102 protein-coding genes and 1 tRNA gene (2 of these 103 running past the window's edge) are annotated in these 113272 nt (G+C 66.0%); 44 read left to right on the top strand and 59 right to left on the bottom strand.

Going from position 1 to position 113272, the window contains the following annotated elements; translation table 11 throughout:
- The 3 genes from AC1DR6_RS04620 to AC1DR6_RS04610 form a co-directional block, all read right to left on the bottom strand.
- Positions 1 to 1258, bottom strand: the 5' portion of a protein-coding gene (locus tag AC1DR6_RS04620) for a cytochrome b (protein ID WP_476828015.1). Its footprint begins 26 nt before the window's first position; only the first 1258 of its 1284 coding nucleotides appear in the window; its start codon is at positions 1256 to 1258; its stop codon lies beyond the left edge, outside the window.
- A gap of 71 nt (positions 1259 to 1329) precedes the next feature.
- A complete protein-coding gene (gene petA, locus AC1DR6_RS04615) occupies positions 1330 to 1875 on the bottom strand; it encodes a ubiquinol-cytochrome c reductase iron-sulfur subunit (protein WP_476828014.1) in 546 nt (181 codons plus the stop codon).
- Between the two features lie 191 nt (positions 1876 to 2066).
- Positions 2067 to 3932 (bottom strand): ABC transporter ATP-binding protein, encoded by a 1866-nt coding sequence (locus tag AC1DR6_RS04610; protein ID WP_476828013.1) that lies wholly within the window; start codon positions 3930 to 3932, stop codon positions 2067 to 2069.
- A 113-nt stretch (positions 3933 to 4045) separates the two neighbouring features.
- On the opposite strand from AC1DR6_RS04610, the gene AC1DR6_RS04605 reads away from it, so the two are divergent.
- Both AC1DR6_RS04605 and hemF read left to right on the top strand, forming a co-directional pair.
- Positions 4046 to 4528 (top strand): tRNA (cytidine(34)-2'-O)-methyltransferase, encoded by a 483-nt coding sequence (locus AC1DR6_RS04605; RefSeq protein ID WP_476828012.1) that lies wholly within the window; start codon positions 4046 to 4048, stop codon positions 4526 to 4528.
- Positions 4529 to 4533: 5 nt separating this feature from the next.
- Complete coding sequence (gene hemF, locus AC1DR6_RS04600) at positions 4534 to 5463, top strand: oxygen-dependent coproporphyrinogen oxidase (RefSeq protein ID WP_476828011.1); 930 nt, start codon at positions 4534 to 4536, stop codon at positions 5461 to 5463.
- Here the strand turns inward: hemF and AC1DR6_RS04595 are convergent.
- The 4 genes from AC1DR6_RS04595 to AC1DR6_RS04580 are packed head-to-tail and all read right to left on the bottom strand — an operon-like array spanning position 5373 to position 8251.
- Positions 5373 to 6719 carry a CCA tRNA nucleotidyltransferase gene (locus AC1DR6_RS04595; protein ID WP_476828010.1) on the bottom strand — a complete coding sequence of 449 codons (1347 nt, stop codon included), beginning with the start codon at positions 6717 to 6719 and terminating at the stop codon, positions 5373 to 5375. The genes hemF and AC1DR6_RS04595 overlap by 91 nt on opposite strands.
- Positions 6716 to 6973 (bottom strand): DUF6111 family protein, encoded by a 258-nt coding sequence (locus AC1DR6_RS04590; protein WP_476828009.1) that lies wholly within the window; start codon positions 6971 to 6973, stop codon positions 6716 to 6718. The genes AC1DR6_RS04595 and AC1DR6_RS04590 overlap by 4 nt, the downstream gene beginning before the upstream one ends.
- A gap of 10 nt (positions 6974 to 6983) precedes the next feature.
- On the bottom strand, positions 6984 to 7637 hold the full coding sequence (locus AC1DR6_RS04585) for a CoA pyrophosphatase (protein ID WP_476828008.1): 654 nt from the start codon (positions 7635 to 7637) through the stop codon (positions 6984 to 6986).
- The gene (locus AC1DR6_RS04580; RefSeq protein ID WP_476828007.1) at positions 7637 to 8251 is read right to left on the bottom strand and encodes a DUF1285 domain-containing protein; all 615 of its coding nucleotides are present in this window, start codon (positions 8249 to 8251) and stop codon (positions 7637 to 7639) included. The genes AC1DR6_RS04585 and AC1DR6_RS04580 overlap by 1 nt, the downstream gene beginning before the upstream one ends.
- Positions 8252 to 8445: 194 nt before the next feature.
- Here AC1DR6_RS04580 and AC1DR6_RS04575 point away from each other — a divergent pair, with 194 nt between their 5' ends.
- From AC1DR6_RS04575 to AC1DR6_RS04560, 4 genes are all read left to right on the top strand, one after another.
- Entirely contained in the window at positions 8446 to 9468 is a 1023-nt protein-coding gene (locus tag AC1DR6_RS04575; protein WP_476828006.1) for an AAA family ATPase, read from the top strand.
- A 4-nt stretch (positions 9469 to 9472) separates the two neighbouring features.
- Positions 9473 to 10381 (top strand): DUF58 domain-containing protein, encoded by a 909-nt coding sequence (locus AC1DR6_RS04570; protein ID WP_476828005.1) that lies wholly within the window; start codon positions 9473 to 9475, stop codon positions 10379 to 10381.
- Between the two features lie 31 nt (positions 10382 to 10412).
- Positions 10413 to 13235: a DUF4159 domain-containing protein gene (locus AC1DR6_RS04565; RefSeq protein ID WP_476828433.1), complete on the top strand. Its 2823-nt coding sequence runs from the start codon at positions 10413 to 10415 to the stop codon at positions 13233 to 13235.
- 169 nt (positions 13236 to 13404) lie between these two features.
- Positions 13405 to 15495, top strand: coding sequence for a hypothetical protein (locus tag AC1DR6_RS04560; protein ID WP_476828004.1), 2091 nt, complete (start codon positions 13405 to 13407; stop codon positions 15493 to 15495).
- Positions 15496 to 15628: 133 nt separating this feature from the next.
- Here the strand turns inward: AC1DR6_RS04560 and AC1DR6_RS04555 are convergent, their stop codons facing one another.
- Positions 15629 to 16129, bottom strand: coding sequence for a GNAT family N-acetyltransferase (locus AC1DR6_RS04555; RefSeq protein ID WP_476828003.1), 501 nt, complete (start codon positions 16127 to 16129; stop codon positions 15629 to 15631).
- 289 nt (positions 16130 to 16418) lie between these two features.
- Between AC1DR6_RS04555 and AC1DR6_RS04550 the strand changes: the two genes are divergently transcribed.
- A complete protein-coding gene (locus tag AC1DR6_RS04550; RefSeq protein ID WP_476828002.1) occupies positions 16419 to 17960 on the top strand; it encodes a lyase family protein in 1542 nt (513 codons plus the stop codon).
- 27 nt (positions 17961 to 17987) lie between these two features.
- Here the strand turns inward: AC1DR6_RS04550 and AC1DR6_RS04545 are convergent, their stop codons facing one another.
- Positions 17988 to 18476: an NUDIX domain-containing protein gene (locus AC1DR6_RS04545; RefSeq protein WP_476828001.1), complete on the bottom strand. Its 489-nt coding sequence runs from the start codon at positions 18474 to 18476 to the stop codon at positions 17988 to 17990.
- Between the two features lie 342 nt (positions 18477 to 18818).
- On the opposite strand from AC1DR6_RS04545, the gene AC1DR6_RS04540 reads away from it, so the two are divergent.
- On the top strand, positions 18819 to 19715 hold the full coding sequence (locus AC1DR6_RS04540) for a metallophosphoesterase family protein (protein ID WP_476828432.1): 897 nt from the start codon (positions 18819 to 18821) through the stop codon (positions 19713 to 19715).
- A gap of 185 nt (positions 19716 to 19900) precedes the next feature.
- On the opposite strand, the gene AC1DR6_RS04535 is transcribed toward AC1DR6_RS04540, so the two are convergent.
- Positions 19901 to 20647, bottom strand: a complete 747-nt coding sequence (locus tag AC1DR6_RS04535; protein WP_476828000.1) for a glucose 1-dehydrogenase — start codon at positions 20645 to 20647, stop codon at positions 19901 to 19903.
- A 167-nt stretch (positions 20648 to 20814) separates the two neighbouring features.
- A complete protein-coding gene (locus AC1DR6_RS04530) occupies positions 20815 to 22623 on the bottom strand; it encodes an ABC-F family ATP-binding cassette domain-containing protein (protein WP_476827999.1) in 1809 nt (602 codons plus the stop codon).
- A 130-nt stretch (positions 22624 to 22753) separates the two neighbouring features.
- Here AC1DR6_RS04530 and AC1DR6_RS04525 point away from each other — a divergent pair, with 130 nt between their 5' ends.
- The gene (locus AC1DR6_RS04525; protein ID WP_476827998.1) at positions 22754 to 23098 is read left to right on the top strand and encodes a hypothetical protein; all 345 of its coding nucleotides are present in this window, start codon (positions 22754 to 22756) and stop codon (positions 23096 to 23098) included.
- Here AC1DR6_RS04525 and AC1DR6_RS04520 read toward each other — a convergent pair.
- The 5 genes from AC1DR6_RS04520 to mdoH all read right to left on the bottom strand — a co-directional run bounded on the left by AC1DR6_RS04520 (position 23095) and on the right by mdoH (position 29146).
- On the bottom strand, positions 23095 to 24141 hold the full coding sequence (locus AC1DR6_RS04520; protein ID WP_476827997.1) for an acyltransferase family protein: 1047 nt from the start codon (positions 24139 to 24141) through the stop codon (positions 23095 to 23097). The two genes, AC1DR6_RS04525 and AC1DR6_RS04520, sit on opposite strands and share 4 nt — an antisense overlap.
- 38 nt (positions 24142 to 24179) lie before the next feature.
- A complete protein-coding gene (locus AC1DR6_RS04515; protein ID WP_476827996.1) occupies positions 24180 to 25184 on the bottom strand; it encodes a glucokinase in 1005 nt (334 codons plus the stop codon).
- On the bottom strand, positions 25184 to 25963 hold the full coding sequence (otnI, locus tag AC1DR6_RS04510) for a 2-oxo-tetronate isomerase (protein ID WP_476827995.1): 780 nt from the start codon (positions 25961 to 25963) through the stop codon (positions 25184 to 25186). The genes AC1DR6_RS04515 and otnI overlap by 1 nt, the downstream gene beginning before the upstream one ends.
- Before the next feature lie 226 nt (positions 25964 to 26189).
- The gene (locus AC1DR6_RS04505; protein ID WP_476827994.1) at positions 26190 to 27164 is read right to left on the bottom strand and encodes a hypothetical protein; all 975 of its coding nucleotides are present in this window, start codon (positions 27162 to 27164) and stop codon (positions 26190 to 26192) included.
- A 122-nt stretch (positions 27165 to 27286) separates the two neighbouring features.
- The gene (gene mdoH, locus AC1DR6_RS04500; protein ID WP_476827993.1) at positions 27287 to 29146 is read right to left on the bottom strand and encodes a glucans biosynthesis glucosyltransferase MdoH; all 1860 of its coding nucleotides are present in this window, start codon (positions 29144 to 29146) and stop codon (positions 27287 to 27289) included.
- 141 nt (positions 29147 to 29287) lie between these two features.
- Here mdoH and AC1DR6_RS04495 point away from each other — a divergent pair, with 141 nt between their 5' ends.
- Genes AC1DR6_RS04495 through AC1DR6_RS04480 form a run of 4 tightly spaced genes read left to right on the top strand, consistent with a single transcriptional unit; the run spans position 29288 to position 32521 of the window.
- Positions 29288 to 30208, top strand: coding sequence for a zinc-dependent alcohol dehydrogenase (locus AC1DR6_RS04495; protein WP_476827992.1), 921 nt, complete (start codon positions 29288 to 29290; stop codon positions 30206 to 30208).
- Positions 30209 to 30222: 14 nt separating this feature from the next.
- Positions 30223 to 30624, top strand: a complete 402-nt coding sequence (locus tag AC1DR6_RS04490; RefSeq protein ID WP_476827991.1) for a 6-pyruvoyl trahydropterin synthase family protein — start codon at positions 30223 to 30225, stop codon at positions 30622 to 30624.
- A complete protein-coding gene (locus AC1DR6_RS04485) occupies positions 30621 to 31682 on the top strand; it encodes a glycosyltransferase family 4 protein (protein ID WP_476827990.1) in 1062 nt (353 codons plus the stop codon). The genes AC1DR6_RS04490 and AC1DR6_RS04485 overlap by 4 nt, the downstream gene beginning before the upstream one ends.
- Positions 31682 to 32521, top strand: a complete 840-nt coding sequence (locus AC1DR6_RS04480) for a class I SAM-dependent methyltransferase (protein WP_476827989.1) — start codon at positions 31682 to 31684, stop codon at positions 32519 to 32521. Before AC1DR6_RS04485 ends, AC1DR6_RS04480 begins: the two co-directional genes overlap by 1 nt.
- Here AC1DR6_RS04480 and AC1DR6_RS04475 read toward each other — a convergent pair.
- Positions 32518 to 33102 (bottom strand): cytochrome b, encoded by a 585-nt coding sequence (locus AC1DR6_RS04475; protein WP_476827988.1) that lies wholly within the window; start codon positions 33100 to 33102, stop codon positions 32518 to 32520. The two genes, AC1DR6_RS04480 and AC1DR6_RS04475, sit on opposite strands and share 4 nt — an antisense overlap.
- Positions 33103 to 33343: 241 nt before the next feature.
- Here AC1DR6_RS04475 and ribA point away from each other — a divergent pair, with 241 nt between their 5' ends.
- Positions 33344 to 34471 carry a GTP cyclohydrolase II RibA gene (gene ribA / locus AC1DR6_RS04470; protein WP_476827987.1) on the top strand — a complete coding sequence of 376 codons (1128 nt, stop codon included), beginning with the start codon at positions 33344 to 33346 and terminating at the stop codon, positions 34469 to 34471.
- Positions 34472 to 34514: 43 nt separating this feature from the next.
- Positions 34515 to 36887 carry a hypothetical protein gene (locus AC1DR6_RS04465; RefSeq protein WP_476827986.1) on the top strand — a complete coding sequence of 791 codons (2373 nt, stop codon included), beginning with the start codon at positions 34515 to 34517 and terminating at the stop codon, positions 36885 to 36887.
- Here the strand turns inward: AC1DR6_RS04465 and AC1DR6_RS04460 are convergent, their stop codons facing one another.
- The 4 genes from AC1DR6_RS04460 to AC1DR6_RS04445 all read right to left on the bottom strand — a co-directional run bounded on the left by AC1DR6_RS04460 (position 36888) and on the right by AC1DR6_RS04445 (position 40586).
- Positions 36888 to 37748, bottom strand: coding sequence for a TIGR01459 family HAD-type hydrolase (locus AC1DR6_RS04460; RefSeq protein WP_476827985.1), 861 nt, complete (start codon positions 37746 to 37748; stop codon positions 36888 to 36890).
- Positions 37748 to 38686, bottom strand: a complete 939-nt coding sequence (locus AC1DR6_RS04455) for a sugar kinase (protein ID WP_476827984.1) — start codon at positions 38684 to 38686, stop codon at positions 37748 to 37750. The genes AC1DR6_RS04460 and AC1DR6_RS04455 overlap by 1 nt, the downstream gene beginning before the upstream one ends.
- A gap of 89 nt (positions 38687 to 38775) precedes the next feature.
- Positions 38776 to 39915 (bottom strand): hypothetical protein, encoded by a 1140-nt coding sequence (locus AC1DR6_RS04450; RefSeq protein ID WP_476827983.1) that lies wholly within the window; start codon positions 39913 to 39915, stop codon positions 38776 to 38778.
- Positions 39916 to 39992: 77 nt separating this feature from the next.
- Positions 39993 to 40586 (bottom strand): DUF1134 domain-containing protein, encoded by a 594-nt coding sequence (locus AC1DR6_RS04445; RefSeq protein WP_476827982.1) that lies wholly within the window; start codon positions 40584 to 40586, stop codon positions 39993 to 39995.
- A gap of 80 nt (positions 40587 to 40666) precedes the next feature.
- Between AC1DR6_RS04445 and AC1DR6_RS04440 the strand changes: the two genes are divergently transcribed.
- Entirely contained in the window at positions 40667 to 41452 is a 786-nt protein-coding gene (locus tag AC1DR6_RS04440) for a YHS domain-containing (seleno)protein (protein ID WP_476827981.1), read from the top strand.
- 4 nt (positions 41453 to 41456) lie between these two features.
- On the opposite strand, the gene AC1DR6_RS04435 is transcribed toward AC1DR6_RS04440, so the two are convergent.
- Entirely contained in the window at positions 41457 to 42299 is an 843-nt protein-coding gene (locus AC1DR6_RS04435) for a 3'(2'),5'-bisphosphate nucleotidase CysQ family protein (RefSeq protein WP_476827980.1), read from the bottom strand.
- A gap of 127 nt (positions 42300 to 42426) precedes the next feature.
- Between AC1DR6_RS04435 and chpT the strand changes: the two genes are divergently transcribed.
- From chpT to AC1DR6_RS04405, 6 genes are all read left to right on the top strand, one after another.
- Positions 42427 to 43068 carry a histidine phosphotransferase ChpT gene (gene chpT, locus AC1DR6_RS04430; protein ID WP_476827979.1) on the top strand — a complete coding sequence of 214 codons (642 nt, stop codon included), beginning with the start codon at positions 42427 to 42429 and terminating at the stop codon, positions 43066 to 43068.
- 92 nt (positions 43069 to 43160) lie between these two features.
- Entirely contained in the window at positions 43161 to 45779 is a 2619-nt protein-coding gene (locus tag AC1DR6_RS04425; protein WP_476827978.1) for a hybrid sensor histidine kinase/response regulator, read from the top strand.
- Positions 45776 to 46264, top strand: a complete 489-nt coding sequence (locus AC1DR6_RS04420; RefSeq protein WP_476827977.1) for a chemotaxis protein CheW — start codon at positions 45776 to 45778, stop codon at positions 46262 to 46264. The genes AC1DR6_RS04425 and AC1DR6_RS04420 overlap by 4 nt, the downstream gene beginning before the upstream one ends.
- Positions 46265 to 46295: 31 nt before the next feature.
- Positions 46296 to 46661, top strand: coding sequence for a response regulator (locus AC1DR6_RS04415; protein ID WP_038359309.1), 366 nt, complete (start codon positions 46296 to 46298; stop codon positions 46659 to 46661).
- A 52-nt stretch (positions 46662 to 46713) separates the two neighbouring features.
- A complete protein-coding gene (gene cheB, locus AC1DR6_RS04410) occupies positions 46714 to 47820 on the top strand; it encodes a chemotaxis-specific protein-glutamate methyltransferase CheB (protein WP_476827976.1) in 1107 nt (368 codons plus the stop codon).
- Complete coding sequence (locus AC1DR6_RS04405; RefSeq protein ID WP_476827975.1) at positions 47820 to 48698, top strand: CheR family methyltransferase; 879 nt, start codon at positions 47820 to 47822, stop codon at positions 48696 to 48698. Before cheB ends, AC1DR6_RS04405 begins: the two co-directional genes overlap by 1 nt.
- Before the next feature lie 163 nt (positions 48699 to 48861).
- Here AC1DR6_RS04405 and ctrA read toward each other — a convergent pair whose 3' ends face one another.
- Positions 48862 to 49563: a response regulator transcription factor CtrA gene (ctrA, locus tag AC1DR6_RS04400; RefSeq protein ID WP_103873732.1), complete on the bottom strand. Its 702-nt coding sequence runs from the start codon at positions 49561 to 49563 to the stop codon at positions 48862 to 48864.
- A gap of 477 nt (positions 49564 to 50040) precedes the next feature.
- Here ctrA and fliI point away from each other — a divergent pair, with 477 nt between their 5' ends.
- Positions 50041 to 51378, top strand: a complete 1338-nt coding sequence (gene fliI, locus AC1DR6_RS04395; protein WP_476827974.1) for a flagellar protein export ATPase FliI — start codon at positions 50041 to 50043, stop codon at positions 51376 to 51378.
- A gap of 30 nt (positions 51379 to 51408) precedes the next feature.
- On the top strand, positions 51409 to 51762 hold the full coding sequence (locus AC1DR6_RS04390; RefSeq protein WP_476827973.1) for a DUF1304 domain-containing protein: 354 nt from the start codon (positions 51409 to 51411) through the stop codon (positions 51760 to 51762).
- Here AC1DR6_RS04390 and AC1DR6_RS04385 read toward each other — a convergent pair.
- Positions 51756 to 52940, bottom strand: a complete 1185-nt coding sequence (locus tag AC1DR6_RS04385) for an MFS transporter (protein WP_476827972.1) — start codon at positions 52938 to 52940, stop codon at positions 51756 to 51758. The genes AC1DR6_RS04390 and AC1DR6_RS04385 overlap by 7 nt on opposite strands.
- Before the next feature lie 319 nt (positions 52941 to 53259).
- Between AC1DR6_RS04385 and fliJ the strand changes: the two genes are divergently transcribed.
- Together fliJ and AC1DR6_RS04375 are read left to right on the top strand one after the other, a co-directional pair.
- Entirely contained in the window at positions 53260 to 53664 is a 405-nt protein-coding gene (gene fliJ, locus AC1DR6_RS04380; protein WP_476827971.1) for a flagellar export protein FliJ, read from the top strand.
- A gap of 217 nt (positions 53665 to 53881) precedes the next feature.
- The gene (locus AC1DR6_RS04375; protein WP_476827970.1) at positions 53882 to 55228 is read left to right on the top strand and encodes a hypothetical protein; all 1347 of its coding nucleotides are present in this window, start codon (positions 53882 to 53884) and stop codon (positions 55226 to 55228) included.
- Positions 55229 to 55296: 68 nt separating this feature from the next.
- On the opposite strand, the gene AC1DR6_RS04370 is transcribed toward AC1DR6_RS04375, so the two are convergent.
- A complete protein-coding gene (locus tag AC1DR6_RS04370) occupies positions 55297 to 55911 on the bottom strand; it encodes a GNAT family N-acetyltransferase (RefSeq protein WP_476827969.1) in 615 nt (204 codons plus the stop codon).
- Between the two features lie 71 nt (positions 55912 to 55982).
- Between AC1DR6_RS04370 and AC1DR6_RS04365 the strand changes: the two genes are divergently transcribed.
- The 3 genes from AC1DR6_RS04365 to AC1DR6_RS04355 all read left to right on the top strand — a co-directional run bounded on the left by AC1DR6_RS04365 (position 55983) and on the right by AC1DR6_RS04355 (position 58028).
- Positions 55983 to 56390 carry a hypothetical protein gene (locus AC1DR6_RS04365; RefSeq protein WP_476827968.1) on the top strand — a complete coding sequence of 136 codons (408 nt, stop codon included), beginning with the start codon at positions 55983 to 55985 and terminating at the stop codon, positions 56388 to 56390.
- Between the two features lie 79 nt (positions 56391 to 56469).
- Entirely contained in the window at positions 56470 to 56838 is a 369-nt protein-coding gene (copM, locus tag AC1DR6_RS04360; protein ID WP_476828431.1) for a CopM family metallochaperone, read from the top strand.
- Between the two features lie 152 nt (positions 56839 to 56990).
- Positions 56991 to 58028 carry a lysylphosphatidylglycerol synthase transmembrane domain-containing protein gene (locus tag AC1DR6_RS04355; RefSeq protein ID WP_476827967.1) on the top strand — a complete coding sequence of 346 codons (1038 nt, stop codon included), beginning with the start codon at positions 56991 to 56993 and terminating at the stop codon, positions 58026 to 58028.
- Here AC1DR6_RS04355 and AC1DR6_RS04350 read toward each other — a convergent pair whose 3' ends face one another.
- Positions 58029 to 58940, bottom strand: a complete 912-nt coding sequence (locus AC1DR6_RS04350; RefSeq protein ID WP_476827966.1) for a DMT family transporter — start codon at positions 58938 to 58940, stop codon at positions 58029 to 58031.
- Between the two features lie 67 nt (positions 58941 to 59007).
- Positions 59008 to 61101 (bottom strand): flagellar biosynthesis protein FlhA, encoded by a 2094-nt coding sequence (gene flhA, locus AC1DR6_RS04345; protein WP_476828430.1) that lies wholly within the window; start codon positions 61099 to 61101, stop codon positions 59008 to 59010.
- Positions 61102 to 61358: 257 nt separating this feature from the next.
- Between flhA and AC1DR6_RS04340 the strand changes: the two genes are divergently transcribed.
- Both AC1DR6_RS04340 and AC1DR6_RS04335 read left to right on the top strand, forming a co-directional pair.
- A complete protein-coding gene (locus AC1DR6_RS04340) occupies positions 61359 to 62780 on the top strand; it encodes an MFS transporter (protein WP_476828429.1) in 1422 nt (473 codons plus the stop codon).
- 121 nt (positions 62781 to 62901) lie between these two features.
- On the top strand, positions 62902 to 63222 hold the full coding sequence (locus AC1DR6_RS04335; RefSeq protein ID WP_476827965.1) for a hypothetical protein: 321 nt from the start codon (positions 62902 to 62904) through the stop codon (positions 63220 to 63222).
- Positions 63223 to 63246: 24 nt separating this feature from the next.
- Here the strand turns inward: AC1DR6_RS04335 and flbD are convergent, their stop codons facing one another.
- The 8 genes from flbD to AC1DR6_RS04295 form a co-directional block, all read right to left on the bottom strand.
- Positions 63247 to 64611, bottom strand: coding sequence for a sigma-54-dependent transcriptional regulator FlbD (gene flbD / locus AC1DR6_RS04330; RefSeq protein WP_476827964.1), 1365 nt, complete (start codon positions 64609 to 64611; stop codon positions 63247 to 63249).
- A 191-nt stretch (positions 64612 to 64802) separates the two neighbouring features.
- The gene (gene fliN / locus AC1DR6_RS04325) at positions 64803 to 65153 is read right to left on the bottom strand and encodes a flagellar motor switch protein FliN (RefSeq protein WP_476827963.1); all 351 of its coding nucleotides are present in this window, start codon (positions 65151 to 65153) and stop codon (positions 64803 to 64805) included.
- Positions 65154 to 65164: 11 nt separating this feature from the next.
- Positions 65165 to 65752 (bottom strand): FliH/SctL family protein, encoded by a 588-nt coding sequence (locus AC1DR6_RS04320; protein WP_476827962.1) that lies wholly within the window; start codon positions 65750 to 65752, stop codon positions 65165 to 65167.
- Positions 65752 to 66831 carry a flagellar motor switch protein FliG gene (fliG, locus tag AC1DR6_RS04315; protein ID WP_476827961.1) on the bottom strand — a complete coding sequence of 360 codons (1080 nt, stop codon included), beginning with the start codon at positions 66829 to 66831 and terminating at the stop codon, positions 65752 to 65754. The genes AC1DR6_RS04320 and fliG overlap by 1 nt, the downstream gene beginning before the upstream one ends.
- Before the next feature lie 14 nt (positions 66832 to 66845).
- On the bottom strand, positions 66846 to 68516 hold the full coding sequence (fliF, locus tag AC1DR6_RS04310; RefSeq protein WP_476827960.1) for a flagellar basal-body MS-ring/collar protein FliF: 1671 nt from the start codon (positions 68514 to 68516) through the stop codon (positions 66846 to 66848).
- Positions 68517 to 68715: 199 nt separating this feature from the next.
- Complete coding sequence (sciP, locus tag AC1DR6_RS04305) at positions 68716 to 68991, bottom strand: CtrA inhibitor SciP (RefSeq protein WP_076437672.1); 276 nt, start codon at positions 68989 to 68991, stop codon at positions 68716 to 68718.
- Between the two features lie 107 nt (positions 68992 to 69098).
- Positions 69099 to 69779, bottom strand: coding sequence for a flagellar hook assembly protein FlgD (locus AC1DR6_RS04300; protein ID WP_476827959.1), 681 nt, complete (start codon positions 69777 to 69779; stop codon positions 69099 to 69101).
- Between the two features lie 14 nt (positions 69780 to 69793).
- Positions 69794 to 71287: a flagellar hook-length control protein FliK gene (locus tag AC1DR6_RS04295; RefSeq protein ID WP_476827958.1), complete on the bottom strand. Its 1494-nt coding sequence runs from the start codon at positions 71285 to 71287 to the stop codon at positions 69794 to 69796.
- Positions 71288 to 71548: 261 nt separating this feature from the next.
- Here AC1DR6_RS04295 and mnmA point away from each other — a divergent pair, with 261 nt between their 5' ends.
- From mnmA to AC1DR6_RS04275, 4 genes are all read left to right on the top strand, one after another.
- Positions 71549 to 72733 (top strand): tRNA 2-thiouridine(34) synthase MnmA, encoded by a 1185-nt coding sequence (mnmA, locus tag AC1DR6_RS04290; protein WP_476827957.1) that lies wholly within the window; start codon positions 71549 to 71551, stop codon positions 72731 to 72733.
- A 37-nt stretch (positions 72734 to 72770) separates the two neighbouring features.
- Entirely contained in the window at positions 72771 to 73412 is a 642-nt protein-coding gene (locus tag AC1DR6_RS04285; RefSeq protein WP_476827956.1) for a class I SAM-dependent methyltransferase, read from the top strand.
- 97 nt (positions 73413 to 73509) lie between these two features.
- Positions 73510 to 73586 (top strand) — tRNA-Met (locus tag AC1DR6_RS04280).
- Between the two features lie 112 nt (positions 73587 to 73698).
- Entirely contained in the window at positions 73699 to 74106 is a 408-nt protein-coding gene (locus AC1DR6_RS04275) for a DUF2177 family protein (RefSeq protein ID WP_476827955.1), read from the top strand.
- A gap of 18 nt (positions 74107 to 74124) precedes the next feature.
- On the opposite strand, the gene AC1DR6_RS04270 is transcribed toward AC1DR6_RS04275, so the two are convergent.
- The 6 genes from AC1DR6_RS04270 to AC1DR6_RS04245 form a co-directional block, all read right to left on the bottom strand.
- On the bottom strand, positions 74125 to 75147 hold the full coding sequence (locus AC1DR6_RS04270; protein ID WP_476827954.1) for an SAM-dependent methyltransferase: 1023 nt from the start codon (positions 75145 to 75147) through the stop codon (positions 74125 to 74127).
- Positions 75144 to 75947 (bottom strand): DUF1295 domain-containing protein, encoded by an 804-nt coding sequence (locus AC1DR6_RS04265; RefSeq protein ID WP_476827953.1) that lies wholly within the window; start codon positions 75945 to 75947, stop codon positions 75144 to 75146. Before AC1DR6_RS04265 ends, AC1DR6_RS04270 begins: the two co-directional genes overlap by 4 nt.
- Positions 75944 to 76591 (bottom strand): ChrR family anti-sigma-E factor, encoded by a 648-nt coding sequence (locus tag AC1DR6_RS04260; RefSeq protein WP_476827952.1) that lies wholly within the window; start codon positions 76589 to 76591, stop codon positions 75944 to 75946. The genes AC1DR6_RS04265 and AC1DR6_RS04260 overlap by 4 nt, the downstream gene beginning before the upstream one ends.
- Positions 76588 to 77208: a sigma-70 family RNA polymerase sigma factor gene (locus AC1DR6_RS04255; protein ID WP_476827951.1), complete on the bottom strand. Its 621-nt coding sequence runs from the start codon at positions 77206 to 77208 to the stop codon at positions 76588 to 76590. The genes AC1DR6_RS04260 and AC1DR6_RS04255 overlap by 4 nt, the downstream gene beginning before the upstream one ends.
- A gap of 66 nt (positions 77209 to 77274) precedes the next feature.
- The gene (locus tag AC1DR6_RS04250; protein WP_476827950.1) at positions 77275 to 77640 is read right to left on the bottom strand and encodes a DUF2147 domain-containing protein; all 366 of its coding nucleotides are present in this window, start codon (positions 77638 to 77640) and stop codon (positions 77275 to 77277) included.
- 54 nt (positions 77641 to 77694) lie between these two features.
- Positions 77695 to 78261: a hypothetical protein gene (locus AC1DR6_RS04245; RefSeq protein ID WP_476827949.1), complete on the bottom strand. Its 567-nt coding sequence runs from the start codon at positions 78259 to 78261 to the stop codon at positions 77695 to 77697.
- Between the two features lie 152 nt (positions 78262 to 78413).
- On the opposite strand from AC1DR6_RS04245, the gene AC1DR6_RS04240 reads away from it, so the two are divergent.
- The 4 genes from AC1DR6_RS04240 (at position 78414) to AC1DR6_RS04225 (ending at position 83118) form a co-directional block, all read left to right on the top strand.
- Positions 78414 to 79754, top strand: coding sequence for an NAD(P)/FAD-dependent oxidoreductase (locus AC1DR6_RS04240; RefSeq protein WP_476827948.1), 1341 nt, complete (start codon positions 78414 to 78416; stop codon positions 79752 to 79754).
- The gene (locus tag AC1DR6_RS04235) at positions 79751 to 80554 is read left to right on the top strand and encodes a DUF1365 domain-containing protein (protein WP_476827947.1); all 804 of its coding nucleotides are present in this window, start codon (positions 79751 to 79753) and stop codon (positions 80552 to 80554) included. Before AC1DR6_RS04240 ends, AC1DR6_RS04235 begins: the two co-directional genes overlap by 4 nt.
- Positions 80551 to 81813, top strand: coding sequence for a class I SAM-dependent methyltransferase (locus tag AC1DR6_RS04230; protein ID WP_476827946.1), 1263 nt, complete (start codon positions 80551 to 80553; stop codon positions 81811 to 81813). The genes AC1DR6_RS04235 and AC1DR6_RS04230 overlap by 4 nt, the downstream gene beginning before the upstream one ends.
- A 489-nt stretch (positions 81814 to 82302) precedes the next feature.
- Entirely contained in the window at positions 82303 to 83118 is an 816-nt protein-coding gene (locus AC1DR6_RS04225) for a class I SAM-dependent methyltransferase (RefSeq protein WP_476827945.1), read from the top strand.
- Between the two features lie 33 nt (positions 83119 to 83151).
- Here AC1DR6_RS04225 and pgm read toward each other — a convergent pair whose 3' ends face one another.
- Entirely contained in the window at positions 83152 to 84801 is a 1650-nt protein-coding gene (pgm, locus tag AC1DR6_RS04220) for a phosphoglucomutase (alpha-D-glucose-1,6-bisphosphate-dependent) (protein ID WP_476827944.1), read from the bottom strand.
- 338 nt (positions 84802 to 85139) lie between these two features.
- A complete protein-coding gene (locus tag AC1DR6_RS04215; RefSeq protein WP_476827943.1) occupies positions 85140 to 85847 on the bottom strand; it encodes a thermonuclease family protein in 708 nt (235 codons plus the stop codon).
- A gap of 188 nt (positions 85848 to 86035) precedes the next feature.
- On the opposite strand from AC1DR6_RS04215, the gene AC1DR6_RS04210 reads away from it, so the two are divergent.
- Together AC1DR6_RS04210 and AC1DR6_RS04205 are read left to right on the top strand one after the other, a co-directional pair.
- The gene (locus AC1DR6_RS04210) at positions 86036 to 87382 is read left to right on the top strand and encodes a UDP-glucose dehydrogenase family protein (protein ID WP_476827942.1); all 1347 of its coding nucleotides are present in this window, start codon (positions 86036 to 86038) and stop codon (positions 87380 to 87382) included.
- 105 nt (positions 87383 to 87487) lie between these two features.
- Entirely contained in the window at positions 87488 to 88906 is a 1419-nt protein-coding gene (locus tag AC1DR6_RS04205; RefSeq protein ID WP_476827941.1) for a mannose-1-phosphate guanylyltransferase/mannose-6-phosphate isomerase, read from the top strand.
- Positions 88907 to 89162: 256 nt separating this feature from the next.
- Here AC1DR6_RS04205 and AC1DR6_RS04200 read toward each other — a convergent pair whose 3' ends face one another.
- The 10 genes from AC1DR6_RS04200 to AC1DR6_RS04155 form a co-directional block, all read right to left on the bottom strand.
- The gene (locus AC1DR6_RS04200; RefSeq protein ID WP_476827940.1) at positions 89163 to 90623 is read right to left on the bottom strand and encodes an undecaprenyl-phosphate glucose phosphotransferase; all 1461 of its coding nucleotides are present in this window, start codon (positions 90621 to 90623) and stop codon (positions 89163 to 89165) included.
- Positions 90624 to 90820: 197 nt separating this feature from the next.
- Positions 90821 to 91786, bottom strand: coding sequence for a polysaccharide deacetylase family protein (locus tag AC1DR6_RS04195; protein WP_476827939.1), 966 nt, complete (start codon positions 91784 to 91786; stop codon positions 90821 to 90823).
- A complete protein-coding gene (locus AC1DR6_RS04190; protein ID WP_476827938.1) occupies positions 91783 to 92919 on the bottom strand; it encodes a glycosyltransferase in 1137 nt (378 codons plus the stop codon). Before AC1DR6_RS04190 ends, AC1DR6_RS04195 begins: the two co-directional genes overlap by 4 nt.
- On the bottom strand, positions 92919 to 94067 hold the full coding sequence (locus tag AC1DR6_RS04185) for a glycosyltransferase (RefSeq protein ID WP_476827937.1): 1149 nt from the start codon (positions 94065 to 94067) through the stop codon (positions 92919 to 92921). The genes AC1DR6_RS04190 and AC1DR6_RS04185 overlap by 1 nt, the downstream gene beginning before the upstream one ends.
- Positions 94030 to 95529, bottom strand: coding sequence for an oligosaccharide flippase family protein (locus AC1DR6_RS04180; protein ID WP_476827936.1), 1500 nt, complete (start codon positions 95527 to 95529; stop codon positions 94030 to 94032). Before AC1DR6_RS04180 ends, AC1DR6_RS04185 begins: the two co-directional genes overlap by 38 nt.
- Before the next feature lie 175 nt (positions 95530 to 95704).
- Positions 95705 to 96220, bottom strand: coding sequence for a hypothetical protein (locus AC1DR6_RS04175; protein ID WP_476827935.1), 516 nt, complete (start codon positions 96218 to 96220; stop codon positions 95705 to 95707).
- Positions 96221 to 96410: 190 nt separating this feature from the next.
- Positions 96411 to 97241: a class I SAM-dependent methyltransferase gene (locus AC1DR6_RS04170; protein ID WP_476827934.1), complete on the bottom strand. Its 831-nt coding sequence runs from the start codon at positions 97239 to 97241 to the stop codon at positions 96411 to 96413.
- An 86-nt stretch (positions 97242 to 97327) separates the two neighbouring features.
- Entirely contained in the window at positions 97328 to 98641 is a 1314-nt protein-coding gene (locus AC1DR6_RS04165) for an HlyD family type I secretion periplasmic adaptor subunit (protein WP_476827933.1), read from the bottom strand.
- A 14-nt stretch (positions 98642 to 98655) separates the two neighbouring features.
- Positions 98656 to 100362 (bottom strand): type I secretion system permease/ATPase, encoded by a 1707-nt coding sequence (locus AC1DR6_RS04160; RefSeq protein WP_476827932.1) that lies wholly within the window; start codon positions 100360 to 100362, stop codon positions 98656 to 98658.
- Between the two features lie 105 nt (positions 100363 to 100467).
- The gene (locus AC1DR6_RS04155) at positions 100468 to 101610 is read right to left on the bottom strand and encodes a glycosyltransferase family 4 protein (RefSeq protein ID WP_476827931.1); all 1143 of its coding nucleotides are present in this window, start codon (positions 101608 to 101610) and stop codon (positions 100468 to 100470) included.
- Between the two features lie 155 nt (positions 101611 to 101765).
- On the opposite strand from AC1DR6_RS04155, the gene AC1DR6_RS04150 reads away from it, so the two are divergent.
- Positions 101766 to 102914: an acyltransferase family protein gene (locus AC1DR6_RS04150; protein WP_476827930.1), complete on the top strand. Its 1149-nt coding sequence runs from the start codon at positions 101766 to 101768 to the stop codon at positions 102912 to 102914.
- 177 nt (positions 102915 to 103091) lie between these two features.
- A complete protein-coding gene (locus AC1DR6_RS04145; RefSeq protein ID WP_476827929.1) occupies positions 103092 to 104195 on the top strand; it encodes a glycoside hydrolase family 5 protein in 1104 nt (367 codons plus the stop codon).
- Positions 104196 to 104213: 18 nt separating this feature from the next.
- On the opposite strand, the gene AC1DR6_RS04140 is transcribed toward AC1DR6_RS04145, so the two are convergent.
- From AC1DR6_RS04140 to AC1DR6_RS04115, 6 genes are all read right to left on the bottom strand, one after another.
- Complete coding sequence (locus tag AC1DR6_RS04140; RefSeq protein ID WP_476827928.1) at positions 104214 to 105623, bottom strand: O-antigen ligase family protein; 1410 nt, start codon at positions 105621 to 105623, stop codon at positions 104214 to 104216.
- Positions 105624 to 105625: 2 nt separating this feature from the next.
- Positions 105626 to 106402, bottom strand: coding sequence for a hypothetical protein (locus tag AC1DR6_RS04135; protein ID WP_476827927.1), 777 nt, complete (start codon positions 106400 to 106402; stop codon positions 105626 to 105628).
- Complete coding sequence (locus tag AC1DR6_RS04130; protein WP_476827926.1) at positions 106392 to 108647, bottom strand: GNVR domain-containing protein; 2256 nt, start codon at positions 108645 to 108647, stop codon at positions 106392 to 106394. Before AC1DR6_RS04130 ends, AC1DR6_RS04135 begins: the two co-directional genes overlap by 11 nt.
- A 109-nt stretch (positions 108648 to 108756) precedes the next feature.
- The gene (locus AC1DR6_RS04125; protein WP_476827925.1) at positions 108757 to 109314 is read right to left on the bottom strand and encodes a hypothetical protein; all 558 of its coding nucleotides are present in this window, start codon (positions 109312 to 109314) and stop codon (positions 108757 to 108759) included.
- Positions 109315 to 109340: 26 nt separating this feature from the next.
- A complete protein-coding gene (locus tag AC1DR6_RS04120) occupies positions 109341 to 110558 on the bottom strand; it encodes a polysaccharide biosynthesis/export family protein (protein ID WP_476827924.1) in 1218 nt (405 codons plus the stop codon).
- A gap of 106 nt (positions 110559 to 110664) precedes the next feature.
- Positions 110665 to 112137, bottom strand: a complete 1473-nt coding sequence (locus tag AC1DR6_RS04115; RefSeq protein WP_476827923.1) for an O-antigen ligase family protein — start codon at positions 112135 to 112137, stop codon at positions 110665 to 110667.
- A 147-nt stretch (positions 112138 to 112284) separates the two neighbouring features.
- Here AC1DR6_RS04115 and AC1DR6_RS04110 point away from each other — a divergent pair, with 147 nt between their 5' ends.
- Positions 112285 to 113272 carry the start of a heparin lyase I family protein gene (locus AC1DR6_RS04110; RefSeq protein ID WP_476827922.1) on the top strand. It continues 1664 nt past the right edge of the window, so only the first 988 of its 2652 coding nucleotides appear in the window; it begins with the start codon at positions 112285 to 112287; its stop codon lies off the right edge, out of view.

Below are 113272 nucleotides of genomic sequence, written 5' to 3'. Positions count from 1 at the left end.
CGGCGGCGCCGGCCATGCGGACCGCCGACCTACCCCGGGTCGAGGCCAGCACCGCATCGGCGATCGAGGTCGGTAGCGCCTTGGGACGCTCGAAGAGGCCGACGACGAACAGCGCCACGAAGAAGCCGAAATACAGCACCGTGAAGATCTGCGAGGCGATGACATAGCCGCCTTCGGGGGGCATCGCCCCGAGATAGCCCAGGCCGACGCAGACGATGACCCAGGCCCAGAACAGCTGACGCGCGATCGGGCGGTAGCTCATCGACTTGACTTTGGAAGTGTCGAGCCACGGCAGGAAGGCCAGCACGACGATGGCGCCGCCCATCGCGAGAACGCCGCCCAGCTTGTCGGGGATGGCGCGCAGGATCGCGTAGAACGGCAGGAAATACCATTCCGGAACGATGTGGGCAGGCGTCGAGGCCGGGTTCGCCGGGATGTAATTGTCGGCATGGCCCATGAAGTTCGGCTGATAGAACACGAACCAGCCAAAGATGATCATGAACACGACCATGCCGAACACGTCCTTGATGGTCGCGTAGGGCGTGAACGGAACCGTGTCCTTCTCGACGTTCTTCACCTCGACCCCGGTCGGATTGTTCTGCCCGACATGATGCAGCGCCCAGACGTGGAGCACCACGACGCCGAAGATCATGAACGGCAGCAGGTAGTGCAGCGAGAAGAACCGGTTCAGCGTCGGGTTGTCGACCGAATAGCCGCCCCAGAGATAGCTGACGATCGTTTCGCCGATCACGGGCAGCGCCGAGAACAGGTTGGTGATGACGGTCGCGCCCCAGAAGGACATCTGCCCCCAGGGTAGCACGTACCCCATGAACGCCGTCGCCATCATCAGCAGGAAGATGATCACGCCGAGGATCCAGAGCACCTCGCGGGGCTCCTTGTACGAGCCGTAATAGATGCCGCGGAAGATATGCATGTAGACGGCGACGAAGAACATCGAGGCGCCGTTGGAGTGCAGATAGCGCAGCATCCAGCCATAGTTCACGTCGCGCATGATGTGCTCGACGGAGTTGAACGCCATCATCGAATTGGCGGTGTAGTGCATCGCCAGGATCACGCCTGTGATGATCTGCGCCACCAGCATGAATACGAGGATGCCGCCGAAGGTCCACATGTAGTTCAGGTTGCGGGGCACCGGATAGGAAACCGCTGAGTCGTGGGCCAGCCGGATGATCGGCAGGCGCGCGTCGAGCCAGCGCTCGATGCCGCTCTTCGGGACGTAGGAGCTGTGACCACTCATGAAGAATGCCTCAAGGCTGTCTCATCTTGGCAGGAAGGCATCGAGCGCCAGAAAAGCGATACACACATGGCTCAACCGATCTTGATCTTGGTGTCCGCCGTGAACGCATAGGGCGGAACCGGCAGGTTGAGCGGTGCCGGGCCCTTGCGGATGCGGCCGGAGGAATCGTAGTGCGAGCCGTGGCAGGGGCAGAACCAGCCATCGAAATCGCCCTTGGGTTCGCCGGGCGCGGTGCCCAGCGGAATGCAGCCGAGATGGGTGCAATTGCCGAACACGACGAGGATCGGCTCATGGCCGGCCTTGGTGCGCTGCTGATCGGTCTGCGGATCGCGCAGGGTCGTGATGTCGACAGCAAGCGCCTCGTCGATCTCCTTCTTCGTGCGATGACGAACGAAGATCGGCTTGCCGCGCCAGAAAATCTTGATGGCCTGGCCTTCGGCGATCGGAGCCAGATCGACGTCGACCGGGGCGCCGGCCGCAATCGTCTGCTGGTCGGGCGCGAGCTGGCTGATCAGCGGAACGACGATGGAGCCGACCGCGACAGCACCGGCCGCGCCCGTCGCCAGCAGCAGGAAGTCGCGGCGGGTTCCGCTTTTCGTATCGGTCGCGTGCGCCACGATCCAATCCTTCTCAACACGTCTTGCGAGCTGGAACAGCTCGAATTCATCGCCACTCGCCCTCATAGGGGCGCGCCGGCACAGCCGCAATGCGGCCGCGCGTCGCTCGGCTCTTTGACATGCAGATTGGACGAAGTCTACTCTCGCGAAAGCGTGATCCGCGCATGGCGCACAGGCGCCTGCCGAGGGCCTCAGGCGGGGAGCTTTTCCGGGTCCGCTGCAGCCAGGAAACCGCCGGACTGGCGCGACCATAGCCGTGCATAAAGCCCTTCGCGCGCAATCAGCTCCGCATGAGTTCCGACATCGACGATCCGGCCCTTGTCGAGAACCACGAGCCGGTCCAGCTCGGCGATGGTGGAGAGCCGATGCGCGATGGCGATCACCGTCTTGCCTTGCATCAGCGTCGAGAGCTGCTGCTGGATCACCGCCTCGACCTCCGAATCGAGCGCAGAGGTGGCCTCGTCCAGCACCAGGATCGGCGCATCCTTGAGCAGGACGCGGGCGATGGCGATGCGCTGGCGCTGCCCGCCGGAGAGCTTCACGCCACGTTCGCCGACGCGCGAATCGAAACCCTTTCGCCCGTCCTGATCGCCAAGCCCGAGAATGAAGTCGTGCGCCGCGGCCTGCTGGGCCGCGCGCGCGATCTCGCTCTCGCCGGCGCCGATCCGGCCATAGGAGATGTTGTCGCCGATCGAGCGGTGCAGCAGCGAATTGTCCTGCGTCACCATGCCGATCTGCGCCCGCAAGCTGTCCTGCGTGACATGGGCGATGTCCTGCCCGTCGATCAAAATGCGCCCCCCCTCCAGCGGGTAAAGCCGCAGCAGCAGGTTCACCAGCGTCGATTTGCCAGCGCCCGACGGGCCGACCAGCCCGATCCGCTCGCCCGGCGCGATCGTGAGGTCGAGCCCCTCGAACAAGCCGGCGCTGCGCCCGTAATTGAAGCGGATGCCGTCGAAGCGAATCTCGCCCCTCGCCACCGCGAGCGGCACGGCCCCCGCCGTATCCGGGAGATCGTGCGGCTTGGCGATCGTCTCCATGCTCTCCTGCACGGAGCCGAGATTCTCGAAGATGCCGCGCACCAGATGAATCAGCCAGCTCGACATCTGCACCAGCCGCAGCACGAGGCCGACGGCGGCCGCGACAGCGCCCGGCGTCATCTCGCCATGGCTCCAGAGCCAGAACGCGAGCCAGGCCGTGGCGACCACCAGCAGCGAATTCATCGTCTGCAGGATCACGCTGACGCCGGTAATCAAGCGCGACAGGTTGAGGAAGGACTGGTTCCACCATCCCAGCGATTCGCGCACGGCCGAGCGCTCGGCGTCGGCCCGCGCGAACAGCTTGACGGTCAGGATGTTGGTATAGGCATCGACGATCCGCCCCGTCGTGCTGGAGCGCCCGAGCGAGTTCGCCTCCGAGCGCTTCTTGGCGCGCGGCACGAAATAGATCAGCAGCGCGACGTAAGCCCCGAGCCAGACGACGACCGGCAGCGCGAGCCAGAGACTGGTCTTGCCGAAAAAGCCGATCGCCACGGTCGCGAAGACGAGCGCGTACCAGAGGTCGTCGATGACCTCGATCGTCGCGCCGCGAATCGATTGGCCGGCCTGGATCACCCGCGCCGAAAGCCGGCCGGCGAAGTCGTTCTGGAAATAGGAGAGCGCGTGGCCGAGCGTGTAGACGTGGTTGCGCCAGCGGATCTGGTTGGTGATCTGCGGCACCACCACCTGGTCCACGATGGCGTGATTGGCGAAATAGATCAGCGGCCTCACAACGACGAGCAGGAACGCAGCGCCCATCAGCAGCCAACCCTGATCGCGCCAGATCGCTTCCGGCGTGCTGTGGCTCAACAGGTCCACGAACCAGCCGACCATGAGATACATCAAGGCCTCGATGCCGCTGAAGCCGAGGCCCGTCAGCATGATCAGGCCCATCCAGCCCTTCACGCCCTTGATGTGGTGCCACATGAAGGGCCAGACGCCGCGCGGCGGCACCTCGCGCTCGTCAAAGGGCGCGAAGACATCGATGCGGCTTTCCAGCCAACGGAAGAGCGGGGCGAACATGAACCGCCCTCCTAGGCCGGCATCGTGGCAATACAGCGCTCATATGGGCCCGGCACACCCCGCGCGCCAGATTGCTTGACGCATGCCGGACTGCCCCTTCATGACAGCAGCCGATGTCCGCAGCCACCATTCGCCTCGCTTTGTTCCAGCCGGATATTCCGCAGAACACCGGCACGCTGATCCGCATGGCGGCCTGCCTCGGCTTCGCGGTCGATATCGTCGAACCCGCCGCCTTCGATGTCTCGGACCGGCATTTCCGCCGCTCGGGCATGGATTATCTCGAACGCGCCACTGTTACCCGCCATGATTCGTTCAGGGCATTCGAGGAGTGGCGCCGTGCAAGCGGCCATCGCCTCGTTCTGGCCGAGACCGATGGCGAGACGCCCTTGCCGGAGTTCGGCTTCCGGCCCGGCGACATCGTCATGGTCGGGCGTGAATCGGCGGGCGTGACGACGGACGTCCGCGCGGCGGCCGAAGTCAGCCTGCATATCCCGATGCGCGCCGGTTTGCGCTCGATCAATGTCGCGCTCGCCGCGGCGATGGTAATGACTGAGGCGCTGCGACAGACAGGCGGCTTCCCGGGCCGCGAAGGATGAAGCCGATGACGACACGCCGCCCCGCCGAGCCCGCCATCCCTGCCGATCCGGCCCTGGTGGAGGCGTTGAAGCCCCGCGCCGCTGCGTGGTTCGCCGAACTGCGCGACCGAATTTGCACCGCGTTCGAGCAGATCGAGACGGAGGCGGCCGGCCCGTTTCCGCCGGAATGCGACGCCCCCGGCAGCTTCGTTCGCACGCCCTGGCAGCGCACCAACCATGACGGTACGCCGGGCGGCGGCGGGGTCATGTCGATCATGAAGGGGCGCGTCTTCGAGAAGGTCGGGGTGCACGTCTCGACCGTGCATGGCAGCTTCCATCCTGATTTCGCCGGCCAGATCCCGGGCGCGGCGCAGGATCCGCGCTTCCACGCCACCGGCATCTCGCTGATCGCCCACCCCTGGAATCCGCATGCGCCGACCGTGCATATGAACACCCGTTTCGTGGTGACGACGCGGCCCTGGTTCGGCGGTGGCGCCGACCTCACGCCCGTGCTCGACGTCCGCCGCCGTCAGGATGACCCCGACGCCCAGGATTTCCACGCAGCCTTGCGCGCGCCCTGCGAGAATTTTCCCGCCATCGCCGACTACGAGGACTTCAAGGCCTGGTGCGACGAATACTTCTTCCTGAAGCACCGCAACGAGCCGCGCGGCATCGGCGGCATCTTCTACGACTACATCTGGACCGGTGATGCCGAAGCCGACCTCGCCTTTACCCGCGCGGTCGGCGAGGCTTTCCTCAGTGCCTATCCCGACATTCTGAGGCGCAATCTCGCGAAACCGTGGACGGACGCCGAGCGCTACGAGCAGCAGGTCCGGCGTGGCCGCTATGTCGAGTTCAACCTGCTCTACGACCGGGGCACGATCTTCGGGCTGAAGACCGGCGGCAACGTCGATTCGATCCTGTCCTCGATGCCGCCGACCGTGCGCTGGCCCTGAGCCGACGACGCTTCAGCCGCTGGTCCCGCCGAGCGCGCAGCAGCCGTCACCAACGCCATCTGTTCGCTGAATCCGGCCGGGCAGCCCGCGTCGATCCAGCGCTCCCGGCTGACCTGCAGGATGCGCCCGACCTTCGGTCCAGGCGGTATCCCGAGCGCCAGCACGTCCTTGCCACTTGGCCGGAACGCCGGAGTCTGGCCAAGCGCGGCGATGAGTTGCCGCACGCTGTCTCGCCGTTGCGGCTCGGCCGACGCGGCCGAGAGAACGAGCGCGTCGGCCGCCGCATGATCGCCCTCGGCTAAGGCCACGTGGCGCAGGGCGGCGACGTTCGGCAGGTCTGCTCGCCCGCCCAACCGCTCTAGAGCCAACGCGATCCGTTCGATCCGGTCAAATTCTTCGTTGGAGAGCCGCAAGCCTTCGCGGAGCCGCGCCGCATCCTCCTTCACCGACACCGCCAGCGCGGACAGCCTGAAGGTGGGGGAGAGCTCGTTCCCATCATCCGTCGCGACCGCGCGGAATCGCGCCAGATGCGGCACGCCCCCGATGACCGGCATCAGCAGCCCCGCGCCGGCCATCGTCTCGAGGGTGCCGGCAGCCCCTGGCGCGACCAGCAGCTTCATCAATTCGGCGCGCACCCGCTCCCGCGACAGCCCGGCCAACCCGCCTCGGCCGGCGATGCAGGCGGCGAGCCCCGGTGCATCCGGTTTGCCTGCGCCATACTGCGCCTGAAACCGGAAGAAACGCAGGATGCGGAGGTAATCCTCCCGGATTCGCGTCGCCGCGTCCCCGATGAAGCGGACCCGGCGCGCGTCCAGATCGGCAAGTCCGCCGCAATGATCGTGAACCGCGCCCGCCCGGTCCAGAGCCAGCGCATTGATGGTGAAGTCACGACGCATCGCGTCGGCCTCGAAGTCCCGCCCGAAAACGACCTTGGCGTGGCGCCCATCGGTCTCGACATCGCGCCGCAGCGTCGTGACCTCGAAGCTTTCGCCGTCGCCGACCAGCGTCACCGTGCCGTGCTCGATGCCGGTCGGAATCGCCTTGAAGCCCGCAGCACGACCACGCCGGATCGTCTCGGCCGGCAGTGCCGTCGTGGCGAGATCGATATCGCTCGCCACCTCCCCGAGCAGGAGATTGCGCACGGCACCACCGACGATCCGGGTCTCCTCGCCTGCGCCGTTCAGCGCCTGCAGCAGCCCCGCCAGCGTCGGCCGCGCGAGAAAGGCCGCGATCGGTGTCGCGACATCGCGCGTCACCGGAAGCGGCCCGGCACAAGCACGCCATTCTCCATATGCGGCGGCTCATAAGCGCCGCGATCGCGCTTGGCCGAGAAACCGTCGACCAACAGGATGCCGATCGCCAGTAGCAGGCCGGCGACCGCCAGCGCAAAGGCGTGGCGGCTCCAGTGCTCGACATCGAACGGATTGCGCCGCTTCACCACCAGATACCCGGCGAAGAGGCAGAAAGGCACGACGAAGAGCAGGAACTCTTCGATGATGGCGCGCAGCATGGCTTCTCTTTCAGTCCACCAGCCGCTCATAGAGGTTGCGGATGATACCGGCGGTCGCGCCCCAGATATAGCGATCACCGAACGGCATCGCATAATATGTGCGGAAATGCCCCTTCCACTCCCGGCCTTCGCGCTTGTGGTTTGCGGGATCGAGTAGAAAAGACAGCGGCGTCTCGAAAGCCGCGTCCACCTCGCCGGGATTGAGCGTCAGCGTGAACGGCGGCTCGACCAACGCCACCACCGGCACGATGCGATAGCCCGTCCCGGTCAGATAGGCGTCGAGAAATCCCAGCGTCTGGATGCGCTGGCGGGACAGCCCGATCTCCTCCTCGGTCTCGCGCAGCGCCGTCACCGCCGGCGAGCCGTCGACCGCGTCGACGCGCCCGCCCGGAAAGGCGATTTGCGCCGAATGGCTGCGCAGGGCTGCGGCGCGCTGGGTCAACAGTACGGTCGGCCCCTCCTCGCGCGCCACGACGCCGATCAGAACGGCTGCGGGAATCGCCCGCTTCTCGTCCGGGATCGGGACCGCCTGATCTTGCCCCTCATGGTCGCCCCGTGGGCGCGCGATAACATCGCCGAGCTGCGGCGGATCGGGACGCAAGCGCTCGCGGGCCAGGGCCGCGAACGCCTCAGTGCTGAGATTCAAGGTCTTATCGCGATTCATCAGACGTCGAGGTCCTCGATCTCGCTGGCCGGCACAGCGGCATGAAAAGCGCCGCCGGCAGCGATGCCGAACTGCTCTTGCCCGTCGATCTCGCGAACCTCCCCCAGCGCCAGAAGATCATAGGTCAAAGCCCGCGTCAGCCGCGCCCAGAGCCCCCGCCTGACATGCACATAGGGCGTCAGCCCGTCCTTGGCGGCCCGCTCGAAGCGCAGCGCGTGCTCCGGCCCGACACCGACGAGGTCATCGACTTGCGTGCGGAAAGCGATCTCGCGGCGATCATCCGCACCATCGACCTGCATCTCGACCGCCTGAAAGGCCGCATCCTCGACCTGGATGCGCACCTTCTCGACGGGGGTCACGAGAAAGTGCTCGTCGCCCTCGCGCTTTAGCACAGAGGCGAACAGCTTCACCAGCGCCGGTCGGCCGATCGGCGTACCCAGGTAAAACCAGGTGCCGTCCGCCGCGACGCGCATGTCCAGGTCGCCGCAGAAAGGCGGGTCCCAGCGCTCCACTGGCGGGGGACCCCGCCGCTTCTCACCGCCGAGCGCGGCCGTCAGCCGCTCCATCGCATTACCGGATATCATCGCAGGACCGTGCGCCGCCGCATGCGGCATAGGGGTTGCATCGCGTTTCCGCCTTGAACTCCACATAATCGTGAAGCGGAGTTTATGTGTACCGCAGCAATCGGTGCTTGAGCCAGCAAACCGGCCCGTCCACACTCAACGGTGGAAAGCCGCGATGGGTCCGAGCCTGGGATTGTCGCATGCGACAGCGGCACACCAGAGCCCGGAGAGTGAGGGAGATCGATATGGTGGCGCAAGCCCGCACGAACGAGAGCAGCGCGCCGATCGATCTCGACAGCGGTGTCGTCGAGGCGGCCGAGGCCGCGCTCGGTGCCATCGGCGCCGCCCGCAAGGAAATCGGCCAGGTCATTTTCGGCCAGCAGAAGGTCGTCGACCTCTCGTTGATCACGCTTCTGGCCGGCGGCCATGGCCTCCTCGTCGGCGTGCCCGGCCTCGCCAAGACCAAGCTCGTCGAGGCGATGGGCACCGTGCTCGGCCTCTCCGCACGTCGCGTGCAGTTCACGCCGGACCTGATGCCCTCCGACATTCTCGGCTCCGAGGTGCTCGACGAGAGCCCCGACGGCAAACGCCATTTCCGCTTCATCAAGGGCCCCGTCTTCGCGCAGCTGCTGATGGCAGACGAGATCAACCGCGCCAGCCCGCGCACCCAGTCGGCGCTGCTTCAGGCGATGCAGGAACACCATGTCACGATCGCTGGCGAACGCTATGATCTTCCCGCCCCGTTCCATGTGCTGGCGACGCAGAACCCGATCGAGCAGGAGGGCACCTATCCGCTGCCCGAAGCGCAGCTCGACCGTTTCCTGCTGGAAATCGATGTCGGCTACCCCGATCGCGAGGCCGAGCGCCGCATCCTGCTGGAGACGACCGGCGCGGCCGAATACAAGCCGACCCAGGCGCTGACCGCCGAGACGCTGATGTCGGTGCAGCGGCTCGTGCGCCGGCTGCCGGTCGGCGAGGCCGTGGTCGATGCTATCCTCGATCTCGTTCGCTCCGCCCGCCCCGGCGAGGGCGACGCCGCCATCACCGACAAGCTCTCCTGGGGCCCCGGTCCCCGCGCCAGCCAGTCCCTGACGCTGGCCGCGCGCGCTCGTGCCCTGGTCGAAGGGCGCCTGGCGCCGTCGATCGACGATGTCGCCGCTTTGGCCGTGCCTGTCCTGAAGCACCGCGTCGCGCTGACGTTCGCCGCGCGCGCCGATGGCGAGACCATCGAGGGCGTGATCGGCCGGCTGGTCGAGCGGCTGGGATAGCGGCATGCTGCGCACGCGCGTCCTCAGTCAGACCGAGCGCAAACCGGCGAGGCCCGTCCTCACCGCCTCGCTCGATCTCGCGGCGCGCCTGCCCCGCCTCATCCTCGAAGCGCGCCGCGTCTCGGCCAGCGTCCACGGCATCCATGGGCGCAGGCGAGCCGGTCCGGGCGAGAGCTTCTGGCAATATCGCCCTTTGGTGGCAGGCGAATCCGCCTCGCGCATCGATTGGCGCCGTTCGGCACGAGACGGACATCTGTTCGTGCGCGAGCGCGAATGGGAGGCCTCCCACACCGTCTGGCTCTGGATCGACCGCTCGGCCTCGATGGGCTTTGCCTCCTCGCTCGCGCAGGCCCCGAAGATCGACCGCGCGCTTGTAGCCGGCTTTGCCCTTGCGGAGACGATGGTCGAAGGCGGCGAGCGCGTCGGTCATCTCGGCCTGACGAGGCCCCTCGCCTCACGCAACATCATCGAATTGCTGGCACAGGCGATCGTCGCCGATCGCGACGGCGCGGAGGAGGATCTGCCACCGGCCGTGCCGCTGCAGCGCCTGTCGGACGCGATCATCGTCACCGATGGGCTCTCGCCGGCCGACGCGCTGGCAAAGCGCATCGCAGCCCTGTCGGCAAGCGGCGCGCGCGGCCATGTGCTGCTGATCGCCGACCCCATCGAGGAGACCTTTCCCTTCACCGGCCAGGCCGAACTGTTCGACCTGGAGGATGGCCTGGCGCTGCGCGTCGGCGATGCCGGCTCGTGGGGCGAGGAGTATCGCCAGCGCCTCGCCGCCCATCGCGACGCGATCCGCGAGGCCTGCCGCAAGGCCGGCTGGACGCTGACGCTCCACCGGACGGATCGTCCGGCAAGCGAAGCCGTTCTGCGCGTCGCCAGCCTCGTTTCGACGCGAGGAGCGAACTGATGCGGTGGCTCGCGACGGACGCGTTCCCATGCTGAGCGCCCTGCCCTTCACCTTCTCCGCACCGCTGGCCCTGGCTGCCCTCGCGATCCTGCCGGCGCTCTGGCTGATCCTGCGTGTGACGCCACCACGCCCGCGCCGCATCGATTTCCCCCCGCTGAAAATCATGGCGGACCTCGTCGCCAAGCGAGAACTGCCGGCGCATACGCCCTGGTGGCTGCTCGCCTTGCGCATGGCGGTGGCGGCGCTCGCTATCCTCGCCGTTGCCGGCCCGATCTGGAATCCGCCTCGCGAAGCGGCCCCGACAGGCGGCCCGATGCTGCTGCTGGTGGATAACGGATTCGGTGCGGCCGGCGACTGGCCGGAGCGCATTGCCGTGGCCGAATCCCGCATCGCCGCCGCAACGCGCGAGGGCCGCACCATCGCGGTTGTCGGTCTTGCCGAGAACCCGACCGAGATCGCCCTCTCCGATCCGCGCGCCGCGCTGGAAAAGCTGCGCGCGCTCATCCTGGAGCCGCATGCGCCCGACCGGGCCGCCCATCTGCCTCGCATAGAGAGTTTTCTGCGGGCCCAACCGCAGGCCGAGATCGTCTGGGTGTCGGATGGATTGGCCGTGGGCAATGAGGCCCCCTTCCTGGCTCGGCTGAAGCAGGTCGCCGATGCGCGCCGTCTCGCCGTTCATTCCGGCCCGGCGGGTCAGATCGCGCTGGCCTCGGCTGAAAACCAGGCCGGTGCGCTGACCGTCAAGGTGCTGCGTCCGGACCCCGCCGCTCCTGCGACGGGGCAGGTTCGCGCGCTCGATCTCAAGGGGCTCTCGCTCGGCGAGGCGCCCTTCATTTTCGAGGGTTCGGCGCTGGAGACGACGGCGCGCCTGACCTTGCCGATCGAGGTCCGCAACGCGGTGTCGCGGATCGAGGTGCTCGGCGAGCGCAGCGCCGGAGCCGTCGCGCTGCTCGACGACAGCGCCAAGCGCCGCCGCGTCGGCATCGTGTCCGGGACCACGGCCGACACCGCCCAGCCCCTGCTCTCGCCGACCTATTACGTGTCTCGCGCGCTCCAGCCCTATGCCGATGTCCGCCAGCCGAGGCAGGGCTCGACAGACCCGGTCGGCGAGTTGCTCGGGCAGAACCTGTCGGTGCTGGTTCTCGCCGATATCGGCGCGCTGGACCGCGAGACCATGGCCAAGGTCGAGGATTTCGTGCGCCGCGGTGGCGTGCTGCTCCGCTTCGCCGGCCCCCGCCTGGCTACCGCCTCGGATGAGCTCACCCCCGTGCGGCTGCGCCGCGGCGGCCGCACGCTCGGCGGCGGCCTCTCCTGGGAGACGCCGCGCAAGCTCGCCGCCTTCACTCGCGAAAGCCCCTTCTATGGCCTGACGATCTCCGACGATCTGCGCGTCAGCCGCCAGATCCTGGCCGAGCCCGAAGCCGAGCTTTCCCGCAAGACCTGGGCGGCGCTGGAAGACGGCACCCCAGTCGTCACCGGCGAGCGGCGCGGCGACGGGCTGATCGCGATGTTCCATGTGACCGCCGACACCACCTGGTCGAACCTGCCGCTCTCGGGCCTTTTCGTGGAGATGCTGCGCAAGGTCGTGAACCTCTCGGGGACCGGTCCGGCTCCGGCGCAGGGCGAGGAGATTCGGGCTGAAACCCTCTCTCCCACCCGCGTCCTCGACGGTCTTGGCCAGTTCCGCACGCCGCCGGCCACGAGCCAGCCCGTAGCGCGCAATTTCACGGGTCGCGCGACGCTGCTGCATCCGCCGGGCCTCTATGGCCCCAGCGAGGGCTCCTTCGCCGTGAACGCACTAGGGCCCACAGACAAGCTTGCCGCGCTCGATCTCGCCGGGCTCGGGACGCCGATCCTGCCGATCGGTGAGCCGGTCGCGCGCGATATGCGCCCGCCGCTGCTGGTGATGGCCCTGCTGTTGCTGGTCGCCGACACGCTGGCGACGCTCTGGCTCGGCGGCCGGCTGCGCTTGGGGCGGGCCCGGCGTATCGCCGCGCCGGTCGCGATCCTGCTGACGCTGTCGCTCGCCGGCGCCGGCACGCCCGAGCCCGCGCGCGCCCAGACGCCCCCGGCCCCGCCGAATGCGCAGACGGCGCTGCCGCCCATCCCGCGCGAACTCCTCGCCAATGGCGCCATGACCCGTCTCGCCTACGCCGTCACCGGCGACAGGGCTGTCGACGACATGTCGAAGGCCGGCCTCGCTGGCCTCAACACTGCGCTTGCCGCACGCACCGCGCTGGAGCCCGGCGACCCTGTCGGCGTCAATGTCGAGCGTGACGAGCTGGCCTTCTTCCCGGTGCTCTACTGGCCGATCGTCGCAGGCCGGCCGATCCCCTCGCCCGACATGCTGCGCAAGCTCGAAGCCTATATGAAGGGCGGCGGGCTGGTGATCTTCGACACGCGCGATGCCATGAGCGCGCGGCCTGGCGGCGGCACCACCCCGGAAGGCGATCAGCTCAAGCGCATGCTGCAGACGCTCGACATCCCGGAACTCGAGACGCTACCGCGCGACCATGTCCTGACCAAGACCTTTTATCTGCTGGATGGGCTGGTCGGCCGCTACGACACTGGAGCAACCTGGGTCGAGGCGCTGCCACCGGCCGATGATGACGGCCGCCGGCCGGCCCGCTCCGGCGACAATGTTTCGCCGATCGTCATCACCTCGAACGACCTGGCCGCCGCATGGGCGGTCGACCGGCGCGGCGAAGGGCTGGTGCCCCTCTCCGGCTCCGATCCGCGCCAGCGTGAAATGGCCCTGCGCGCCGGCGTCAACCTCGTGATGTACGCGCTGACGGGCAACTACAAGGCCGATCAGGTCCACGTCCCGGCCCTGCTGGAAAGGCTGGGGCAGTGATGGTCGTTCCAGCCCACACAGCCCTCATCCTGAGGAGCCGTTCCGAAAGGAACGGCGTCTCGAAGGATGGTCCAGCCTGCCCCGGACCCAACTGGAGCATCCTTCGATACGCGCCTGCGGCGCTCCTCAGGATGAGGATTGAGCAAGATCCTCCGGAGGGTGGCCGCTGATGTGGAGCCTCTCCTTCGTCCCCCTTGTGCCGCTGCCGCTGCTGATCGGCCTTGCCGTTCTGGCAGCGCTGGCGGCCGGCGCCGCCATCGTGCTGGCCGGGCGCAGCGCGATCCTGCGGGCGCTGGCGTTGGCCGTATTAGCGGTCGCGCTCGCCGACCCCTCGCTCGTCTTCGAAGACCGTGAGCCGGTCAAGGACGTCGTTCCGATCGTCGTGGACCGGTCCGCCTCGAACAAGCTGGCCGATCGCACGGCGCAGACCGATGCGACGCTGGCCGAGGTCGAGCGGCAATTGCGCGGCATCCCCGGCATCGAGCCGCGCGTGGTCGAGGTTCGCGACGCGCAGGGCTCGAGCGACGGCACCCGTCTGTTCGAAGCGCTGACCAACAGCCTGTCCGATGTCCCATCCGAGCGGGTCGCCGGCGCCATCGCCATCACGGACGGCCTTGCCCATGACACGCCGCCCAATGCCGAGGTGCTCGGCCTGAAGGCCCCGCTGCATATCCTGACCACAGGCCGCAACGCCGAGATCGATCGCCGCATCGTGCTGGTCGATTCCCCCCGCTTCGGCATTGTCGGCAAGGACCAGATCATCCGGCTTCGCGTCGTCGATAAGGGCGGCCCCGGCCGCGCCGGCCTCACCATCCGCCGCGACGGCGAGGTCATCGCGCGGCGTGAGGTCGCGACCGGACAGATCGTTCAGGTGCCGGTCCGCATCGACCGCGGTGGGCCCAACGTCGTCGAGATCGAAGCCTCCCCGCTCGACAACGAGCTGACGCTCGCCAACAACCGCGCGGTCATCACCATTGAAGGCGTGCGGGACAAACTGCGGGTGCTGCTGGTCTCGGGCGAACCCCATCCGGGCGAGCGGACCTGGCGCAACCTGCTGAAGGCCGACGCCAATGTCGATCTCGTCCACTTCACCATTCTGCGCCCGCCCGAGAAGCAGGACGGCACGCCGATCAACGAGCTTTCGCTGATCGCCTTCCCGACGCGCGAGCTGTTTCAGGTGAAGATCAAGGAGTTCGACCTGATCATCTTCGACCGGTACGCCAACCAGTCGATCCTGCCGCTGGTCTATTTCGACAACATCGTCCGCTATGTCCGCGATGGCGGCGCGCTTCTGGTCGCGGCAGGCCCGGAATATGCCGGCCAGCAGACCTTGGCGCGAACCCCGCTCGGCCAGATTCTGCCTGCCATTCCCGATGGCAGCGTCATCGACGAGGCCTATCGCGCCCGCGTCAGCGATCTCGGCAAGCGCCACCCCGTGACCCGCGACCTGCCAGGCTCCGAGGTCGAGCCGCCGCGCTGGGGCGAATGGCTGCGCATGGTCGGCGCCCAGGCCAAACCGGGAACCGCCCCGGTGATGACCGGCCCCGGCGAGAAGCCGCTGCTGATGCTCTCACGCGAGCAGAAGGGCCGTGTTGCGCTCTTCCTGTCCGATCATGAATGGCTCTGGGCCCGCGGTTTTCGCAATGGCGGGCCTTATCTCGACCTGCTGCGGCGCCTGAGCCACTGGCTGATGAAGGAGCCGGAGCTGGAGGAGGAGGCCCTGCGCGCTTCCGCCCGAAACGGCACGATCGAGGTCGAACGCCAGACTCTGGGCGACAGCCCCGCCCCCGTGACCATCTCCGGACCGGACGGCCAGACCCGGCAAGTGCCGCTGGAAGCAGGGCGGCCCGGGCTTTTCACCGCGCGAATCCCGACGACACAGCAGGGGCTTTATCGGCTGAACGCGGACAACCTGACCGCCTTCGCCAGTGTCGGCCCCGAAAATCCGCGCGAGCTGATGGAGGTCGTCAGCGAGCCGCAAGCCCTGGCGCCGCTTGCACAAGCGACCGGCGGCTCCTCCCGTCGCATTGGCCATGAAGGCGATTCCGGCGTCAGCGTCCCGCGCATCGTGCCGATCCGCTCCGGCAGCCAGTTCGCTGGCGCGGACTGGATCGGGCTCAGGATCAGCGACTCCGGCGTCGTGCGGGGCGTGCAGATCTCGCCGCTCTTCATCGGGCTGATCGGATTGGCGGTGCTGTTCGGCGCGCTGGTGGCCGGCTGGGTCGGCGAAAGCGGGCGGCGCTTCAAACGGCAGAGCTGAAACACCGCCCTTCCGAAATACACGCGTCATGCTCGGGCTCGACCCGAGCATCTCATGACGAGGAGGCTCCAGCACCTCCTTCTGTGAGAGTTTCTCGGGTCGATGCTTCGCACCGCCCGAGAAAGACGGTCCTTCAACGCGCCGATGCCACCGCCCCCCGGCGCTGCGCCAGGATTCCTTCGACCAACTCCAGCGCCAGAAAGCGCGCCGGGTCAGCCGGTCCGGGCAGGACCAGCTGACCCGGTGGCACGACCTTGAAACCAAAGCGCGCATAATAGGCCGCGTCCCCGACCAAAAGGATGAGGTGATGCCCCGCCTCGCGCGCGGCATCGATCGAGCGATTCATCAGCGCAGCTCCGATGCCCCGGCCCTCGAAGGCGGGGTCGACCGTCAGCGGCCCCAGCATCAACGCCGGATAGCCTCCCGCCCCGACCGGCGTCACCTTGATCGAGCCGACCAGAAACGTCCCGACATGGGCAGCGAAGGACAGCGCCGGGTCCGGCGCCACGCCCTCTCGCAGGCGGAACGCCGTGCGGGCGAAACGGCCGGGTCCGAATGCGCGTTCATGCAGCCGCTCGATAGCGGCCTGATCCACGGGGAGCTCGTGGCGAATGGTCAAGGGCAGGGATGTCATGGCAACCGGAGAGCACAGCGGCAGCGGAAAGGACGAAGGCCGGCGCGCGGGCGCACGGACCTGAGAGGCGCATTCAGCGCGTCGGTCGTCGCAGGTCGCTCGGGCTGTGCAGGTCGCTCATGGAGCGCGCCTGTAACAGAGCTCTTCGGCTGCGTCCATCGCTTCCTTCGCAAGGCCTCTCCGGCTTGCCGCCGCCGCCCGCATGGTCTCAACTTGCTTGAACCGGAACAGACGAGAACCGCCGCGCAGGCACGCAAGATCGGCCGGCTTCAGCCATAGGAGGAAGCGCATGACGAGGAAGCTGATGCGAGTGGGGCTCGCGGCATTGGTCGCGAGTTGCGCACTGCCCGCGGCCGCGGAGCAACCGGCGGCAGAGCGCAAGCCGCCGCCACGCGACGAGTTCTTCTGGCTTGGCGAGATGAACAAGGCGAGCACCGTCATCAACAGTGAGGCAGGCCTGCTCGACAAGGCGCTTGCCCCCAGGATCGCGGCGGGCATCGCAAGGGTCATCGAAGCTGGCAACCAGCCCGGCGCCAAGCGCCCCTCGACGGTCATCACCTTCGAGCCGTTGATGATCAAGGAGGCCGGAGTCGAGGTCACGTTGATCCATGCCGGCCGCTCCAGCCAGGACATGCACGCGACCTACCGCGCCGCGATCATGCGCGACCGCCTGCTGGCGCTGGCCGACCAGCTGAACAAGACGACGCGCACCATGGTCGAGCTTGCCGCGACGCATCGCGACACGGTCGTGCCGAACTACACCAATGGGGTCGCGGCCCAGCCCAACAGCTACGGGCACTATCTGCTCGGCCTCGTCGCCGGCTTCGACCGAGACGCCCAGCGCATCCGCGAGACCTATGCCCGCGTCGATCTCTCGCCGATGGGCACCACCGTCCTCAACGGTACGAGCTGGCCGCTCGACCGCAAGCGCATGGCCGGCTATCTCGGCTTTTCCGGCCTCGTTGACAACGCCTACGACGCCTCCCAGATCGCCGCCGCCGACCTGCCCGTGGAGGCGGGCTCCATCGTCACCAGCATCGCGTTGCACACCGGCGGCTTCATCCAGGACGTAATGACGCAATACGCGCAGGCCCGCCCCTGGATCCTGCTGCGCGACGAAGGCGGCATGACCGGCGGCGGCACGACCTACGTTTCCAGCGCCATGCCGCAGAAGCGCAATCCCGGCCTGCTCAACAGCACGCGCGAAGAGGCCTCGGAAGCGCTGGCGCTGGCCACGGGCCCGATCTTCAAGGCCCACAATCTGCCGCCCGGCTTGCCCGACGCCAAGGACGCCAAGGCCAACAGCGCCATGGTCGATGCCGGCACGCGCACGCTGCAGCGGCTCGACCGTATCCTGAAGGCGCTGGTCATCGATCCGCAGCGCGCATTGGAAGAACTCAACAGCGACTGGACGGCGTCGCAGGAGCTCGCCGATGTGCTGATGCGCACATACAAGCTGCCCTTCCGCGCCGGGCACCATTTCGCATCCGAGGTCGTCGACTACGCCAAGGCCAACGACATCAAGCCGACCGATTTCCCCTATGCACAGGCCCAAGTGATCTATCGCAAGGCTGCGGCGGAGATGCAGCTCACGCCGGCCGAGCTGCCGATGAGCGAGGCCGAGTTCCGCGCGACGCTGGACCCTGTCGCCATCGTCAGGAACCGCGCGACCTCGGGCGGGCCGCAGCCTGCCGAGATGGACCGGATGCTGACGGATGCCCGGCAGCGGCTCGACGCGCAGGATGGCTGGATCAAGGACAAGCGCCAGCGCATCACTGAGGGGCTCGCCAGGCTCGACACCGATTTCGCGAAGCTGGCGGCGCAGCCCTGAGGGGCAAAGCTGCGGCCTGGCAGCTCATTACCAATCAGCGGAAGGCGCGTCTCCCGCTGCGATCTCCTGAAGACGGCGGCGGGTCGCGGCCGTCGTGCCGGCGGGCAAGGCGTCGAGCGGAAAGAAGCCGATCTCGGCGATCTCGCGATCGGGCTGCTTGACGCCTGTCACCGTGAAGTCCCGCAGCACGAAAACCGCGACATGGTCCCGCCGCGACATTCCGCGATTGAAGAAAATGCCGTGCAGCGCAAGAGGTCCGGCGGGAGCGATGGCGGCTTCCTCCATCAGCTCGCGGATGGCGGCCTCCTGCAGGGTCTGCCCGACCTCGACGCCGCCACCGGGAAAATGCCAGCCCTCGACATAGGTGTGGCGCAGCAGCAGCACCTCGCGGCCCTCGCGGATGGCGACGACACGCACGCCGAGCGTCATGCCACGCGCGAAGCGGAAATAAAGATGCAGCAGCCGGGTCAGGCTGCGCTGCCAAAACGTTCGGCCCACCTCGGACTCCTGCTGCATGTCGGCTTCCCCCATCCACGATTCTCAACAGCCGATTAATTGTCTATGCAAATGACGCATGGCGGACCCGGCGGATGAGCCGTCGTCCTGTCACAAACGCGCCTCAAATGAGGCAGATATCGCTGGCTTATCGCTGGGGATTACTACCATGTTGCTCTCGTTCATCATCGCGCGCCTCCGGGCCAAGCCCGCTTACGTCTGGAAGCCGGCCGTCACCATGACCGATTCCCGTATCGTGTCGGAATTGACCGGCGCCGCCAACTGAGCGTTGCCGCTCCGGGCACGCCCCGCGCCGATTTGCGCGCTTGACGGGTGGGCTTCTGGGCAGGCAAGCGCTTGAGTGTGTTCACGCTCGCGCACCTGTCCGATCCGCATTTGGGCCCCCTTGCGGGGTTCTCTCTGCATCAGCTGCTCGGCAAGCGTGCCACGGGCTACATCAACTGGCGCCGCAAGCGCCGGCACGCCCACGACATGAATGCCCTGGCGCGGATCGTTGCCGATATCCACGCTCAGGCGCCAGACCACATCGCCTGCACCGGCGACGTCTCCCATATCGGCCTGCCCAACGAGTTCAAGACCGCCGTCGCCTTCCTCGACACACTGGGAGCGCGCGAGACGGTCAGCTTCGTTCCGGGCAACCATGACGCCTATGCTCGCTCCTCGCTGAAGGCGCTGGCCGAGTTGCTGGCTCCCTGGAGCGGCAGCGACGATGGCGGGGCGGGCTATCCCTGGTATCGCCGTCGCGGCCCTGTCGCGTTGATCGGCGTCAGCAGCGCGGTCCCGACCCTGCCGCTGATGGCGACCGGCCGCGTCGGCCGCGACCAGACGGCACGTACCGCCGCTTTGCTCGACCGTGCCCGCACCGAGAACCTGATTCGGGTCGTGCTGATCCATCACCCGCCCTATGTCGGCGGCGCGCGCCGCTCGCGCGAGCTGGTCGATGCCGAGCGCTTCGAAACGATGCTGCGGCTGAAGGGGGCGGACCTCGTTCTGCACGGCCACAACCACACCTTCTCGCTCGCCTGGCGGCCGGGGCCGGAGCATGATTTCCCGATCGTCGGCGTGCCCTCGGCCTCGATCGGCCCGCTCGGCCATGGCGAACTTGCGACCTGGCATCTTTTCCGCATCGCAGGAGATGCCAAGGCACCGCGCATCACGCTGGACCAGCGCGGCTGCGACCTCGCCGGGATGGTGGTGCGCCGACAGGAGATCGCGCTGATCGGCGAGCGGCTCGGCTGAGCCAACGTGCAGCTTCAAACCGTGAGTCCGGCCCCGAGATCGACGGTCTAAGGTGGCCGACAGGTTGTCGGCGTGAGCCAGCTGGCGTGGCGGTCGAGAACCGGAGCGGAGCGGACTTTCGTCCGTGAGCACCGGAAGCGCAGACCGCCTCGTCAGATGGCCGCGCCGGCAGGCTGGCGGGCGCCTTAGATGCAGCGACCGCCATCGACGGTCAGCACCGTCCCCGTCACCATTTCCGCCTCGTCCGAGCAGAGGAAGACGGCGGCGTGACCCATATCCTGGGGTGTCGAGAGCCGGCCCCAGGGAATCGAGGCACGGAACTGCGCCCGCTTTTCCGGCGTGTCCTCGCCCATGAAGGTTGCGAGCAGCGGCGTCTCCCCGGCAACGGGCGCGATGGCATTGACCCGGATTCGCTCCGGCGCCAGTTCCACCGCCATCGATTTCGAGAGCAGGTTCACCGCACCTTTCGAGCCGTTATACCAGGCCAGGCCCGGGCGTGGACGAAGGCCCGCCGTGGAGCCGATATTCAGGATCACCCCACCGCCCTGCTTGCGGAACTGCGGCACGGTCGCCTTGGCCATCAGATAGATCGACTTCACGTTGACGGTGAAGACGCGGTCGAACTCCTCCTCCGTCACGTCCAGCATCGGCTGGTTGCGATGGCTGATGCCGGCGTTGTTGACGACGATGTCGAGCTTCCCGAAGGCGCCCAGCACCTCCGCCACCGCGCTGTCGACACTCTGGGCCCGGCCGACATCGCAGGTTACCGCAATCGCGCCTTCGCCCAGCGCTTCCGCCGCCTGCTCCGCCTTCTCGCCATTGATGTCGAGCACCGCCACCCGTGCGCCCTCCCGGAGAAAGGCTTGCGCGATACCGAGCCCGAAGCCCTGCGCTCCACCGGTCACCAGCGCGCTCTTGCCCTTGAGTCTCATGCTCGTCTCCTCCTGATCGCGTTGACCACGATGTTTGAAGAGATTGGGCGCGGCGGTAAATGCGCTTTCGCGCCGAGGCGGATGCGAGGATCACGCGGGAAGCCGTAAGGTAGAACCCCTCACCCTGCCCCTCTCCCTCCGGGAGAAGGTTCCTTGTACGCGATGACCTACGCCCCCAGCTCCTCGCGCAGCATCTCCAGCTCCATCCAACGGCCTTCGGCCTCGGCGATCTCGCGCGAAACCGCCTCCAGCCGCGCGGTCGCCTTGGCGAAGAGCTTCGGGTCGCGCGTGTAGAGGTCGCCCGCCATCGCGGCGTTGAGCTTGCCCGCTTCCGTCTGCAGCGCCTCGATGGTCTTGGGCAGCGTCTCGAGCGCGTGCTTTTCATTGAACGACATCTTCCGCTTGGAGGTCGCGGCAGCAGCCGGCGATGTCGTGGGCTTCGATGTACCCGTCACTGGCTTATCGACGACCCGCGCCTTTGCGCCGACGCCGCGACCGCGCTGCCTCAGCATGTCGGTATAGCCGCCGGCGAACTCGGTCCAGACGCCGTCGCCGTCCGAGATCAGCACGGAGGAGACGACGCGGTCGATGAAATCGCGGTCGTGGCTCACCAGCAGCACGGTGCCCTGATAATCGGCCAGCAGTTCCTGGAGCAGGTCCAGCGTTTCGAGGTCGAGATCGTTTGTCGGCTCGTCCAGCACCAGGAGGTTGGAGGGTTTCGCCAGGGCGCGGGCCAGCATCAAACGTCCCCGCTCGCCGCCCGAAAGCGCGCCGACGGCGGTGCCCCGTTGCAGCGGCTGGAACAGGAAGTCCTTCATATAGGCGATGACATGGCGCGGAGTGCCGCCGACCATCACCTGATCGGAGCCGCCGCCGGTCAGCGCGTCGCCCAGCGGCGTCGCGGGATCAAGGCTTTCGCGGCGCTGGTCGAGCGTCACCATTTCCAGCGCCGTGCCGAGCTTCACCTTGCCGGAATCGGGCTTGAGCGCGCCCGTCAGCAGGTTGATCAGAGTGGTCTTGCCGGCGCCATTGGGCCCGACGATGCCGATCCGGTCGCCGCGCGCCATCCGCAGCGAGAGATTCTTGACCACGGCGTTGTCGCCATAGGCCTTGGAGATGTCGATCGCCTCGATCACCAGCTTGCCGGAAGTCTGGGCTTCGCTTGCTTCCAGTTTGACGTTTCCGGTGGCGCCGCGCGCCGTGCGGCGCTGGTCGCGCAGCGCATGCAGGTCGCCCAGCCGGCGCTGATTGCGCGTGCGCCGCGCGCTGACGCCGTAACGCAGCCAGTCCTCCTCGCGGGCGATCTTGCGGTCGAGCTTGTGCCGGTCGAGCTCTTCTTGCGCCAGCACTTCGTCGCGCCAGGCCTCGAACTCCCCGAATCCTTTGTCCATCCGCCGCGTCACGCCGCGATCGAGCCAGACTGTCGCCCGCGAGAGCGAGGTCAGGAACCGCCTGTCATGGCTGATGAGAACCATGGCCGAGCGCAGCGATTTGAGCTCCTGCTCCAGCCATTCGATCACGGGCAGGTCGAGATGGTTGGTCGGCTCGTCGAGCAGCAGGATATCCGGTTCTGGCGCCAGCACGCGCGCAAGTGCGGTCCGGCGCGATTCGCCGCCCGACATGGTGGCGGGGTCCTCCTCGCCGGTCAGACCGAGTTCGTCGATCAGGTATTGCGCGCGATACGCGTCGTCGCCCGGTCCCAGGCCGGCCTCGACATAGGCCAGCGACGTCTTGTAGCCGGTGAAGTCCGGCTCCTGCGGCAGATAGCGGATGGTCGAGCCCGGCTGGACGAAGCGCTCGGCATGGTCCGGATCGACAAGACCGGCGGCGATCTTGAGCAGCGTCGATTTTCCAGACCCGTTGCGCCCGACGAGGCAGACGCGCTCGCCCGCCGACACCGCGATCTCGGCGGCCTCAAGCAAGGGCTGTCCGCCAAAGGTAAGCGCGACGTCGCGCAGATGCAGCAAAGGGGCCATGATGTGTCCTGTGAACAGGCGAGCGGGATAGACCGGGCCGGCGCCGCTGTCACGCCGCGCGATCGACTCGCGGCTTGCGAGTCGCTCCCGCAGCCTTATCCTGACCCGACCTTTAGCCTCGGAAGCCGGCATGCCCTCACCCCGAAAGCGACCCATCGGCATCGGCCATAATGGTGGGCCCTCGATGAAGGAGCCGCGCCGGCGCTCGACGCCGGGTTCCGCCGCCATTGGGCGCGGCTTCGACTGGCGAATTGCACACCGCAAAGCCTGGAAGAAGCCGCGCGACATCGCACTCAGGCGGCAGGAAAACGCCGAGGCCCTCGGCCTGACCTATGAGGAATATTCGCTCGAGATCATGGAGCGAGGTTATTTCCCGCAAGCCGAGCATGTCGAGACGATCAAGAGCAAGCGCGTGCAGCGGCGGCGGGACAACGGTGTCGTCGGGCAGTCGCTGAAGGGCATGAAGCTCGACTAGCCGCCGAGCCAGCGTCGCATGGCCCGCGTCATCGGTCGCTCGAACCGCCGGTGGATCAGCAGCGCGGCCACAATGGCGCCAAGCAGCGCAGTCGCAATGTAAAGCGTGGGCGAGGCCAGCCCGGCTCGCGACGCAACCTCTCTCATTCCACGGATGACGAAGGGGTGCACCAAATACAGGGCGTAAGAGGCGTCGCCGACCGCCGCGAGGGCGCGGACCGGTGCTGGCGACACGATGCCCTCGTGCCCGCAGGATGCTGCCAGCACGAGGAGCACGGCCGCCGACCCGTTCCAGAGCACAGCGCTCCAGACGTCTTCGCCGGCCGCTCCGTGAGCGGCCGCATAGAGAATCGCGAGACCGGAGGCAGCCACCAGCAGCCGCGCTCCGCCCTGCAGCCGCAGGCCGCTTCGACGCAGCACGGCGATGCCCATGCCGGCGGCGAACTCCAGAACGATCGGCTGGCCCCAGAAACCGAAGGGCAGCGGCAGGGGCCCTGCCAGGCGCTCGCCTGCGACCAGCACTGCCAGCAGCGCCGCCACGACCGCCAGCGTCCAGCGCGCCGGCAGCAGCAGGCAAGCCGCGAACAGGACGTAGAACAGCATTTCGTAGTTCAGCGTCCAGCCGAGCGAATAGACCGGCTGCACCACGTCCTGTGTCGAAACCATCGGCCAGAACAGATAGGAGCCGACGATCTGAGCGAGGGTCGGCGTGCCGGAGTTGAGCACCGAGGGTGAGATCAGCGCCACGAACAGGAAAGCGCTCGTCACCGCCCAGTACAGCGGCACGATCCGCGCCAGCCGCCGCTTCAGGAACAGCCCGGCGGCCCCCTCCCGCCCGAACAGATCCTGCGAGGCATGGACCATGATGAAGCCGGAGACGACGAAGAAGATATCGACGCCCGCCATCCAGGGCAGCCAATCGATGCGCTGGAACGGCAGCCCCTCCGCCTGCGCGACCACCGCAGCATCAGGCTGGACGTGGTGGACCGCGACCATCAAGGCCGCGAGCGCGCGCAGAACCTGAATGGCGTAGAGGGGCTGCACGCGGAGGATCGTTTCGGACGGTGGCTGGCGACGAGTGCTCAGCCAAACCACAACCGCTTGGGATCGTCGAGGCCGAAGCGCGGCAGATTGGCGGCAATCGCCGCCAGCCCCTGTTCGGCCGCATCATGCGCGGTGATGACGTGCAGGGGCATGCGCGACATCAAGTCCTGCATCGGCGGCTTGGCGGTGAAGACGGTGGCGATCGTCCCGCGGTCGGCCAGCGGCAGCAGATGCGGCGCGATCCCTCCCGCGATATAAACCCCGCCCGTCGCCTTGAAGGCGAGCGCGAGATCACCGGCGACGCGCGCCAGCAGCCGCCAGAAGCAGACCACCGTCATCAGGGCGGCAGGGTCCCCATCGAGCGCGAGCCGGCTGATATCGGCAGCGCTGACCTCCGGCTCCAGCATGCCCGACGTCGCAACGACCGCCTTGTGAAGGCGCACGAGCCCGTCGCCGCTGAGGAGGGTCTCGACCGTGACGCGCGGATGGCTCGCCGCCAGAGCCGGCCAGATTCGCTGTTCGTTGGGATCCTCCGGCCCGATGCCGATATGCCCGCATTCGGTCGGCACCAGGAAGCCGCGCTCGCCATGCGTCAGCAGTGCCGAGGCGCCAAAGCCCGTCCCCGGACCGAGCACGAGGCGCACCCCTCCGGGCTCGAGTTCACCCGGCACCAACGTTTCGACATCGGCCGGATTCAGAACGGCAAGAGAGGCCGCCAACGCCTCGAAATCATTGACCAAAAGCCCCTGATTCAGTTTGAGAGCTTCGGCGATGTGGGGGCCGTCGAAATCCCAGCTCGCATTGGTCAACCGCGCGGTACGCCCGTCGAGCGGCCCGGCGACGGCGAGCACCGCCGAACGCGGCCGTTCCGGCAGCGTCCCCATGACGCTCTCGAAGGCTTCTTCCGCCGTTCTGAAGCTGCCGGTGCCGATTCGCGCCAGATGGCGATGCGGCTGCTCGGCCTCCTCGACCAGCGAAAGCCGGCAATTCGTGCCGCCGATATCGGCGATCAGGACCGGGTAGGCGATGGAAGGGGGGCGCATCAGAGCGCCTTTCGCCACGGCGAAAACCAGCCGAGCCCTTCGAGTGTGCCGTGCTCTGGCCGATACTCGCAGCCGACAAAGCCGCCATAGCCGAGCCCGTCGAGCTCGGCGAACAGTTTGGGGTAATCCGGGCCCGACGCATCGGGCTCGTGGCGGCCGTTGCCGCGCGCGATCTGGACATGACCGACGAGCGGATACAGCGCCTGCAGCTTGCCCGGCACGTCCCCGTGGATCAGCTCGCAATGATACATGTCGAACTGCAGCTTGACGTTCGGCCGGCCGGCCTCCCGGATGTAGCGCGCGGCCCTGTCGAAATCGTTGAGGAAATAACCCGGCATGTCCTTGCCGTTGATCGGCTCCAGCAGCAGGTCGATGCCGTGCTCGCCAAGCTTGTCGGCGGCGTAGGCCAGCGATTCGCGATAGGTTTTCTCGGCGGTCGAATCGCTGGGATCGGCGATGCCGGCCATCATATGCAGCCGCTTGACGCCGGTCTCGTTGGCATAGGGCAGCGCCTGGTCGATCGAGGCGCGAAACTCGGCCTCCCGGCCCGGCAGAGCGGCGATGCCGCGCTCCCCCTTGGCCCAATCACCCGGCGGCAGATTGAACAGCGCCTGTTCGAGCTCTCCGCCGGCAAGCGCCAGCCCGATCTGCTCAGGCGTATGCTCGTAGGGAAACAGAAATTCGACCGCCTCGAAGCCGGCCTCCGACGCAGCTTGGAAGCGGTCGAGGAAGTCCCATTCGGTGAACATCATCGAGAGATTGGCGGCAAAGCGCGGCATGAGCGTCTCAAGCGTCGTGGTGTCGATGGCGCAGGCTAGCGCGTCACGCCGCCCACGTCATGCGGCAACGCGAAGCGATGCCGAGACGTTCCGCCGCTCCGTCAATGCGAGGAGCGCAGCAACGACGCAACCAGGGCGGCCGCACTCTGCGTCCCCCTGGATTGCTGCGCGGAGCCCGTCCTTGGGCTTGCCGAAGGCAAGACCCGAGGTCTCGCAGTGACGGACGCTATTTCTTCTCCGGCTGAGGAGGGCTCGCATCGGCGGAAAAATGCCGGAACACCATGTCGGGCGAGGAGGTATTGTGGCGGGAATAGCCGGTGCGTCCCATCCAGATGTCGGTCGCCTTGCCGCCCTGGAACGGCATCAGCGGCTCCTCGCGCCAGCCCTTGGCGCCGGGCTCGCGGATGGCGATGCGCGCGACGTCGTTGTTGAACTCGGTGACGTACATCGAGCGCAACGCGACGAAGCCCTTGCCCTCCGCGACGGGCCGGTCGAGCACGGCGTCCAGCACCATCCGGTTCTCGTCGACGCTGGAAAGGGTCAGCGTGCCGGTGTTGCCGTCCTTGTAATGCATCTTGAACGAGGTCGTCTTGGGATCGAACTCGATCTCCTTGATGTTCACGACAGGGCGTCCCTCCTGCTCGATCGGCCCGAACAGAAACGATGAGCCATAGGAGTTGAAGCCAAGCGTTTGAGGGGGCATCGGCCGGGCGCGCCAGTAGCCATCCTGCGGATAAACGACGAGCACCTCATAGGATTTGTCCTTGCCGAGCTTCCAGAGCTGCACGAGATGCAGCCCCTTCTCGACCCGGTCGCCGACGCGGAAGGTCGTGTCGGCCGGGCGCCAGAACGTCGGAAAGGTGTAGCCCACCAGCCAGTAGTCGATACTCTCCCAGAAGGTCACGCGGCGCGGGGGTGTCGGCGCGGCGAAGGAAGGGTCGCCCTTCATGTCGCAATTGGCCCAGTCGGCATCCCAATTGTCGCGCACGAGGCCGGCGGCATAGGCCGGATGCGCCGCCTCGATCTGGAAGCGCCGAACCTCGGGCGAGACAGCCTTGATGGTCACGTTGTCCTTCTCGGCGCAGGCGACCGGCTCGGATTCGTTCTTGACCTCGACCGCAACGTCACCTGCGGCGAAAGCCCGGCCGACAAGGCCGAGGCAAAGGAAAAGGGCGGCGGCGCTGAGGCGCGAAACGATCATCGCTGGTCGGTCCCGTTCGTCATCGGTTGACAGGCTTGGTCGGTGGAGAGGCTTGGTTGGTTGACAGCCTTGGTCGGTTGAAATGGCGCAAGGCAAGGTGCGGGCGCAACCCGAGACCGCGCTCACGCCGCCTTCGACAGTGCAGATGATGCGGGCCGCTCGTCGACATCGGCGATGGCAGCCAGCACCGGCGGCGTCTCGAAATCCTCGGGGATGCCGCAGAGCCCACGCCCTTCAAGCCAGGCACCAAGCCGCGGCAGCGCGGTGACCATGGCAAACGGGATCGCCAGCACATAGCCCGCCGTCATCGGCAGCGACCAGAGCAGCACCGAGGGCGACAGCACGGCAAGCGTCACGAAAAGATAGGCCCCAAACAGCAGATGCGGCCACAAGCCTGCGAAAGCCGTGACGAAGGAGAGAGCGTGGGCATCGCGCGCCTGCCCGTTCCAGCCAATTCGCACCCGGCCGAACACGAGCCCCAGCATGAAGAGCGTCGTCCGGAACGACGAGACCCCGCCTTGCAGGAGGGCAAAGACGATCTCGACCGCCATCGAGGCCAGGAAGCGCAGCAGGCCCCCGTAACGTGCGACCGCGCCCCGGCTCAGCAGGATGTCGATGAAGCCCGCCAGTTTCGGCGACAGATACATCGCCAGAAAGGCAAGGTAGAGCCCGATGGCAGCCCCGGCAGGATAACCGACGATGCCGGTATCCTGCATGACCTTCAGCGGCAGCAGCGCGATCATCAACGTCCAGGCCGGCAGGCCGAGGAACATCAGCACGGCCCAGGCCAGCTGGAAACGGCTCATCGGCTTCAGGCCGGGCAGCGTCATCAGCTTGAGATATTGCAGATTGCCGAGGCACCAGCGCAGGTCGCGCTTGACGTAGTCGAGCAGCGTCGGCGGGTTTTCTTCCCAGCTCCCGGCCTCGACGGGCAGCACGCGCACCTCGTAACCGGCCCGCCGCATCAGCACCGCTTCGACCTGGTCGTGGCTCAGGATCGCCCCGCCCAACGGCGCTTTACCCGCCAGCACCGGCAAATGACAATGCTCGCGGAAGGGCGCCACGCGCACCAGCGCGTTATGACCCCAGAACGGCCCGCAATCGCCGCCCCACCAGGCCGAGCCCATCGTGTAAGGCCGCATGCCCTGGCGCATCCCGAACTGGAAGATTCGCGCGAAGGCCGAGCGGCTCGGCATGCCGACGACGAGGCTCTGCAGGATGCCGAGCTTCGGATGAGCCTGCATCATCCGCGCCATCGACAGGATGGTGTCGCCGGCCATCACGCTGTCGGCATCGAGCGGCAGCATCAACTCGTAGCGATTGCCCCAGCGCTCGCAGAAATCGCGCACATTGCCGGCCTTGAACCCGGCATTGTCGCTGCGGCGGCGATAGGTCAGCCGTGCCGGCTCGCCGATTTCGCGCGCCCAGGCCGCAGCCAGCGCTTCCTCGGCCGCCGCAACCTGCGGATCGCTACTGTCGGAGAGCACGAAATAGTCGAACCATACGCCCTCGCCCGTCGCATCCAGGCTCTGCTTGACGACGCGCAGGCGCCGGAAGGCCCGCGCCGGGTCTTCGTTTCGCAGCGTCATGAGCACCGCCGTGCGAAGCGCCAGCGGCTGCGCCTCCGGGGCCGTTCCGGCGAAGGGGGCGACATCGTCGAGGCCGTCACGGCGAGCATGCAGCAACCACAGCCCGATCGCCGCGTTCCAGAAACCGAGCACCGTCCAGGGCGCGCCGAACAGGAAGGCTACGAAGATGACGACATCCGCCACGCTCCACCCCCCTGCCCCCAACACATGAGCCAGTCCAGCGAGCAGCGCGCCCAGCGTCACGAGGTTCAGCCCAAGCACGACCAGCCGGCGACGACGCAGCTGCGCAACGCTCTGGATACCGGCGGGCGTGAGGCCGATGGGCCCATCCGCTTGCGCCGGGACCACGAACGTGGTCGGAGCAGCGCGCTGGTTGGTGACGGTGTCGCTCATGGCTCGGCGGCAGACAGGCTCGGACGGGAGAGATCGGACGCGATGGCGCGGGAAAAGCAGCCGGCAATCACGGATGAAGCACGGATTTCGGCCCGTGCGTTGTGGTATACAGCGCCCCGTGAATGCAATCTGAATGAGCAGATGCTGCTTCCGCCGGCTGGCGACGATTGTTTGGTCGCCACGCAATGGAGCGGCGTCAGCCGCGGCACCGAGCGGCTGGTCTTCGAGGGTCGCGTGCCTGCTTCCGAACATGAGCGCATGCGTGCGCCCTTTCAGGAAGGCGATTTTCCGTTCCCGGTGAAATACGGCTACTGCGCCGTGGGCCGTGTCGAACAAGGCCCGGCCGACCTGCTCGGCCGCGATGTCTTCTGCCTGCATCCGCATCAGGACCGGTTCGTCGTGCAGCGTTGCGCGCTCACGCTGATCCCAAAGGATGTGCCGCCGCGCCGCGCCATCCTCACCGCCAACATGGAAACCGCGCTCAACGCACATTGGGACGCTGCCTCCGGACCGGCCGACACGATCGTGGTCGTCGGCGGCGGCGTGCTCGGCCTCCTCGTGGCCTGGCTGGCCGGCAGGCTGCCCGGTGCGCGCGTGACGCTGGTCGATGTCGAACCCTCGCGGAGAGAGATCGCGGAGCATCTCGGCTTCGGCTTCGCCTCGCCGGACGAAGCGCCCCTGGATGCCGACCTTGTTTTTCACGCCAGCGCTAGCGCTGCCGGCTTGGCCACCGCCATAGGCTGCGCCGGGATCGAGGCCCGCATCGTCGAGCTGAGCTGGTATGGCGAGGGCGAGGTGCCCGCTTGCCTCGGCGGTGCTTTCCACGCGCGACGCCTTCAGCTCGTCTCCTCTCAGGTCGGCATGATCGCGCCTTCGCGCCGGCCGCGCTGGGACTACGCGAGACGCACCCAGGCCGCATTGTCGCTCCTCACAGACCCCCGGCTGGACGCCCTGATCAGCGAGGACATCGCCTTCGAAGACGCGCCGGCCCGCCTGCCGCAAATCCTCGCACCGGAATCGCGCGCCTTGACCGCCGCAATCCGTTATAGCGACCCGAATTAGCTCAGGAGCCCACCATGTTTTCCGTCGAGGTCCGTGACCGCATCATGATCGGCCATTCCCTGCCCGATCCTTTTTTCGGCCCGGCACAGGCGATGCACGGCGCGACGTTCGTGGTTGACGTGGCCTTCTTTCGCGAGCAGCTCAACCGGCAGAACGTGGTCGTCGATATCGGGGCCGCGCTCGATATTCTGTCGAAGACGCTGAAGCCGCTGAACTACCAGAACCTCGACGTCCTCCCACAATTCGCGGGGGTGCTGACGACCACCGAATTCCTCTGCAAACACATCTTCGATGCGATGGCCGCCGCCGCGCATTCGGGCGCGCTCGGTGCGGACGGCACAGGCCTCGCCCGCATCCGCGTGACGCTGCACGAGACCGACCTCGCCCGCGCGACCTACGAAAGTGCGCTCGCGTGAGCAGGATCGCGTTCGCGATCCCCGGCGATATCGATCTGCCCAGTGGTGGCTATGGCTATGACCGGCGCCTCCTGCGCGAGTGGAAGGCAGCGGGGATCGCGGCGCGCCATATCGCCTTGCCCGCCGGCTTTCCGTTTCCCACCGCAAGCGATATCGCCATGACCGAGCGCCTGTTGGCGTCCGCTGGCGATGACGAGGTGCTTCTGGTCGACGGCCTCGCCTTCGGGGCTTTCCCCGAGGCGCTGGCGCGCCGCTTCGGTGCGAGGATCGTTGCGCTGGTGCACCATCCGTTAGCGCTGGAAACAGGCCTTGGCCCTGAAACCGCCGCCGCCCTGCGGCTCAGCGAAAGACAGGCCCTGCGCCGTGTGCGCGCCGTGGTCGTGACCAGCCCCCCGACCCGGGACCTTTTGGTGCAGGATTTTGGCGTCGCTGCCGGGATCATAACGGTCGCTCTGCCCGGAACCGACCCGGCCTCGCGAACCCAGCCGCGCCTGAATGAGCGACCCGTGCGGCTCCTCGCCGTCGGCTCCGTCATTCCGCGCAAGGGCTACGACGTCCTCATCACCGCGTTGGCGGACATCGATGACCGGCCCTGGCGACTGACGATCGCAGGCTCGCAGGATTATGCGCCGGAGACGGCACAGGCGCTCAAGCATTCCATCGCCAATGCCGGGCTGGCCGATCGCATCGCGCTGCTCGGCGCCGTCGACGAGGAGAGGCTGGGCGCTCTCTATGCCGCTGCCGACATCTTCGTCATGCCCTCGTTCTATGAAGGCTACGGCATGGTCTTGACCGAAGCCTTGGCCCGTGGGCTGCCGATTATCTGCACCCGCAGCGGCGCCGGAGCCGATGCGCTGCCGGACGATGCGGCGCTCAAGATCGAGCCTGCTGACGCACCGGCACTTGCCAAGGCCCTAGCAAGGCTGATTGATGCGCCGTCCGAACGCCGCGAGCGGGCGGACGCAGCCTGGGCGGGAGCGGCTGCGCTTCCGCACTGGCAAGATACGGCGCGAACCGTTGCAGAGGCTTGCCTCGGTAGCGGCCGAGGGATGGATTGATGACTGGGTTTTCTCCGGATTGGCTTGCTCTGCGCGAGCCGGTAGACCACGCGGCGCGCAATCCGCAGGTGTTGAGCGCGGTCGGTGCACATTTTGCGGCCAAGCCGTCGATGTCCGTGCTCGATCTTGGCTGCGGGGCCGGTTCCAATCTGCGTGGCTCCTTCTCGGCCCTGCCGGATCGCCAGCACTGGACCCTGGTCGACTATGATTCCGCATTGCTCGGCCACGCTCGCACCCGCCTGACGGAATGGGCGGACGAGGCGCGCGAGCAGGGCGAGGAGCTGGTCCTGAGCAAGGACGGCAAGGTCATCACGGTGGATACCCGCCAGGTCGATCTCGCCAAGGATCTGGAATGGGTCCTCGGCTGGCAGCCGGATCTCGTCACGGCCGCGGCACTGTTCGACCTGGTGTCGAAGCGCTGGATCGAGCGTTTCGTGGCGGTGCTGACCAGCCTGAAGCTGCCGCTTTATGCCGCCCTGAACTACGATGGGCGCGAACATTGGAAGCCGGCCCACCGGGCCGATGCCGGCGTCCATGCCGCTTTTCGCCATCATCAGCATGGCGACAAGGGTTTCGGCCCGGCTGCGGGCTCGGACGCTTGCGATCTGATGGCGGAGGCCTTCCGCAAATCCGGCTTCGCCGTCTCGACCGGCGACAGCGCATGGCTGGTCGACGAACGTCAGCCCGCGCTGCGCGAGATGTTGGCCCAAGGCATCGTCGACGCCGCGACCGAGACCGGCCATCTCGATCAGGCCCTGCTTGCGGACTGGCTCGCCTCACGCCGCCAAGCCACATCCGCGTTGATCGGCCATCATGACCTGTGGGCGCGGCCCGTCTAGGCGCGGCGCGAAGCGGCGTCCGCCTTCGGCCACATCCGCCGCAGCACGCCATCGCGGCGGACGAAACGGTGATACAGGGCTGCCGCGACGTGCAGACCGACGAGCCCCCCGGTGATCAGCGCGAGCGTGCCGTGCAATCCGAGCACTCGCGCGGCCGCGACCTCATCCGGCGCGGCAAGCGACGGCAGGCTGAAAAGCCCGAAGACCTCCCTCGCCGGAAACAGCGAGACACCGATCCAGCCGAGCATCGGCACGACGATGAGCAACCCGTAGAGCAGCCAATGCACCAGATGGGCAGCGAAACGCTGGGGCGGCGCCAAACCCGGCTCGTCTGGCGGCACGCCATGCATGATCCGGTACAGCAGTCGCCCGGCCATCAACCACAGCAGCAAGAAGCCGAGCAGCTTGTGCGTGCTGTAGAGCGCCTCGGTGAGGCCGTCCCAGAGATCGAGCGTATTGCCGCGATAGGTCATCGCCAGTCCGAGCGGCAGCATCACCAGCACGCCGGCTGCCGTGAGCCAATGCAGCCAACGCGCGGTCGCGCTATAGTTTAGCCCCGCGACGGGCGCTGGTTCTTTCATGACATCTCCGTGCCGGGGTCCACCTCAGCGGCCTGCTACGCCATTCATGCCATGTTCAATCCTGCCATCCTATGCGGACCTTGTCTCCAAAGGCATCCGCTCAGGCTGGTTGGCTGACCTAAACGGAACTCGCGAGATATCGACGGCGTTGGTGGCGGGGTGCGGTAGGTGATCCTATATGTCTTGCCGGACGTATCTGAGACCTTCCTAGGCCGGACGGCCTGTCGTGATGGATTTCTCCATGCCTGAGTCGCGTAGTCTTCTGGGCCTCTCCGGTGAGGCCGATATCGTCAAGGTGGATCGCGCCATCTCCGAATTCCGGGCGGGCCGCCCGGTGCTGCTGCGCGATGGTCAAAACCTCGCGCTTGCTCTCTCCGCAGAGCTCGCTGATCCCGATCTGGTCGCGCGGCTGGACGATCTCGCCTCAGGTGGCGCGCATCTCGTCCTGACAGGCGCGCGGCTGCGCCGTCTCGGGGCGAAGGGGCGGCAGGAAGCTGGGATCTTCGCGCTCCCGAAGATCGACCTAGACCGTGTCGAGACGCTGGCACTCAAGCTCGACGCCAAGATGGACGCGCCGGTGGCCCCTGCCCTGCCGCTGGACGATGCGGCGATCGAAATCGCCCGGTTGTCGCTGGTCCTGCCCGCTGTCGTGATCGTGCATGTTTCAGCCGAACAGATCGCCGGCGAACCCTTGGTCGAGATCGATATTGCCGCCATTGGGGGATATCGCGCCGCCCAGGCCGCAACGCTCAAGATCGTCGGCCGTGCGCCCGTCCCTTTGGAGGGCGCGCCCGAAACCGAATTCATCGTCTTCCGCGGTGGCGAAGGCCTGCGCGATCAGGTGGCGGTCGTCGTCGGCAAGCCGGATCTGTCGAAGGCTGTGCCGGTCCGCCTGCATTCGGCCTGCCTGACTGGCGACCTGTTCGGATCGCTTAAATGCGATTGCGGCGACCAGTTGCGCGAGACCGTGCGCTGGATGGCTGAAAACGAAGGCGGAATGCTGCTCTATCTCGATCAGGAGGGCCGCGGAAACGGCATCTCCAACAAGATGCGCGCCTATAAGCTCCAGAGCCAGGGCTGGGATACGTATGACGCCGACGAGGTGCTGGGCTTCGACCTCGACCAGCGTCATTTCGATTTCGCCGCGACGATGCTGAAGCGGCTCGGTGTGTCGAATGTTATCGCGCTGACCAACAACCCGCAGAAAATCGGGGCCATGGAGGCCGCCGGTCTCGCCGTCGCGTCGAGCCAGCGCGTGCTGGGCCGTCCCACGGTTCATAATGTGCGCTATCTCGCGTCCAAGCGGGATCGTGCCGGGCACATCATCGACATGGAAGCCCTGATGGCGCGGGCGGCGCCGAAGGACTGATCGGCCGATTGACCGGCGTCCTCTTTTCGGACAGGTCAGCCCGATGGCGACACCCGAGCTCGAAAACCGTCCTGACGGATCGGCCAAAAGCTGGCCGATGGCGGCTGTGGTGGCGGTCGTTTGCGCGAGCTGGCTCTGCCTGTCCTGGCCGTGGCTGTCGGGCGCGGTCACCATCCCGTGGGATGCCAAGGCGCACTTTTATCCGCAGCTCCAGTTTCTGGCCTCGACCTGGCATCAGGGCCTCTCGCCCTTCTGGACGCCCTATGTCTTTTCGGGTCTGCCACAGGTCGCCGATCCCCAGTCGCTCATCTTCTCGCCGCCCTACGCATTGGTCGCGGCCCTCGATTCCGACCCTGGCTTTCGCCTCTTCGACGGAGCAGCGCTCGGCACCTTGCTGGTTGGCGCGCTCGCCATCGTGGTCATGTTCCGGGACCGTGACTGGCATCCGGCCGGCGCGGTCGTGGCCGCGCTCGCTTTCGCTTTCGGGGCCGCGGCGGCCTGGCGCATCCAGCACATCGGGCAGGTGCTGAGCCTCGGCTACTTTGCCATCGCATTGGCGCTCATCGCCCGTGCTTTGGAGCGGCGTTCGCCGGGCTATGGCTTCGCGGCCGGCGTGGTCGCCGGCTTCATGGTCCTGGGGCGCGATCAGGTTGCGCTGCTCGGCGTCTATGTGCTGGCCGGACTTGTCGCCGCAGCGATCGGGATGGCGCGCAACCCTTGGCGGGCCTTCCGTTCGAGCCTGCCGCCTCTGCTCGCCGGGGCGCTCGGCGGCATTCTGGTGGCGGGGGTGCCGATCCTGCTGACCCTTTTCATCGCGCAGGAATCCAACCGGCCGGTGATCGACTTCGTCGAGGCCGGCAAGGGATCGCTCCACCCTGCCGCGCTACTGACCGGGCTCATCGCCAACCTCTACGGAGCGGCAGGCCCGCTTGCCGATTTCTGGGGCGCACCGAGCCCGGCCTGGGAAGCGCGCTTCGGCCCGCTTGAACTGTTCCTGGCCCGCAACATGAGCCAGCTCTATCTCGGACTGCTGCCGATGGGCCTGATCCTGACGATCGGCCTGGTTCGCGGCGGATTATGGCGTCGCGAAATCGTCGCGCTCAGCCTTGCCGCCGTGATCGTGCTGATCTTCGCGCTTGGCCGCTACACGCCGGGCTTTCGCCTGCTTTTCGCGCTTCCCGGCATTGATTTCTACCGCCGGCCCGCCGATGCGCTGTTTATCCTGGGCGCGCTTCTGGCGATCCTCGGCGGGTATCTGACCCACCTCGTGCTCACGGGAGAGGCTCCAAAGGCAAAACGCTGGCAGCGCTCCCTCGAAGTCCTGATCTTCGCGGGCGCGTTGGTCACAGCGCTCTGGCTGGCCTGGAGCGTCGGGCGCATCCATGTCGCGCTGGTTCCGCTGCTGACCGCTCTGCTCTGCGGCGTGCTGACCATCGGCGCCTTCATCGCGGCTCACGGCTTGGCGCGACGCGGTTCGGCCATGGCGGCAGCGATCGTGCTGGCCGCGACGATGACGGTGGATCTCTCGGTCAACAATGGCCCAAGCGAATCGACGGCGCTGCCCTCGGCAATGTTCGACGTCCTTCGCAAGGACACGCCCAACGACACCATCGCGCTGCTGAAGCAGGAGACCGCCCGCACCGCCGCGCCGGACCGCCGCGATCGGATCGAACTCGCGGCGATCGATTTCCATTGGCCCAATGCCAGCCTCGTCCATCACCTCGACAACACGCTGGGTTACAATCCCCTCCGCCTCGGCCTGTACTCCAAGGCGACGGGTGCCGAGGATCAGGTCGCGCTTCCGGACCAGCGCAAATTCTCGGCCCTGATGCCGGGCTATCGCTCGCTGCTTGCCGACATGCTGGGCCTGCGGTTCATCGCGACCGGCGTTCCCGTCGAGCAGATCGACAAAACGTTGAAGCCCGGCGACCTGACGCAGATCGCCCGCACCAAGGACGCCTATGTCTATGAGAACCCGCGCGCCCTGCCACGGGTGATGCTCGTGCCCGAAGCGCAGACGGCCGATTTCGACGCGATCCTGACGAACGGCCGCTGGCCGGAAGGCTTCGATCCGCGCCGCACGGTGCTGCTCGACCGCGCCGCGCCCGCCTTACCGACAGGCCCGAACGGCGCGGGCTCCGTCGCGATCCGCGATTACGGCACGACGGAGATCGCGCTCGCCGTGGACGCGCCGCGCGGAGGCTATGTCGTGCTCAACGATGTCTGGCATCATTGGTGGGAAGTCGAGGTCGACGGCAAACCGGCCGAGCTTCTGCGCGCCAATGTGCTGTTCCGCGCCGTGGCGGTTCCGCCCGGCCGTTCGAGCGTGCGCTTCGTGTTCCGGCCCCTGCAAGGGTTGTGGCGAGACGTGGTCGCGCAGCTCGGCTCGCACCGCGCGGCGGCACCGAAAGGCTGATCAGGCCAGCCCCGCCATCGCGGCAACCGGCTGAACGTCCTGCTCCGCAAGCACCTTGGCGAGCCCGTCTGGATCGACCTCTCCGCCGCGCATCGTCTCGTCGCGGTGAATGCCGCCTGCGATGAACAGGCTGTCGAAACCCATCAACCGTGCCCCCGCCAGATCGGTCCGCACCGCGTCGCCGATGACCAGCACCTTGGCAGGATCGACCGGCCGGCCGTCGCGCAATGCCGTCGCAGCCGCCAGTGCCAGGTCATAGGCCGGCCGATAGGGCTTGCCTGCCCAGGCGACCGCGCCGCCAAGCTCCTCATAGATCGTCGCCAGCGCCCCGGCGCAGGGCAGCAGATCCTCGCCGACATGCACGACGAGATCGGGATTGCCGCAGATGAACGGCAGGCCGCGCGCGGCGAAGCCCTCCAGCAGCGGCCGGTATTGCTCCGGCGTCTCTGTCCGGTAATCGTTGAGCTCGGTCGCGACGACGAGATCGGCCGAGGCCGCATCGACAAGCTCGACGCCGAGACCTTCGAACACCGAGCGATCGCTCTGCCAGCCAATGTGGAACACACGCTTCTGATGGCTTTCAGCCACCAGCGCCCGCGTGACGTCGCCGGAGGTTACGAGCCGGTCCCAGGCCTGGCGGGGCACACGCTTGGCATCGAGCACTCCCGCGATTTGCTGGGATGGCCCAGGCGCGTTGGAAAGCAGAACGACGGCCCCGCCCTTGGCGCGAAAGGCCGTCAGGGCCGTGCAGGCAGGTTCGAGCGCCCAGAGGCCGTCATGCACGACGCCCCAGACATCGCTGATCAGCACGTCGTAGCGGGCGAGCAGTTCGCCGGCCTGCTTCAGGATGGGAACGGCCATCAGCGCTTCGCCTCGGCGGCGATACGGGCCTCGACATCGGCACGGCGCGGCAGCGGAGCGACCGCCCCGTACCCTTGCGTCGAGAGAGCGGCGGCGACGTTGGCATAGGCACCCGCGGCAAAGGCATCGCCGGTGCGCAGGTATTCGGCCAGAAAGGCGCCGTCATAGCAGTCGCCGGCCCCGGTGGCGTCGATGGCATCGACCTTGATCGGCCGGAAGCGCTCGCGCTTGACCGGCGTTGCGACCAGCGAGCCCTCTGCCCCCAAAGTCAGCGCCACGACGCGCGCGCCAAGCCCGAGATAGAAATCGACGATCCGGTCGGGGTCGTTCAGCCCGGTGAGCTGGGCGGCATCGTCCAGGCCCGGCAGGACGATATCGGACATCGCGCAGGTCGCGTGGATGATCGCGCGGGCCCGCGTCAGCGGCCACAGCTTCAGGCGAAGATTGGTGTCGTAGGCGGTGACGACGCCGGCTTTCCGCGCGATCTCGAACGCGGAGAACACGGCGTCGCAGGCCGCCGCCGAAATCGCCTGGCTGATGCCCGAAGCCTGGATGATCCGCGCGGAACGGATCGCCTCTTCCGGCAGGTCGCGAGGCCCGTACAGGCTCGCTGCGGAGCCCGCCCTGAGATAGGAGAAAACGTGGCCGGACAGGCCATGCTCGACGAAATAAAGCCCGGTCGGCGCGCTGGAATGGGTCGAGACATGGCGCGCATCGACCCCCTCGCGCTGCCACATCGCGCGCAGCGAATGCCCCGCGCTGTCGTCTCCGAGCGCACCGATGTAACCGACCGAGAGTCCCAGCCGCACTGCGGCGACCGCGCAGTTCGAGGTGTCGCCGCCATGGCCGAACTGAAAGGTGCCGGATTCGGCCCGGGTCGCATTGAATTCGCCGAGCGGCTCGCCGAGGCAAAGGAGATCGTAGTGGCTGTCGGTCACGGGATTTAAAACCATTGAAATGGCGCGGGCGCGTCGAGGCAGCGCCTTCCTAAAGCATCGACCTCGAAAAGAGAACGCGCTTGCCGGCTCTATTCGGCTGCCGTTCGCTTGGGCGCGTTGTCCATCAAACTATCCGCAAGCCTGACGATTTCACGGCGCAAGGCCAGACGGTCGCTCGGTTCGGAGGTGGCCTTCCGCAAGGCGGCCAACTCCTGGCGCGCCTCGGAGCCGTCCGCCCGCGCCTGGGCCAACGCGCCTTCGAGCATCTGCAGCTCCGCCCGCAGCGCTTCGAGCGCGCCACCCTGCTGTCGATGGGTTTCTTTCAAGGTCGCGATCTCCTCGACATGGCCGCGTTTGGCCTGCTCCAGCCGCGTCGAAGCAAGGCTCGCCCTCGCATCGGCGGCAGCGAGCCCGGCTTCGGCCTGCGCCATGCGGGCGCCGAACGCGTCACCGCGCTCTCGCTGGCCGTCTCGCTCGGCGGCCAGAACCAGAAGCTCTGCTTCCGCCCGGGAGAGGGTCGCACTGGTCGCGGCCAGCAAATCGGCCAGCTCGTCGCGTTTGGTCTGGAGGACCAGGATCTGCGTGCGGTCCTCCACCTGCATGACGCGAACACGCTCATGCTCGCTGCGCAGCTTGGCGAGTTCCGCCTCCCGCTCGGCCAGCCGTGTCTCGACGCCCTCGCGGATTGCCTGTTCCCGCGAAAGCGCGTCGGTCTGGACAGCGAGATCAGCCTGCGTCTGGGAGAGCGATGCGCTTTTCTGCTCGAGCGCCTGCTCCCGTTCAGCCAGCTCGGCGAGGCGCTGTTCAAGGGCCGCGCTCGTCTCGCCATGCGCCTGGCGTTCCGCCGCGAGATCGCGGTCGAGACCGTCGCGGTTCGCTTGCGTGTCGGCGAGCAAGGCTTCCAGCGTCGCGATCAGGCTGTCACGCGCGGCCAGCTCTTGCTTGAGACGGCCGATGTCCATGTCGCGACGGCCGACATCCTGCAGCGCGCCGGCCTTTGCCGCGAAGCCGCGCTCGGCCTGCTGCTCGGCTGCGCGCACCTTGACCGCAAGCTCGGCCCGCAAATGGTCTCGATCGGCGGCGATCTCGGCAAGCGACAGCGGAAACGCGGCTTCGGCACGGCGCCGCGCAAGCCGGTCGGCCCGTCGCGCCAGCGCGGGGATCAGCGCAAGCGTCAGCAGGGCTGCACACAGGAAGCCGAGCGCGATCAGCATGGCGGCTTCGATCAAGGCTCACGCCTCCGCAAGGTCGGTCAGCCCGGAATTCTGCCATGCCTTCCGGGACATGGCCAGCGAGGCGATGCCAATCAGAAGGGGTTCCAGGTCGAGCTCTGCGTGAATTTGAGGTAGCCGAGATTGACGCCGAGCCGCCAGCCCACCCCGGTGCGGATCGGCACGATGGTCACGCCTTCCGCCGCCATCGCGGTGAAGCCGAAGCCGCCGATGAAATAAGCCGAGCCATCGACGCCCGCGAAGCGCTGATACACCGCATCCACCGCCGGCAGGTTGTAGACGAGCATCATGGTGCGCGAGCCCTCGCCACCGAAGTCGAAGCCGATCGAAGGACCCTGCCAGAACACGCGCCGGTCGCCGGCATTTCGGGTGTAGAGCGAGCCCTCGCCATAGCGCAGCCCGCCGACGAAAGCGCCCGACGCCTCCTGCCCCAGGATATAGCCGTTGGGCTCCCCCCAGCGCCGCACCGCCTCCTCGATCGCGAGCGCCAGCCCGCGCGAGACATTGCCGAAGAATTTATGGCCCGAGCCGACGAGTTCGTTTTGCGAGAAGGAACGCTGCCCATCATAACCCTGCGCGAGCGCCGGCAGCGGCAGCGTGGAAAGGCTGGTTCCGGCAAGAGCCGTCGCGAGACCGCCCTTGATGAGATTGCGGCGGGTCTGGATCATGAAAGCGATCTCCGGATAGGGCGACCGGCGGGGCCGGAAGCGGGACGCTGTGACGCCCGCGATGCGGCCGACCCGAGCGATTGCACGGCAACCTCGTCGGGCAAGGCGCGGCCACGGGCCGGAAGGCGGGCCGATCCTGGGCTGTCCGCCTCTCGCCGAACCGTCGAAAAACGACGATACGGCAAATCCGAATCAATTCGGTTACGGGATTGATACGCCGCAAATCTATCCAAGGGGTGAAGATTCCGGATGGCTGCCTTTGGCCGGCTTGTCAGGCCTCGAGAGGATTTGTGTCGATGAAGGCCGCAACATGGCAGCGGAAGGTTTCGCTCGCGACGACGAGCTTTTTGGCGTTTCTGGCGCTCGCCCACCCGACTTTTGCAAACGCCCCCATGCCGGCCGCCACAAAGACCGGCCCGTCTTCGGCTGCTGTCTCCGACCGCGATCTCCCCGCCGGTTTACCGGGACTGCCCTCGCTCGGTGAGACGATGCAGCGGGATTCGCGCCTCGGGCTGGCGCTCAACGGCTTCGATCCGGTGACCTACCGCCTCGGCCTGCCCGCAGCTGGCCAGGCGCAACACGAACTTGCGTTGAACGGCATCGTCTGGCGTTTCGCCTCGGCTGCCAACCTGGCCGCCTTTCGTGATGCTCCGGACATCTACGCCCCCGCCTTCGGAGGTTTCGACCCGACCGGCGTCGCGGCTGGCATCGCGGTGGATAGCGACCCCGTGCAATACGCGGTCGTCGGGTCGCAGCTTTACCTGTTCCGCTCAGCCGCCAACCGTCAACGCTTCATCCAGGACCAGGCCATGCTCGCTTTGGCGAATGAGCGCTGGCCTGAGGTGGCGCGCACGATCGCGCGCTAGGCCCTTATCCGCAAGCGGCGGCGCTGTCGCCCGCGATCGCCCGCCGCGCGAGCGCTTCGCTCGAGGCCGCGACGAACGGCAGATTGCGGAATTGCCGTTCGACCACGCCGTAGCGCGGCACAGCCCCATCCAGAGTGAGCAGGACGCCGCCGGCTGCCGAGAGAATGGCATCGCCCGCCGCCGTGTCCCATTCCATCGTCTGTCCGCACCGGACATGCAGATCAGCCTCGCCTGACGCAATCAGACCGAACTTGACCGCCGAGGACATCGGAACGGCTTGACCCTGGCACATCGACGCGGTGATGCCTTCGCTCCGCCCCCCGCCATGGAAGCGGCTGACGAGCATGAGTGGCCCTTCGGCCGGCAAGGGCCGCACCTCGACCCGCCGGGCTTCGCCGACTAACGCACCGTCTGGCCCGAACTCTTGCGAATAAGCATGTTCGCCACCGAACCAGAGCCGCCCGAGAGCGGGCGCTGCGATGGCACCGGCGATCGGGCGATCGTCGACGACGACGGCGATCGCGACGCAGTAACTATCGCCGCCGGCCAGAAATTCCCGCGTTCCATCCAGGGGGTCGAGGAGAATGAAGATCGGCCCCGGCGTCACGTTCTCGACCGTCTCCTCGCTGACCACCGGAAAACCAGGCGCCAGGCGAGACAGAGCGGCCTTCGCGGCATAATCGGCGGCGAGATCCGCCGAACAGACGAGTGAACCGTCGGTTTTCAGCTTGATATCGTAGGCAGCACGCTTCTGCAGCAAGGCCATCGCGGCCGCGCGGGCCGCTTCGGCAAGCTTGCGGGCGATCGCGTCGCGATCGCGCAGGCGGGGATCATCACGGCCGATCATGGCGGCCCATCCTTCAATGGTCAGCGCTTGATATGGCGATTAACCACATGAAAACCAAGACGGCAGCATACCGGAGCGCAACGGCGCCACGCTCGCGGCGCACCGCTCACTCCGGGGATTAGCCTCCATGACCGCCATCTCGCTCGACTCGCTCGACCTGGCCGCGCTTCTCTGCAGCCGCGTCTGTCACGATGTGATCAGCCCGGTCGGCGCGATTGTCAATGCGCTCGAAGTTCTCGATGAGGACGATCCCTCGATGCGCGACTTCGCGCTCGAACTGATCAAGAAGAGCGCCCGCAGCGCGTCGGCCCGCCTGCAATTCGCCCGCCTCGCCTTCGGCGCCGCCGGCTCCGCCGGTGCGATGATCGACCTCGGCGACGCCGGCAACGTCGCCAACGGCTTTCTCAACGACGACAAGCTGTCTCTCGACTGGGAAGCGCCCCGCGCGCTGTTGCCGAAGAATCAGGTCAAGCTGCTGCTCAATCTTCTGGTCATCGCCACCCAGGCGGTGCCGCGCGGCGGCAAGCTCGTTTCCCGCGCGACGGTCGAGGGGGAACAGGGCGCTTTCGAGATCAAGGCGACCGGTTCGCATGCCCGCATTCCCGCCCATGTCGAGGATCTGCTGGCGAGCCGCTCCGAGAGCGGCACCATCGATGCCCATGCGGTCCAGCCGCTCTATACCGGCATGGTCGCGCGCGCAGCCGGCATGGACATCTCCCTGTCGATCGACGGCGATACGGTGACGATCAAAGCCCAGAAGGCCGCTTGAGGAAATCGCGCAATCGCGCCGACTCTTCAACAGATCATCAACCCTTCTGCTGCTTAACTCGCGCAGTGTGTCGCGTTGGGTGATGGTCCTGCATGGACGATTTGCTGCAAGAGTTCCTGACCGAGACCGGCGAGAATCTCGACACGGTCGATCGGGAGCTCGTCCGTTTCGAGCAGGAGCCGAACAACCGCGACATTCTGCGCAACATTTTCCGGCTGGTGCATACCGTCAAGGGCACCTGCGGCTTCATCGGCCTGCCGCGTCTGGAAGCCCTGACCCACGCGGCGGAATCGGTGATCGGCCAGTTCCGTGACGGCGCGACGGTCCGCCCCTCGGCGGTCACCGCGATCCTCGAGACGATCGACCGCGTCAAGGACATCCTGAACGAGCTCGCCGAGAAGGGGCAGGAGCCTGAGGGCAACGACGCGATCCTGATCGCGGAGCTGCAGAATCTCGCCGCCATCGCCAAGGCCGAACTCGTAAAGACAGCGCCCGAACCGGCTCAGCCCTTGATGGCGGATTTCCTCGACCCGGTCGCGGCCTATCTCGCAAGACATGGTCTTGCGACGCCGGCTGCCGCGGCGGCCGACGACATCGTTTTCCAGCGCGCGCCGGACCCTGTCAGGGGGCCGGATGGTCGCATCGAGACCCCCCAACAGCTCGGCACGGAGACCCCGCGGTCGCGCTCGAACGGCCCTGCGACGCTGCGCGTGGCGGTGGACACCATCGAGCATCTGCTGACGATGGTTTCGGAGCTGGTGCTGACTCGCAACCAGCTTCTGGAAGTCTCGCGCCAGCGCGAGGATGCCGGACTGAAGGCCCCGCTCCAGCGCCTCTCGCTGATCACCGCCGAATTGCAGGACGGTGTGATGAAGACGCGGATGCAGCCGATCGGCAACGCCTGGTCGAAGCTGCCGCGCATCGTGCGCGACCTCAGCGCCGAACTCGGCAAGCGCATCGAACTGGTGACCGAGGGGGCAGATACCGAGCTGGACCGCCAGATCCTCGATCTGATCAAGGATCCGCTGATCCACATGGTGCGCAATTGCGCCGACCATGCCATCGAGGCGCCCGCCGACCGGCGCGCGGCCGGCAAGCCGGAATTCGGCACCATCCGCGTGAGCGCCTATCACGAAGGCGGCTCGGTCACGATAGCCGTCAGCGATGACGGACGCGGTCTCGACTTCGCCCGCGTCCGCCGGAAGGCCATTGCCCACGGGTTGACGAGCGAGGCCGAGTGCGAGCGACTGAGCGACAGTCAGGTCGGCCGCTTTATCTTCCATCAGGGCTTCACCACGGCCGATCAGGTCACGGCCGTCTCAGGTCGCGGCGTCGGCATGGACGTCGTCAAGGCCAACGTCGATTCCATCGGCGGGCAGATCGATATCGCCAGCCGCCTCGGCATCGGCACCACCTTCACCATCAAGATCCCGCTGACCCTCGCGATCATCTCCGCCCTCATCGTGGTCAGCGGCGACGAGCGCTATGCGATCCCCCAGATCTCGGTGCGCGAACTCGTCCGCGTGAAGGGCAGCGACGAACACCGCATCGAGCAGATCAATGGCGCGCCGGTCCTGCGCCTGCGCGGGCGGCTGCTGCCTGTCGTGGTTCTCAGCGAAGTGATGGGGCGCGGGGCAAGAAGCGACGGCGAAGGCTTCATCGTGGTCACGCAGATCGGCGAGCGGCAATTCGGCATCCTGGTCGACGGCGTCTTCCACACCGAGGAAATCGTGGTGAAGCCGATGGCGAGCCGCCTGCGCCAGATCGCGCTGTTCTCCGGCAATACCATTCTGGGTGACGGCGCGGTCGTGCTGATCGTCGATCCCAATGGCGTCGCGGCCATGGTCGGCGCATCCGATACGGAGACGGCGAACGCCGTCGACCCACAGATGCCGGCCGATGTCGGACGCGAACGCACGACCATGCTGGTCTTCCGGACCGGCCTCGATCAGACGCAGGCCCTGCCGCTTTCGCTCGTCACCCGGCTCGAGGAGGTCGAAGCCTCGGCGTTTCAGAAGGGCGCCGGCCGCACCTTGCTTCACTACCGCGACCGCCTCGTGCCGGTCGTTGCGCTCGGCCAGACCCAGGTTCGCAGCGAGGGTTTGCAGCCGCTAATCATCGTCTCCAACGGCGAATTGACCATGGCGCTCGCCGTGGAGGCGATCATCGACATCGTCGAGGAGAGCCTCGATCTCCAGATGGCCGGCGCGACCGAGCGCGGCGTCGTCGGCTCGGTCATTCTGCGAGGCCGTGCCACCGACATCGTCGACCTCGCCCACTACCTCCCGCTCGACCAGCCCGGCTGGCTCCAGACCCGGCGTCAAAGCGCGGTGCTCGAACATATCCTGCTCGTCGAGCCCTCGGATTTCCTGCGCGAGATGCTGATGCCGGTGCTCCGGGCTTCCGGCCGTCAGGTCGTGGCAGCCGTCGACGGCGAACACGCGCTGAAACTGGCCGCAGAGCACGGACCCGAAACCGTCCTGATCGATCTCGATCGCGATACGGATGCCGCCCTTGCGCTGGTCGCCAGGCTGCGGGGGGCCGAGCAGGCTCGCCGACCCCGCATCATCGGAATGACGGCATTGGTCACTCCCGAATTGCAGATGAGGGCCAGCAAGGCGGGGATAGACGACGTCCACGGCAAGTTCGACCGTCGCGCCCTCTTGGCCGAGATCAATGCGCCTGGCGGCGAGATGAGGGACGCGGCATGACCGGCGGCGCGATCCTGCACCACGCAGCAGCGGAGACATTCGAAACGTCGCTCGACTACGTGACGATTAAGATCGGCGCGCAGCTTCTGGGCCTCCCGATCCACCGCGTCCGGGACGTTTTCATCACCGACCGCATCACGCTGGTGCCGGGCGCGCCGTCCGATATCGTGGGCCTGCTCAACCTGCGCGGCCGCGTCGTCACGGCGATCTGCCTGCGCCGACGGCTTGGCCTCCCGTCGCTCGAGCAAAGCACCGGCAATCTCACAGCCATCGGGCTCGATCACCGGAGCGAGGCCTATGCCCTGATCGTCGACGCGGTCGGCGAAGTCCTGCGGCTCGACCAGACGACGCTGGAGCCCCTGCCCGGCCACCTCGATCAGGTCTGGACCGCTCTGGCGAGCGGCGTTCACCGCCTGCCCGACCAATTACTCGTCGTCCTCGATCTTGACGCCGTGCTCGACCTCGACCTTCAGGCTGCGGCATGATCGCCGCACCAGCCTTTTTCGGAGACCGACCATGAAATATTGCCTCGTCGTGGATGATTCGGCCGTCATCCGAAAGGTTGCCCGCCGGATCCTCGAAGGGCTGCAGTTCCGCATCGCCGAGGCAGAGGATGGCGCCCGCGCTATCGACGCCTGCAAGGGCGAGATGCCCGACGCCGTCCTCCTCGACTGGAACATGCCGATCATGGACGGGTACGAATTCCTCCGCACCCTCAGGCAGATGCCCGGCGGCAAGCGCCCGAAGGTCGTGTTCTGCACGACCGAGAACGACATCGCCCATATCGCGCGGGCCATGCATGCCGGCGCCGACGAATACATCATGAAACCCTTCGACAAGGAGATCGTAGCGTCGAAATTCCATCAGGTCGGGCTGCTCTGAGGCCCCGGTGGCGAGAGATGGCGCCGGTGCCCGAGAATCGATCGGATTGACAATGGGTTCGCGCCCTTCCCCCGGCATCGGATCTCGTAACAAGACGGTCGTGATCGCCGACGATTCCGTCGTCGTCCGCGGCCTCTTCGCCCGTTGGCTGGGCGAGATCGGCAATGTGCATGTCGTCGCGGTCGCCGGGGACGGTGAGACGGCGCTGGCTCATGCCGGCAAGTTCAAGCCGGATGTGATGGTGCTCGACCTCGACATGCCCGGCATGGAGAACGCGCGCGCCATGCCGCAGATCATCAACGAAAGCCCCCGGACCAGCATCCTGCTCGCCGCGACTCTGAACGAGCGCAACACCCGCCTCGCCTTGGAGTGCATGACCAAGGGAGCGATGGATCTCGTCTCCAAACCCGACAGCCGTGGCGGCATGACGCTCTCGCTGGATTTCCGCAGCGAATTCCTGCTGAAATTCGGAAATCTGACGCAATCGCATTCCCGGCCCGGCACGCTCGCGCTGGAACTCGACGGCGATCGCGCTCCGACATGCCCGGCGGGCCTTTCGCAGCTGGTCTCGGTGATGCCCCGCTATCTGGTCATCGGCGCATCGACAGGCGGTCCCCGCGCGGTCGCAAAAGTGCTCCACGACATCGGCGACGGGCTCAGCGAGCTGACGACGCTGGTGGTCCAGCACATGCCGCCCTTGTTCACCGCCTCCTTCGCCGAGCAGATCGCCAACCAGATCGGCATGCCGGCGCGCGAACCCTTCGACGGCGAGCGTCTGAACCGAGGGCATATCTACATTGCGCCGGGCGGGCGCCATCTCGGCATCGACAGGCGGCTCGGCCATATCGTCGCGGCGGTGACCGACGGCCCGCCGGTGCATTTCTGCCGACCCGCGGTCGATGTTCTATTCGCCGACACTGCGCGCCATCTCGGCCCGGCGGCGATGGGGCTGGTGCTCACCGGCATGGGCAGCGACGGCACCGACGGCGCCGTTGCCCTGCGTCGCTCGGGCGCAGCCGTCCTGGCGCAGGACGAGTCGAGCAGCACCATCTGGGGCATGCCAGGCTCGATCGTGCGCGCAGGCCAGGCCAGCGCGGTCATGCCCCTCGACGGAATCGGTGCCGCGATCCGCTCGCTGCTTCGCGGAAACACCTTCTGATGAACGAGAGCGATTTCTCATATTTGCGGACGCTGCTTCAGGAGAAGTCCGGCATCGCGCTAGGCAGCGACAAGCTTTATCTCGCGGAAAGCCGCCTCAGCATCCTCTGTCGCCGCCGCGGGATRGAGTGCGTCGATGGGTTGATGCGGCAGTTGCGGCTTGGCCGTGACGCCGAACTCGAAATCGCCGTGGTCGATGCCATGACCACCAACGAGACCCTGTTCTTCCGCGACTACAAGCCGTTCGACTTGTTTCGCGACGTGATCCTGCCGGAGCATCTCGCGGCAAATGCATCCAGGCGCAGCCTGCGGATCTGGTGCGCGGCGGTGTCCAGCGGCCAGGAAGCTTATTCGCTCGCAATGATCCTGGAGGAAATGGCCGCGCGGCTCGCCGGCTGGCGAATCGAGATCCTCGGCACCGACATCTCCGGCGAGATCCTCGAAAAGGCCCGGGCGGGAGTCTACAGCCAGTTCGAGGTGCAGCGCGGGTTGCCGATCCAGATGCTGCTCAAGCATTTCACGCAGAACGGCGACAAATGGCGGATTTCCGATCGCCTGCGTGCCATGGTCACGTTCCGGCATCACAATCTGCTGGAATCGAGCGACGGCTTCGGCCAGTTCGACGTCATTTTCTGTCGGAACGTCCTGATCTACTTCGATCAGCAGACCAAGACCCGCGTGCTGGCGCGGCTCGCCCGGTCGCTGAGCCCTCAGGGGAGGCTGCTGCTGGGCGCGACCGAGACTGTTCTCGGCCTGCACACCGGTTTCACGCCCGATCGCGACAATCGCGGGCTGTTTCGCCTGGCGGCCGCGGCGCCACCACCCCCGCGGACCCCAATCGCATTGAAGCTCCCAGGCAGTAGCGCGGGTCTCGGCTGAGCAAGCGGGCCTCGGCTGAGCGACGCGAGCTGTCTCAGCCCAAACAAAAACCCCGCCTTGCGGCGGGGTCCCGTCGACCTGTCGTGTACATCCGACGATCAGGTCAAAAACTGTATGAGGCCTGTCGATGACCGGCGCGTGACGGGCACGCGACGCTCGTATGTCAGGCCGGGATGCGCTCTTCGACCTCGGACGGCTCGCGCAGCACATAGCCGCGGCCCCAGACGGTCTCGATGTAATTCTTGCCGTCCGACGCATTCGCCAGCTTCTTGCGCAGCTTGCAAATGAAGACGTCGATGATCTTGAGCTCGGGCTCGTCCATGCCGCCATAGAGATGGTTCAGAAACATCTCCTTGGTCAGCGTCGTGCCCTTCCGGAGCGAGAGCAGCTCCAGCATCTGGTATTCCTTGCCGGTGAGGTGGACGCGGGCCGCGTCGACTTCTACGGTCTTGGTGTCGAGATTGACCACCAGGTCGCCGGTGGTGATGACCGACTGGGCATGGCCCTTCGAGCGGCGCACGATCGCATGGATGCGGGCGACGAGCTCGTCTTTATGGAACGGCTTGGTCAGGTAGTCGTCGGCGCCGAAGCCGAGACCCTTCACCTTGTCCTCGATGCCGGCGAGACCCGAGAGGATCAGGATCGGCGTCTTGACCTTGGCGACCCGGAGTGAGCGCAGCACCTCGTAACCCGACATGTCGGGGAGGTTCAGGTCGAGCAGTATGATGTCGTAATCGTAGAGTTTGCCGAGATCGACACCCTCTTCGCCGAGATCCGTCGTGTAGACGTTGAAGCTCTCGGATTTGAGCATCAGCTCGATCGACTGAGCGGTCGCGCTATCGTCCTCGATCAGCAGAACCCGCATGTCCACGTCCCCAATTTCGCCCGCAGGGCAGTTTGATCGTACTAGCCGCCCGGACCGTTGCGGCCCTCGACGACGACGCACTTGCCCGATGAAACGCCACGCGACACGCTAACGATGAATTGGTTAACAAACCGTGATTCACGTGCGCAAGCGCTTACTCGGATAAAGTGCACGATCCTTGTCGCAGTGAGTCGAATTTGACACGGATCGTTGAGCACCCAACCGCGAAAACGCCTTTCGCGAAGAGCCACTTCGAGAAACGGGCGGTTTTGGCCCGCGTCGCGTCACAGCTCTCAATGCCTAGTGTTAATCACACAGCTTAATGAAGCGTAAATCCTTGCGATTTGTTAGGAGAGATCAACAGAAGGTGGATGGAGCCTCAGACTCCTTGTTGCCTGCGGCCAAATCGTGGAGATTCGGCGGCGAACCACTGGGCGACGGCCGCCCTCGACGCCGCACGAGGTATAAGCAAGCCGGATGAGCAGCACCGCGCAGGGACATGGCCGGCTCTCCGCGCTCGCTCGCGCGGTGGACGGCATCGAAGCGGTCGCGCTTTACGGCCGGGTCACCGGCGTGCGCGGCCTGCTGGTCGAGGTCGCGGGGCCGATCGGCGCGATGAGCCTCGGCGGCCGTGTCGGCATCGAGGTCGCGGCCGGCCAGCGCGTGCCTTGCGAGGTTATCGGCTTTTCGGGCGAGAAAGCCCTCGTCATGCCTTTCGGCAGCCTGGACGGCGTGAGACGGGGCTGCCCCGTCCATGTCGACCGCGTCCAGCCGGGCCTGAAGCCCACCGCAGCCTGGCTCGGCCGCGTTGTCGATGCGCTCGGCAATCCCGTAGATGGCGGCGCAGCCCTGCCGGAAGGCGAGGTGCTCTATCCCTTCCGCGCCGATCCGCCGCCCGCTCATTCCCGTCGCCGCGTCGGCAGCCCGCTCGATCTCGGCGTCCGCTCCCTCAACGCCTTCCTGACCTGCTGCCTCGGCCAGCGCATGGGCATCTTCGCGGGCTCCGGCGTCGGCAAGTCGGTGCTTTTGTCGATGCTGGCGCGCTATGCCAAGGCCGACGTCAACATCATCGGCCTCGTCGGCGAGCGCGGCCGCGAGGTGCAGGAGTTCCTGCAGGAGGATCTCGGGCCGCAGGGCCTCGCCCGCTCGATCGTGGTGGTCGCGACCTCCGACGAGCCGGCGCTGATGCGCAAGCAGGCGGCGCTGACGACGCTGCTGCTGGCCGAATATTTCCGTGATCGCGGCCTGCAGGTGATGTGCCTGATGGATTCGGTGACCCGCTTCGCCATGGCGATGCGGGAGATCGGGCTGGCCGCCGGCGAACCCCCGACCACCAAGGGCTACACCCCGACGGTCTTCGCCGAACTGCCGCGCCTGCTCGAACGCGCCGGTCCCGGCGTCGGGGATGGCGCGATCACCGGCCTTTTCACCGTGCTGGTCGATGGAGGCGACCATGACGAGCCGGTGGCCGACGCGGTGCGCGGCATTCTCGACGGCCATATCGTGATGGAGCGTTCCATCGCCGAGCGCGGCCGCTACCCGGCGATCAACATCCTGAAATCGGTTTCGCGAACGATGCCGCGCTCCTGCGACCCGGCGTACTACCCCGTCGTTCAGAAAGCCCGCGCGACGCTTGCGACCTACGCCGACATGGAAGAGCTGATTCGGCTCGGCGCCTATCGCCAGGGCGCATCGGCAGAGGTTGACGAGGCAATCCGGCTCAACCCGGCACTCGAAGCCTTCCTTAAACAGGCCAAGGACGACGCGACCTCGCTGCCGGAAAGCTATATGCGCCTCGCCGAAATCATGGGCTGAGCAAAGCCGAGCCTCCAAGGACCCTTCGACATGATCGCTTCCCTCCTCACCGGCCTCGTGGCGTTGATCCACGTCTATATCGTGATCCTCGAAATGGCCCTGTGGACCACTTCGCGCGGACGTGCCGCTTTCGGCCTCACGGAGGAGTTCGCGCGGCAGACCAAGGTGCTCGCGGCAAATCAGGGGCTCTACAACGGCTTCCTCGTCGCAGGCCTCGTCTGGAGCCTGTGGCTCGGCGCGGGCGGCTTCGCGATCAAGCTGTTCTTCCTGGCTTGCGTCCTCATCGCTGGCCTGTTCGGCGCCGCGACCGCCAGCCGCAAGATCCTTTATGTCCAGGCCTTACCAGCAGCCCTGGCCCTGATCGCCCTTGTCGCCGGCTATTGAACCGCCGGCGGTCGCGCCAGCACGCGCACCAGCGCCAGCATCGCGAAAAATCCGAGGAACTGGATCGCCGCCGCGATCGTCAGCGTCTCGGAGGGGCCGAACCGTTCGATCAGCACGGCGAACAACAGCGGGGCTGCCGCGAAGGCGATGTTCTGCGGAACGGTGAGCTTGCCCAGCATGGAGGCGAAGCCGCGCCGCCCGAACAGGGCGAGCGGCAGCGTCGCGCGTGCCACCGAAATCACACCGAGCGCCGCGCTGAACACCATGATAAAGACGCCCGCCGCAGCCGCCGTCATCGGCACCATCGGCAAGGCCAGGCAACATAGCGGCCCGAGCAGAAGGCCCATCAGCGCCACGCGCTCCGCCGGCAGACGCTCGCCCAGCGTGGCATCGATCGCGCGAGCGGCGATCGTCGCCGGCCCGCTCAGCGTCGAGATCCATACGGCCTGCGACTGCGTCAGGCCGCCGGCCTGGAACAGGCTGATCAAATGCAGCGGCAGCCCCCAGGAAACCAGCCCGCTCGCCGAAAACGCCGCGGCCAGCAGCCAGAAGGCAACCCGCCTTTGCCCCGGCGTCACACGACCTGTCTCCGATGGGGAGGCCGGCGCGGGTTTCGCGTCGACCGGTGTGGGATGCCCGCGAAAGCGCGGCACCATCGCATAGATCGGCAGCACGATGACGATCTGCAGCGCCGCGAAGACCAGCAAGGTCGTGCGCCAGCCGAACGCATCCATCAGCACGGCGGTGATCGGCCAGAAGATGCTGGAGGCGAGCCCCGTGACCAGCATCATCAGCCCGATCACCCGCCGCGTCCGCTCGCCCATCAGTTGCGCCACGGTGACGTTGCCGACATTGGCCAGCGACATCGCATGGCCAAGCCCGATGACGACCCAGCCCGCGAGATAGCTCCAGGGTCCGCGCGCCGCAGCCAGAGCGACGAAGCCCAGCGCGCAGACGATGGCCCCAGCGGCCATCATCCCGCGCGTGCCGTCGCGGTCCAGCCGGCGGCCGATCGGAGGCGCGACCAGCGCTCCGATGATCAGCAGCACGGTGATGCCGCCGAAGACGATTTCGGAACTGAGACCGAGCTCGCGATCCAGCCCTCGCACCAGGACGGAGGGCGAATAAAACGTCGTGCCCCAGCCGATCAGGCGTGTGACGACGAGGCCAGCAAGCAAGGGAACATGTCCGGCGGATCGTGCGGAGGGGAGAGCCAAGGGTGAAGGATCCGTGCGACGGGCTTAAGCGCAGCTCTCCTAGATGATCCCGCCGGTCCATGGCAGCAGCGCGGATGCGCTCTGAACATGCGCGAGAGGCAGGCCTTCACGGCAAGAGCGGGGCTTTGAAGACCTAAAGCCAGACTTCCCGGTAAAGGCAGGTCTTTGCGGTAAGGAAAGGTCAACCTCCTTGCGCCATGGTGCACAGGTCTCGCGGATAGTTCCGGTCGTCGATCGAGGGGTCGGTCGCGACCATGCGTGATCAGGAGTTGAAAACGACATGAAGTCGCGAGAGACGCTTCTTCGGCTCAAGCGCTTCCAGGTTGACGAGAAACGTCGACGTGTGAGCCAGATCGAAATGATGATCGCCGATTTTCATCGCATGGCCGGCGATCTGGACCGGGAAATCTCGGCGGAGGAATCGCGCGCCGGCATGTCAGACCCGACGCATTTCGCCTATCCGACCTATGCCAAGGCCGCGCTCGGCCGCCGCGACAACCTCCGCCAGTCGGCCGACAATCTGAAGGGCCAGCTCGACGAGGCCAAGGCCGAGTTGCAGGAGGCCTTCGAGGACATGAAGAAGGTCGAGATCCTCGACGACCGCGAACGCGCCACCGAGCGCGCCGCCGAAGCCGCCCGCGACCAGGCGACGATGGACGCGATCGGGTTGAGGTCGCGCGCCTGAGACTAATTCAGCGACCGAATGAAAAGCCCGCCGGTGCCGCCTGGCGGGCTTTGTCGTTTGGCAACAATCGCGCCGGAAACATTGTCAGCTATGGGCCGGAAACGCAGCTTACCCCATGTGAAGTTAGTGGACAGAATTCTTTGGCTTCGCGCATTAGCCTAGATGTCCATCAGTTAGATCGAATGGGCTAATGCGGTGGAACGGATACAACAGCTCTATGCCAATCAAACACCCCGATCCGACTTCCGCCACGGTCAAGAAGCTCTATCACCACGCGATCCGCTGCGCGTATCCACGTTGCACCAACCCGCTCTATAAGCCGGACAAGGCTAGTGGCCAGGTCATCCTTAACTCCCACGTCTGCCACATCAATGCTCGTCGCGAAGGTGGACCGCGGTGGGACTTTCGCCAGTCAGGCGAGGAGAATCGGTCGGAGGCCAATCGCATACTCATGTGTGTGGAGCACGCTGGGACCATCGACGACCCAGCTGCGATTGCCATGTATCCCGCCCACCTTCTGCGAACTTGGAAGGCAGAGCAAATTTCCGAACACGCCCGGCTGAATACCGGCTGGCAGATCACGGACGACATGGCCCAGCAAGTCGCCAACGTATCGTTCAGCAATGTAGAGACGGCTCTTCACAATTCGCCCGTTCACTTAGGTGGCCGCGGAGGCGGACCAGGCAGGGGCGGTGGTGGTGGTGGGGCGCTGGGTAGGGGAGCCCGCGCAGGCGATGGCGGTCGAGGTGGAGATCAAATAAATTTCACGCCGGACGAACTGGAGCAGCCGGACGGGCCTCGCCTTGTGACCGAGCGCCTGCCGGATGGCCGGCCTCCAGGTGCTGGCGGCGGGGGCACGGGGGCGATAGGCGAAGGAGCGATTGCCGGTAACGGAGGGGATGGGGGCAGTATCGGCATTGGGAGGTTCGATCTAACTGATCCAGCCTTTGCAAATCTTGACCGCATCGAGGTCCAAGTTGGCGAAGGCGGCCGAGCGGGGTGGCTTCCTGGTCAACACGGGTTGCCGGGGAGCGCATCTGCAATTCGTTTCATAGGAAAGGGCGGAGAGACACTGAAGGTAGTCTCGGTACCGGGGGGACAAGGCGGGCGCACGGGCGCTTACCTGCCTCCCGGCGTGGTAGAGGTTAGCAAGCAGGATATTGACGCTGGCTTCCGTATCACCACGCTCCTTCCAGTAAACAGTGCCGAGAGCAAGAATGGCCTGCTCTACATGCTGGGAGCAGGCTGGACACGCTGCCCTCTGCCTGTCTTGCCTTGGGACTTAGTGTGGACGGTAGTCGTTGCTGCGGCATGGCCCGAGTCGCTAGGTGACGTCCCGAAAGGTGTGTTTCTAACTCTATCGAACCCCGACATGACGGAACTTGCTCGGGTGCCTTTGTTCATACTTGCGATTTTCGCGAAAGAACGAGGCGCCCATTGGGTGGCTCAGATCGGCGCGCACTGCACCAAGGCTGGTCGCTGGACACTTCGCGTTGTCACCGCCGAAGGACCTCTAATGGAAGTGCAGATCGATGTGCAAAACTCTTCTGCAACGGAGGCCTAGTCGGCCCTCAAGTGCACCTTCTAACGTCAGCTGCGGGTTGAGAGCTGCACCACGCTACTCACCGCCCCTCACCCCACGACCGGATGATGCGGCACGCTGTCCCGCCGCATATGCCCCGCGAGCCGTGGATCGTCGTCCACCTCCACCCCGCGCTTGAACACGGTGAAGCCCGAGCGCTGGTAGAACTCGACCGCGCCCTGATGGTCGATCGTGCAGGTGTGGACCCAGAAGCGGCGGATCGGCTTGGCCCAGGCGAATTCGAGCGCCCGGTTCATCAGCCAGCGCCCGGCGCCCTTGCCCAACACAGGCTCGTCGATGCCGAAAAAAGCGAGCTCGGCCTCCCCCGCGATCCGAAAATCGAGCTCCAGCAGACCGACATCGCGGCCCCCGTGACGGAGCAGATGAAGCTCGACCGCCGGATCGGTGAGGATCGCCTCCAGTTCGGCCCGCGGCTTCACCAGCCGGCTGAACCACATCCAGCGCTCGCCCAGCACGCGATAGATCGCGAGGTAGCGTTCCGTTTCGCTCCCGCTCAGCCGCTCCAGCGAAAAGCCCTCCGTCCCGGGCGGGTCCGACTTTGCCTGCGGCGCCGCCGTCATCTCCAGCGAGGTCACGATCGCCGCGATCTTGCCAGGCGGCAGATCGGTGGTGCCGTCGAGGCTGATGGTCAGCGTCTGGCTCATGGGCGCAATCGTCCGAACTCGCGAATCCGGTCGCGATCATGACATGATCGGCGCGGAAAGATCACGGTGCGATGATGCATGGCAGAATGATCGGGCGGCAGGACGGACGTGAAAGCCACAGCAGGCGCTGGCGGCCGATGCTCGCGCTGTTCGTCATGCTGTTCGCCGTGGTACCGCACCTTGCTCTGGCCGCCTCGCCGATGGCCGCCACACTGATGGCGGTGCAGGCGATGCCAGCGCCCGGCACGACGATGGCCGGCTCGCCTTGCCACGAGAGGACCGCCGACCTTTCGCATCCGTTGCGTCTGCCGGCCTGCTGCATGATCGGCTGCGCCGTGCTCGCGGAAGCGCCGACGACCGCCCTGCCTTTCCGCGCGCTGGCCTGGTCGCCCCCGCAACCGTCGGAGCAACGCTTGCTGTCCGGCATCTCGCGAGAGCCGTCCAAGCCGCCTCCACGCCGGGAACTGGTCCGGCTCTGAACCTGTTCCTGACGAAGCAGGATGCCGCCACGGCACGCTTCGTCATCGCATCCATTGAAGGATTTTCACGATGAACCGCATGATATCGATCGTTGCCGCCCTGACTCTCGGCTGCGCCCTCTCGGGCGCTGCCCAGGCTCAACAACCGCATCAACACGGTGCGATGCCGGACATGAAGGCTTCTCCCTCCGATAGCGCAGCGACAAAGGCCTTCAAGGAGGCCGGCATGAAGATGCACAAGGACATGGCGATCACCTATTCCGGCGATACCGATGCCGACTTCCTGCGCGGCATGATCCCGCACCATCAGGGCGCGATCGAAATGGCCAAGATCGAGTTGGCCCATGGCAAGGACCCAGAAGCCCGCAAGCTGGCGGAAACCATCATTCGGGATCAGGAAAAAGAAGTCGCGATGATGCGCGAGATGCTGAAGAAGCTCGGCAAGTAGGCGCCGAGCCCGCCGGCTGCGCCGACGCAGCCGGCCCCCGCGCTTGCCCTTCACCCCGGCGGCTGGCAAGACGGCTTTTTAAAGGTTCGCGCCGCTAAGGTGACGTCGTGGGCCCTTAGCCCCCCTTACGCTCCATCAAAGCCTCGGCGCCGATGAAACGCTATCTGGACTATCTCTGGCCGATCATCGGGCTCGTCGCGGTCGTCTGGTCCGTCGAGCTGCTGTGGGGCAAGCTCAAGGCCGAAGCCGGCTCGGACGCGGCGGTGGAAGCGCTGCTGCAGAACGCCAATCTCTGGCAGAGCATCAAGATCATCGCCCAGCGCATCGGCCACAAGATCGCGGTCATCCCGCCCGATGCCTTCTTCCACGCGGCGCTCGCCACCCTCGTCGCCTATGCCGCGCTCGCCTGGTACGACCGCATCGCCCTGATGCATTTGCGCAAGGACCGGGGCATCTCCTGGCTCTATATTTCGCTCTGCTCGTTCGTGACCTATGCCCTGTCGCACAACATCGGCGCGTCCGTGTTTTCGGGCGGCATGGTGCGCTACCGGGTCTATACGGCGAAGGGGCTGAGCGCGGCCGAGGTCGCGGTGCTGATCGCGCTGTGCTCCTTCACCTTCGCCTTCGGCACGCTGCTGCTGCTGGGCATCGTGTTGACCTATGAGCCCGAAATCCTGCGGCCGCTGACGCGCATGTCGAAATGGTTCGCCATCGGCGACGGCACGGCGCGCCTGATCGGCATCGGCATGCTGGTCTTCGTCGCGCTCTACACCATCGGCTCCTGGCTGAAGTTCAGACCGTTCCGCATCGGCAAGTTCGAGATCATCTATCCGCGCCTGCGCATCGTCGCCCGGCAATATCTCGCCGCACCGCTGGAGCTCGCCGGCGCGGCCGGCATCATCTATTTCGCGCTGCCGGAGCAGGGCAATCCGGGCTTCATGATCGTGCTCGGCGCCTTTCTGCTGTCGTTCTCCGCCGGCCTGCTCAGCCAGGTTCCGGGCGGCGTCGGCGTGATGGAGGCTGTGTTTCTCGCCGTCATGCCGGGCGTGCCGGCGCCTGCGGTCTTCGCCGCGCTTTTGATCTGGCGGCTGTTCTACCTGATCCTGCCGCTGGTGATCTCGCTGCCGATCGTGGTGGCCTTCGAGCGCGCCCAGCTCAAGCGCAGCACGCGCATCGCACCGCCGCCTTGATCAGATCGCGTCGGCTTCAGGCGCCGGCCGCTTGAGCGCGATTGCAGCCGCGCCGAACATCAGCAGCGCGCCCAGCGCCTCCGACCATCCGAACGGCTCCGCGAGCGCGAAAACGCCCACCGCCACCGCAATCGCCGGGCTGACGAAGGCATAAAGTCCTGCCCGGAACGCGCCCCAATCGCGTAGGAGCCGCATATAGATCGTGAATCCCATCAGCGATCCGCCGATGATCAGGAAAACGAGCGCTGGCAGCACCGGCCACTTTGACAGCTTTCCGAGATCGGAGATCGTCACAGGTTCCAGCGCCAGCGACACCATCGTCAGCCCCACGCCGCCGATCAGGGTCTGCCAGCCGGCGAGGGTCAGCGTCGGCATCGTGCCGGCGATAGGCCGCGAGAGCACCGCGCCTGTACAATAAAGCAGCGTGCCTGCCGCGACCGCCGCGAGCGCGAGCGCCTCCTGCGGATCGCCGTGAGCGACCGAGAGCCCGCCCAGCGCCCGCGTCGCGAACAGAAAGCCGAGACCCAGCGTCCCCAGCGCGATCGCGGCGAGCTTGCGCCCATCGACCGGTTCGCCCGCGATGACGCGGCTGGCGAGCAGCGTGAAGATCGGGATCGTCGCGAAATTAACGATGGCCGCGAGCCCGGTCGGTGCGTGCGCCGTGCCCCAGAACAGCAGCGTGTAGTTGCCGGTGTTGAGCAGCAGCGCGGTGAGGATCAGCCGAGGCCAGGCGTCGCCCGGTACCTTCGCGACATCGCGCCCGGCCCAGAGCAGCATCAGCAGCCCGGCGATCGAGAAGCGCGCGGCGGCAAGAAAGACGGGCGGCACATGCGCCGCGCCCACCTTCACCGGCAGCCAGGTCAGCCCCCAGACGAGGCACATGACGGCGAAGAGGGCGGCATTGCGGTTCATCTTCTCCGCTTAGATGCGCGGCAGCCGGCTGACCATTGCGCACACGGCATCGGCGCCCCGTGGAAACCTACACGCTCCCCACATTGCGCAAGCGCACGCGGGGATGGATTTCGGCCTGCGACAGCACCGGCGTCTCGCGGCGGAAGCGCTCGATGATCTGGCGGGCGAAAGGCCTCGCCAGCCCGGAGGTGACCAGCGAAGGCATCTCGCCCATCCGCGCGGCATCCTCGAAGCGCTCGCGGACATGGCGCACGAAGTCCTGCAGCCGCGAGGGCTGCATCGCCAGATGCCGGTCCTCGCCATTGCCGATCACGGATTCGGCGAAGACGCTCTCCCAGGCCGACGAAAGCGTGATGATCGGCAGCGTGCCGTTGGCATCGGAGAATTGCGCGCAGATCTGGCGGGCAAGCCTCGCCCGGACATGCTCTGCGATATCGCGCGGATTTTTGATGCCGCCCGACACCTCGGCAATGCCTTCGATGATGGTCGCGAGATCGCGGATCGAGATGCGCTCCGACAGCAACAATTGCAGCACGCGCTGGATACCGGTCGTCGAGATCTGGTTCGGTACGATCTCCTTGACGAGATCGGCATGGTCCTTGGGCAGTTCGCGCAGCAGCTTCTGAACTTCGCCATGCGAGAGCAGCTCCGGCATGTTCGATTTCAGCACCTCGGTCAGATGCGTCGAGATCACGGTGGCGGCGTCGACGACGGTATAGCCGCGCAGCTGGGCCTCGTCCTGCAACGCACCGTCGATCCAGGTCGCCGGCAGCCCGAAGGTCGGCTCCAGCACGTTGTGGCCGGGCAGGTTCACCGTGCCGCCCATCGGGTCCATCGCCATGTACTGCCCGGCATAGACGATGCCATGGCCCGCATCGATCTCCTTGATCTTGATGTAATAATGGTTCGCCTCGAGCTGGACGTTGTCGACGATCCGCACGGCCGGCATGACGAAACCGAGCTCGGCCGCGAGCTGGCGTCGCAGCGCACGCACCTGGTCAGTCAGCCGGTCCTGCCCGCTGGTCGAGTTCACCAGTGGCAGCAGCGCATAGCCGATCTCGATCTTGAGTTCATCCATCTTGAGGAGGTCGTTCAGCGTCTCCTCGCGCGTGGAGCCATCAGCGGCGAGCGTCCCACCGCCCGATTGTGCGGTGCCCGCAATCGCCTCCTCGGCCTCGCGTTGCTTCGCCAGGCGGCCGAACCGCATCGCGAGATAACCGGCGCCTCCTGCCAGCGCCAGGAAGGGCAGCATCGGGATGCCCGGCAAAATGGCGATCAGCAGCATGACGGCTGCCGACATGCCGAGCGCCTTCGGGTAGCCGGAAAGCTGTTTACCCAGCGCCTTGTCGGCCGCGCCGCGCACACCGGACTTGGACACCAGCAGGCCGGCGGCGGTCGAGACAATCAGCGCCGGGATCTGGCTGACGAGGCCGTCGCCGATGGTCAGCTGGGTATAATTATGGGCAGCGTCTCCGAAGCTGAGCCCTTGCTGCGCGACACCGATGATGATGCCGCCGAGGACGTTGATGAAGGTGATCAGCAAGGCGGCGATCGCGTCGCCGCGTACGAACTTCGAGGCACCGTCCATCGAGCCGAAGAACGAGGATTCGTCTTCGAGCGCGCGGCGTCGGAGTTTCGCCGTATCCTGGTCGATCAGCCCAGCCGAGAGATCGGCATCGATCGCCATCTGCTTGCCGGGCATCGCATCCAGCGAGAACCGGGCCGCGACTTCGGCGATACGCCCCGAGCCCTTGGTGATGACCACGAAATTGACGATCAGCAGGATGGTGAAGACGATCACCCCGATGACGAAGTTGCCGCCCATCACGAAGCTGGCGAAGGCCTCGATGACATGACCGGCTGCCGCTGTGCCTTCATGTCCATGAGCGAGGATCAGGCGGGTGGAGGCGAGGTTCAACGCCAACCGGAACATGGTGACGATCAGCAGCACCGTCGGAAAAGAGGAGAACTCCAGCGGCTCTTCGATGAACAGCGCCGTCATCAGAACCAGCACCGAGACGATGATGGACAGCGCCAGCAGCAGGTCGAGCATCAGCGCCGGCAGCGGGAAGATGAGCACTACGAGGATGCCCAGGACGCCAGCGGCCAGGAAGAGGTCCGGGCGCCTGAGCATTTTGCCCAGCGCATTGCGGTCCGGCATGACGAACCCGCCGCTTGCCGCCTGCCCTGCCGTCACATCGGTCATCGACCGCCCCGCCCTTTACCGTCGCAGCCGGTCGCAAACGCGCACCTGCCCTGGCCACCCGGCAATTCTTGCCGGGTTTATGGTGAACGAGTGGTTAAGATCGCGGAGATCGCCAGCGCAGGAACCTTCGCCGCGAGCGCCTCGTTGTCGAAGACATCGGCATATCGGAACGGATCGGGGGACCCGTGCAGCATCGCTCTGGCAAGGCCACGATGGATGGCATCGTCGAAACCGACGTGCCCGCACGCCTGGACCGCCTGCCCTGGTCGCCGTTCCATACGCTGGTCGTCGTCGCCCTCGGCATCACCTGGATTCTCGACGGCCTCGAGGTCACGCTGGCGGGTGCGGTTTCCGGCGCCCTCAAGGACAGCCCGGTCCTCAAATTCACCAACACCGAGATCGGAATGGCCGGGGCCGCCTACATCGCCGGGGCCGTACTCGGTGCGGTGTTCTTCGGCTGGCTGACGGATCGGCTCGGCCGCAAGAAGCTCTTCACGATCACCGTGCTGGTCTACCTCGCGGCGACCGCGGCCACCGCTTTCTCCTGGAACGTCTGGAGTTTCCTGGCCTTCCGCTTCCTCACCGGCATGGGCATCGGCGGCGAATACACCGCGATCAATTCGACCATTCAGGAGCTCATCCCGGCCCGAATCCGTGGCTGGGTCGACCTTGTCATCAACGGTTCGTTCTGGATCGGCGCGGCGCTCGGTGCGCTCGGTGCCATCGTGCTGCTCGACCCCGCGCATATCGATCCGGAGCATGGCTGGCGCATCGCTTTCTTCATCGGCGCAGTGCTCGGCCTCTTCATCCTGTTCCTGAGGCAATGGATCCCCGAAAGTCCCCGCTGGTTGATCAGCCACGGTCATCCCGAGCAGGCCGCTGCCGTCGTGGCCGAGATCGAGCGTAGGGCGGGCTTCACGCCGCCGCCAGGCGAGCAGCTTGCCGTGACGCGACTGCGCCCCCGCGCCGCGACGCCGCTCGCGGAGGTGTTTCGCGCGCTTTTCGTCGTGCATCGCAGCCGCGCGCTCGTCGGATTGGCGCTCATGGTGGCCCAGGCGTTCTTCTACAACGCGATCTTCTTCACCTATGCCCTGATCCTGACCGATTTCTACAAGGTCCCCTCCGCCTCGGTCGGCTGGTTCATCCTGCCCTTTGCCGCCGGTAACTTCCTGGGTCCCCTGCTGATCGGTCGCCTCTTCGACACCATCGGTCGCCGCACGATGATCGCCGCGACCTATGCGCTCTCAGGGCTGCTGCTGACGGGGACCGGCTATTTGTTCTGGCGGGACGCGCTCACCGCGAGCCAGCTCACCCTATGCTGGAGCGTCGTCTTCTTCTTCGCCTCGGCGGCGGCGAGCTCGGCTTATCTCACCGTATCCGAAACCTTCCCGGTCGAGATGCGCGCGCTGGCCATCGCCGTGTTCTACGCCGTCGGCACCGGCGCGGGCGGTGTGGCAGGACCCTGGCTGTTCGGCGTCCTCATCGACACCGGTTCGCGCGGCAGCGTCTTCGGCGGTTATCTGCTCGGCGCGGCGTTGATGCTGATCGCGGCGTTCGTCGCGGGCCGATTTGCCGTGAAGGCGGAACGCCAGCCCCTCGAAAGCGTCGCGCGACCATTGACCGCTGTGGATTGACCATAACGACAGATCGACAACCGCGTCGGCTGGAACAATTGGGTCTTCGAAAGCATTATCACCTGTCCGCTTTTCGGCATTCCGAAATGCGGGACATGGTGGAAACGATCTGGAGGTCGTCGTGGACAGACGCTCATTTCTGGTAACGCTGGTCGGAGGTTTCGCCGCCGCCAGCCTGGGCGGTATCGCCATTGCCGAAGCGGCAGCGCAGCCGAAGCCGGTCTTGGTGCCGGAAGCAGGCCCGGCAAAGGCCGACGAGGCCGTCGCGGCCGAAACGGCGGAGGCGCTCGACAAGACCGACGCCGAATTCAGCCAGTACTATTATCGCCGTCCGCGCTACGGCTATCGGCCTTATTATCGCCGCCCGCGCTATTATGCCCGGCCGCGCTTCTACGCCCGGCCGCGTTATTACCGGCCGCGCTATTACCGTCGTCGCTGGTAATCCAGCGCCGCTCTAAAAGCCGGGTCAGGCAGCGCTGATGCGCGTCTGGCCCGGTTCCGCGACCGTGATGCCCGCAGCCGTGTACTCGCCCAGCTTGTTGCGCAGCGTGCGGATCGAGATGCCCAGAATTTTCGAAGCATGCGTCCGGTTGCCGAGGCAATGGTCGAGCGTGTCGAGGATCAGCTCCCGCTCGACATCGGCGACAGTGTTCCCCACAAGCGACCGCGTTACAGCCTCGGCCGTTTGAACGGCGCGTGAAGCGGTGTCGCGCCCCGATGCGGCGCCGAGCGACTCGCCCTCAGGCGTCTGCACGGCGGAAGCCGTGATCTCCTCGCCGCTCGCCAGCAGCACGGCGCGATGCATGGTGTTTTCCAGCTCGCGCACATTGCCCCGCCAGCCATTGGCCAGCAGGATCTTGCGCGCATCGAGCGCCACCGGGCGCAGCGGCAAACCGTTCAAATCGGCGTATTTCTTGGCGAAGTGATCCGCCAGCGCCAGAATGTCGCCCGGCCGCTCGCGCAACGCCGGCAGGCGCAGATGCACGACGTTGAGGCGATAGAACAGATCCTCGCGGAAGATCCCGTCGCGCACGGCATCGCCGAGGTTGCGGTTGGACGTCGCGATGATGCGGATATCGACCTTGACCGGCTGCGTTCCGCCGACGCGATCGATCATCCGCTCCTGAAGCGCGCGCAGCAGCTTGGCCTGGAGCCGGACATCCATTTCCGAGACTTCGTCGAGCAGAAGCGTGCCGCCATGGGCTTCCTCGAACTTGCCGATGCGGCGTGCGACGGCGCCGGTAAAAGCGCCCTTCTCATGCCCGAACAGCTCCGATTCCAGCAGGTTATCCGGAATGGCGGCGCAGTTGACCGCGACGAAGGGCTTGTCCTTGCGTCCGGATTTCTGGTGCAGGTGACGCGCGATCACCTCCTTGCCGGTGCCGCTTTCGCCGGTGACCAGCACGGGCGCTTCCGAGCGCGCGATCTGGGTGGCGAGCTGGACCACGCGCTCCATGGCGGGGTCGCGCCAGATCAGGCTCGACTGATCGGCCGCGACAGCCTCCAGCACCGCGGCGATCAGCTCCGGGTCAGGCGGCAGCGGCACGTATTCGCGCGCGCCGGCCTGGATCGCCGCCACCGCCGCGCGTGAATCCGTAGAGGTGCCGCAGGCAACGATCGGCGTGCGGATGCGCTCGGCATCCAGCGCGGCGACATAGGCAGCGATCGGCTGCACCACGTCGATCATCAGCAGATCGGCGCCCTTGGCCCGCAGCACCGCGAGCGTCTGGTCCAGCGACTCGGTATGCGTGACCGCAGCCCCTTTCGACATCGCGATCTTGGCCGCGGCGATGATCTGGGTCTTGAGACCGCCGGCAATGATGAGGCGCATGGCTCAGGCCCTTCCGTCTGGAATTTTTTTGGAAATAAACCGGGAGTCAGGACCCATTTGAAAATTCGTCAGGGCGTGTCGAGACGGGGGATTTTGCGAGCATCGGAGCGGAGCGTACTTTACGTACGTGAGCACCGAAGCGCAGCAAAACCCCAGTCGCAGACCGCCATCACGAATTTGCAAATGGGTCCTCACCGGTCGGCCTTGATGATTTCGGTCATCGTGACACCGAGGCGATCCTCGACGACGACGACTTCGCCGCGAGCGACCAGACGCTCGTTGACGAAGATGTCGATGGCTTCCCCGACGCGTCGGTCAAGCTCGATGACGGCCCCCGGCACGATCTGCAGGAGGTCGCCGACCGCGACCTTGGATGAGCCCAGCACGGCCGACACCGTGACCGGCACGTCGAAGACCTGCTCGAGGTCCTCGGCCGTCTTCACCGGCACCGGGCCAGAACGTGCCACGGAGCCCTGATCCGGATCGAAGGACAGGTCCGCATTGTTCAGCGGCGGCAGGTTCAGATCGTTGTTCTGGCTCATGGCTCAGACTTTCATTGGCCCACGCGGGCGGGGAAAACGCTGGCGACGGCTTGCTCGATCAGGCCCGAGAGACGCTCGCGATCCATGACGAAGCCGCCATCGGCCCATTCGATGCGCCCGTCGCCGGGCATGATGTCGGGCTCGCCCAACACGATCAGCCGGCCGGAAAAACCGTGCTCGCGGGTCAGCTTCTGCACCAGCTCCTCGGCCGCTTCGACGGCCGATTCATGGACACGCACCACCAGATGCGGCGCCTGTCGGGCATGGCTCAGACATTCTCGGACGGCGCCTTGCAGCGTCGCGAGCGGCTTCTCGGCCAGCGCCGCGCCGGCGATCGCCTTTGCCACCGCGATCGCGACCTCGGCCGCCTGCTCCTCGATCGCGGCGACGCGAACGTCTTCCAACGCAAACAACCGCTCGGCCGACCGGGCGAGTTGCGCCGCGAAGCCGCCAAGCTGTCCCTCGGCCTCGTGCCGTCCCTGCTCCACGCCCTGGCGGAAGCCATCGGCACGCGCCGCGGATATATCGGCCTCGCCGGCTGCCTTCCGGCTGCCTTCGCGAAAATCCGTGCCGAACATGAACTTGGTTGCAGCGGCCATCAGTACACCAGCTCGTCTTCGGCGCCGCCCTTGGACAGCACGATCTCGCCCTTCTCGGCGAGGTCCTTCGTCAATTGCACGAGCTTGGTCTGCGCCTCGTCGACATCCTTGAGACGCATCGGTCCGAGACTGGCGATGTCGTCCTGCATGTTCTTGGCGGCGCGCGTCGACATCGCGCCAAGGAAGAAGTCGCGCATCGGCTGGCTGGCGCCCTTCAGCGCGCGAGCGAGCGTGTCCTTGTCGACCTGGGCCATCAGCGTCTGCAGACCGGCAGGATCGAGCTTGCCAAGGTCGTCGAAGGTGAACATCAGCGCACGGATGCGCTCGGCCGCTTCCTGGTTCGAAGCGTCGAGCGAGGACAGGAAGCGCAGTTCCGTCTGCCGGTCGAAGCCGTTGAAGATCTCGGCCATCATCTCGTGCGGATCTCGCCGCCGCGTCTGCGTCAGCGTGGAGACGAACTCCGTGCGCAGCGTATTCTCGATGTGGTCGAGCGCTTCCTTCTGGATCGATTCGAGCCGAAGCATGCGCCCGACGACCTCGATCGACAGGTCGTTGGGCAGGTTGCGCAGCACGTTAGCGGCATGGTCCGGCCGGATCTTGGAGAGGATCACGGCAATCGTCTGCGGGTATTCGTTCTTGAGGAAGTTGGCGAGCACCATCGCATCGATGTTGCCGAGCTTCTGCCACATGTTGCGGCCGGCCGGCCCGCGGATTTCCTCCATGATCAGCGCGACCTGCTCGGTCGGAAGGATCTTCTCGAGCAGCGAGATCGTCTTGTCGAAGGAGCCGGTGACCGCGCCCGCGCTGGACAGCTTGCCGACGAAGTCGAGCATCAGCCGCTCGACCTCATCGGCATCGACAGTGCCCAGCTCCGCCATGGAGCGGGTGATGATGCGGATCTCGTCGTCGTCGAATTCCTGCCAGATCATCCGGCCATGCTCTTCGCCCAGCACGAGCAGGATCACGGCCGCACGCTGCGGTCCGGTCATCTCCGCGATGGTGGTGACGCCGACGAAGCCGCCACCTTCGATCTCCGGGAGACCGGTGCCGCGGGTCGCGAGGGACTGGGATTCTGCCATGGTTCAGCCGCCCGTCACGCCGGCGCTTTTTCGTGGATCCAGCTCCGCAGTACCGCGACCGAGTCGGACGGGTTCTGCGAGACCAGCGCGCCGATCTTCTCGACCGACTGCGCCTTGAGCTGGCCCTTGATCTGCGCAACCGCGAGCATCTTCTCGGAAGGCATCTCGAAATTGGCGGCAGTGAGCTCCGAGCCGGCCGCCCGGGGGGGTAGCGCCGGATCGCCGGTGGAATCCGTGATGGCGCCGGTGCGCATGAAGGCCGGCATCGCGCGCAGAGCCCCAGTGCTGTTGTCGGAGGCCAGGATCTGTTTCAGCAGCGGGCGGACCACCGTCATCAGCACGATCAGGGTCAGCAGCGAGATCACGCCGAGTTCGGCGAAGCGCACCAGATCCTCGCGGGTGAAGGACATCAGCTGCTGCATCAGGGTCTGCTCGGCCATGTCGGTCGGCGCCGCCGGCGCTTCCGCGAAGCGCAGGTTCACCACCTCGACCTTGTCGCCGCGCCCCTGGTCGAAACCGACCGCGGTTCGCACGAGCTCGCCGATACGGTCGATATCCTCGTTGCTGCGCGGCTGGTACGCGCTCTCGCCGTTCTGGCCGCGCTGATAGACGCCATCGACCAGCACCGCGACGGAGAGCTTCTTGATGCGCCCGCCCTCCTGCATCTCGGTGCGGGTGGTCTTGGAGATCTCGTAATTGGAGACCTCCTCGTTCTTCTGCGAGTTCTCGCGCTGGTTCTGCTGGGCCCCTTGCGTCTGCTGCGCGCCCGGAAGCTCGTTGCCGACGGTGACGGTGCCGTTGCCTTCGGTGGTCGTCGAGGCTTCCGTGCGGTTCTGGCTCGAGCGCAGGACGCGGCTTTCGGGGTCGAAGTTCTCCGAGCGGCTTTCGACGCGGTTGGTGTCGAGCGCAGCGGAAACCTGCACGCGCGCCCGGCCATAACCGACGACGCTGGCGACGATATCCTCGACCTGCGCCTTCAGCCGCTTCTCGATCGCGGTCTGGCGCTCCTCGATGCCGAGCCCGATCAGGCTCTGGTCGCTCTCGGCGCCATCGGCCAGCAACCGGCCGCGCTCATCGACGATCGAGACGCGCTCGGGCTTCAGCCCATCCACAGCCGACGCCACCAGATGGCGCACCGCACGGACCTGCGCCGCATCGAGATCGCCAGCGAGCTTAAGCGCGATCGAGGCGCGCGGCGGCTCGCGGTCGCGTTCGAACAGGCGCCGTTCCGGAATGACGAGATGGACGCGGGCAGCCTGGACCCGGCTGATCGAGCGGATCGTGCGCGAGAGCTCGCCCTCCAACGCCCGCAGATGATTGATGTTCTGGACGAAGCTCGTCGAGGAGAAGGCATCGCCCTTGTCGAAGATCTCGTAGCCGACGCCGCCGCCGGCCGGGATGCCCTTGCCGGCAAGGTCGAGCCGCAGCCGCGCGACATCCGTCTTCGGGACAAGGATGGTCTGCCCGTCGGCGCGCAGCTCGTATTTCACGCCGCGCGTGTCGAGGTCCTTCAGGATCGCGCTGACGTCCTGGCTCCCGAGATCGGCGAAGAGCACGCTCAGCGAGGGCTGCGACATGCGGATCATCACGAAGGCAAAGAAGCCGACGAGCGCGAGCGTGACAGCCAGCATCGCTGCCAGCCGTGCTGCGCCGAACCTTGAAAACTGGGCGATAACCGCGTTCACGCCGCCATCCGTTCCACGAGACCGTGTGGCACGCTTGGCAAGCGCGACCACTAGGCAAGTTTTTCCCAGTGCATGGTTAGCGGGCGGTTAATTTTTTGGGCGGGAGCGTTAACTTTCTTTGGAAGGCCGTGACTCAAAACGCAAAGGCGCCGGCCTCGTCGAGACCGGCGCTTGCCAAAACCAGAATGAAATCGACGTGTTACTGACGATAATGCTGGATGCGGGTGGTCCGCAGACCGGCCAGCCCATGCTGGTCGATCGACATCTGCCAGCTCAGGAATTCGTCCACGGTCAGCGTGTAGCGCTGACAGGCCTCTTCCAGGCTGAGCAGCCCACCGCGTACGGCAGCGACCACTTCGGCCTTGCGCCGGATAACCCATCGTCTCGTGTTCATCGGGGGTAAATCCGCGATCGTCAGCGGACTTCCGTCCGGGCCGATCACGTACTTCACCCGCGGACGCATTGGCTCGGTCATGATACTCTCACACAACTCAACAGACCTACTGGAGATGAGCGTATCCATGCGGTTTTAAGATTTGGCTAAAGCGATGGCTCGGGATGTCCTTGTCTGATTCGCGGGGCTCACTGGCTCCGCACCACGCTCTTGACCTTGTCGATCGCCACGCCAATCGTGCCGATCTTCAGGGTCGGGACCGAGGAGGTGAAGTCGACTCCGTCGACGACGCCGCTGATCTGGGTTTTCACGGTCAGGCTTTCGCCCGCGACGCTCGTTCCATCGACCGTCACGGTGTAGGCGCCGTCCGGCGCCTTCGTTCCCGTCGAGGTCGTGCCGTCCCAGCTCAGCATCTGGTCGCCAGCCGTGAGGCTGCGCGTCATCGTCTGCACGACGTTGCCATTGCCGTCCTTGATCGTGACGGCGGCCGTGCCGGACGCGGAAGAATTGACCTTCCACGCAGCCGCGCCGTTCGAAAGCTGTGCGGTGGCGCCATCGGCCGTGATCGTCGAGCCGATGAAGCCGACCGCGCTCGTGGCCGTACCAGCCGCGCTCAGGCTGAGCAGCGAACTCAGCGTATCGTTGGTCTTGAGCTGCTGCTCGACGCCGGCGAACTGCACCAGCTGCTCGGTGAACTGGTTGGTGTCCATCGGGTCGAGCGGCGACTGGTTCTTCAGCTGCGTCGTCAGCAGCGTCAGGAACTGATCGAAATTATTCGCGATGCCAGAGGCGCCGGAACTGCTTGAGCTGCTGGAAGAGCTCGCGGCGCCCGACGAAGAAGAGCTCGGAACGTTGGAGACCGTTGCCATGAGGAAGTCCTCGTTCAGATGCTGAGATCGACGCCGCCGAGGCGTACGATCTGTCGTGAGGATGAGGCGACGGCGGCGATGCCGCCGACCTCTTCGGTCGTATCGCCGGAGTTCTGCCGGCGCGGACGCTGGGGCGCCTCGTCCTGCTGCCGCTGCTGACGGAAGGCCTGGCCGGAATTGTCGCGCAGGCTGATATCGACGCCGCTGTCGGAAGGCTTCAGGCCCGCCTGCTCGAAGGCGCGCTCCAGCGTGCGCGCGTCGCGCTGCAGCAGATGCAGGGTCTCGACCCGGTCCACCACAAGCTTGGCGCTGACCTCGCCCTTGTCGGAAATTGAAAGGTTGACGTCGACCCGCCCCAGTTCGGCGGGATCGAGCCGAATGTCGAACTGCCGGGCGCCCGAGAGCGCCCGCATGCCGATCTCGATCGGGAAGACATGGATCGGCGTGGGAACGGCCGAACTGTTCGCCTGCCCCTGCGCCGGCGGCTGCCCCGCGGCGGCTGTCGGGTCGCTCAGGACGGCGGCCGCCAGCGGATGCGCGCCAGCCTTGCCTGCCGCCTGCGCGACAGCGGCGGAGAGATCGAGCGGCGCCAGCGCCTGCTGGAGATTGTCCAGCAGCTTCGGCTCGATGGCGGTCGGGCCGTTGGCCTGTGACGTCACCGCAGGGTCAACCTCGACTTTGGCCGCGTCTTTAGGAGCATGGCCCTTTGCCGCCAGTTGCGCGGCCGCGTCGGCAACGCCAACACCCGCGTCCTGGAGCTTGCCGACCTCGACCGCGCCCTTGTCCGCCGCAGCCGCGACCGCCGCTTGGCCCCCGGCGGTTGCAGCCAAGGCAAGGTTGGGTAGCCCTCGCGACGAACCGGTCTTGGCGGTGATCGCGCCAGCTCCATCCTCCCCGGTCCCCGGATCGCCCTTGACCTCCGCGGCGGGCATGCCAGCGGCGAGCAGAGCCGCGAGATCGACTGTGACGGGCGGGGTTGGGGTCGGTTCAACGGCAGCCGCAGCCGACGCCCCAGCCTCCGTCCCATCTTCCAGTTTTTTCTTGCCCGGCTTCACTGTAACGGGAGCCCCGCCCTGAGCGGCTTTGTCGACATCGGTGCCCTCGCCGGTGGCAACCTTTCCAGCTGCCTCCTCGGCAGCCGCGAGAATGCTGGCCAGCGCCCCGATATCGGTCGGGACGACAGGCGTCTTGGGTCCCGCGATCTGAGGCACCTGCGCCGTTGCAGGCTTCGATGCAGCGCCATCGGCGGGCTTGGCCGTCACCGGCTCCTTCGAAGCCGGGGTTCCGGTCCCGTCCTTCACCACGCTCGGCGCGTCGACCGCGTCGTCCTTGGCTTTCTGGCTCGCGGGGGGCGAGGCCTTGCCGGTGTCCTGCACGGGGACCGGCCTGTCTTCGCTCCGCTCCGGCAGTGTGAACTCCTGGCCGGTGCCCTGCGCGTCGGACGCGCGGCTGCGCTGCGGCGCAGGCTCCGGCGCGGAAGGCGGGGAAAACACGGGGTCGATGGCCATAAGGATATCCGCAAGGCGGGGCCCGATAGGCGGCCCTCCGCCTGCTCAGCAAGTTGCGAGCCATATTCGAAGGCAACGATTGCAATCACTTAGGTGTCGCCGCAGACGGATGCGCGGGCAGGAATCTCCAGATCGCAGCCTTGACCGGGCAGGATTTGCCGATCTGGCTGGCCGGCCTTGCCAATCCCGCTGGCAGGCCTGGGTCAAAACCGGTATAGAAACCGCCATCAGCGCCGAGCGCCCCGGAACTTCCATTTCCAGATGAACACACCGCGCAACTCCCTCGACATCGCCAAGCCGCCTTCGGCGACGCGCGTCGTCGCGGCGATGTCGGGCGGCGTCGATTCATCGGTGGTGGCCGCTCTGCTGAAGCGCGAGGGCTACGATGTCGTCGGCGTCACCTTGCAGCTCTACGATCATGGCGCGGCCGTCCACCGTGCAGGGGCCTGCTGCGCCGGACAGGATATCCACGACGCCCGTCGGGTCGCCGAGAAGATCGGCATCCCGCATTACGTGCTCGATTACGAGAGCCGCTTTCGCGACGCCGTCATCGAGCGCTTCGCCGAAAGCTATCTCGCCGGCGAGACGCCCATTCCCTGTGTCGAGTGCAACCGCACCGTGAAGTTCCGCGACCTGCTGGACCTCGCCAAGGAACTCGGCGCGGACGCGCTGGCGACGGGCCACTACGTCGTCAGCCGCGATCTCGGGGACGGCCATCGCGGCCTTTTTCGTGCGGCCGATATGAACCGCGACCAGAGCTATTTTCTCTACGCGACCACCCAGGCGCAGCTCGACCTGTTGCGCTTTCCGCTCGGCCATATCGACAAGGCACAGACGCGCGCGCTTGCGGCCGAACTCGGCCTCGCCATCGCCGACAAGCCTGACAGCCAGGACATCTGCTTCGTGCCGAATGGCCGCTATGCGGACGTCATCGAGCGGTTGAAGCCGGGCGCCTCCCGGCCGGGCGAGATCGTTCATCTCGATGGCCGCGTGCTGGGCCAGCATGACGGCGTGCTCCATTACACGGTCGGCCAGCGCAAGGGATTGGGCATCAGCTCTGGCGAGCCGCTCTATGTGCTGCGTCTCGACGCCGAAAATGCCCGCGTCATCGTGGGGCCGCGCGAGGCGCTGAGCGTGCGCGAGATCAGGCTGCGGGACGTCAACTGGCTCGGCGAAAGCACGCTGGACGACCTGCCGGCCGAGGGGCTCGATGTCGCGGTGCGCGTGCGCTCCACCCGCGCGCCGCGTCCGGCACGGCTGACCCGAGATGCCGAAGGCCTGCGCATCGAGCTTGCCGAGGACGAAGAGGGCGTCTCCCCCGGCCAGGCTTGCGTCATCTATGTCGATGCCGAACCCGGCGCCCGTGTCCTCGGCGGCGGCACGATCCTGCGCCGTGCGGCGCTGTCGCCGCAGGCCAGCGCTCCCGCAGCGCTTGCGTTGTCCTGACGGCACACGGCTCCATGTCTCTTATGCGGAACCGCCGATGCCGGTGACTTACGATCTTGACGGTCAGAAGCGCGTCTATGCGACCTGGGCGAAGTTCTACGACCGGATCTATCAGCGCATGTTGGCCCGCCCGCAGCGCGAGGCGGTCGCGGCGGCCTGCGCCTGCGGCCCGGAAATCCTCGAGATCGGCGTCGGCACCGGACTGACGCTGCCATATTTCGATCCCGCCAGCCGCGTCGTCGGGGCAGACCTTTCGCTTGACATGCTGCGTGTCGCGCAGCGGAAGGTGCTTGGCCAAGGGCTGGCGCATGTCATGGGGCTGACGGTGATGGATGCCTGCCGGCTCGGCTTTGCCTCCGAGCGTTTCGATGCGGTCACGGCACAGTTCGTCATCACCCTGGTTCCCCAGCCGGAGCAGGCACTGGCCGAGATGGACCGGGTTCTCAAACCCGGCGGCGAGATCATCATATCGAGCCGGCTCGTCGACGATGGCGGGCTGCTGGCGCCGTTCTGGGCGGCGGTCGCGCCGCTCGCCAAGGCTGTCGGCTGGAGCAGCGATTTCAAGGTCAGCCGCCTGACCGGCTGGGCCGCCGCGACCGGCCGCTACGAGACGGTCCATGTCGGGGGCGGCTATTTCAAGGTGGTGCGCCTGCGCAAGCTCGCCTCGCTTGCATCCTGACCGGCAATATTCCGCGACCGAGGCTTGACGAGCCGGTCACCTCCCCCCTATATCGCGCCCCTGTGACGGGGCGCCTTTGGCGAACGCCGGAACATGTGGCGGGGTAGCTCAGCTGGTTAGAGCAGCGGAATCATAATCCGCGTGTCGGGGGTTCAAGTCCCTCTCCCGCTACCATTTCCTTCGGTCGGCACTATCGAAGTCGGACAGCCAGCGCTTCCCGCTGCGATCGGTTGAACCATTCCCGCATGGCCACCGTATCTCCAGCCATCAGCCTCTGGAGGTCGTCATGCGTTTTGCCGCGAGCTACATCGCCTTTCTCGTCGTCTTCGGCATCTGCGACGCCATCTGGCTCGGCACGATGACATCGCGGCTTTATCGCCCGGCGCTGGGCGAGCTGATCTTCTTTCGCCCTGTACCGGCGGCGCTGTTCTATTTTGGCTTCGGGCTGGGTGTGGTGCATTTCGCCGTGATGCCGGCGCTGCGCAACGGGGTGTCCAGCGAGGCGCTGATCAACGGCGCCCTGCTCGGCATGTTGACCTACGCAACCTATGACCTGACCAATTACGCCACGCTGCGACCCTGGACGTTAACGATCACCGTAGCCGACATCGTCTACGGCACGGTGGCCGTCGGTATCTGCAGCTGGATTTCCTACGAGATCGTCCGCCGGGGGATCGGCTGGGGCTGGCTCTGACCAGCCCCTCGTCGTCCGTCAGACCGGCTTGAGCCGATAATGATTGACGCCCCAGGACGAGCCGCCCGCGTAGCCGAAAAGCCCGCTCGTCGCGAGGAAGAATAAACGCCAGCGCCGGCGCCATAGACCGGCCTGGCTGCCATAGACCGACTGCAGGATCGGCTCGATCGTCGGCAGGTTGCGGTCATAGTTCGCAAGCCAGTCCTCGGCGGTGCGGCGGTAATGCTCGCCGCTCCAGCGCCACTCGTCCTCGACCGTGAACAGATCCGGGAAATGATGCGCTAGCGCCGCGCTCGGCATGATGCCGCCCGTGAAGAAATGCTGCGCGATCCAGTCACCGGTATCGGCCGCGTCGAAGCGGTAGCAGCCCTGCGCATGGGCGAAGACATGGATGAACAGCCGCCCATCGGGCTTCAGCCAGCCACGGACGCGCCCGAGCAGCGAGCGCCAATTGGCCATATGCTCGAACATCTCGACCGAGACGACCCGGTCGAACGTCTCCTCGATTGCGAAATCGTTCATGTCTGCCGTGACGACGCGCAGATTGCCGAGGCCACGCTCGCGTGCGCGCTCTTCGATGAAGGCGCGCTGGGATGCCGAATTCGAGACCGAGACGATGCGCGAGTTCGGATAGTGAGCCGCCATCCAGAGCGAGAGCGAGCCCCAGCCGCAGCCGAGCTCGAGCACGCTCTGGCCGTCAGCCAGCCCGGCATGCTCGGCCGTCAGCACCAGCCCGTTCGCCTCCGCCGTCTCCAGACTGTCTCCGGGGCTGGCGTAATAACAGGAGGAATACTTCCGATGCGGCCCCAGCACCTGACCGAAAAACGCGGCCGGCACCTCGTAATGCTGCGCATTCGCGGCGTCGGTGTGCATCGCGATCGGGAAATTCGCCATATCGCGGGCAAAGGCGGCGGCGTCGGCCGGTCGGCCGGTCAGTTCGCGATCCGTGCGCCCGACCAGCGAGCCGATCACCGCGCGGCTGATCGCATCCGGCACCGGCAAGGCTTCGCCCCAATTCGACAGCCTCTGCATGATCGTCATGGCGTCGTCCCTTTGGGTGGCAGCGGGATCAGTGCGCTGGTTCGGCGCTGGTAGTCGCGATAGGCCTCGCCATGCTTGGCCAGCATGTGCTCTTCCAGTGGTGGAATCCCGGAAATGCGCGCGAGCAGCAGCGTGATGCAGGCTGGCGCAAGCCAGGCCAGCCAGCCCCAGGGATAGCCGGCGCCCGACGCGATCACCGCGTAGGAGGCCCAGAGGACGCATTCGAAGAAATAGTTCGGATGCCGCGAATAGGCCCAAAGACCGGTATCGCAGACGCCCTTGCGCCCCGAGCGGGCAAAGGACCGCAATTGGCGATCAGCGATCCCGCCGCCGAGAATGCCCGCCGCGAAGACGGCAAGACCGATCCAGTCCTGAACCAGCCCGAAGGCAGCGGGCCGATGCGCGGCGAGGATCACGCCGAGTGCCAGAGGCACGCTGGCCAGCGCCTGAACCTGCATCAGCCAGGCGAGCTTCGAGGCGGCCTGCTGGCCCCAATCCCGTTTCATCTTGGCGTAGCGGGGGTCATCGCCGATGCCTCTCGTCCGGCCTGCGATATGCAGCCCGAGCCGCAGCGCCCAGGCGGCGATCAAGCAGGCGACGACGAGCCGTCTGCCGATGGGCGCATCACCGAAAGGGAGCAGCGCTCCGCAGAAACCGACCGCGCCCAACCCGAAGGTCCATACGACGTCGATCCAACCGGAGTTGCCGGTGCGCCGCTCGACCAGCGTGGCGACCCCCATGACGGCCGACATCAGCCCGGCCACGAGGACAAGCGCCACCGCGACCGAGGCCAGCGTCACAGCCGCACCAGCGGTTGCAACAATCGTCCGAGCCAACCCTGGAACTGCACATTGCCGGTCATGCCGACGATGCAGGTACACCCCTCGACCGCATCGACGCGCGGCGTATGATCCTGCTCGCTATCGGCCTCGTCGAAATCGCCGGCGGCGAAACGGCCATATTGATGTTCGTAGGCCCCCGACAAAATCGTGGTCCATTCGAAGCCGGTATGCTTGTGATGAGGCAGCGCGATACCGGGCCCTGCCCTGAGCAGAAAGACGCGGGCTTGCGCACCGGGCACGTCGACCCGCCTCAGTGCGATGCGAAAACCGATGGACCGCCACTTGCCAAGGCTGAACGGAGCCAGGACCTGCGGCAAGTCCGGCTCCGCCGCCAGAGCCAAGTCCGGCTCCGCCGCGAGAAGCTTGTCGGGCGCTGGCCCCGACCGATCTTTTTCGATGGCGTCCCAGGCCGAACCCGCCATGGCGGCAGGCTCGGCACGATCGAGCAGCTCGCCCTGAACCGCCTCGAAATCCTGCACCTGCCGACGGCTCTCGGCATTTTTCTCGATGTGAGCGGCGACGACGAGTGCGAGACCCCCGTCGAGGCGTCCGGCTGAAAAGGCGGCGAGGGTTTCGTCCGATGGACGGCGGACCGCGCTCATCGCAGATCCTCCAGCCTGCCACGCAGATGGGCGAGCGCCAGCCGCAGGCGCGATTTCACCGTGCCGAGCGGGATCGACAGCCGCGTGGCCACGTCCTGATGGCTGAAGCCCTCCAGGAAAGCGAGCTCGACGACGCGATACTGATCTTTCGACAATCCCGTCATCGCCGCTCTGACCCGCGCCTCGCGCTGGGCTCCCGATAGCGTTTCATCTGGCTGTTCAGGTCCTTCTTCATCCAAAATCTCATAGACTTGCGAAAGCCGCGACCGGGTTTCCCGCCGCGCGATGTCGATGCGCTGGTTGCGCGCGATGGTCGCGATCCAGGTCGAGGCGCTGGCCTTGCTGGGGTCGAACAGGGCCGCCTTGCGCCACACCGAAAGCAACGTCTCCTGCGCGATCTCCTCCGCCATTTCGGCTGAGGCGCCGCCGCGCATCAGCAGCCCCTTCACGCGCGGCGCGAAGTGGTCGAACAGGGCCGCGAAAGCCGCTCGGTCGGCCGAGCGGGCGATCGCGGCGATCAAGGCATTGGGGTCGAACAAGGCGACGAACCGGTATCCCTGCGCTGCTGCCGAAATCCTGCGCGTGACGCCGACATTGAGGGCGAGCGCAGCGGACATATCAAGATACGACCTTCTCTTGCGGCCGGATCATCAAAGGAAATCGGCCAGGTCGAAGCGCACACATCACTCGGCCGCCTTCCAGTTCACGTCCTTGCACAGGAGCTTGGCGAGGATACAGCCGCGCGTGGTGAGCTCGCCCGTGGAGACCTTCACGGTCATCGAATAGGTCGAATCCCGCTTCGCATCATAGGCGGTGCCGGAATAGGACCCGTCCGGCTGGCGCGAGATGTCCATGACCAGCTTGTCGCCGGGCTCCTCGCCCTTGCTCGTGTCCTTGATCCAGAGATTGGTGGCGCAGATCTTGTCGCCGCAGGCCGCGATGCGGACGCGAGCGTTGCCGTCATCGCGCATCCATGTCCCGTCCAGCGGGGTGGCCGCGCTGGCGGCGGTGGGCGCGACGATCAGAAGGGCGAGCAGAAGGCGTCTCATGCGATATCCTCTCCGCAGTTTTGCTTTGATCTACGCGCGCCGCCGGTTTTCGGTTCATTCGCCTTCGGGTCGATTTTTGAGTTCGCCCGCGAAAAGCCAGCCGACGAGCGTCGTCAGCGACGCTGCGCTGAAAAAATTGAGCCGTTGCATGGCCGCATATTCCTCCGGCCGGTAAAGGTGCAGTGGCGTCGTCAGCGCATCGACCGGCAGCAGATAAGCGCCGAAGCTCAACGCCACGAAGCCGATCGCAAACATCCGCTCGTCGCGACGGAACAGCAGCGTCGAAAGCATCAGGCAGGGCAGCAGGAAAACCTCGACGCCCGAAGCCGAGCCGAAGGTGATGCGGCAAAGCAGCGTATTGCCGATGCCGGCGACCAGCAGCAGGCAGCGCGCGAGGCGCGGCCGGCGATGTGACACGAGGGGGGCGACGGCAAAGAGCGGCGTCGACAGAAACGTGATCAGACACGGCCAGATCACCGACGAAACCGCCCCGTACACATAGAGCGGATAGAAGGGCTGGTTCGACAGGATGACCAGCGCCACCGTGTTGGCCGTCGCCGTCCGTGGGTCGGGATGAGCGGTATAGCGTCCCAGAGCCGCCCGTATCTGTTGCAATGTCATTCGCCACATCCAGCCTTTGCCCGCTCCTGATTACGGTGGACGAACGCGGTCAGCTCACCGCGACGCGATTTTAAAGGTCGCGGCCTGGCGATCCAGCGAACGCTCCCCGCCGTATCAGTTCCAAAAGCACAATCTTTTGCCTGGGAGTGAGGATGCAACCGATGTCGGGACAGGCGCAGCGAATTGCGGTGATCGGCGCAGGCATCGCCGGCCTGTCTGCCGCATGGCTTTTGGGCAAGGCCCATGACGTCGTCCTGATCGAAGCCGAGCCGCGCCTCGGCGGCCACGCCAATACGGTGACAATTCCTGACGGAAAAGGCGGCGAGGTCTCGGTCGACACCGGCTTTATCGTCTACAACGAGAAAACCTACCCGAACTTCGTTGCCCTGCTGGACCATCTGGGCGTCGCCAACCAGGCGACGGAGATGTCATTCGGCGTGTCGCTCGACGGCGGGCGTCTCGAATACAGCGGAACAGGCCTTTCGGGACTGTTCGCGCAGCGGCGAAATCTCGCCAACCCGCGTTTCTGGTCGATGCTGCAGGATCTCGTGCGCTTCTATCGGAGCGCGACGCGCGATGCGCAGGCCGGTCTGCCGCCTAGCATGTCGCTTGGCGACTATCTCGACGCCGGAGGCTATGGCCGTGCTTTCCGCGACGACCATCTGCTGCCCATGGCGGCCGCTATCTGGTCGGCTCCCTGCTCGGAGATGCTGTCCTACCCGGCGGAGGCGTTCCTGCGGTTCCACCGGAATCACGGCCTGCTGCAACTGACCGACCGGCCCGTCTGGCGCACGGTGACGGGCGGCAGCGCACATTATGTCGAAAAGCTCTGGCAGGATTTTTCGGGCTCGGTTCGTCTCAGCTCGCCGGTCCGGCAGGTTCGTCGCGGCCCCAACGATGTCCTGGTCACCGGCGATGGCTGGAGCGAGCGTTTCGACCAGGTCGTGTTCGCCACCCATGCCGATCGCACATTGGCGATGCTCGCCGACGCCGATCCCCTGGAGGCGCGTGCGCTCAGTGCGTTCCGCTACAGCAGCAACCGCGCCGTGCTGCATGGAGACGAGGCTTTGATGCCGCGTCGTCGCCGGGCCTGGGCGAGCTGGAACCATCTTGGAGACCGTAGCCGGCCCGAGGCGGCCTGCGGCGTTACCTATTGGATGAACCTGCTGCAGGACCTGCCGCGTCAGAAGCCGCTGTTCGTCACGCTCAATCCGCCCGCGAGCTTGCGCCGCGAGGCCGTGCTGCATGAGGAGATGTACGAACATCCGATCTTCGATGGCCCGGCGCTGGCCGCTCAGGTCGAGCTTTGGAATTTGCAGGGCGCGCGACGCAGCTGGTTCTGCGGCGCCTATTTCGGCTCAGGGTTCCACGAGGATGGGCTTCAGTCCGGGCTGGCTGTCGCCGAAGGGCTCGGCGCTGTCAGGCGCCCTTGGCAGGTCGCCGACGAATCCGGCCGGATGCCGCTCGCCACCCTGCGGGAGTTCGCGGCATGAGTGTCCGTTCCGCCCTTTATGTCGGCCGCGTGCGGCACCATCGTTTCAGGCCGAAGCCGCATGCTCTGGCCTATCGTGTGTTCTGGATGCTGCTCGATCTCGACGAAATCGATACGCTTACGCATCACCTGCGCTTCTTTTCGCGCAATCGCTTCAATCTTTATGCCTTCCGCGACGCGGATTATGGCGACCGCAGCGGCCGTCCGTTGAAGGCGCAGGTCGAGGCCGCGCTGGACGATGCCGGGATCGCCTGGGATGGCGGCACGGTCCGGCTTCTCACCATGCCGCGCATCCTCGGCTATGCCTTCAATCCGCTCAGCACCTATTTCTGCTACGGCCGCGATGGCAGCCTGCGCGCGACCGTCTACGAGGTTCACAACACCTTCGGCGAGACGCACAGCTATGTCGCGGCGTCCGGAGGCGAGCCCCGGATGCTGCGGCAGGAGGCGGACAAGCGCTTCCATGTCTCGCCCTTCATGGGCTTGTCGATGCGCTATGAGTTCACCGTCGAGCCCCCGGCGGAACGCGTCGCGGTCACCATCGACGGCCACGACCGGGACGGCCGGCTGATTGCCGCGACGATGAGCGGAGCGCGCCGGCCGATCGAGGACGGCACGTTGCTGCGCCTCCTGGCGACGCATCCGCTGCTCACCCTGAAGGTGACCGCCGCCATCCACTGGCATGCGCTGCGTCTGCTCGCGAAGCGCATCTCCTGGCAGCCTCACCCAGTGCCGCCGCAACACCCGTTCAGCCCCGCCCACCTCGTTGCGCCTTCTCCGAAAGGATCCTCGCAGCCATGACGTTGCGTGAAACCGAGCAGACGCGAATTGCCGAGACATCCTTGGCTTTGCCGACCGGGATCGGTCTTTCTCAGTGGTTTCTGCGCCGCTTGCTCTCTCGCGTGGTGATCGGCCGCCTGACCATCGTCACGCCGGAAGGTCACCGTCTTTCGAGCGGCGCGCCCTCGCCCGGCCCCCATGGCGTGATGGTTCTGAAGAAATGGCGCGCGATCCGGCGCGTTCTGCTGGATGGCGAGATCGGCCTCGCCGAAGCCTATCGCGACGGCGACTTTGCCACGCCCGACCTGACCGCGCTGATCGAACTCGGCGCTCGTAACGACGCGACTTTGCGCGAGCTGACCTCGGGCACCTGGCCCGCCCGGTTGCTCAACCGGCTGCGCCACTGGCGCAACGCCAACAGCCGCACCGGCAGCCGCCGCAACATCACCGCCCACTACGACCTCGGCAACGATTTCTACCGCCGCTGGCTCGACGACAGCATGACCTATTCCTCCGCACTCTATGACGCACCGGGCGAAAGCCTCGACGATGCGCAAATCCGCAAGCTCGATCGGATCGTCGCGATGCTCGACCTGAAGGGCGGCGAGCATGTGCTCGAGATCGGCTGCGGCTGGGGCGCGCTCGCCGAACGGTTGGCCCGCGAAGGCTGCCGCGTCACCGCCGTGACCCTGTCGCCGTCCCAGCTTGCATTCGCGCAGAACCGGATCACCGAGGCCGGCCTTTCCGACCGGGTCGAACTCCGCCTGCAGGATTATCGCGACATCACCGGCAAGTTCGACCGTATCGTTTCGATCGAGATGATCGAGGCTGTCGGGCGTGCCTATTGGCCGTCCTATTTCGACACGCTGAACCGGTCGCTGCAACCGGGCGGGCGGGCCGTTCTGCAGGCCATCACCATCGACCCGGCTCTCTTCCAGTCATACCAGGGCGGAACAGACTTCATTCAGCGCTACATTTTCCCGGGTGGCTGCCTCCCCTCCGTTGAGGCGATCGAGACATCGGCCGGCGCGGCTGGCCTGGCTGTGGCCGAGCGACTCGATTTTGGGGGGAGCTACGGGCTGACCTTGAAGGAATGGCGCCGCCGCTTCCTCGAGAACTGGGGCGACATCATGCGCTTCGGCTTCGACGAACCTTTCCGCAAGCTTTGGGAATTTTACCTTTGCTATTGCGAGGCGGGGTTCCGGGCTCGCACGATCGATGTCAGCCTCATCGCGTTGGCCGGCGGAGGCGTGGACCGCCCATCATCGGCCGGGGCCTGATTCGGGCCATCTTGATCATCGTCGAGGCAATTCGGCATGTCCGTGGCGCATAACGTGCCAGAATTGCGATCTCTTCTCATTCGCCAGAAGCGGGGGCTGACCGGGAGCCGCGAGAATTTTTGCACAGGGCCGGTCCGGCAGACTAAGACGGATTTGTGGCGCCGAGGTATTGTGTATAGGTTCGCGCGCATAAGAAACGGGAGGAAGCCATGATCGTCTGGGTCGGTATCGCCTGGTTGTTGTGCGCTGCAGTATTTCTCGAGCTGGCAGACAGGGCTCCTGCACTCGAACCTTCGGGAAGCACGAGCGCCTGAGGTTCCGGAGCGGGGCAGATAGGCCGCCCGTCGCGCTTGCGCGGCGCGCCCTTAGCTTGATCTCGTCTGCAAGAAGTCGTTAGCGCTGCCGGCAACTATCGATTGCGGGAACGACAGGCGCTCTCCATACGCTGATCCTCGGCAGCATGGCTGCCGCAGCGTTCGGGAGAAGACCATGTCGCTCGTGACTGCCGGAACCGCTGCCGCGCCTGCAGCGGATCGCGCCTTCGCAAAGGGCGCCACGCTCTCCCGCTTCATGGCCGCCAGGCAGCCGCATTGGCATTCGCAATGGGCCTGGGAGCACTACGAGGCGACGGTGGTGGGCCTGTCCCGCGACCTTGGTTTGCGTCGGGTCTGCGAAATCGGCGGCGGGCGCGATCCCTCGTTTTCGGCAGCGGAAGCCCGGCAGCACGGTTTCGACCTGATCGTCAACGACATCGACCCCGGCGAACTCGCCTTGACGCCCCTAGGGCTCGAAACGGTGTGCTTCGACATCACCGGCGACCTTGCCAAAGCGGACGTCGACAAGGCCAGCTACGACCTGATGATCTCGCGAATGGTCTTCGAGCATCTGCACGACGTGCAGCAGGCCTGGCGGAACATTCATGCCCTGCTCGCACCGGGCGGCGTGGCGCTGGCTTTCTTCCCGACCTTGTGGGCGCCGGTTTTCGCGCTCAACCATATTCTGCCGGAAAAGGCTTCCCGCGCCATCGTGCACGCGCTGTTTCCGGCGCGTCGCGACGGCGGCGGCGACCCTAAATTCCCGGCGATCTACGATTGGTGCCGCGGCAATCCCGCGACGTTGACGCCGATGCTGAACGAGGCCGGCTTTCGCGACATCCATGTCCAGCCCTTCTGGGGCCATGGCTATTTCGACGCGATGCCGGGGCTGAAACAGGCCGACCACGCCTTCAACTGGCTCGCCGCCAAGACCGGCACGACCTTCGTCACCACCTATGCCTATGTGATGGTGCGGAAGTCTCCGGACTGAGCGGCCGCCCGCGTCAGGGCTACGCGTCAGGACCTATGCCGCCGAAAAGGCCTTTCCGACGATGTCGCGGGCCTCGTCCTGAATGCGCGCCAGATGCGCCTCGTCACGGAAGCTCTCGGCATAGATCTTGTAGACCTCTTCGGTCCCCGACGGCCTGGCCGCGAACCAGCCCTCCCCCGTCACGACCTTCAAGCCCCCGATCGGCGCACCGTTGCCGGGCGCATTGCTGAGGATCGCGGTGATCGGCTCACCCGCCAGTTCCTTGGTCTCGATCTGGCTCGGCGTCAGATTCTTGAGCACGGCCTTTTGCGCGGCGGTCGCCGGCGCATCCACACGCGCATAGCAGGGCTTGCCGAGTTCGGCCGTCAGCGTCTCGTAAAGCACGCCGGGGTCGTTCCCGGTCTTGGCCGTGATCTCGGCCGCAAGCAGGCCGAGAATCAGCCCGTCCTTGTCCGTTGTCCAGACGCTGCCATCCATCCGCAGGAACGAGGCTCCGGCGCTCTCTTCACCCGCAAAGCCGAAATCGCCCGAGATCAGCCCGTCGACGAACCATTTGAACCCGACCGGCACCTCGACGAGCCTGCGCCCGAGCTTGGCCGCGACGCGGTCGATGATCGCACTCGACACCACCGTCTTGCCGATCGCCGCATCCGCCCGCCAACCCGGCCGGTTGGCGAAGAGATAGGCGCTTGCCGCCGCGAGATAGTGGTTCGGGTTCATCAGCCCGCTGCTGCGCGTGACGATGCCGTGGCGGTCGGCGTCGGTATCGTTGGCAAAGGCCACATCGAACTTGTCGCGCATGCCGATCAGGCTCGCCATCGCATAGGGCGAGGAGCAATCCATGCGGATCTTGCCGTCCCAATCCGCGGTCATGAAGCCGAAGGTCGGGTCGACCTGCTTGTCGACGATCGTCGCGTTCAGGCGATAACGGTCGATGATCGGCTGACAGTATTCGAGACCTGCCCCGCCCAACGGATCGATGCCGAGGACGATGCCGGCGCGCGCGATCGCTTCCATATCGACGATCGTCGCCAGGTCGGCGACATAGCCCGTAACGTAATCGTGGCGAAGGACGTGCTCGCTTTTCAGCGCCTTTTCGTACGGGATGCGGCTGATGCCTGCGAGCTTGGCGGTGAGGAACCCGTTCGCCTTCTTCTCGATCCACCCGGTGGCGTCGGTGTCAGCGGGCCCGCCATGGGGGGGATTGTACTTCAGCCCGCCATCGGCCGGCGGATTATGCGAGGGCGAGATCACGACGCCATCGGCGCGGCCGGACGAGCGGCCGCGGTTATAGGTCAGGATCGCATGCGAGATCACCGGCGTCGGCGTGAAGCCGAGCTTTTCGTCGATCATCGTGGTCACGCCGTTGGCGGCGAACACTTCCAGGACCGTCTCGAAAGCGTTGCGCGACAGCGCATGCGTATCGATGCCGAGGAAGAGCGGCCCGTCGATGCCTTGCTCCTGCCGGTAGAGGCAGATCGCCTGCGCCACCGCCAGAATATGCGCCTCGTTGAAGGATTTCGCGAAAGACGAGCCGCGATGGCCGGATGTGCCGAAGGCCACTTGCTGCGAGCGCTGCGAGGGGTCCGGCTGGTCGAAATAGGCTTTCTGCAACGCCGAGACATCGACGAGCATCGACGGATCCAGCCGCTTTCCGGCGTGGGGGCTCACGGTGTCGGTCATGGGAATCTCGGGTTTCAGGCCAGCTTCGTTACCGCCCGTTATAGACGGCGGCCTCGCAAAGTCGCGAGCGAAAAAGGCTGAAAAGCGGCATGCTGGGCCGCCATGAACCCGAGCGCGGATGCCTGCGGAACCCCGAGCGAGAAAAGGAACTGCCGCGTCAGCCTTCGATGACCGGAGCGCGCTCGGCCATCTCCAGGAAAATGGCAGCGCAACCGAGCCAGGCAATGCCGAGATAGATGAGCACGTAACGACACCCCGAGAAACTGATGTCGATCTAGCCCCAGAGGATTTGCGCTTCCGTGGAGCGGATTGCTCGCATTTGAACGATCCGGCGGATTTTAGCGCGCGGCCGCGATGATCGCCCAATCGCCGCGCCACAGGCCCGACCGCTCTTTGCGCGCCTGCGCGACAGCCTCGCCCAAAGCAGCCTCGGTCCCGGCGACAGGCCGGGCCCAGCCCTGCAGGACGAGCAGCCGCGCAAGTCCCCCCGAGGGCAGGCTCCCGCGTGGCGGCAGGTCGCAATCGGCCGACAACACTCCATCCGCCAGCACCTTGCGCGGCCGGCAGGTTAGGCCGCGTCCCGCGACCAGATTGTGCAGCGCCGCTCGCGCCTGAAGCCCGCAGGACCAGCGGATTTCGCCATCGCGGCAGACATCGCCCGCGCCGGGACCTTCGACGCCGGCAAGCCGCACGATATCGTCGCCATGGCGAAAGCTGGTGCCGTCGATAGAGCGCAGCGGCAGGATCTCGAACGGCGATGCCGCGGTCAGCTCGGCCCCCGGCCGCAGACGCTGCTCGGCGACGATGGCTGCCTGCATCCGCTCTTCGCGCTTGTCGGGCACGGCAGGCGCCGGTTCGGATCGCGCCGGCGCTGCTTCGCTGGAGCTGGGTGCGGCAAGCTCGGGTGGATGCGCCAGGCGCCCGCTCAATATCGCCGCCAGCACCGCAGCCAAAGTGACGGCCGCTGCGATCGACAACACCCGGCGACCGGTACCGCCGGGCCGCAGAGCTTTCCGCAGGCGGAAGACGAAAAGGGGCGTTCTCAAGATCGATTCCTGTCGCGTGACTGCGGTGCGTCACCATCCCGCCAAGGACGGCCGATAGTGTCGCCCCGAAAACCGAAGAAACGTCAAACGGGCCCCGCGCGATTGCGGCCCTCCCGCTATCCGCTCGCACTTGCAGCCGAGGCGGGTTATCATTCGCAGGCGCACAATGGCGCCGTCTGGAGTTTACGATGAAGATCGTGATGGTCGGATCAGGGTATGTCGGACTTGTGTCCGGAGCCTGCTTCGCGGATTTCGGCCATGACGTGGTCTGCGTCGACAAGGTCGAGAGCAAGATCGCGGCGCTGAAGCGCGGCGAGATGCCGATCTACGAGCCGGGGCTGGGCGATCTCGTCGAAAGCAACATGGCGGCCGGCCGCCTCTCCTTCACCACCGACCTCGCTGGCCCGGTCGAGAAGGCCGACGTCGTCTTCATCGCGGTCGGCACGCCGTCGCGCCGGGGCGATGGCTTCGCTGACCTGTCCTATGTCTATGCGGCAGCCCGCGAGATCGCAGGCGCGCTGAGCGGCCATACCGTCATCGTGACCAAATCGACCGTCCCGGTCGGCACCGGCGACGAGGTCGAGCGCATCATCCGCGACCTCAGGCCGGATGCGGAATTCGCCGTCGTCTCCAACCCGGAATTCCTGCGGGAAGGCGCCGCGATCGCCGATTTCAAGCGCCCCGACCGCATCGTCATCGGCTCCGAGGACAAGCGCTCGCAGGATGTGATGGCGGACGTCTATCGCCCGCTCTATCTCAACAGCGCGCCGATCCTGAATGTCAGCCGCCGCACCGCCGAGCTGACGAAATACGCCGCGAATGCCTTCCTCGCGACGAAGATCACCTTCATCAACGAGATGGCGGACCTTTGCGAGCAGGTCGGTGCCAATGTGCAGGACGTCGCCCGCGGCATGGGCCTGGACAACCGCATCGGCAACAAGTTCCTGCATGCGGGGCCGGGCTATGGCGGCTCCTGCTTCCCCAAGGATACGCTGGCCCTGATCAAGACGGCGCAGGATTTCGGCAGCCCGGCACGCATCGTCGAGACGGTCGCGGCCGTCAACGAGCAGCGCAAGCGGGCAATGGCGCGCAAGGTCGTCGCCGCCTGCGGCGGCAGCGTGCGCGGCAAGACGGTCGCGATCCTCGGCCTCACCTTCAAGCCCGATACCGACGACATGCGCGATGCCCCTTCCCTTTCCGTGATTGCAGCCCTTCTCGATGCCGGCGCGACCATCAAGGCCTATGATCCCGAAGGGATGGAGCAGGCCCGCACCGTGCTGCCGGCCGAGGTGACCTATTGCCGCGACGCCTACGAATGCGTCGATGGGACCGACGCCGCCGTGCTCGTCACCGAATGGAACATCTTCCGCGCGCTCGATCTCGACCGGGTCAAGACGCTGATGAACGAGCCGGTGCTGGTCGATCTGCGAAATGTCTACCGGGCCGAACAGGTCCGCGCCAAAGGCTTCACTTATGCCGATATCGGCCGCGGCGTGCTGGCGCCGACGGCCGATCGCGCCAGCGACGCGGCCTGACCGGAAACAGCTTCCACCGATCGTCCGCCGCCATACGACCCTCGCGGCATGATTCATGCCCGGCCGAAAGCCGGCATCCTTTTTTGACTGGAGCATCGCAATCTCATGACTTCGCGCCTCATCACTCCCCTGATCATGGCTGGCGGCGCCGGCACGCGCCTCTGGCCGCTATCGCGGGATTCGATGCCGAAGCAGTTCATCGCCCTGCTCGACAACGGCCTGTCGACGTTTCAGGCCACGCTGTTGCGGGTGAAGGGCGAAGGTTTCGGCAACCCGGTCATCGTCACCAACAACGAATTTCGTTTCGTCGTGGCCGAGCAGATGCGGGCCATGGGGGTCACCGGCGATATCGTACTGGAACCGGAGCGCCGCGATTCCGCGCCGGCCATCGCCATCGGCGCGCTGCTGATCGCACGTCGAGACGAGAAGACGCTCTGCCTGGCGCTTGCGGCCGATCATGTCATCCCCGATGTCGAGGCCTTCCGCCGCGACTGCCAGCGCGCGGCCGACCTCGCCGCTGACGGCCCGATCATGACCTTCGGCATCGTGCCGAGCGAGCCTGCGGTCGGCTACGGCTATATCGAGCCGGGTGATGCGCTGAAGGCCGAAGGCGCTAATACGGTCGCCCGCTTCGTCGAGAAGCCCGATGCCGAAACCGCGCGCGCTTATGTCGAGCAGGGCTTCCTCTGGAACAGCGGCAACTTCATCTTCGCCGTGGACAGGATGCTGGGCGAACTTGAGGCCTTCGTGCCCGACATGCTGGCCGCCGCAACCCGCGCATTGGACGGCGCGACGGAGGACCTCGACTTCCTGCGGCTGGAGCCGAGGGCCTTCGCCGAGGCCCCCAAGGTCTCGATCGACTATGCGGTGATGGAAAAGACCGGCCATGCCGGCGTCCTGCGCGCCAGCTTCGGCTGGTCGGATGTCGGCAGCTGGGATTCGCTGCAGGCCATTCGCCCGCAGGACGAGAGCGGTAACGTGCTCGACGGACCGGTGGTTGCGATCGGAACGACGGGTTCGCTAGTGCGAAGCGACGAGGTGCTGACCACGGTCATCGGCTTACAGGACGCGATCGTTGTCGCGACCCGCGATGCCGTGCTCGTCACCACCAAGGCGCGCGCCGCCGAAGTGAAGGGCCTGGTCGAGCGGTTGAAGAAAGAGGGCCGTCGCGAGGCGACCGAACATCTGCGGATGTATCGTCCGTGGGGTTGGTACCAGCGCATCGACATCGGCGGGCGCTTCCAGGTGAAGCGGATCAACGTCAAGCCCGGCGGGCTGCTCAGCCTGCAGAAGCACTTCCACCGCGCCGAGCATTGGGTCGTAGTTTCCGGCACTGCCGAGGTGACGCTGGACGGGACCGTCTCCCACATCCACGAAAACGAATCGATCTACCTGCCGATCGGCTGCACCCACCGGCTCGCCAACCCCGGCAAGATCCCGCTGGAGCTCATCGAGGTTCAGGTCGGCTCCTATACGGGCGAGGATGACATCGTGCGCATCGAGGACATCTACGCCCGCGCCTGAACGAAAAAGCCGGAACGCCCTCGCGGGCGTTCCGGCTCGACATTCCGTTTTGGCGCACCGCGCTATCCCGCTGGAATCGCGCTACGGTGGAGATGCAGGATCGCGGTTGAGAATTGCGAATTCACGAGCCCCCGATCGGACCGGCGACCACAAGGGTTCTGGGAGCTGAAAACGCTCGCGCCGACGGCGACACCAGCGCTTCCCGCGACCTCGCTTCGACGAAGAAATCGCCGACAGTCGTTCGACTGAGCGTCTCTCAGTAAGCCGTCTTCTGGTTGAGCACGACCAAAGCCGTGCGCATGATGATCACGATATCCAGCCAGATCGACCAATGGTTGATGTACCAGACGTCCTTCTCGATACGGGCCTTCATGCTGTCGAGATGAGGCGTCTCCCCGCGCAGGCCCTTGACCTGTGCCCAGCCGGTGAGACCGGGCTTGGCATGATGGCGCCAGGCATATTCCTCGATGAAACGCGCATAGTAGTCGTCATGCGCCACTGCATGCGGACGCGGGCCAACGATCGACATCTCGCCGCCAAGCACGTTGTAGAGCTGCGGCAGCTCGTCGAGGCTGGTGCGACGCAGGATGCGCCCGACGCGGGTGACGCGCTGGTCGTCCTTCTTGGCCTGCACGATCACCGCACCATTGTCGCTGACGGTCATCGAGCGAAACTTCAGGATCATGAAGGTCTTGCCGCCGAAACCGCGCCGCGACTGCCGAAACAGCACCGGGCCCTTGCTGTCGAGCTTGATCGCGACAGCCACCAGCAAGAAGGCCGGGCTCAACATGATCAGGCCGACCACGGCGACCGCCACATCGAGCGCCCGCTTCAACATCCGCTCGGTCAGCGAGAACGGACCGCGCTGGTATTCGGCAAGCACGAGATCTCCGACTCGTGTGACGTGCCGCTCCACGACACTGCGCGTCACGGGATCGAGCACCACGCGCACCGGCAAGGGCACGACGCGGAGGCATTCGAGAGCCTGCTCGATCTCGGGCGTCGCCGCGCGATCGGTAACGATGATGATTTCGTTGAAGCGTCCCTGCCGGGTCAGGACTTCGATCGTCTCGGTCAGTTCAGCGAGATCAGCTTCAGACGGACGCTCCGTCATGGCCAGCCATGAGACCGGGCGCAATCCCGCCTTGCGGAGCTGCCGCAGGGTCGATGCGTCGGGTGAGGACTGCGGATCGCGCTGTCCGATCCGGACGACGGCGACATTGGAGACGAAGACCAGGCCGCGATCGACGGCGCGGCGCACCAGCGCAGGCCAGGCGGCGCGCATGCCGCAGATCGCCAGGGCGCCAGAGCCCGCGAAAATCACCACGGTGAAGCGCGAAAAATCCGCTCCTGCCTTGAGCAGGAAAACCGACAGCGACAGAAACGCCAGCGTGAGGGCCCAGATCTTCAGGCCCGTCATCATGCTCGCGCGCCGGGCGTCCTGCCTCTGGGGCTCGTACGACCCGGTCAGATAGGACAGGGTCACGAAGGTGACGGCCGCGACGAAGGAGCTGTTCAGGAAGTCGAGGTTGAGCGGCTGGCCGGCTGCCCGCGTCAGCTCCTGATAGGTCAGGGTCGACGCTGCGGCCATGACCAGCAGAAATAGCGCTTCGGTGATGGCGGCCAGCGGTTCGAGGGCAAGGTAGCCGAAAGAAAAGCGGCGCTTGGCCCGCAATTCACCCTCAAGCGCATGCGACGCAATTCCGATCGTCGGCATCGCAGACATCCTCGATTTACGTTGCGTCGTTAGAATGAGCTTAAAATGCTGCAGGTGCGAAGGCAACCCGTTTTCCACTTCGCCACTGCAATCGGGCGACGACAAGGCGCCGACGCGACCTGATGATGGCGCCTCCCGCTCTGATCGTAACAGGCTGATTCTGCGCTTGAATTCGCCCTAGCTTTTGCGCTTCGGCGCTAGGTGGACGAAGTGGCCCCTTGCGTGGAGGCCCACCGGCGCGCGAACGCGGTCAGGCCCATGCCTTCGAATGCAGGAGCGATTCGGGCGAACATCTCTTCCATGTGCCGGTAGAGTGTCTCGATCGCGGCATCGTCCCGAAAGGCCGGGCTGCCTCCAGGCATGAATTCCGACGAGTGCAGCGTGAACTGGAGATAAGGCCGCTGGCGACGCAGCGTTTCGTCGAGTACGAAATGCAGGTCATCGAGGTTGCGGCCGTCCGGCCGAAACCAGACCCTGCGCTGGCCTTTGCGCCCCAGGACACGGCGCGCGAGCTCCCGGTGCAAGGGCCGCGGTTGGGCGACGATGGTCATCGGCAGCTCGATCAGGTCCGACGATCCGCGCAAGGCGATATTGCTGGCGTCGAGACGATAGGGATCGCTTGGGAAACCGGAGAAATCGGGGCCCCCGTTTCCCCCTGCGAGACCGGGATGCTCGCGCCAGGAAATCCCCGGCGTCACCGAACAATCGACCTCGTAGCCGAGCGCGATCAGCGTGCGGGCATAGGCCGCGTCGAACCCCCACCGCCCCGCCCGGTGACTGGTCATGCTGCACCCGAAAATGTCCTCGAGCACACGGGTCATCGTGGTTGCCTTGCGCCGCACCAGATCGGCCGGATATTCCGGCGCATAGGGCTGGTCGTACCAGTCGCGGCCGCCCAGTGGTTCGATCGGCGGCGTATCCCAGCCATGCAGATGCATGCCGATCTCGGCAGTGCCGCGTGCAAGAACATCGCGTCCGAACTCGCGAAAGGCGTCGTCGTTCGCCATCTCGAAATTCACGAGATAGGTCGGCAGGAAGCCATACCGTTCGCAAAGCTGCTGAAAGCGCGGCAGATAACGGGCGTTGTGCGTCGTCACCTGTTGCGGCCGGGACCAGACGTCGTCGCCTTCGGTATCGATCGCGATCAGGAAGGCGGGCTTCATCTGAAGGGCCGCCCTTGCGCGAGCGCCATGAACGCCTCGACATAGGCCCCGACCATGGCTTCGACCGAAAAGCGCGCGACCGAGCGGGGAGCGGCGTCCGCCAGCACCTGCCGCTGCGCCGGATCGGCCAAGACCACGATGGCGTCGGCGAAGGCCTCAACATTGCCCGGCGGATAAAGCCGGCCATTGACGTTGTCGTGGACGATCTCGGGAGCGCCGCCGACCTCGGCCGAGATCATCGGCACGCCCGCCGCCAAAAATTCCAGTGCCGAAAGCGGAAAAGTCTCGGAGGTGCTGCACAGGATGCCGACATCGCAAGCGCCGATCCAGGGCTTGACGTCCGCCTGCTCCCCGACGAGGTGCGCCTGCTCGCCGAGCCCCAGGCTCTGGACGGCTTCGACGATTTCGGCACGCTTGGGGCCGTCCCCGATGGCGAGCATCTGCGCCTGTATGCCGCGCGCCTTGGCCAGGGCGAGCGCACGGACGAATTCGACATGGTTCTTTTCGGAGCGCAAAGCCGCGAGGATGCCGAAGAGCGGCACGTCGTCCGCAATGCCGAGTTGCGCGCGGATCTCATGGCGATAGCGACGTGCGCGGTCGAAATGGACGAGATCGATGCCATTGGGAATGACGATCTCGTTGCGCGGCCGTGCGCCCTTGGCCCGCCAGAGCTGCTGCTGGTTGCGCCCGACATAGATCATCAGGTCGCCGAGTCGCGAAGCCCAGCGAAACAGAGGCTCCTGCGACACCTCGAAAGGCTGCATCTGTGTCGTGTGGAAGATGCAGGCGACCTTGGCATGGATGCCGCGCGCGAGCCGCTGCACCACCGAGATGATGAAAGGCGTTTGATTGATCGCCACGACGATGTCCGGCTTCAATCGCCGCATCTCGCGCCAGATCCGAGGCCAGCCGGCGGGATCGGACATGCCCTTGAGGCCAAGGATAACCGCCCCTTCGGCGCCGGCCATCGCGGTCACGGCCGGTGAAGACGCGGCGCTGTGGACCAGCACGTCGCATGGGAAACCGGCCTCGCGGAGGCGCTCGACCAGGTCGATCGCGTGGCGTTCGGCGCCGCCGAGAGCCAATGACGGAAGGTAAAACAGCAGCCGAGGCCGCGACCGGTCGGCCGTCATCAAACCCGCCCCCGCCCGGCGATGAGGCGCTGCTGGACAAACCCGATCAGCGTGCCGGCGATGACAGGCCACGCGAACGGACCGGCCGCTTGCCGCTCGACGCCCTCGCGCAGCCGCTGGCGCAAGCCAGGCGAGGTCAGCATTCGTTCCATGGCGTTCGCAAGCGCGACAGCATCCCCCGTGGTCACAAGCAGTCCACTCACTTCATCTTCGACTGCATCGATCAAACCACCGGTGGACGACGCAACGACGGGTACATGATTACCGAATGCCGCAGCAACCACTCCACTTTGCGTTGCGTTAAGATACGGCATAACCGAAAAAGTGCAAATTTGGAAGATTTTCGTGACATCCTCGGGCGGCAGGAATCTGTCGATGACAGTCACGGCTGTGTTCGAACCGATACGCGCTTCAAGGCGCTTCAGTTCAGGTCCCCGTCCCGCCAGCGTCAGCCGAAAGGCCACGCCACGCTTGCGAAGAATATCCGCCGCATCGAGAAGAACCTCCAAGCCCTTATAGGCCTCCATGCGTCCGAACATCAGGATGTGATCTTCCTGTTGTTCTTCCTGTTGCATCTTCGGCGATTCCGGCACGAGGATGACGCCATGCTGGGTCTCGACGATAGGCCGGGAATCGCCGACCTCCCCGATAAGCTGGTCGCGGCAGAAGCGTCCGTGGACGTGGAACGCCCGCGCCGACGCCCGAATATCGCGGCGGTTGCCGGCATTCGCGACGACATAAGCGGTGTCGTTGCCGGAATGGGGCGAGGGATCGTGGACCGTCAGCAGCACGGGCAGCATCCGGCCGGCCGAGCGCGCGACCCAGGCCGTCAGGGAATCGATCTGCTCCTGGATCAACAACACCTGCGAGCGGTGCGCCAGCAGACGGGCGAGCACGCCCAGCAAGGTCTTGATCCGTGCCGAACGCCCGACCGAGTCGAACGCCATGACGCGGCAGCGTCTCCGCGCCTCGGCGATGAGCGCAGGGGTGCACTCTTGCGCTAGGTTGCGCGCGTCGACCATCAAAAGCACGTCGGCCTGGTCCGACAGTGCGATGGCGAGCCGCACGCCATATTCGGCGAAATGCGGGACGAAGAGGGCAAGCCTGGGTTTAGCCACGATGCCGCCCGGCCAGGCCGAAAGCGGCAAGCGTCCTGCTCCGCTCGATCGGATTCAGCAGAAACGCGTAGACCAGCGCTCCGAAGACGAGCGTATAGGCGATACAGGACAGGATCATCGTGATGAGGTTGCGGCTGCCGACGAGGTCGCCGAGTTCGCGCGCGCCCAGCGCGACGACAACCCCCAGTAGGGCCGGCAGGACATCGCGCAGCGCGCCGGGCACGAAGCCGAGCACCTTCGAGACATAGGCGAAGCGCACGATGTTGACGAGCGCGAACGCCGCCGCGACGGAGCCGGCCGCGCCGACCTGGCCGTAGCGCGGCACGAAGACGGAGCAGAGGCAGAGCAGGAAGACGAAGCCGCCCGCAAGAATGTAATATTCCTGTCGATGCCGCCCCGTCATCGACAGGGAGTAGCCGGTCGGCGCCAGAACCGCGCTGAGCAGATGGCCGAGCGGCAGCAGGAAGCATACCTCCGGGCGGAAGTGGAAGCTCGGACCGAAGAGAAGATCGAGCCGCGTGCCGAAGATCGCGATGCCGGCGAACATGAACCCCGCCACGAGCGAGGCGAACCGCATGTAACTGACCAGCTGGCGGCGCACCCCGTCTGCATCGCCCGCGTGGTGGAGGCGGGAGATATTGGGGCCGAGCGACTGGCTCGCCGCCAGCGGGTAGAACTGGATCAGCTGCGCGATGGTGGCGAGCGCGGTATATTCGCCGACGCTGCGCGCGTCCGCATAGGCCCCCAGGAACAGCACATCGACGAGCCGCATCATGCTGTAGACGAACAGCGCGAGGCACATCCAGGCCGATTCCTTCAGGATCCCGCGCGCTTCCTTCCAGGCCTCCCTTGAGGAAACGGCAGGTTGCGTCGGCTCGATCCGGCGCTGCGTCAGCCGGTTATGCAGGAACAGCGCACTCGCGCTGAAGACGACCTGCAGCGTGTTGATCGTCACCATCGTGCCGACCGTCGGCGACAGGAAGACCGCGGCCCCGACCATCAGCAGCCGCAATGCCGCTTGGAAATATTGGTTGAGAATCGCAAACAGCGCCGCCTGCCCGCGCGCCCTGTAGATTGCGCCCAGGATCGCGATGTCTGCGGCGAACGGCAAAGCCAGCAGGGCGACGATCAGCAGCGAATGGAAATTCTCGTAAGGGTAGAGCTTGTCGATGACGTCCCGCCCCAACAGCGGAACGCCGATCGCCAGCGAAAACCCGATGGTCGCCGTCAGCAGCCGCAGCCGAAGGACAGCCGCCTTCAGCTTGGCGTCATTGGGATCGGTGCGGCCGGCGTGTTTGAGCAGGGCGGCGTCGAGGCCCAGCGGAGCGACCAGGGCGAGCGTAGCGAAGATCGTCCGCAGCAGGTTGACCAGACCATAGCCATCCGAACTCAGCATTCGGGCGATGATCATCGAGGTGATGAACGTCAGTCCGAGCTGGGCAATCTGCCCGCCCATGACGACGTGGACCTCGAAACGTCTCAACCTGCTCAAGAAAGGAATCCCCATATCGCGGCGCGAGCGCGACATAGCATATTGCATTGCAGCGTAACCATGGCGATGGCCGGTTATTCGCCGCGCCGACGCCGGGACATGCTGACGTCAAGACATGCCAACGTCAGGACACGATCGCCCTAGCAGTCATTCTCGACCGCCAGGTGGCGGCCGATCACCGAAAGCCGCTGACCGAAAGCTGGGCTTGCGTGGAGTTGCCCCTCGAGCCGGGGCTGCCAACGCCTCCGGTCGACCCGTTGAGGAGGGCGCCGGAACGGAAGCCGTAATTCAGCGGATCAGTGCCCCGGTGGTTGCCGCCACCAGGCGTCGCGAAGCCGTCGACAGGGGCGGACGGCACGGAAACGGCTTCGACGGCGCGATCCCCGACGATCGTCGCGAATGCCTTGGCAACATCGGTGTTGTTGGCCTCAAGAACCGCCTTCTGGATCGCGGCAGCGGCGGCCGGGTCCTGCCGGACGCAAATCTGCGCCGCGGAGCCGAGGCCGAGACCGACGGCCATGGCCTGGTCGCCGGCGGCTGTCTTGATCATCTTGTCGAGCGGGGCAAGGCTGGCAGGATCGGAAGCGACGAGATTGCGGATGCGCGACGCGGCAGCGCCGCCGCCTTCATCGGCAGCGCCGAAAAGCAGATCGGGCGCGGCGGTATAGCGGGAGATATCGTCGGCTTTCATCGCAGCAGCCGGCACGACACAGGCGCTCCAGGCCAGCTGAGGGCTCAAAGCGAGGGCAAAGCCCAAAACGATCAATGATTTCACGGAATTAAAACCCGACACGCTGCAACCTCACCGCGGACAGTCAGCGGTCTTATCAACAAACGCAGCTCCAGCGCAATTGATGCCGCCTGGAAAGTTTTTATTAAGCTTAGCGCGCCGGCTTGAAACCGAGCAGCATAATCCCGGCCAACGCCCGAAGACGGCGATCCAGCACGGGCGATCGCGGCTTACCGAGTCGACGCCATGCCGCGATGGCGGCCTCGATGGCGATTCCCGCCGCTGGTGGCAAAAGCGATACGCTGTTTCCCCGCCGCAGGACGACGCGGCAGCGCGAAAGTCCGGTTGCGACGAAGGTCTGCCGAAGCGTGCGGTAGCTGTATTCCTGCAGGTGAAAGCCGCAGGCCTGCTCGGAAAAATACTGCGAGATGTCGTGGGGGCCGCTCGCCGCATTGGGCGTCACGCACAGATACGCCCCGCCCGGCGCCAGAACGCGGACGATCTCCCGCAATTGCCGGAGCCCATCCTCGGGATGGAGATGCTCCATCAACTGGTTGCTGTAGACAAAATCGAAGCTATCGGCCTCGAAAGGCAGGTGGATACCGTCGATCTTGACGAAGGCGAAGCCCTCCGGCTTCGTGCCGCTCGCCAGCACGGCATCGCTGACGTCGATCGCGGTGACGGTTCGACAATGGCTCGCGAAGCCCAGGCTCACCCGCGCGTCCCCCGCCCCGATCTCGGCGAAACGCGCGCCCGCCGGCACGAGCCGCTTCAGCAGGGAGAGCTGCCTTTCGACATCGCCCTGCCCGTCCGTCCGCGTCCGCTGCGGATGATCCGCGATGGCCTCGAACAACGCGTCGTAGACCTCGGGGTAGAGGCCCGCGCGTTGGTCCGGCGCGGCGAAGCGCAGCCTGTCGGCCAGCGCTCGTTCGATGTCGAAATGCGCCGCTAGCCGTTCGGCAGAGCGTTTCTCGCCCGTCAAAGCGGCGATCTCTAGCCAATGCGGCTTAATCGCCGTCGGGCTTCTCGGGGGTGATGGCTCCATGGCGCCTATATAGCGCCTAGGGCTCAGTTCCGAAACGACCGCCGCAGCGAGTCCTCGAGCGGCGAGATCAGGTAGTTCAGCGCCGTGCGTTCACCTGTCGCGATCATCGCATCGGCCGGCATCCCGGCAACCAGGTTGGAGCGGTAGGGCTCCGCCAGCGCGTTGCGATCCAGCGCAATGAGGCCGAGGAAATAGGGCTGCCGGCTCGTCTCATCCGTCATGCGGTCTCGCGAAAGCGAGCGCAGCACGCCCTCGGCACGCGGCAGATTGCGGCCATGGAAGCCTCCGAACCGAATTTCAGCGGTCTGTCCGACCCGCAGATGCTCGATCTCGTTGACCGGCAGTTGCACCTGCACGAGCAGGTTCGGGCTGTCGGGTACGATCTCCATCAGCGACTCGGCCGGGCGCACCACCTGCCCGACGGAAAATACCTTGACCGCTTGGATGGTGCCGGAGCGCGGCGCCGTGATCGTCGTGCGCGTCAGGATGTCGCGGCCGATCGCGATGCGGTCCCGCAGTTCGCCGAGCTTCTGGCGAACTTCGAGCAGCTGGGCCGAAACCTCTTCCTGAAACTTCTGCCGGATCTGCGACAGCTGCAGCCGTGCCTCATTTTGTCCGTTCGCCGCCTTGGCGATATCCGCCGTGGCGCGGCCGACGATGCCTTCCAGACGGGCGCGTTCGCGCTCGAGCTGCAGCACCCGGCCGACCTGAATCAGCCCCTTGTCGCGCAGCGCCCGCATGCCGACGAGCTCGTCGTTGACGTAGACTAGCTGGTTTTCGGTCGATTGCTTCTCGACGCGGACGCCGGCCGATTCAGTATCCAGCTGGGTGATCTTGGCGTTGATCAGGTCGGCCTGGCCGGACAGCGAGGCCTTGCGCTCGCGGAACTGGATTTGCTGATCGCGCATCAGGCGGGACACCGCCGGCTCGTCGCGGCGCAGCTCCAGCTCGGCTGGCATGGTGATGGCATTCGAGCCGTCGAGTTCGGCGACCAGCCGGGCTTCGAGCGCGCCCGCCCCGTCGATCTGGCCGCGCAGGAGATCAACCGTCGACTGCGCCTGCACGGTCGAGAGCTTGAGGAGCACGTCGCCGGCCTTGACCGTCTGGCCTTCGCGAACGGGAACCTCGCTGACGATGCCGCCTTCGAGATGCTGGATAACCTTGCGATTGTCCTCGATCACGACCATGCCGGCCGCCACCACGGCGCGATCCAGCGGCGCAATCGCGGCCCAGGTGCCCAAGCCACCGAAGGTCGTCGCGATCACGACGTAGCCCACGAGCGCCGAGCGGCGCCAGGACGAAACCCTGGGCGCGGGCAATGCTGATGTCGGGCTCATATCGGCGCCTCCGCTCAAGCCGCGATCGCGGGCGGCGGCGAAGAGATGCGCATCATCACCTCGTCTCGCCCGCCGCGCGATTGAATCTGGCCGTCGACCATGACGATGATCTCGTCGACGGCCGCGAGCACGCTCGCCGCATGGGTGATCACGACGATCGTCGTGCCGATGCCTCGGAAACGTTCGATCGCGAGAAGCAGCGCCTGCACCCCGTCGAGGTCGAGGCTGGCATTCGGCTCGTCGAGGACGACCAGCGAAGGCAGGCCGAAAAAGGCGCGCGCCAGGCCGATCCGCTGCTTCTGCCCGCCCGAAAGCATGGTGCCGCCATCACCGATCTGCGTGTTGTAGCCATCCGGCAGGGTCTGGATCATCTCATGGCAACCCGCGAGCCGGGCGATATCGACGATCTTCGCGTCGTCCGCCGGCTGGAAACGGGCAATGTTCTCCGCGACGGTGCCGGCGAAAAGCTCGACGTCCTGCGGCAGGTAGCCGATATGCGGCCCGAGTTTCTGCGGGTCCCAATGGCTGAGTTCCGCCCCGTCGAGCCGCACGGTGCCGGCCGCGGGCCGCCAGATGCCGCAGATGACCCGGGCGAGGCTGGATTTGCCCGCTGCGCTGGGACCGATCACGCCGAGCACCTTGCCGGCATCGAGCCGCAGGCCGACGCCGCGCAGGCTCGCCTTCGTCTGGCCCGGTGCTCCGGCAACGACGTTGTCCAGTTCGAGGCGCCCGGTCGGCCGGGGCAGATCGATCCGCCGCTCTTCTTGACCCGCCACCGCCATGAGATGTCGCAGCCGGCTCAGCGCGCCGCGTGCGGCGGTCAAACCCTTCCAGTTCCCGACGACGCCTTCGACAGGCGCGAGCGCTCGGCCGATGATGATCGAGGCCGCGATCATCGAGCCCGGCGTGATCTGCCCGTTGATGGCGAGATAAGCGCCCATTCCGAGGATCATCGTCTGGAGGAACATCCGCACGAATTTCGCGGCCGAGCCGATCATGCCGGCCCGGTCGCCGGCGCGGACGCTGGAGGCGAGCACGTCGGAATGCCGCGCCGACCAGAGGCTGCGGATGGCGCCGAGCATGCCCATGGCCTGGATGGTATCGCCATTGCGCAAGGCCGCGACGGCATAGCCGTTCGCCCGGCTGGAAGCGCGCGAGGCGTCGGCCAGATGCCGCGTCGTCGCCACCTCCTGCAGAAGCGTCAGGAGCACGATCAGGACCGCGCCACCAATGGCCAGGAACCCGAAATAGGGGTGCAGCACGAAGCACGCGGCCAGGAAGATCGGGACCCATGGCGCATCGCACAGGATGATGGCGCCGGCACCCGTCGCGAATTCGCGCAGCGTATCGACATCGCGCAAGGCCTGGCCGCCCTGGGCATCCCCGCGCATCATGTTGGTGCGATGCACCGCCTGAAAGACTGGCTCGGCAATCAAGCGGTCGAATTCCAGTCCGGCGCGCGTCAGGATGCGCTGCCGCAGCATTTCAAGCCCGGCATAGACCAGCAGGAGATAGGCGGCGAGCAGCGTCAATCCGACCAGCGTCGTCTCGCTGCGGCTCGGGATCGCCCGATCATAGATCTGCAGCATGTAGAGCGGGCTGACGAACAGCAGCAGGTTGATGAAGAAGCTGAAGACCAGCGCCGTCGTCAGAGCCGGAAGCAGGGCCCGGAACGCCGAGGACAGCGGAGTTGGCCAGCCGATATCGCTTCGAATACTCATGGATACGCCTGTCATCGCAGGCGTTCACGCTTTCACAGAAAGCTTAAGGGAATCCGCATTCGCCTGCAGGAGAGCGTGCGGCATAGCCGCGCGAGGACGCGTCCGTCAGCGCTCGCTCGCGCTCGCCCTTTGACGGGTGCGACCGATCGCCGCCTCATAGACGGACAGGGTTTTGGCCGCGCTCTCCCGCCAGGCAAGCGTCGTCCGGGCGGTTTCGAGCGCGCCGGTCGACAGGCGTTCGATCAACCCCGGCTCCGACATCAGCCGCGCCATCGCATCGGCAAGGCCGGCGGCGTCGCTCGGCTCGACCACAAGTCCGTTGGCCTCGTGATCGACGATCTCCGTCATCGCGCCCACGCGGGAGACGATCACCGGTCGTCCCGCCGCGAGCGCATAGGCCGCGACACCGCTTTGGGTGGCATCGGTGTAGGGCATGACGGTGGCACCCGCCGCCGCGAACGTCCCCGGCACCTCCTCCGCAGGCACGAAGCGCTCGTCGAGCACGACGTTCGGCATTTGCGCGATGCGCGCCCGGTATCGGTCGAGATCGGGGCCTGTCCCGGCGACCCGGATCGGCGGCGTCAGTCCACGTTGACGCATGAGGTCGGCTGCATCGAGCAGCACGCCGAGACCCTTATAGGCCTGGATGCGTCCGAAGAAGAGGAAGCCCTTCTCGGCCGAGGCCGGACCCGCCACGCCCTCGAAATCGCCGAGCACCCCGTGCACGACGGCATGGGTGCGACCGGCGCTGCTGGGCAGCAGCGTCGTCAGATCAGAGATCAGGCTCCGACCATGAACGATCAACGCGTCGGCATTGCTGCGCAGCCGCTCCGTCGGCCATTGGCCCCGCCGGCGAGCCCGCATATCGGCTCCGGAATGTGGCTTCGGATCGTGAACGGTGAGGACGAAGGGGTTGAGCCTGAAGCCGAGCAGCCAGCTTGCCAGCAGCGTCCAAGGCGCCGCCTCCTGCGCATGAACGACATCGGGCCGGAAGGCGCGGACGGCGCGCGCCATGCGCCAGCCATCGGCCAACGCCGCCTTGCGGACCGGGCGTCGATGCAGATGGACCGCCACCCCCGAAGCCGCCAGGCGCGCCTTCAAGATCGAAGACAGCTCGTTGCCGACATTGAAGGCCGAGAGATGAAGTTCGACCGTGTGGGCACGGGCCAGCTCGATGGCAAGGCGGACGGTGTATTCCGCGTAATGCCAGGAGATCAGAGAAATACGCAGCGCTTCGTCCTCGCTCAAGTCCAGGCCCGCTCTATGCATAACTCGAGCCGCCCGCAACCCGCCCGAAGCGCGGTGCCAGGATGCGCCGGGCGATTCACACCGGACATCATCCTTGACGCGGCACAGGCTATCGTCATGAGTGCGGTTGCGTGTCCGCAAACTGAGATAGGCCTGTGACGCTTTTAAGACCATCGCCTCAGATTGATTCGGCCCCAGGCGGACATCAGACGGCAGCGTTATCCCCCAATCTTTCTCTTTATATCGATGCGCTCCGGGTGCTCGCTGCACTTGCGGTGTTCGCCGGGCATATCGGGGAAATCTATCTGGCGAACCGTGGACCGAGCGCAATATTTGCTCACGCGCGGGAAGCGGTCGCGGTATTCTTTGTCCTGTCGGGCATGGTCATCGCGTTCGTCGTCTCCAACAAGGAGAAAGATGCGCGAACCTACGCGACCGCCCGCGTTTCGCGCATCGTTCCAGTCGCCGTGCTGGCCCTGCTCGTCACTCTGGCCTGCGATATCATAGGCAGCGCGATCGACCCCGGCTTCTATCGCGGGCTCGGCTTTTTCGAGGGAAACAACCCGCTCGCTGCCCTCTCCTACCTGACCTTCACCAACCAGCTCTGGTTCGTCCACATCGTCTTCGGCAGCAACGAGCCCTATTGGTCGCTGGGCTTTGAAGTCTGGTATTATGTGCTGTTCGGTCTGGCCTGCTTTGCGGCGCCGCGCTGGCGGCTGGCGTTCATCGCGCTTTGGGCGGCGATCGTCGGCCCCAAGATCTTGATGTATCTGCCGCTCTGGCTCCTGGGCGTCGCGACCTACAGGCTCCAGCGCCACCCGCGCTTTTCGCTGCCGACCATCGTGGGCATCGCGATCTTCGTGCTGACGCTGCCGATCTATGTCTATCTGCGCCGCTATTACGGGCCGATGGCGACGACGATGTATCACGGCTTCGGAGTTGGGCAGGAGGTGATCAACCTGGCTTATTTCCATGCCATAGGGCTGCTGGTCAGCCTCAATATCCTCGCCTTTGCCTCTTTGTTCGGGCGACTGAAGCCGCCGCCTGCCCCCGTCGGAAAGGCCATCCGCTGGACAGCGGGAGCGAGCTTCACGCTCTATCTCGTGCACCTGCCCCTGCTGCTGATGCTGCGGGCGGCCTTTCCCTCGGTCGTCTCGTCACCCATGGCGGCCGCGTTCGCCGCGATGGCCGCATTGACCATCGTGCTGCTGCTGGCGGAGGTCGCGGAGCGGCGCAAGCGCGTCTATCAAGGCGGCTCCCGGCGGCTGGTCGACATCGTCGCGGACCGGCTTGGGCTGGGCTAGGAGCGGGCAACGCACCCGCAGCATATTTCCGTCACAGCTCGGGCCGAGAAGAATCCCCTGACCGGAAGGGGTGATGCCGTGGATCGACGTCTGTTTTTGAGCACTTTGCTGGCCGGCCCCCTCGCCGGCAGCCTCCCTGCTGGAGCCGTCACGCCCGCTTCAGGGATGCGACGCGGGATGAACATCCACCACCTGCTGAACTGGCCGGCCGCACACGGTCAAGGAGCGTCCCTCAGCTACCAGATGCCGCCCTTCGCCGACCCCGGTCATCAGATGTCCGACGGCGAGATCGCGACACTCGCAGCCCATTTCGATTTCGTGCGGCTGACGGTCGACCCCGCGATCCTGATCACATTGACGGGCCAGAGCCGCGCCGCGTTATTTGATACCATCCTGCGCACGAGCGCCCGCTTCCTCACCCGCAACATGCGGGTGATCGTCGATCTCCATCCAATCAGCCAGAACCCGGCCTATGACCCGGCCGTTATCGTGAAGGACATCAACGCGCCGGCCTTCGCCGCCTACATGGCGGCGGCGGCCGATCTTGCCGGCGCGCTGGCCGCTCAGCGCTCGGAGGGCTTGATCCTCGAGCTGATGAACGAGCCGCGGCTGATGTCCCTGGATCAGGCGCCGATCTGGCAGGCGATGATCGGCAGGCTGCACGACGCCGCGCGCCGCCGGGCGCCGGAACTGCCGCTGATGATATCGGGACTGCAAGGCGGCAGCATCGGCGGATTGACGCGCCTCGACCCGACCGCCTTCAAGGGCGGGCCGGTCTATTACACCTTCCACTATTACAACCCCTACCCGTTCACCCATCAGGGTGTCGGCAACGATGCGACGCAATATCTGAAGGGTGTCCGCTGGCCGACGCAAGCAGCGCAAGCCAAGACGCTGTCCGGCGACGCCGGAGCGCGTCTCCAGGCCGAGATTCCGGATGACGGCAAGCGCACCACGTCGCTTGCCTCCGTCAATCGGCTGCTCGGCACGATGGGCATCGGGCGCGATAGCGACGCGATCGAAGCCGATTTCGGCAATGCCGCAGCCTGGGCGAAGGCCCACGCGATCCCTGCGAACCGGATCGTGCTGGGTGAATTCGGCTGCGTCGTCGCCGCGCCGCAGCAGGACCGGCTCGCCTGGCTGCAGAGTGTGCGTCAGGCGGCGGAGCGCTTCGGCTTCCCCTGGTGTTACTGGGCCTACAAAGGCTATGGCGGCATGGGGCTGGTCGACGAAAACGCGGCCAACCCGGCCTCCCCGATCATGAAGGCGCTCGGCGTCTGAAAGCGCCTCCCGACGGGATCAGCCGGCAGCAGCCGGCCTGATCTGATGTTTCGCCAGTCGGAATTCGCTACGGAAGGCGCTGACCGGCGAGCGCGGCAGCGTCATCAGCCCGAAGAACGCGCAGAAGCTGATGATACCGTCGAAGCCCGTGGCGATCAGCACATTAGATTCGACGAAGGACTGCACCAGCGCCGCGACCAGCACCGCCAGCAGGAATTCGATGCAGGCGCGGTCCCGCTTGTCGACGAAGGGCATCCATTCGAAGCCGTTCCGGATCGCGACCAGATTGGGAATCGCAAACAGCACGGCGCCGATCATGCCCATGTCGAGCAACAGCGAGAGATAGCCGCTCTCGGGCCCGAGCGTCGCGCCGAACATCACAAAGGTTCGGTCGGTGAAACCGCTGCCGCCCAAGGTCTGGTAGCCGTTCCCGACCCAAGGGTGCTCCCAGAAATAATCGAGCGCCATGTCCCAGATCGCCGTCCGACCGGTCAGCGTCGAGTCGCGGCCGAGCAGGTCGAAGAACGCATCGCCGAACATGTAGAACGCGATCACGCCCAAGCCGATGAAGCAGGCCAGGAAGATCAGGGCGTTCAGCAGCCCGAAGGCGCGCACCATCAGGAAGAAGCCGTAGCAGCTCGCCAGCGTCACCGCGGCCATGATGCCGGTTGCCGATTGCGCCATCGCCAGGCAGATCAGTCCGCAGATCTGCGCTACCCCCCAGAAGATCCTGCTGCCGCCGCAAAGCCAGGAATAACCGAACAGCAGCACGGTGCCATAGGCCGCCCAGGGGCCGAGCATGTTCTTGTGGGCGAAGATGCCCCGCCAGCGACCGACATGGTTGAACTGCTGTAGCTCCAGCCCGTCATGGATGCCGATCTTCGGGAAGACGAGCGCGACAAAGACGCTGAGAATGCAAATCCAGGCGATGATGTAGAGGCAGGTCTTGATGGTCAGGAGCAATCCGATGCGAAACATCAGCATCGCCAGTGCGAGCCAGAGCGCGCACATCACGATCGCATTGCGCGCCGCTTCCTTGCTGTCGTCGGCCCACATGAACGACATCAGCGCCATGATGGCGAAGGGGGCATAGAGCCACGGAATTTTCGAAAGCGCCCATTTGATGCCGGCACCGTAAGCGACCGTCAAGATCGCCAATCCGCAGAACAGCAGCCGCAGCCACGGCAGCATGCTCCCGATCGGATCGACCAGATTGTCCTTGGTCATGTAGAGGTGGTTGTAGAACACGTCCCGGCCGATGGCGCCGTAGCTCAGGAAGATGAGCACGAACAGCGTCACGAGGACCGCCCGCTCGGTCGTCGCGGAGTGGATGATCTTGTTGTCCGGCAGCAAGGGCTGCACGGCCAGGGCCAGCTTCGGCCGAGGGATCGAGCGGCGGCGAGGCGAGGGCTGGGCTTCGATGCTCATCGTCAGAACCTGAACCAGGGCCGGTCCGGCACCGGGTCGAGCCCGGGCACGGTGCCTTCGACGCGATTGGACCGCAGGGCCCGGGCAAAACCGTTACGCGTCACGTCGTTCAGCGGCGACAACCCTGCGAGCAACTGGTCGCGGATATCGGCCTTGGCCAGCAGCAACGTTTCCATCGCGGATCCATAGAGCTGCGCGCCGACGAGGTCGCGAAATTCCGTCCTGACGGAATCCTGCACGGACGCAGGCAACCTTGCGTAGATCGCCATCGCGACGGGATTGCGGCGAACCGAAATCCACGGCTCGCGCGGCGCGAACTGGTACGATCGCGCGAGGTCGTCGAGGGCGGCGGGAGTCAGTCCGCTGCGGCGACTTTCGGTCCAGAAGCGCATGAACCAGCCGAAACCCTCACGCGGCGAACAGGCCAGCAAATTATCGGCTGCCTCGGAGAGCGCCTTCGTCTCGGCATCGATCCGGTCGAGCGCGCCGGTGGCGATAGAGGCATCGACCAATCCGGCGCGCAGCAGCAACTCCGAGCGCTGGATCCGCGGCTGGCAACCCTGGGCGGGGCTTGCCAAGGCATCATCGAACATCTGCGCGCCATAGGTTTCGCCGCGCACTATCTTGATCGCCATCTTCTCGAACGGCACGGCACGAAGCCCGGCGGCGGCATGCCAGGACCAGACCAGTGCAGCCAGTGCCACCGTGGAGACGACGAGCCTCAGCACGACCGCGCCGCCGCGAGTCCCGGCACGATCCTGCGCCGTCTCAGCTATCATGTTCGATATAATAGCTTCCATAGGCGGCCCCGCGATAGGATTCGAGGCGCTTGAGCTCGGTCGGATCGGCCTTGTTGAGAACCGCGCCGACGATGCGCTGGCGGACCTGCTCGGCGCTGACCATCGCATCGCGCACGACGTCGCGACTGGTGCGGCCCCACTCGATCACGAAGACGAAGGCGTCGAACTGATGGGCACTCGCCTTGACATCGACGACCGGAACGACCGGCGGCATGTCGATGAAGACGTATTCGTATTGCCGGCGGGCGGCCGCCAAAAAGTCCACCATGGTCTCGCCGGTCAGATGGCTGACGGTGTTAGGCTTGCGCTCCTTGACCACGGTCGGCACGAATTCGAGCCCGGTGATGACATCACGGCGCACGATATTGCCGATCGTGGCCTTGCCCTCCAGGAATTCGATCAGCCCGACCTTGGCATCGGGGCAAAGCGCCTTCGTCAAGGAGGGGCTGTGCATGTCGCCGTCGATGAGCAGCGTGCGGTGTCCCATCTGCGCGGTCAGCAGCGCAAGATTGGCCGCGAAGGTCGTCTTGCCCTCATGCGGGACCGACGAGATGATGCCCGTCACCAGGCCGTCATCATTGGTCCGCGCGATGTCGAGAGACACCTTGAAGTTTCGAACCGTCTCCGTAAAACGGGAGAACGGCGCCAGCACGACGTGGCGCGCGATCGGCGACATGCTGCCGAGGATTTCTTCGCCGGGCCTGCCCGGCACCGCCGCGCCCGCGCCCTTGGTCACTCGCCCGACCTCCCGCGCGATGCTCGGCAACACGCCAAGGCATTCGACGCCGGCATAATTCTTCACATCGTCGGGCGTGCGGAAGCCGTTCCCGAGAACCTCCCGGAAGAGAGCGACGGCAAAGCCCAGTCCGAGGCCGAGTACGGCCATGCCGCCGAGCACGATCGGAGCCTTGGGCCAGGACGGCCTGTCGGGCAGCGGCGCCGGCGAGATGATGCGGGCATTATTGACCGGGAAGGTCTGCTCCTGCGTCGTCTCCTCGAACTTCTGCAGGAAATTGTCGTAGAGATTGCGATAGGTCTGGGCGGAGCTTTCGAGGTCGCGCAGCTCGACCTGCTTCTTGCTCGTCTCGCCCGCCTGGGTCACCAGCTTCTGCAGGCTCGCCTGGATCGAGGCTTCGCGCGCCATGGCGATCTCGTAATCGCTCTTCGTGCTTTCGGCGACACGGCCAAGTTCCTCGCGCGCCGAGCGCTGGATCTCGTTCATCTGGTTGCGGATGTTGACCACCGCCTGATGGTCCTTGCCGTAACGCGAGGACAAATCGGCATAACGCGAGCTCAGGTCGAGATACTGCGAACGCAGCCGGGTGATCACCTCGCTGCGCAGGGCGTCGGCGACGGTTGCATTGACGACGTCGCCCTTGCTGATCTCGGTGACGCGGTCGAGCCGGGCCTTGGCCTCGGCCGTCGTCGCCCGCGCGGTAATCAGCTGCCCGTTCACGTCGGAAAGCTGCTGCTCGGACATCAATCCGCGGGTAGTGTCGACGATGTTGTTGTCGGCCTTGAACTTCTGCACCGCGAGGTCGGCGGTAGCGGCCTGGTCACGGAGTTCCTTGCTGCGGTCCTGAAGCCAGCGGCTGGCGCGTTTGGTCGCCTGATAGCGCGCTTCGAGTTCGCCGACCGAGTAGGCATCGGCGAGCGCGTTGGCGATCGCCACCGTGCGCTGGGGCTCGGAGCCGGTGTAGGCGACCTCGATGACATAGGTCGCGCCGACGCGCTTGGCCTTAATGCCGCTGGTCAGCCGGTCGATCGCCGAACGTTCGAGATCTTCCTTCGAGGGCGGCGCGCTCCCCCGGAAAAGACCGAAGAGCTGCGAGAGCAGCCCGCCCCCGCCGCCCATGAACTCAGGGTCCTCGGTCAGCTTAAGATCGCGCACCACCGACAGCGCCGTGCTATCGGATTTGAGGATTTCGACTTGGCTTTCGACCAGGCCGGGATCGACGACACGGTCCGCCGCCGAATCCTGACGCGACATCAGCGACTTCTGGCGAACATCGACCAGGATCGAAAAGGATGTGGTGTAGCGCGGCTTCGCCGTCAGCATGTAGATGCCGCCGAGGACCAGCATCAGGCCCATGCAGCCGGCAATGAGCGGCCACTGCCGGTAGAAAATCCTCGCGATCGCGAGGAAATCCAGCTGCGGCATGAAGCTCGAGTCCGACCGCCCGCTATTGGAGGTCTGCGGGTTCGGGTTCGCAAGCTGAAGCATCAACATCCTCGGTTGCCGCCAGCCGCGAAGCTGGCGTCACAATCCGTCCCCTTAGCACCGTTCGATCAATATTGCGATGCAACATGACATTTGATCGGCGATCCTGGCGTCAATATGTCTTGAACGGGTCCGGCAGGGCCTGGCCGCGGATTTTTGTGTCGAGTTTAGGGTTACGGCCTGGGTCGAGCCGGAACGAGCGTCGGTCCGGCAGGTCCGGCTCCGGCAAGGCCGCAGGCGCACTGCCGGGGGCGTAGAAGCGCAGGAAGGCCCTCGTCACCTCGGAATCGCTGGCGGTGCGGATGGCGTCGGTAATGCGCCGCGCGACGCCCCCGTCGCGTGCGTCGCAGGCGCCGACCGCCCGGGCCAGCCCCTCGCCGATCGCCGCCTTCTGCTGGCGGTTGGCCTTCGGGATGACGGAGCGGATCGCCCGCAGCGTGTCGGTGCTGATCACCGACATGCCGCGCACCAGCCAGATCGTATTCGCGCCTCCGCGCGGGTCTTCCAGCAAGATGCGTCGCGGGTCGGCGAGAAACGTGCTGACCCGATCGTCGTCGATCGAGACCTTGCAGGCCGCCTGCGCCGAGGAGAGGCTGGTCAGGACCAGCATCGCCGGAGCAAGTGCCGCGAAACCGTTCCTGACCCGTAACGTCCGGCTCAGCTGATTCATGCTCGACCCTGTGAAGCGCGGCGACCTCAGCGGGTCGCGATGCCGATATTATAAGGCGTCTGAGCAGTCTGGTTCACGAGCGTGATGAATTTAAGGTAGTCGACCGAACCGGCATCCGAAGCGACGATGATGTCGCGATCGCGCAGCTTGAACGCGTTGGCGAGGAACATGCCGTCGGAGGTCGAGAGATCGAGCGAGTACACTGTCGGCACGCGCGCGCCGTGATAGGGCTGCGGATCGATGCCGAGTTCCGGCACGATCGAGCGCGCCTCGAGCCTGAACACGAACAGACCCTTGATGTCGGCGCGTTCGTTGCGCAGGCCGCCCGCCTTGGCCAGCCCCTCGGCCAGCGTCATGTCGTCGTTCTCGAACGCCACGCGCCGGCTGTTGGTGCCGGACGGATCCGGCGTGGCGCCGAACGCCATGACGTATTGCTGCTCGCGCGCCAGGATGACCGTGTCGCCCGTGAGCACCTGGATGTTCTGGCGCGGATCGTTGGCGATCGAGCTCATCCGGCTCTTATAGGTGCGTCCGCCGCGCTGGATGATCAGCGTCGTTTCATACAGCGGGTAGCGCGGGCCGCCGGCACGCGCGATCGCGCCCAGCACCTGCAGGCCACCCGGATCCATCGAGATGCGGGCGGGGTTGTTGACCTCGCCGATGATGCTGACATCGTTGCCGCGACGGTCGGAGATCGTGACGACCGCCTGCGGCTCGATGGCGCGGCTCTGCAGCCGCTTCGCGATCTCGGCACCAGCCTGCGCGGAGGTCTGCCCGGCGACCTTGATGTTGCCGGCATAAGGCACGTTGATGAAACCGTTCCCGTCGACCTGCTGGTTCGGGATCTGCACGAAATTGCCGGAGCGCGAGCCTGCTTCGGCGGGAATGAACAGGCCGCCGGCCGCCGCCTCGAAGATCGTCACGCCCAGAACGTCGCCGACGCTGATCCGCACATCGGCCGAGCGACCGCCGCCGCGACCGGCAAGCGCGCCGAAATTGCCGACGCGCGAGGTGACGGTCTGCCGATTGGCGACATCGACGGTCGACGGGCTCAGCGTGATCAACGCGTAGGGAATGCGCTCCGCGCTGCTATCGGTGCTCGTCGCCGCGCCAGCGCGGACATCCTGCGCCGTCGGCGCGTCACGAGGCAGACAGGCACTGAGTTGCAGTGCGGTAAGGGACACTGCCGTGATCCGCGTGATCATCCGCAAGGTCGGGTTGGGTCGCGCCGAGCACTGCGTCATCACGCCTTCTCTCTGATATACATACACGATAGGGACGGTTAACCGAATAAGGTCCGCGAGTCCCGATGATTCGCCGTTCGCATTTGAGTTAAGGTTTACGTTTGCCTTAACTGTGGCGCTGCTGCACCGCACCCAAGCCCGCGCCAGCCCCGCAGACCGCCGCGAAAAACACGGCATATCCCGGGATCTGCAAGGAAAAATCAACGCAGGAATGCAGCGTCCCCAGCAGCGCGACGGCGGCGAAGCCTGTCGGCAAGCTGCCGCCACGGCTGCGCCAGGCCCGCATCCACAGCCGCCGCATCACCACGACCCAGGCCGCTAGAACCGCAAGCGCGACCGGCAGGCCCATCTCCACCGCCAACTCCAGCGGGCTCGAATGCGCCTGTTCCCAGACGCCGAACATGCCGAGCGCTTCTGACCGCATACTCGGGAAAACCGCATCGAAGCTGCCTAGTCCCGTGCCGAGCCACGGCCTGGAAGCGACCATCTCCAACGTGATCCGGTACACCTCCATCCTATATGGGTCGGTGATGCCGTTCGCGCCGATGCGCCACAGCACCCCGCCGCCGGCAACCGCCAAGGTGACGATGAAGGCCAGCAGCGCCAGCGCCAGGGCAACGTTGCGTCCGCGTCCCCGGCGGCTGCGAAGAGCGGCGGCAAGCAGCATGCAGCTCAGGGTGAAGACGAGCCCGGCGCGCGAATTCGTCATCGCCAGCATGGCCAGTGCGATCAGCGTGGCGAAAGCCGCGCCGACTTGCCGGCCGGTGAGCTGGTCCAGCGCGGCGAACAGCCGTCGGTACCAGCGGACCTCGAAGCTCGGCCGCACATTGCGGGTCGAACGCAGCAGCAGCGCGAACCAGAGGAGAGCGCAGGAACCGAGATAGGTCGCGGCGGTGTTTCGGTTGACGAAGGTCGCGGTGAAGCTGCCCCTGTAGTAGAGGCGCGCCTCCCCCAGCAGCATCATCGGCTGGACGACGTAGATCAGGAAGCCGATGAGGGCCAGCGCGAGCGAGCCCAGCGCCAGCGCGAGCACGATCTGCCCCTGGCTGCGGTCGGAGCGGTCCATCAGCGCGAAACGCAGGAAGGCGAGCAGCACGACGAGCGCTGTCCCCGCCGCTTCGAAAAGATCGGCAGCCGTCGCGGCAGGCCGCTCCACCAGCGGTCGCTTCAGCGGCGGCTGCATCTCCCGCCAGACCGGATCGCTCCAGGCACCGTTGCCCCAGCGTTGCAGCGCGACGGCGCCGAAAAACGCGCCGGCCGCCACGAAAACCACCGTGAGCATTACGACGTCTCGCCGGGCGATGCGGGGAAAATCCGCGAGAAGCAGGCTTATCGCGAGCAGCGCGGCCCATATGGCATTCAAGCCCGGGTCGATCGAACCGAACGGAGCAGCCGCCAGGAGCACCGCAGCATAGGCGCAAACCAGCGATACCGCGCGACGCCAACTGCCGAGCCGCTCTTTCAGAAGGGGTCGAGGCGGCAGCGCGCGATCCGCGACAGGCTGAAGCGTGGATAGGGGCAACGCCGCAACGGCGGGCGCAGCACCGCCATCCGGCATCGCTACGTCAGAAAGCCCCATCCTGCCCTGCAAACAGCTTTTCGTCAGATGAGGACAATTTAACCGAAGCGCGAGACGGCTTCCACACAAATCTCGCCTACACCGTCCCTACATTCTGCCTGCCGCTCTCGTTGCATGATGCGAGCAGTAATATAGGGGAAGTAGACTGTGGCGACTGCGTTCATCCCTAACAAACGCGTAACGCTCGACGGCGAGACCTTTACGGTCCAGACGGCGGGCAAGGATTATTCCATTACGGCACCCGCCGCCAACAGCGTCCGCTTCGAGGTTCGCGGCGGCGATGTCTGGAGCGCGATCGATTCCACGAGCCTCAACCGCTCGGAGATCGCTTCGGCCCAGCAGGTCGTCAACGGCACGCCGGTCCACGTCGCCTATGTCATGAACATCGATCCGGGCACGGCCAATCCGAACGCCTGGACGGTGCTGGGTCAGTTCCATCAGGACGACCGCCCGGGCATCCCGGCCGCTTCGCCGCCCTTCTCCATCCAGCTTCACGGCGAGAAGATGGAGATCCGCATCGGCTTCACCGGGCCCAATGGCGAGATCGAGTATCGCAGCGTCTTCACCGACACCGCCAACATCGTGCGCGGCCACGACTACGCTATCGACGTGCAGGCCGTGTTCGACCCCAATGGCAACGGCCATCTCGTCGTCACCCGTGACGGCGCCAAGATCGTCGATTATTCCGGTCCGCTCGGCTATGCGAGCCAGCAGAGCGTCTATTGGAAGGAGGGCATCTACCGCCCCCAGACCGACGCCACCATGGCCGTGACCTATTCGGACCGCACGGTCTCGACCAGCGATCCCGTGGCGCTTCAGCCCGTCCGTACCTCCGCCCCCATCGTCATCACCCAATATGACCCGAAGGGTCATGCGGTGAGCACGAGCACGGAATTCGCCGACGGCAGCAAGAAGATCGACCTGCTCGACAGCGCCGGCGCGATCAGCCGGACCTACACTACGCAGACCGACGGTTCGCGTGACATGACGACCTATCATATCACCGGCAAGGACTACGCCACCGACCACAGCGTCACCGACGCGGCCGGCAAATACGTCCTCGTCGAACGCTTCTCAGTGGACGGCACGCTGCAGTACAAGCAGTCGACCGACAATTCGGGCGTCCAGACCAACT

Source organism: Allobosea sp. P5_A5, from assembly GCF_056400625.1.
Note: the sequence above shows the minus strand (reverse complement) of the source record. Positions and strands in the feature narration are given on the sequence as shown.

What these genes read in the sequence shown, in the direction of transcription:
- fliJ (WP_476827971.1), top strand. Translation starts at nt 53,260, where the DNA reads ATGAAGTCGCGAGAGACGCTTCTTCGGCTCAAGCGCTTCCAGGTTGAC.
- AC1DR6_RS04495 (WP_476827992.1), top strand. Translation starts at nt 29,288, where the DNA reads ATGCTGCTTCCGCCGGCTGGCGACGATTGTTTGGTCGCCACGCAATGG.
- AC1DR6_RS04420 (WP_476827977.1), top strand. Translation starts at nt 45,776, where the DNA reads ATGACCGGCGGCGCGATCCTGCACCACGCAGCAGCGGAGACATTCGAA.
- AC1DR6_RS04195 (WP_476827939.1), bottom strand. Translation starts at nt 91,786, where the DNA reads ATGAAGCCCGCCTTCCTGATCGCGATCGATACCGAAGGCGACGACGTC.
- AC1DR6_RS04175 (WP_476827935.1), bottom strand. Translation starts at nt 96,220, where the DNA reads ATGAAAGCCGACGATATCTCCCGCTATACCGCCGCGCCCGATCTGCTT.
- hemF (WP_476828011.1), top strand. Translation starts at nt 4,534, where the DNA reads ATGACGACACGCCGCCCCGCCGAGCCCGCCATCCCTGCCGATCCGGCC.
- cheB (WP_476827976.1), top strand. Translation starts at nt 46,714, where the DNA reads ATGGGTTCGCGCCCTTCCCCCGGCATCGGATCTCGTAACAAGACGGTC.
- AC1DR6_RS04225 (WP_476827945.1), top strand. Translation starts at nt 82,303, where the DNA reads ATGTCGCTCGTGACTGCCGGAACCGCTGCCGCGCCTGCAGCGGATCGC.
- AC1DR6_RS04260 (WP_476827952.1), bottom strand. Translation starts at nt 76,591, where the DNA reads ATGAGCGCGGTCCGCCGTCCATCGGACGAAACCCTCGCCGCCTTTTCA.
- AC1DR6_RS04205 (WP_476827941.1), top strand. Translation starts at nt 87,488, where the DNA reads ATGACTTCGCGCCTCATCACTCCCCTGATCATGGCTGGCGGCGCCGGC.
- AC1DR6_RS04125 (WP_476827925.1), bottom strand. Translation starts at nt 109,314, where the DNA reads ATGAATCAGCTGAGCCGGACGTTACGGGTCAGGAACGGTTTCGCGGCA.
- AC1DR6_RS04210 (WP_476827942.1), top strand. Translation starts at nt 86,036, where the DNA reads ATGAAGATCGTGATGGTCGGATCAGGGTATGTCGGACTTGTGTCCGGA.
- AC1DR6_RS04550 (WP_476828002.1), top strand. Translation starts at nt 16,419, where the DNA reads ATGACGAGGAAGCTGATGCGAGTGGGGCTCGCGGCATTGGTCGCGAGT.
- AC1DR6_RS04365 (WP_476827968.1), top strand. Translation starts at nt 55,983, where the DNA reads ATGATGCATGGCAGAATGATCGGGCGGCAGGACGGACGTGAAAGCCAC.
- fliG (WP_476827961.1), bottom strand. Translation starts at nt 66,831, where the DNA reads ATGGCAGAATCCCAGTCCCTCGCGACCCGCGGCACCGGTCTCCCGGAG.
- AC1DR6_RS04445 (WP_476827982.1), bottom strand. Translation starts at nt 40,586, where the DNA reads ATGATCCAGACCCGCCGCAATCTCATCAAGGGCGGTCTCGCGACGGCT.
- AC1DR6_RS04465 (WP_476827986.1), top strand. Translation starts at nt 34,515, where the DNA reads ATGGCGACACCCGAGCTCGAAAACCGTCCTGACGGATCGGCCAAAAGC.
- AC1DR6_RS04460 (WP_476827985.1), bottom strand. Translation starts at nt 37,748, where the DNA reads ATGGCCGTTCCCATCCTGAAGCAGGCCGGCGAACTGCTCGCCCGCTAC.
- AC1DR6_RS04145 (WP_476827929.1), top strand. Translation starts at nt 103,092, where the DNA reads ATGAACATCCACCACCTGCTGAACTGGCCGGCCGCACACGGTCAAGGA.
- AC1DR6_RS04560 (WP_476828004.1), top strand. Translation starts at nt 13,405, where the DNA reads ATGTGGAGCCTCTCCTTCGTCCCCCTTGTGCCGCTGCCGCTGCTGATC.
- AC1DR6_RS04130 (WP_476827926.1), bottom strand. Translation starts at nt 108,647, where the DNA reads ATGCTTCAGCTTGCGAACCCGAACCCGCAGACCTCCAATAGCGGGCGG.
- mdoH (WP_476827993.1), bottom strand. Translation starts at nt 29,146, where the DNA reads ATGAGCGACACCGTCACCAACCAGCGCGCTGCTCCGACCACGTTCGTG.
- pgm (WP_476827944.1), bottom strand. Translation starts at nt 84,801, where the DNA reads ATGACCGACACCGTGAGCCCCCACGCCGGAAAGCGGCTGGATCCGTCG.
- AC1DR6_RS04230 (WP_476827946.1), top strand. Translation starts at nt 80,551, where the DNA reads ATGACGTTGCGTGAAACCGAGCAGACGCGAATTGCCGAGACATCCTTG.
- AC1DR6_RS04535 (WP_476828000.1), bottom strand. Translation starts at nt 20,647, where the DNA reads ATGAGACTCAAGGGCAAGAGCGCGCTGGTGACCGGTGGAGCGCAGGGC.
- AC1DR6_RS04355 (WP_476827967.1), top strand. Translation starts at nt 56,991, where the DNA reads ATGAAACGCTATCTGGACTATCTCTGGCCGATCATCGGGCTCGTCGCG.
- AC1DR6_RS04475 (WP_476827988.1), bottom strand. Translation starts at nt 33,102, where the DNA reads ATGAAAGAACCAGCGCCCGTCGCGGGGCTAAACTATAGCGCGACCGCG.
- fliN (WP_476827963.1), bottom strand. Translation starts at nt 65,153, where the DNA reads ATGAGCCAGAACAACGATCTGAACCTGCCGCCGCTGAACAATGCGGAC.
- flhA (WP_476828430.1), bottom strand. Translation starts at nt 61,101, where the DNA reads ATGCCGGACCGCAATGCGCTGGGCAAAATGCTCAGGCGCCCGGACCTC.
- AC1DR6_RS04275 (WP_476827955.1), top strand. Translation starts at nt 73,699, where the DNA reads ATGCGTTTTGCCGCGAGCTACATCGCCTTTCTCGTCGTCTTCGGCATC.
- ribA (WP_476827987.1), top strand. Translation starts at nt 33,344, where the DNA reads ATGCCTGAGTCGCGTAGTCTTCTGGGCCTCTCCGGTGAGGCCGATATC.
- AC1DR6_RS04320 (WP_476827962.1), bottom strand. Translation starts at nt 65,752, where the DNA reads ATGGCCGCTGCAACCAAGTTCATGTTCGGCACGGATTTTCGCGAAGGC.
- AC1DR6_RS04255 (WP_476827951.1), bottom strand. Translation starts at nt 77,208, where the DNA reads ATGTCCGCTGCGCTCGCCCTCAATGTCGGCGTCACGCGCAGGATTTCG.
- AC1DR6_RS04285 (WP_476827956.1), top strand. Translation starts at nt 72,771, where the DNA reads ATGCCGGTGACTTACGATCTTGACGGTCAGAAGCGCGTCTATGCGACC.
- AC1DR6_RS04425 (WP_476827978.1), top strand. Translation starts at nt 43,161, where the DNA reads ATGGACGATTTGCTGCAAGAGTTCCTGACCGAGACCGGCGAGAATCTC.
- AC1DR6_RS04115 (WP_476827923.1), bottom strand. Translation starts at nt 112,137, where the DNA reads ATGGGGCTTTCTGACGTAGCGATGCCGGATGGCGGTGCTGCGCCCGCC.
- AC1DR6_RS04250 (WP_476827950.1), bottom strand. Translation starts at nt 77,640, where the DNA reads ATGAGACGCCTTCTGCTCGCCCTTCTGATCGTCGCGCCCACCGCCGCC.
- AC1DR6_RS04555 (WP_476828003.1), bottom strand. Translation starts at nt 16,129, where the DNA reads ATGACATCCCTGCCCTTGACCATTCGCCACGAGCTCCCCGTGGATCAG.
- AC1DR6_RS04525 (WP_476827998.1), top strand. Translation starts at nt 22,754, where the DNA reads ATGCCCTCACCCCGAAAGCGACCCATCGGCATCGGCCATAATGGTGGG.
- AC1DR6_RS04160 (WP_476827932.1), bottom strand. Translation starts at nt 100,362, where the DNA reads ATGAGTATTCGAAGCGATATCGGCTGGCCAACTCCGCTGTCCTCGGCG.
- ctrA (WP_103873732.1), bottom strand. Translation starts at nt 49,563, where the DNA reads ATGCGGGTTCTGCTGATCGAGGACGATAGCGCGACCGCTCAGTCGATC.
- AC1DR6_RS04515 (WP_476827996.1), bottom strand. Translation starts at nt 25,184, where the DNA reads ATGCGCCCCCCTTCCATCGCCTACCCGGTCCTGATCGCCGATATCGGC.
- AC1DR6_RS04610 (WP_476828013.1), bottom strand. Translation starts at nt 3,932, where the DNA reads ATGTTCGCCCCGCTCTTCCGTTGGCTGGAAAGCCGCATCGATGTCTTC.
- AC1DR6_RS04585 (WP_476828008.1), bottom strand. Translation starts at nt 7,637, where the DNA reads ATGAATCGCGATAAGACCTTGAATCTCAGCACTGAGGCGTTCGCGGCC.
- chpT (WP_476827979.1), top strand. Translation starts at nt 42,427, where the DNA reads ATGACCGCCATCTCGCTCGACTCGCTCGACCTGGCCGCGCTTCTCTGC.
- AC1DR6_RS04240 (WP_476827948.1), top strand. Translation starts at nt 78,414, where the DNA reads ATGCAACCGATGTCGGGACAGGCGCAGCGAATTGCGGTGATCGGCGCA.
- AC1DR6_RS04530 (WP_476827999.1), bottom strand. Translation starts at nt 22,623, where the DNA reads ATGGCCCCTTTGCTGCATCTGCGCGACGTCGCGCTTACCTTTGGCGGA.
- flbD (WP_476827964.1), bottom strand. Translation starts at nt 64,611, where the DNA reads ATGCGCCTCATCATTGCCGGCGGTCTCAAGACCCAGATCATCGCCGCG.
- otnI (WP_476827995.1), bottom strand. Translation starts at nt 25,963, where the DNA reads ATGCCGCGCTTTGCCGCCAATCTCTCGATGATGTTCACCGAATGGGAC.
- fliI (WP_476827974.1), top strand. Translation starts at nt 50,041, where the DNA reads ATGAGCAGCACCGCGCAGGGACATGGCCGGCTCTCCGCGCTCGCTCGC.
- AC1DR6_RS04135 (WP_476827927.1), bottom strand. Translation starts at nt 106,402, where the DNA reads ATGATAGCTGAGACGGCGCAGGATCGTGCCGGGACTCGCGGCGGCGCG.
- AC1DR6_RS04575 (WP_476828006.1), top strand. Translation starts at nt 8,446, where the DNA reads ATGGTGGCGCAAGCCCGCACGAACGAGAGCAGCGCGCCGATCGATCTC.
- AC1DR6_RS04570 (WP_476828005.1), top strand. Translation starts at nt 9,473, where the DNA reads ATGCTGCGCACGCGCGTCCTCAGTCAGACCGAGCGCAAACCGGCGAGG.
- AC1DR6_RS04375 (WP_476827970.1), top strand. Translation starts at nt 53,882, where the DNA reads ATGCCAATCAAACACCCCGATCCGACTTCCGCCACGGTCAAGAAGCTC.
- AC1DR6_RS04120 (WP_476827924.1), bottom strand. Translation starts at nt 110,558, where the DNA reads ATGACGCAGTGCTCGGCGCGACCCAACCCGACCTTGCGGATGATCACG.
- AC1DR6_RS04435 (WP_476827980.1), bottom strand. Translation starts at nt 42,299, where the DNA reads ATGATCGGCCGTGATGATCCCCGCCTGCGCGATCGCGACGCGATCGCC.
- sciP (WP_076437672.1), bottom strand. Translation starts at nt 68,991, where the DNA reads ATGACCGAGCCAATGCGTCCGCGGGTGAAGTACGTGATCGGCCCGGAC.
- AC1DR6_RS04235 (WP_476827947.1), top strand. Translation starts at nt 79,751, where the DNA reads ATGAGTGTCCGTTCCGCCCTTTATGTCGGCCGCGTGCGGCACCATCGT.
- AC1DR6_RS04200 (WP_476827940.1), bottom strand. Translation starts at nt 90,623, where the DNA reads ATGCCGACGATCGGAATTGCGTCGCATGCGCTTGAGGGTGAATTGCGG.
- AC1DR6_RS04300 (WP_476827959.1), bottom strand. Translation starts at nt 69,779, where the DNA reads ATGGCAACGGTCTCCAACGTTCCGAGCTCTTCTTCGTCGGGCGCCGCG.
- AC1DR6_RS04350 (WP_476827966.1), bottom strand. Translation starts at nt 58,940, where the DNA reads ATGAACCGCAATGCCGCCCTCTTCGCCGTCATGTGCCTCGTCTGGGGG.
- AC1DR6_RS04165 (WP_476827933.1), bottom strand. Translation starts at nt 98,641, where the DNA reads ATGAGCCCGACATCAGCATTGCCCGCGCCCAGGGTTTCGTCCTGGCGC.
- AC1DR6_RS04545 (WP_476828001.1), bottom strand. Translation starts at nt 18,476, where the DNA reads ATGCAGCAGGAGTCCGAGGTGGGCCGAACGTTTTGGCAGCGCAGCCTG.
- AC1DR6_RS04580 (WP_476828007.1), bottom strand. Translation starts at nt 8,251, where the DNA reads ATGCCGCATGCGGCGGCGCACGGTCCTGCGATGATATCCGGTAATGCG.
- AC1DR6_RS04490 (WP_476827991.1), top strand. Translation starts at nt 30,223, where the DNA reads ATGTTTTCCGTCGAGGTCCGTGACCGCATCATGATCGGCCATTCCCTG.
- AC1DR6_RS04590 (WP_476828009.1), bottom strand. Translation starts at nt 6,973, where the DNA reads ATGCTGCGCGCCATCATCGAAGAGTTCCTGCTCTTCGTCGTGCCTTTC.
- AC1DR6_RS04295 (WP_476827958.1), bottom strand. Translation starts at nt 71,287, where the DNA reads ATGGCCATCGACCCCGTGTTTTCCCCGCCTTCCGCGCCGGAGCCTGCG.
- copM (WP_476828431.1), top strand. Translation starts at nt 56,470, where the DNA reads ATGATATCGATCGTTGCCGCCCTGACTCTCGGCTGCGCCCTCTCGGGC.
- AC1DR6_RS04370 (WP_476827969.1), bottom strand. Translation starts at nt 55,911, where the DNA reads ATGAGCCAGACGCTGACCATCAGCCTCGACGGCACCACCGATCTGCCG.
- AC1DR6_RS04390 (WP_476827973.1), top strand. Translation starts at nt 51,409, where the DNA reads ATGATCGCTTCCCTCCTCACCGGCCTCGTGGCGTTGATCCACGTCTAT.
- AC1DR6_RS04140 (WP_476827928.1), bottom strand. Translation starts at nt 105,623, where the DNA reads ATGAGCATCGAAGCCCAGCCCTCGCCTCGCCGCCGCTCGATCCCTCGG.
- AC1DR6_RS04480 (WP_476827989.1), top strand. Translation starts at nt 31,682, where the DNA reads ATGACTGGGTTTTCTCCGGATTGGCTTGCTCTGCGCGAGCCGGTAGAC.
- AC1DR6_RS04245 (WP_476827949.1), bottom strand. Translation starts at nt 78,261, where the DNA reads ATGACATTGCAACAGATACGGGCGGCTCTGGGACGCTATACCGCTCAT.
- AC1DR6_RS04505 (WP_476827994.1), bottom strand. Translation starts at nt 27,164, where the DNA reads ATGATCGTTTCGCGCCTCAGCGCCGCCGCCCTTTTCCTTTGCCTCGGC.
- AC1DR6_RS04340 (WP_476828429.1), top strand. Translation starts at nt 61,359, where the DNA reads ATGGATGGCATCGTCGAAACCGACGTGCCCGCACGCCTGGACCGCCTG.
- AC1DR6_RS04605 (WP_476828012.1), top strand. Translation starts at nt 4,046, where the DNA reads ATGTCCGCAGCCACCATTCGCCTCGCTTTGTTCCAGCCGGATATTCCG.
- AC1DR6_RS04270 (WP_476827954.1), bottom strand. Translation starts at nt 75,147, where the DNA reads ATGACGATCATGCAGAGGCTGTCGAATTGGGGCGAAGCCTTGCCGGTG.
- AC1DR6_RS04415 (WP_038359309.1), top strand. Translation starts at nt 46,296, where the DNA reads ATGAAATATTGCCTCGTCGTGGATGATTCGGCCGTCATCCGAAAGGTT.
- mnmA (WP_476827957.1), top strand. Translation starts at nt 71,549, where the DNA reads ATGAACACACCGCGCAACTCCCTCGACATCGCCAAGCCGCCTTCGGCG.
- AC1DR6_RS04190 (WP_476827938.1), bottom strand. Translation starts at nt 92,919, where the DNA reads ATGACGGCCGACCGGTCGCGGCCTCGGCTGCTGTTTTACCTTCCGTCA.